Source organism: Rhodococcus sp. G6(2025) (assembly GCF_058628105.1).
This window is the reverse complement of sequence record NZ_CP179750.1, coordinates 1,242,383-1,355,218: the sequence shown is the minus strand read 5'-3', so window position 1 is coordinate 1,355,218 and position 112,836 is coordinate 1,242,383. Positions and strand designations below refer to the sequence as shown.

Genomic DNA, 112,836 nt, shown 5'->3' with positions numbered 1-112,836 from the left:
CCTCGACGTCGAAATGCCCGGTCTGGACGGAATCGCCGCGGCCGCGGCACTGCGGGCCGAGATGCCGCAGACCCGCGTCCTGATCGTGACGACGTTCGGTCGTCCCGGGTACCTGCGCAAGGCACTGCAGGCCGGTGCGTCGGGGTTCGTCGTGAAGGACACCCCGGCCCGGCAGCTCGCCGACGCCGTCCGGCGCGTCCATGCCGGACTGCGTGTCGTCGACCCCGCGCTCGCCGCCGACAGTCTCGTCAGCGGGGAATCGCCGCTCACCGACCGGGAGACGGACGTGCTGCGGGCGGCGCGGGACGGTGCGCCGGTCGCCTCCATCGCGGCCGCACTGTTCCTGTCCGCAGGTACCGTGCGCAATCACCTCTCCTCGGCGATCGGCAAGACCGGCGCCAGCACCCGAGCCGAGGCCGTCCGCGCTGCGGAGTCGAACGGCTGGCTGTAGGCCCTCCGGGCCCGTGCGCCTTTTTGGTAGTTGGGGCTACAAAAAAGGCGCACGGGCCGAAGGCCTATGCTGGCCGGTGCAGCTGGTTCGCCCGGCGCGGTCGTGAGGAGCCCCGAAGACCGCACCTGGCGTCGAAGCACGTCGGACTCCCCGGAGTTCGCGTGTGAGAGGGAACCCGGTGAGAATCCGGGACTGTCCCGCAGCGGTGAGCAGGAACGACCGCCGTCACCATGCACTGGGCAACCGCCTGGGAAGCGACGGCCACTAGGTCCGGTGCGATGTCGCACCGGCTGCCTGTGAGTCCGAAGACCTGCCGACTGTGTCGGGCACGCCGTGCCCGACGGTTACCGCCTCGTGGATTGGGCGTGTAGACCTTCTCGCGCTGCAGCACGTCCCTGGGCTCGAGAGGTGTACCCGTGTGCCGGCGGTGGCCGTACCGCGTACGCAACTGGAGATACCGTGACATTCACTTTCACCGCGACCGTGCTGGGCTCACCTCGCATCGGTCCGAATCGCGAACTGAAGAAGGCCGTCGAGTCGTACTGGGCCGGCCGCCTCGACGCCGAAGCGCTCGACGCGCTCGCCCGGGATCTGCGCCGTCAGACCTGGACGAGCCTGCGCGACGCCGGCCTCGACTCCGTGCCCGTCAACACGTTCTCGTACTACGACCATGTGCTGGACACCGCGGCGATGCTCGGCGCACTGCCCGACCGTGTCGCCGGCATCGAGAGCGACCTCGACCGCTACTTCGCCGCCGCCCGCGGCAACGACACGGTCGCCCCGCTCGAGATGACCAAGTGGTTCGACACCAACTACCACTACCTGGTGCCGGAGATCTCCCCGACGACGACGTTCGCCCTCGACCCGTCGAAGGTGCTCCGCGAACTCGAAGAGGCACGTGCCCTGGACATTCCGGCCCGCCCGGTGGTGGTGGGTCCGGTCACGTTCCTGCTGCTGTCGAAGGCTGTCGGCTCGGATGCACCCCTCCTCGACCGCCTCGACGAACTCGTCCCGCTGTATGCGGACCTGCTCGGTCGGCTCGCCGACGCGGGCGCCGACTGGGTGCAGATCGACGAACCCGCGCTGGTCGCCGACCGCACACCGGGGGAGATCGCGGCGGCCAAGCGGGCCTACGACCGGTTGTCCGCGCTGGAGTCGCGACCGGCGATCCTCGTCGCGTCGTACTTCGGCAGCCTCGGTGACGCACTTCCCGCGATCGCGTCGACCGGTGTCGAGGGGATCGCGATCGACCTGGTTGCCGGATCCGACCCCCTCGCCACGGTTCCCGATCTGACCCGCAAGCACGTCGTCGCCGGTGTCGTCGACGGACGCAACATCTGGCGCACCGACCTGGACGCGGCCCTGGCGTCGCTCGGCACCCTGCTGGGCAGCACCGGTTCGCTCGCCGTCTCGACGTCATGCTCGCTGCTGCACGTCCCGTACACGCTCGACGCGGAGACCGGCATCGACAAGGCGCTGCGGTCGTGGCTGGCGTTCGGCACCGAGAAGGTCCGCGAGGTCGTCACACTCGGGACCGCACTGACCAGCGGTCGCGAATCCGTCGACGACGAGTTCGCGCTCGCCCGCGCGGCGGCGTCCACCCGCAGCACCGACCCACGTCTGCACGACGCCACTGTCCGTGCCCGGCTGGACGCGCTCACCGCGTCCGATCCGGGGCGCAGTCCCGCGGCGGAACGTCGGGAAGCCCAGTCGGCGCTGTCGCTTCCGGTGCTGCCGACCACGACGATCGGCTCCTACCCGCAGACGACGCAGATCCGCGTCGCGCGCGCGGCCCGGCGCAAGGGTGAGATCGACGAGGCCGAGTACCTGAACCGGATGCGCGCCGAGGTCGCGGATGTGGTTGCGCTGCAGGAGAAGCTGGACCTCGACGTGCTGGTGCACGGCGAACCGGAACGCAACGACATGGTGCAGTACTTCGCCGAACAGCTGGACGGGTTCTTCGCGACGGACAACGGCTGGGTGCAGTCGTACGGCAGCCGCTGCGTTCGACCGCCGATCCTGTACGGCGATGTGCGCCGCAGCAACCCGATGACCGTCGAATGGATCACGTACGCGCAGTCGCTGACGCAGCGTCCGGTGAAGGGCATGCTCACCGGTCCGGTGACGATCCTGGCGTGGTCGTTCGTGCGCGACGACCAGCCGCTGGCCGACTCCGCCAACCAGGTGGCGCTGGCCATCCGCGACGAAACGGTGGACCTGCAGGGCGCGGGCATCCGGATCGTCCAGGTGGACGAGCCCGCGCTGCGCGAACTGCTGCCCCTGCGGGCCGCGGCTCAGCCGGCGTACCTCGACTGGTCGGTCGGGGCGTTCCGTCTCGCGACGTCGGGCGTCTCGGACTCGACGCAGATCCACACCCACCTCTGCTACTCGGAGTTCGGTGAGGTCATCGAGGCCATCGCGAGGCTCGACGCCGACGTCACCTCCATCGAGGCCGCGCGCTCGCACATGGAGGTCCTCGACGACCTCAACGCCGTCGGCTTCGACCTCGGCGTCGGCCCAGGCGTGTACGACATCCACTCGCCGCGGGTGCCCGGTGTCGAGGAGATCGCGGCGTCGCTGCGGGAGGCGCTGAAGGCGGTGCCGGTGGAACGGCTGTGGGTCAACCCCGACTGCGGCCTGAAGACCCGCGGTCCCGCCGAGGTCGAGGCGTCGCTGCGCAACCTCGTCGACGCGGCGAAGCTGGTCCGCGCGGAGCTGTAGGCGGCTCCGCCGCCCGTGAGTGGTTGAGGAGTCTCTGGACTCGTCAACCACTCACGGGGCCGAAGGCCCTGGTCTGCGACGGATTCTCGCCGAACCGGCGACGATAGGCGGCCGCGAAGAGGCCGAGGTTGACGTATCCCCACGCGCCGGCGATCGAGGCGACGGTCTCCCCCGGCGACGCTGTGAGCAGTTCCTCCCGAATGCCCTGGAGCCGCTGCTCACGCACGTATTCGGCCGGGGTGGTGTCCAGGTACTTCCGGAACGACCCGGACAGGGTCCGGACGCTGACCCCCACCGCGTCGGCGATGTCGGAGGCGGTCGGCAGTTCGCGGGCGTACTCCCGGATGTACTGGACGGCGTGCCGCACATAGCCGGGCGCCGCCGGGCCGGTGGACCTGTCCGGGTCCACTCCGGTGCGGGCCGCCCATTCGGTGAGCAGGTGACCGACGAGCAACTCCTGCAGGTTGAGCCCGATGCGCCCCTCGGTGGCGTGTCCGGGTAGCTCTCCCGTCGTCCGCATGGCGTACCCGAGCAGCGCCTGCCAGCCGGATCCACCGCCCCCGATGACGCATTTGCGTTGCCAGAGAAGATCTCCGGGGTCGAATCCCCACCACCGCACGGCCGTGTCAGCGAGCAGCGTGTGGGGAACGGTGAGATTGAGCTGGACGTGGTCAGGCGAGAACTCGACGAGGTAGTCGACGCGACTGCAGTCGGCGACGAACGTGTCACCAACCGGTGTGTCCGCGGTGGCGTCGTGGTCGAGGTGGTGCCGGGCGTTGCCCCGAATGGTCGTGAGAACGAGCGCGTTTCCGGCGTCGGACGAGAAGTCGCCGACCGAGACGGGAATTCCGTAGGAGAACCGGGTGACGGTGATGTCGCCGATCTTCGTGGAGTACATGCTCGACCGGGGTGACAGCCCGGCACCGAGCGGACGCACGACATAGGGCATGTACACGCGGTCGGACCAGAGTTGGATCTCGCTCCAGTCCTCCGACGCTCTGCGCTCGGCGGCCGTCGGCCGTCCCACCGCAAACGGATCCAGCACGACCATGCGTCGAGTATTCCAGGGCCTTCGGCCCCCGTGCGCCTTTCTGGTTGCCGGAACAACCGGAAAGGCGCACGGGGCCGGAGGCCCATTGCTTATATCGTGAGTGTGTGCTCATAATATGGGTGTACCTGTGACACCAGTCACTACCCGCCTCCTCGATAAGGACGCGCACATGTCAGACGTAGCAATCCTGATCAACACCACGGTCGCCGTAGCGGCGGTCGTTCTGATGATCGTGCGTTTCAAGTTCAACCCAGTGGTGTCACTGGTCGTCGGATCCGCCTACCTCGGACTCACGACGGGACTCGGCACGGCCGAAACGGTGGAAGTCATCAGCACCGGTTTCGGCGACATCATGGCCGAAGTGGGACTTCTGATCGCCTTCGGCGTCCTGATGGGCGCCATGCTGAAAGAAATGGGCGCGATCCAGCGCCTGGTCGGGACACTTCTACGCGTGTTCGGGCCGAAACGAATGCCCTATGCGCTATCGCTGACAATCGCGACGTTGCTGCAGTCCATCTTCCTCGACGTCCTGCTCGTCATCTCCGCCCCGCTCGCCCGCAACCTCGCACCGAAGGTCGGCCGCGTCGGGACCGCACGCATGGCCACCGCCCTCGCCATCGGCCTCGAGTGCGGCATCGTGCTCATGGTTCCCGGTGTCGGCGCCCTCGCCCTCGCCGGACTACTCGGTGTGCCGCTCGGCAAGATGCTGATCTTCGGACTCATCCTGGTGATCCCGACCGTGGCGATCTCGGTCGCGATCATGTCCTTCCTGTTCACCCGCGGTTGGTGGAACCCGGAGAAGGACGAAGAGCACTTCCATCAGACGGTCGTCGACGACGAAGAAGACCAATGGACCGACGGCGGCAGCGGCGGGACCACCCCGCGGCCCGATGCCGGCGGCGGCGTCGCCCAGGCGCAACGCGCCGCGACCGTCACCGAGGTCACGGCCGGGCGCGCGGCGCACGACCGCCCCCTCATCCTGCTCCTCGCTCCGCTGCTCGTTTCCCTCCTGCTCATCGCGACCGGCGCGATCCTGGACATCGCCGAGATCAGCAATCCGGTCGTGTCGTTCATGTCCGAACCGCTCATCGCGTTGTTGATCGGACTGATCGGCACCAGCTTCGTCGGACGCCTCACCGTCGGCCAGCACCGCGTCCAGAAGGCGATCGCCAGCGGTTTCAGCGAGAGCGGCCAGATTCTCATCCTCACCGGCGTCGGCGGGTCCCTCGCCGCGACCATCGCCGCGGCCGGTCTCGGCGACATCCTCGGCAAGTACTTCACCGCCAATCACGCCGCTCCGCTGCTGATGGTGTGGGTGATCGCCGCCGTCCTGCACGTCGCCGTCGGCTCGGTGACCATCTCCGCGATCACCGCCGCGGGCGTCCTCGCCCCCATCGCCCCGACCCTCGGCCTCGACCCCGTCCTCATCGCCCTCGCAGCCGGCGCCGGCTCCCTGTTCGCGGTGCACGTCACCAGCAACACGTTCTGGCTGCTGCAGTCCTTGATGGGTCAGACCACACGAGGCACGCTGAAGACGTGTTCGGTGGGAGTATCGGTGGCATCGGTCGTCGCAATACTGCTCGTCCTGCCCATGAGCCTCGTTCTCTGAGCGTCACTATCAGTTAAGGATCACCATGTTCTCCGACAACACCATTCGGCCCCTCGACGGGGTTCGGGTACTCGAGCTCGGTAACTACATCGCCGCTCCGACCGCGGGCCGCATGCTCGCCGACTTCGGGGCCGAGGTCATCAAGGTGGAGCGCCCGAAGACCGGCGACGAACTGCGCAACTGGCGGCTCTACTCCGGCGACACCTCGATGCTGTACCGCACGATCAACCGCAACAAGAAGTCGATCGTGCTGGACCTGCGCACCGAGGAAGGCAGGCAGCTCGTCCTGGACCTCGCCGCCAAGTGCGACATCCTGCTGGAGAACTTCCGGCCCGGCACCCTGGAGAAGTGGGGCATCGGACCGGACGCGTTGAACGCGGCCAATCCGGACCTGGTGATCACCCGCATCTCGGCGTTCGGGCAGACCGGGCCGATGTCGCAGAGGCCGGGGTTCGCCGCGGTCGCGGAGGCCGCGGGCGGATTCCGTGAACTCGTCGGCGACCCGGACCGGCCACCGGTGCGGGTGGGGGTGTCGATCGGCGACTCGATCGCCGGCCTCTACGCAGCGTTCGGTGCGGTGATGGCCCTGTTCCAGCGCGAAGCCGCGAAGGTCGCCGGAACCCCGGGTCCGTCCCTGCCGCATCGGATCATCGACGTCGCCCTCAACGAATCGATCCTGTCGATGATGGAGTCGCTGATCCCCGACTACCTCGCGTACGGCATCAAACGCGAACGCGTCGGCGGCCGGATGGAGGGCATCGCCCCGTCGAACGCGTACATCTGCAGCGACGGTGACAGCATCATCATCGCCGGCAACGGTGACGCCATCTTCCAGCGCTACATGGACACCATCGGCCGTCCCGACCTCGGCGCCGACCCGGACCTGTCCACCAACGCCGGACGGTGGGCGCGCCGCGACGAACTCGACACCGCGATCGGCCAGTGGACGATCCAGTACTCGCGCGACGAGGCGCTGAAGATCCTCGATGCGGCCGGGGTGCCGTCGGGTCCGATCAACACCGCCGCCGACATCTGCAGCGACGAGCAGTACGCGGCCCGCAACATGATTCAGCAGTTCACCGTCGACACCGGTGAGGCCGAGCCGAAGCAGGTCGGGTTCCCCGGCATCGTCCCGGTGATCGGCGGCAAGTCGCTGCCCATCCGCAACGTCGGACCGGACCTCGGCGAGCACACCCGGGAGGTCCTGGGAACGGTGCTCGGCAAGACCCCGGAACAGATCGACTCCATCGTCAACGACACGGTAGGTGGCCTCTCATGACGCAGTCCTTCGAATCACGCACCCTGCTCCGCGACGTCACCCTGCGTGACGGGTTGCAGTTGACGGGCAAGATGCTGCCCACCGCCCGGAAGCTCGAGATCGCCCGCCGGCTCCTCGAACTCGGCGTGCCCGCGCTCGAGATCGGGTCGATGGCCCGCCCCGACCTGGTCCCGCCGATGGCGAACACCGTCGAGGTGATCTCGGAGCTGACCCCGGAGGAACTCGATCATTGCTGGGTGTGGGTGGCGACGCCCCGGCACGTGGAGAAGGCCGCCGCGGCCGGCGCACGACATTTCCAGTACTGCTTCTCCGCCTCCGATTCCCACAACCAGGCGAACATCGGTCGCTCCACCGAGGACAGCCTCGCCGCGATGCCCGCCGCGATCGAACTCGCCCAGCAGGTCGGCGGCAGCATCCAGCTGTGCATCGCGACGTCGTTCACCTGCCCGTTCGAGGGCCGGGTGCCCGAGCAGCGGGTCATCGACATCGCCAACGACCCGCGCGCCCACGGCGCCGTCGACGTCGTCGTCTGCGACACCCTCGGCCAGGCCGTCCCCGCCGAGGTGTACTCGCTCGTCTCCCGGGTACGGCTCGAAACCCCGCAGCGCGGCATCGTCTTCCACGGCCACGACACCTGGGGTCTCGGGGTCGCGAACAGTCTCGCCGCGGTCGCGGCCGGCGCGATGACCGTCGACGGCGCCCTCGGCGGACTCGGCGGCTGCCCGTTCGCACCCGGCGCCAGCGGCAACACCGCCAGCGAGGACCTGCTGTTCGCCACCCGCCCGGACTGGCTGAACCCCACCACGTTCGGCTCCCTCGTGGAACTGTCCGAGAAGACCCTCGCCGAACTCGGCGAAGCCAATCGGTCCAAGGCCGCGCAGGGCGCACGCTCCAATGCCACCGCGTTCGAGTGGGTCATCGGAGGCGGCCGGTGAGCGCCGCGCGGTTCTACGTCACCACCCCGATCCCCGAACCCGCCCTCACGCTGCTGCGCGCCGCGGGCAGCGTCGACGTTCCCGACGAGCTTCCGGACGCCGCCCGGCTGCGGGAGGTCTGCGTGTCCGGCGACTACGACGTGGTGGTGTCCCAGCTTCGCGACACGTTCGACGCCGATCTCCTGGCCGCCGCGAAGATCCGCGGTATCTCCAACTACGCGGTCGGGTTCAACAACGTCGACATCGGGGCGGCGACCGCGAACTCGATACTCGTCGGCAACACACCCGGTGTGCTCACCGACGCCACCGCCGACGTCGCGATGCTGCTGATCATGGCCACCGCCCGCCGCGCCGTGGAGGCCGACACGTTCGTCCGCGCCGGACAGTTCACCGGATGGGAACCGAATCTGCTCCTCGGCCAGGATGTTTCGGGGCGCACGCTCGGTCTCGCCGGATTCGGCCGGATCGCGCGGGCGACCGCGAAACGGGCACTGGCCTTCGGGATGCAGGTGCTGTTCTGCCCGCGGCCGCCCGGCGACCGGCCGGTCTCGGACGAGGAACTCGGCGAATTCGCCGGACTCGTCACCCACACCGACTGGGACACCCTCGTCACCACCAGCGACTACCTGTCGCTGCACGTGCCCCTCAACGCGCAGACCCGCCACCTGGTCGATGCGGGCGTGCTGGCGGCGATGAAGCCCTCCGCGATCCTGATCAACACCGCCCGCGGTCCCGTCGTCGACGAAGCCGCCCTCGTCGCCGCCCTGAAATCCGGGGAGATCGCCGGGGCCGGGCTGGACGTCTACGAGGACGAACCCGCGCTCGCCCCGGGGCTCGCGGAACTGTCGAACACGGTCCTGCTCCCCCACCTCGGCAGTGCCACGGTGTCGGTGCGCGCCGAGATGGCGAGGCTGTGCGCCGAGAACGCTGTGGCCATGGCGCAGAAGCGGATTCCCCCGCATCCGGTCAACCCGGAAGCGTGGAACTCATGACGGTTCTGATCGCCCCCGACAGTTTCAAGGGCACCTACACCGCCCGCGAGGTCGCCGACGCGGTCGCGACGGGGGTCGAGTCGTCCGGCGGTACCGCGATCAGGTTGCCGGTCGCCGACGGCGGCGAGGGCACCCTCGACGTTCTCACCGTCCCCCTCGGATTGCGCCCGGTCACCACCCGGTCCCGCAACCCGTGGGGCAGCCCGTGCCGGCCGACGTACGGACTGTCCGACGACGGGACCGCGGTCATCGAGATCGCCGCAGCCTCCGGGATCACCACGCCGCACGACGGCCCCCGTGACCCGGTCACCGCCACCACGTACGGCACCGGGATGCTCGTCGCCGACGCCGCCCGGCGCGGTGCCCGGCACATCGTCGTCGCGGCCGGCGGGTCCGCGACCACGGACGGAGGCACCGGGGCCGTCGCCGCCATCGAGGCGGGCGGCGGACTCCGGGGCGCCGCCGTCACCGTGCTGACCGACGTCACCACCCGGTATGTCGACGCCGCCAGGGTGTTCGGACCACAGAAGGGCGCCGACTCGGGCGCCGTGCAGGTCCTCACGCGGCAACTCGAGGCGAAGGCGCGGGCCCTGCCCCGCGACCCGTCGAGTGTCGACGGGACCGGTGCGGCGGGCGGGTTCTCCGGCGGGATGTGGGCGCGGTACGGCGCCGAACTACGCTCGGGCGCCGATTACATCCTCGACGTGATCGGCTTCGACACCCTGACCGCGGACGCGTCGGCGATCGTCGTCGGCGAGGGCAGGCTCGACGGGCAGACGAAAGCGGGCAAGATCATCTCCGCGATCCTCGCCCGCGCGGGCACCGCCCCGGTGTACGCCGTCGTCGGCTCCGTCGGCGACGATCTCGGCGACTACCGGTCCCGGTTCGCCGGCGTCCTCGTCGCCACGGACGCCGCGGCCATGCGCGACGCCGGCCGCGCGATCGCGGCGCAGCTCATGACGGGTAGCGGCCACCCAGCGTCCGGGTGACCTGCTCGGCGCTGCCGACGAGCAGATCCACCCATTTCTCGCACTGTTCGCGTGGCATGCGCAGTGTCGGCCCGCTGATCGCCAGAGCGCCGATCACGTCGGCGGACGAATCGAACACGGGCGCAGCCAGTCCCGAGGCGCTGTCCTCCCGCTCGCCCGCGGTGATGGCGTATCCGTCGGCCTTGGCCTGGTGGATCAGTTCACGCAGCACCGCGGTGTCGGTGACGGTGCCCTCGGTCATCGGCTCGATGGGGCCGGCGAGGACCTGTTCGGTGAGGTCCGGGTTCCAGGCGAGCAACACCCGGCCCGCCGATCCCGCGGGCAGGGGGACGATCTTTCCGACGTACATGTTCCGGCGCAGCGCGTGCTCGGTCTCCGCGATGGCCACGCACACGCGGTAGCCCTGCTCGACCCGGAAGAAGCTGGCGGTCTCGCCGGTGGCGTCGCGGATCTCCTTCAACACCGGCGTGACGACAGCCAGGATGTCGAGTCCCTTGGTGGCCGTCGCGGCCCAGAACGCCATCTTCACGCCGATCCGGATCTGGTCGCCGGACCGGTCGAGGAATTCCTGCGCCACGAGGTTGCTGACCAGCCGTTGGACCGTCGACGTCGGCAGTCCCGTCGCCTGGTGGATCTCCCCCAGCGTCATCGACGGACGCGTCAGGCTGAAGGCATCGAGGATCTCCGTGATCTTGCTCAGCACCAGCAACGGTTGGTGCTTGGAGGTCAATTCGCCGTCTTCCGCTCGCATGCCCTCGAGGATAGTCGCCCCCACCAGCACGTGAGTGCCAACGAACGGCGGAACACACTTCGGCACTCACCTGGGGCGAATCGACTGTCGCCACACGGGCGCGAATGTGGTACCTATTGAAGATGCTCGAATTCGACTCGACGAAAGGCGCATGAGCGCCCACCGAGATATCTCTCCGACACGATGGTTCGGGGAATTCACCCGCGCGTTCGACGCGCTTCGATCGCCCCCTTCACGGTGCCGCGACCCGTCCGCTCCCTGCCGGACACTTTTCCATTCACCATTAACGCTGTGCTACAACGACTTCGAGAAAGGAGGTAACCGTGAAGTTGGCTGAGGCACTGGCCGAACGGGGCGATCTGACGCGTCGGGTGGAGCACCTGAAGTCGCGCATCCTCACGAACGCACGACACCAGGAGGGCGAGTCGCCGGCGGAGGACGCCGCGGCGCTCCTCGTCGAACTCGAGGAGGTCCTGGACCGCCTGGAGGTCCTCGTCCGAAGAATCAATCGGACGAATACCGCTGCACCACTGGGCGACGCGAGCATCACGGACGCACTGGCCCGCCGGGACATGCTGCGCATCCGGCACCGGGTGGTGTCGGCCGCCGCGGATGCCGCCTCCGGTCGTGAGCAGGACCGATACGGCAGGCAACTCCGCTCCGAACTCGTCTTCGTCGCGGCGTTGCCCGTCCGGGATCTGCGGCGGACGGCAGACGATCTCGCCCGGAAGATCCGGGAAATCGATCTGCAAGTGCAGAAGGAGAATTGGGAAGTCGAGTTGCTCGACTGAACAGGCTGGGTAGTAGGTAACCGTTTCGGAGGCGAGCACACACCGCGAGTCGACGGTAATTCGGCTCTTCTCCGGCGTGGAGGGCAACGCTCCGGGCACACACCCGGATCACATTGCAGCCCTGCACACCGCACAGGTGACGGTGCACGACGCACACCTCATCACCGGGTGCTGATCCGAGACGGCGAGGGCGGGCAAGGGGCTACCCACACACGTGAGTGGCAGAGCGTGCCGAAGCACACTCTGCCACTCACGTCGGGGATCAGCCGACTACGAGATCCAACTCGTCGTCGGACACTCCGACCGCGATGCTGCCACCCTCGACGAGGACGTCGTCGAGCAGCAGATCGGCGATCCGATCGTCGACGGCCCGCTGGATCGACCGGCGCAACGGACGCGCCCCGAACTCGGGCTGGTGTCCGTGCTCGGCAATCCAATCGACCGCGGCCTCACTGAACGAGATCTCGATGCCCTTGGACTGCAGACGCTTCCGGCTGTCGTCCAGCAGCAGGTCGGTGATCCGGTGCAGCTGCTCGGTGTCGAGCTTGCGGAAGATCACGATCTCGTCGATCCGGTTCAGGAACTCCGGACGCATCGACTCACGCAGCCGGCCCATCACCCGATCCCGCAGCGGCTTCTCCGAAGCCTCCGCGTCACCGGTGCTGAAGCCCAGCGCACCCGACTTGCTGGAGATGATGTCGGACCCCAGATTGCTGGTCATGATCAGAACGGTGTTCTTGAAATCCACCGTCCGGCCCTGACCGTCCGTGAGCCGGCCGTCATCGAGCACCTGCAGCAGCGTGTTGAACACGTCGGGGTGCGCCTTCTCGATTTCGTCGAGCAGGATCACCGAGTACGGGTTCCGGCGGACCTGCTCGGTGAGCTGTCCCGCCTCCCCGTATCCGACGTAGCCGGGAGGGGCACCGACGAGTCGGCTGACCGTGTGACGTTCACCGAACTCGCTCATGTCGAGTCGCAGCATCTTGTTCTCGTCACCGAACAGCGTGGCGGCCAGCGCCTTCGCCAGTTCGGTCTTGCCGACACCGGTCGGTCCGAGGAACAGGAAGCTGCCCACGGGACGATCCGGATCGTTCATGCCGGTGCGGCTGCGGCGCACCGCCCGGGCGATGGCCCGCACGGCGTCGTCCTGGCCGATGACACGACGATGCAGTTCGTCCTCGAGCCGGCGGAGGCGTTCCTTCTCCTCCTCGGTCATCTGGCTGGCCGGGATTCCAGTGGCCCGCGACACGACCTCCGCGATCTGCTCGGCAGTCACCTCGGGCGTCACGTCGTTCGTGCCGACCGCCTTCCCGTCGATCCGGGCCTGAACCTCCATGGCCTCGTCCCGCAGTCGCGACGCCTTCTCGTACTGCTCGTCGGCGACGGCCTGTTCCTTGGCCTGCTCGAGTTCCGCGAGCTTCGCCCGCAGAGCCTCGACGTCGACGCTCGGCATCCGCAGCCGCAACCGGGCCCCGGCCTGATCGATCAGGTCGATCGCCTTGTCCGGCAGGAAGCGGTCACCGATGTAACGGGCCGACAGCTCGACGGCCGCCGTGATCGCCTCGTCCGTGTAACGGACGCCGTGGTGCTCCTCGTACCGGTCACGCAGACCGGACAGGATCGCCACCGCATCCTCCACACTCGGCTCCGCCACCGTCACCGGCTGGAAACGACGTTCGAGCGCCGGATCCTTCTCGATGTGCTTGCGGTACTCGTCGAGCGTCGTCGCACCGACGATGTGCAGCTCACCGCGGGCGAGCTTCGGCTTGAGGATGTTGCCCGCATCCATCGCGCCGTCGGCGCCGCCACCGGCACCGGCGATGGAGTGGACCTCGTCGATGAAGACGATCAGCTCGTCCGAGTGGGCCGAGATCTCGTCGATCACCTTGTTGAGGCGTTCCTCGAAGTCACCGCGGTAGCGGGTGCCCGACACCATGCTCGACAGGTCGAGCTGGACGATGCGCTTGCCCGTCAGGCGGTCGGGGACGTCGCCGTCGACGATGCGCTGGGCGAGGCCCTCGACGACCGCCGTCTTGCCGACGCCGGCCTCACCGACCAGCACGGGGTTGTTCTTGGTGCGGCGCGAGAGAATTTCGATGGTCTGCTCGATCTCGTCGGCGCGCCCGATCACCGGGTCGACTCCGCCGCCGCGTGCGCGTTCGGTGAGGTCGAAGCCGTACTTGTCGAGCGTGGGGGTCCCCGAGTTCGAGGACTCCTCCTCCACCGATCCACCCTGCACGGCGGTCTGCAGGCGCTCCGGGGTGATTCCCTCGGACGCGAGCAGGCGTCCGGCGGCGTGGTCCTGATCCGCGGCGAGCGCCAGGAAGAGGTGCTCGGGATCGATGTAGGTGGACCCGAGGGCGCGCGCGAGTTGGTGCGCCTCGAGCAGCGCCGTCTTCAGCGCGCCGCTCAGTGCGGGTGTTGCAAAGCCTGACGTGTCACGGCTCTGGGGCAGACGCAGTTCGACGGCATCGGCGACGGCCGACGTGTCGGCGCCTGCGCGGCGCATCAGAGAGGTGACGGGTTCGTGTTCTGTCATGACGCGCAGAACGTGGAGCGCATCGAGTTCCGCGTCGCCACGACCTGCGGCGAAGCGGGCAGCAGCAGCCATGAGTTCCTGGGTGGAGCGACTCATGAGCCGACTGATGTCGATGCGACCTGGGCCCTCCGGCCCGAAGAATGCTGGCATTCCTCAGCCTCCTATAAGTTGAGCGTTACTCACTCAACTAACGTGCCAAGCCTGCGATCAATTCCCGGAGGGAGTGGATGTGAGCTCGGTCACAAAGCCCGCGGCAGGTGCCGACCCAGTCCAACGACGACAGGAACCCGGATCTTCCCGCTCACGGCAGGGTGCGTCCGAGAAAGTCGAGCACTCGGGTCGCCTGGTCGCCGGTGGGATCGAGATCCGGGGCGGAAGTCGGCGACGCTGACCCCCCACGAGTCGAGGTGACCGCGCCAGTGGTGCGACGACGTCGGCGAGTTGATCCCAGTCGAGGCCTCCCGGCTGGGGGTACGTCACCGCACCGCGAGCTCCATGTCCGCCGTCTCGCCCGTGTCCGAGGACCGTCCGTCGAGATAATTCGGATGCCCGTCGACGAACCACAGTCCCGCCGAACCCAGGTGCCTGCGCAGCGCGGGAAAGATCCCGAGCAGAATGCTGCAGTCGCCTCCGACCACCAGCGGTCGCCGGCCCGGCAGGTCCGCCATCGCGACCGCCAGATCGTCCGCCAGCGCATGAGCGGCCCGCACCGTCTCGGACAGTGCAATCACGCCCGTCGCTTCGTCCCGGTCGGTGCGGTCGATCACGGTCGCGGCGTCGCCGACATCTCGGCCGACCATCGCGGACAGGCCGGCCTCCCGAAACGCGTGCGGCGCCGCCTGTTCGCCACGCGCCGAGCCGGAGCAATCCCACGGTGCACCGGGCGCTCCGCACCCGTGCGCCTTTTCGGTAGCAGGAACAACCGGAAAGGCGCACGGGCGCGAAGCGCCTGGTTCTACGCTGAACTGGTGGTGGCTCTCGTTCGAGCGGTCCGGCGGCTGGCTCTGGGACGCCCGCTGCGCAGTGACGACCTCGGGGAGCAGTTGCTGACCAAGCGTCTGGCGCTGCCGATCTTCGCCTCCGACCCTCTGTCGTCCGTGGCATACGCGACGCAGGAGATCCTGCTGATCCTGTCCCTGGGCGGTCTCGCCTATTTCTACCTGACGCCGTATCTGGCGGCCGGGGTCGTGGTGCTTCTCGCCGTGGTCGCCCTGTCGTACCGCCAGGTGGTGTACGCCTACCCCAGCGGAGGCGGCTCGTACGAGGTGGCGACGAAGAACCTCGGTCCGTCCGCGGGTCTGACGGTGGCGTCGGCACTGCTCATCGACTACGTCATGACGGTGGCGGTGTCGGTGTCGGCGGGCGTCGACAATCTCATCTCCGCCGTGCCCGCGCTGAACACGCACCGGGTGGCGCTGGCCGTGGCGTTCGTCGTGTTGCTGACGGTGATGAACCTGCGCGGGATCCGCGAATCGGGGACCATGTTCGCCTTCCCGACGTACGGGTTCATCGCCGGGGTGATGATCCTGATCGTGACGGGGTTCGTCCGCGTCGCGGCCGGTTCGACACCTGTCGCCGAGAGCGCCGGGTACACCATCGAACCGGAACTGTCCGGGCTGACCGGTCTGGCCCTCGTGTTCTTCGCGCTGCGCGCGTTCTCCTCCGGATGTACCGCGCTGACGGGTGTCGAGGCGATCTCCAACGGGGTGCCTGCGTTCCGTAAACCCAAGAGCGCCAACGCCGCGAAGACACTCATGGCGATGGCCGCGACGGCCATCGTGATGTTCGCGGGAATCACCGCGCTGGCCATCGTCGCCAAGGTGCACGTCGCGGTGAACCCGTGCGATCTGATCGGGTTCGCCGGAAACTGCGAGACCGATCCGCAGCGCACCGTCATCGCCCAGATCTCGGCGGCCGTGTTCGGCGGCACCACCAACATCGGCTTCTTCTATGTCCAGGCCGCGACCGTGCTGATCCTCGTGCTCGCCGCGAACACCGCCTACAACGGTTTCCCGCTGCTCGCCTCGGTGCTCGGCCGTGACCGCTACCTCCCGGTCCAGCTGAACACCCGCGGCGACCGGTTGGCGTTCAGCAACGGCATCGTGCTCCTCGCCGTGACGGCGGGCGGATTGATCGTCCTGTTCGACGCGTCCGTCACCCACCTCATCCAGCTGTACATCCTCGGCGTGTTCACGTCGTTCACCCTCAGCCAGGCGGGCATGGTCCGGCACTGGAACCGTGTGCTGACAACCGAATCCGACGCCCGAGAACGTCGTCGAATCCACGGCCGGCGGGCCCTCAACGGCACCGGCGCCGTCCTCACCGGCACCGTCCTGATCATCGTCACGATCACGAAGTTCACCCAGGGCGCCTACCTCGTGGTGATCGCCATGCCGATCCTGTTCTTCCTGATGCGCGGGGTGCGGCGGCACTACGACCGGATCGCGGCCGTCCTCGTCGTCGACGAGGACAGCTTCACCCTCCCCTCCCAGGTGCACACCATCGTGCTGGTGTCCGTGCTCAACAAACCCACCGCCCGGGCCTTGGCCTACGCCCGCGCCACCCATCCGACGACCCTGGAAGCCGTCACCGTGCTGGGCGACAACACCGGAAAACTGCAGCGGGAGTGGGAGAAGTACGAAATTCCGGTGCCGCTGAAAGTCCTCGAATCGCCCTACCGTGAAGTCACCCGGCCCATCGTGGGGTACGTGAAATCCGTCCGGAAACGGATTCCGGACGGCGTCGTCACCATCTTCATCCCCGAGTACGTGGTCGGTCGCTGGTGGGAACACCTGCTGCACAACCAGAATGCGCTGCGCCTCAAGGGCAGGTTGCTGTTCACGTCCGGCGTGATGGTCACGAGCGTGCCGTGGCTGCTCGATTCGGCCACCCGCGTCGGGGCGCCGCTCGGCAAGCCCGCGCCGGGTGACATCCGGCGCGGCCTGCCCACCACTCCCGAGCTCAGCGGAAAGTCGACTTCAGGTACTCCGTGAGACCGTCGACCGCGACCGGACTCTGCCGGAACCCCAGATAGCCGTCCGGGCGGACGACGAACGCGGCGGAACCCTCCGCGCCGTACGCGTGCGCGAACTCGCCGTCACGGTCTCGGACGAGGGGAAGCACGGTTTCCCCGACCTCGGCGGAAGGCGACGCGACGAGGTACGTGTCGACGAGTCCCCGGGTCGCCGCGCCCACCGACGTCGCCGCGGCCTCGAGCAGTTCCAGCCCGCGCGCGTCGACCGATTCGTCGGCGTACAGCAGCAACGTGTGGTTCCGTCCCGCGAGGAGAGTGAACAGCCGGAGGGGAAACGCGACCGCGGCACGGGTCAGCCCGCGGGCGTCCGGCGCCCGGGTGCCGGGCGCGAGCGCCGCATTCGACTCCGGTTGGGCGACGATCGGACTGTCCGCGTAGCTGATGAGGAGTTGGGCCTCGCGTCGGATCACGTAGTCGGGATCCGACGACCCCGCCCCGATCCCCTCCCGGGCGCTGCGCACGGTGCGTCCCACCACCTCCTCCCCGATGGGTCGCCGTTCGGCGTCGTAACTGTCCAGCAGGTCGGGGGCCGCGGCGCCGGACACGGCCAGCGCGACCTTCCACGCCAGGTTGTGCGCGTCCTGGATGCCGGTGTTCATACCCTGCGCGCCGGTCGGCGGATGAATGTGGGCGGCGTCGCCCGCGACGAACACCCGCCCGCGCCCGTACGAGTCGACGATGCGGTGGCTGATCCGGAAGATGGACGACCAGCGGAGGTTCGACGCCCGCGTCGGCTCGGGTGACAGGCGGTCGAGCACGGCCTGGATGTGGCTCAGCTCCGGTTTCGGTCCCGCCTCGAAACCGTGCGCGATCTTGTCGGCCGCGGGGGTGCCGGTGCCGGCGAGGTCGCTGGGCACCAGCATCGACATCCGGTAGCGGCGGCGCCCGGGCAGCGGAATGCACACGAGCAGGTCGTCGGTCTCGCCGTCCGTCTGATGCATCGACCGGATCCCGTAGCCGCGGGGCATCGACCAGTCGACTTCGACGTCGCCGAGCATGTACTGCTCGAGGAACGCACCGCCCTCGAAGGTGAGGCCGAGTCCCTTGCGGACCACACTGTGGGCGCCGTCGCAGCCGAAAAGGTACTGGGTTCGGACGGTTTCGTCGCCGTCCGCGCCGGTGACCGTGGCGACGACGCCGTCGTCGTCCTGTTCGAACGCCGTCAGTCTCGTTCCTCGTTCGATCGTGGTGCCGAACGTGGCCAGGTATTCGGTGAGGATGCGTTCGGTCTCGTACTGCGGCAGCCCGATGAATTCGAACGGGACGTCGGCCGGTAGCGACAATTCCAGACGGGCCACCTCGTCGCCGTTGACGTACACGATCTGCCCGCGCATCTGGATCGCCGCGTCCAGGATGTGCCGCAGCACACCCATGCTCTCGAACACCTCGAGGCTGCGCGGTTGGATCCCCACCGCCTTCGCGTACTGCGGTGGCTCGAGCAGGGGATCGATGATGCGGCAGGCGACGCCTCGCCTGCGCAGTTCGATCGCCGCCGTCAGACCGACCGGACCAGCTCCGACCACCAATACCTCGGGATGCACCACAAGACACCGCCTCGTCAGCAGGGACCGACCACCGACCAGTATGCGGGACCGACGATGCACTTGACCGGCGTTCGGGCCAGACCCGGATCCTTCATGTCCGCGCGGTGTGGAGTCTCGGCCGGTGAACGGCTTCCCGGGCCACCAGTTCGATCGTGACGGCCACCGCACACGTCTGCGCGAGCAGCAGCCCGACCAGGACGAGGATCTGGACCGCCCCGGCCTGAACGGCGGAACCGCTTGCCAGCAGCACCCCGACGAACGCCCCCGGCAGGGTGACCAGCCCGACGGTCCGGGTCTGATCGAGTCCCGGGAGCAACGCATCCGAGGCGGCAGACCGGACCACTTCCATGCGGGCATCACGGACGTCGAGCCCGAGACTGAGCCCCGCCTCCACCTCACCCCACCGTTGTTCGACCGCATCGAGCGCGCGTCGCGCGGCGAGTGAGGTGGCCGTCATCGCCCCACCGAGCACGATTCCGCCGACGGGAACGAGAGCGACACCTTCGAGCGGCACCACCTGGCTGACCAGCATCAACGGCAACACGATGCCGACACCCGCGGCGAGGGACAGCGCCAGCCACCCGGCGGACCGCCCGGCTTTCGCACGGCGAGCGGACGTTCCCACCGCCGCCGCGAACATCACGACGAGCACGAGGATCGACGACCACAGATGCGCGAGAGCCGCAGCCAGGATCAGGGACACCGCGGCGAGCTGGGCGGCACCTCGAATCGCCGCACCGGGCACGACGAGTGGGCTACCGAGGTGGGTGAAGCGGTAGACCACCGCCGCGCACACGACCATCACGGTGCACAGCACAGCCAGTCCGACACCGGGATTCGCCAGGGACGTACTCACCCGGCTCAGTGTTCCTCACTTCCTGGCCGCGGGGGTACCGAGAGTGAGCGTTATGCCGACGAATCCCGGGGCGTGCATGCGACCATGGATGGAGTCGACGCTCTACGCCCGATGACGCTGACCGGAGGCCGTGGCGATGGACGACCGGGCGAACACAGCGCACCCGCGGGTCGTGGTCGAGACCGAACACGGCCGGGCGAGCTACCGCGCGGGCAAGGCCGTCCGTATCGGCCGGGATCCGCAATTGGAGATCACGATCGTCGATCCCGTGGTGTCGCGCGAGCATGCACGGCTGACGTGGGACGAGGGATGGCAGCTCGTCGACTCCGATAGCAAGAACGGGATCTTCGTCGACGGCGAGCGCAGAGAAAGGGTTCCCGTCACGAACCCCGTCCTCGTCCGGCTGGGCGACGCGGTCGAGGGGCCGGTCGTGCGGATCTCGGTCGAGGATCCCGACGCGACGCGACAGGACGTGGGCGGTCGATGGGACGAGTCGACGATCGAGGTGGGGGCCTGGAGCGCCCCGCCCCCGACACCGCACGAGGCGGTCCCGACGGGATCACTCACGGTGGGACGGTCACCCGACAACGACATCGTCGTCCGGGACGTGCTGGCCTCACGCCATCACGCCATCGTCCACAACGTGCCGTCCGGCCTCGAGATCGACGACCTGGGGAGCGTCAACGGCACGTTCGTCGGCGGCGCCCGGGTGTCGCGCGCGCAGCTGACCGACGGCGACGTCGTCACGATCGGGAACACCGACCTCAGTGTGAAGGACGGCCGGCTGGTTCCACGGCAGGTGGTGGCTCCGACCGCAGGCGGGCTGCGGGTGGACGGCGTCGGGCTCACCATCGAGGGCGGGCGGCGGCTGCTCGAGGACGTCACGTTCACGGCCCAGCCGGGGAGTCTCACCGCGGTGATCGGCCCCTCCGGCGCGGGAAAGACCACGGTGGCCACCATCATCTCCGGTTCGGAACGCCCCACGGAGGGTGTGGTCGAGTTCGAGGGACGCAGCGTGCACGCCGAATACCAGGTGCTCCGCTCCCGCATCGGGATGGTCCCCCAGGACGACGTCGTGCACCGGCAGCTGACCATCCGGCAGGCGCTCGGCTACGCCGCCGAGCTGAGGCTGCCGCCGGACACCACCCGGGTCGACCGCGAGGAGGTGATAGCGACGGTCCTCGACGAACTGCAGCTGTCCGAACACGCCGACACGAGGGTCGACCGGCTGTCCGGCGGACAACGCAAACGCGCGTCCGTCGCAATGGAGTTGCTCACCGGCCCGTCCCTGCTGATCCTCGACGAACCGACCTCGGGTCTCGACCCTGCACTCGACCGGCAGATCATGGCGACGTTGCGCCGCCTCGCCGATTCTGGCCGCGTCATCGTCATCGTCACGCATTCGCTGTCGTATCTCGAGATGTGCGATCAGGTCCTGCTCCTCGCACCGGGCGGCAAGACCGCCTACGTGGGCCCGCCGGACCGGGTCGGGGCCGCGCTGGGCAGCACCGATTGGGCCGACATCTTCTCCCGTGTCGCGGCCGACCCCGACGGGGTGTTCGCCGAGTACCGCGCCACCCGCCCCGCCGTCGAGGTGCCACCACCGAGCCCGCCCGGACCTCTCGGCAGTCCCGCGCACACGTCGCGGCGCAAGCAGCTGAGCACCGTCGTCCGCCGCCAGGCGCGGCTGATCCGCGCCGACCGTGGGTACCTGATCTTCCTGTCCCTTCTCCCGTTCGTGCTCGGCGGCCTGGCCGTGCTCGTGCCCGGCGACACCGGATTCGGCCCGTCGGGCCTCGACGAATCCGGCGAACTCACCCAGATTCTGGTCGTGCTGATCCTCGGCGCCGCGTTCATGGGTTGCTCACTGACCATCCGCGATCTGGTCGGAGAGCGCATGATCTATCACCGCGAACGTGCCGCCGGCCTGCTCCCGTCCGCCTACCTGACGGCGAAGATCGTCGTATTCTGCGCCGCCGCGATCGTGCAGTCGGTGATCATGGTGGTGATCGTTTTCGTGGGCAAGGGTTTTCCGGGCCGGGGCAGTGCGATCCCCTCCGGCTCCGTCGAATTGATCGTGGACATCGCCGTCACCACCTGCTCCTGCGTCCTGGTCGGATTGGCGTTGTCGTCGGTGGCCCGCTCGAACGAGCAGGTGATGCCGATGCTGGTGGTCACGATCATGGTGCAGTTGGTGATGTGCGGAGGACTGATCACGATCACCGGACGCGCCGTGCTCGAACAGGTGTCGTGGCTCTTCCCGTCCCGCTGGGGGTTCGCGGCCGCCGCCTCGACGGTGGACCTGCGCACGAACGCCACGGGCACCGAGCCCGATACGCTCTGGCAGCATGCCGCATCGTGGTGGCTGCTCAGCATCGCCATGCTGGTGCTCATCAGTTGCGTGCTTGCGGCCGTCACCTACAGCCGGCTCCGGCTGCGCCGTTCCCGCCGACGCTGAAACAGATGCTGCGGTGTTCTACTCGTCTTCGAGACCCGCAGGTGCCCCGACGTCGAAGACGTTCATCATCTGAGACAGGGTCCGGTAATAGCCCACGAGCACCACGAGTTCGAGCAGCGCCGAGTGACCGAGGTGGGCTTCGAATCGGCGGAATTCCTCGTCTCCGAGGGTGTTGGCGCCCCCGAGCAGATGACGGCACACGTCGTACGCGGCCTGTTCGGTGGCGTCTTCGGAACCGAAGTCGCCACCCCGAAGTGCCGTCATCTCTTCGTCGCTCAGTCCGATGGCGTGTCCGACCCGTTCGTGGGCGTAACGTTCGAATTGGCTTTCCGTTGCGGCCGCGACAGCGAGTATCGCGATTTCTCTGATCCGGGCGGTCATCGCCGTCCGATAGCGCACCGCACTTCCGAGTTCTTGCAACGCAGAGCCGAGCCCGGGCACATGCAGCATCAACCCGAACGGCCCGTTGAGCCTGCCGTGGTCATCCTGAAGCGCGAACAGCTGAGGTCCCTGAGCCCGCGGCCCCGTCACGATGCTGTCGTACAACGCCTTCTGCTCGACGTCCAGCTCGGCGGGTGTCAGGGACGCGATCCGTGAATCTGCCATGTAAGTACCATCTTTCAACGATTTCGGCGCGGGGAGGCGCGGTGACGAGTCAGAGTATGCCGCGCCCGGCGCTGTTGCCCTCCGCCGGCATCGAATCACACCCCGACCTGAAGCTATTCGCCCGGTGGATTCCCGCCATATCGAACTGCCGATTCCCGAATACTCCCTGATCCGCCACCCTTGAGCCACGGGCCACATCGCCGAGTGGACCCGCGACCAGGCGAAGAGGTGACGTCAACGTGAGAACCCCGGTCGGGCAGCCCGCCCGTTACGAGATCCAATCCTGTCCCGACATCGAATTCGGGCGTCCCGGGGGGCACATCCTCCGCCTGGATCTGACTCTGCCGATCGACGTTGCCGCCCCCGCCGTCGTCCTCTACCTGCACGGCGGTGGTTGGATGATCGACTCTCGCAAGAGTCATGCTGCGCGGGCGGAACGGCTCGCGCGGCACGGATTTGCCGTCGCGAGCATCGACTACCGCCCCTCCACCGCCGCTCCCCTCCCCGCCCAGATCATCGACATCGCGACCGCGCTCGAGTGGCTGAAAGGTCCCGGGCAAGGCTTCGGTGTCGACGCGACTCGGGTCGCGCTCTGGGGAGCATCGGCAGGTGCCCATCTCGCGCTTCTGGCCACCGCCACTCCGGCGGTTTCACGGACACCGCACGATCTGCCCGGTCCAGCCGTGCAGGCCGCTGTCGGCTACTTCGGCTGTTACGACCTCACCGCACGGGGCGACCTCGACCGTCCGGACGCCGGCTCGCCGATACCGCGTGAGATCCTCGAGCAGGACTGGCCGCCAGGGGTCCCCGCACCGCCGTCGTCTCGCTACCTGAGGGCCCGATTGCTGGGAGTCGAGGAGTCGACTGTGAGCGATCGCGACCTCGCCGCCATCAGCCCATTTGCGAACGCGCATGACATCCACGTGCCGGTCTTCCTGCTCCACGGAACACGCGACTCGGTCACGTCGGTGCAGCAGAGCCGGCGGATGGCACAGGAACTTCGACGCCGCGGGGAGACGGTGCGCCTGCGCCTTCTCGAAGGTGCCAATCACGAGGATCCCGCGTTCGACACGGACATCACGATCGCCGAAGTCGCCGCGTTCCTACACGAACACCTGGACCGGTCCTGCCCCACGCCCCCACCTCCCACGATGCCGTACAACAAGGAGATTGATTCGAAATGACCGCTCGAGTAATAGTTGTCGGCGGCGGACCGTCGGGTCTGACGGTCGCGACCGAACTGGCCCGGGCCGGAGTCGACGTCGTCGTCCTCGAACGTCGAACGCAGCCGGTGCAGTCACGAGCCGGGACCGTTCTGCCGAGAGTTCTCGAGCTCCTCGATTCTCGGGGCCTTGCGCAGAAGTTCATCGACAGGGCCGCGACGATTCGTTCCAATCCGCTGATTCCCGTGCATATCTGGGCCGGGATGCAACCCGTGGAATGGCGCCACCTCGAATCGAGGTTCGGGTTTCGGCTGGTTCTTCCCCAGAACCACACCGAGGAACTGCTGCTCGAGGAAGCCCTCCGTCTCGGAGTCGTCGTCAGGCACGGCGTGACCGTCGAATCCGTCGTCCAGCAGTCCACCGCCGTGACCGTGACCGCGACGGCCGAGGACGGGCCCGTGAGCCTGTCAGCCGACTACCTGGTCGGCGCCGACGGTGGGCGAAGTATCGTGCGATCGCAACTCGGTCTCGATTTCGAAGGCCACGGGCCGACATTCACCGGAATCGTGGCAGACCTGAGGATGGACCGGCCCTGGCCCGAAGCGCGGCGGATGATCGACAACGACAAGGGGTGGGTCACCTCGTTTCCGTTCGGCGAGAACGAATCCATCACCCGGTTCAACATCGTGCACGCCGAGCGCAGGCACGCCCCTGCGGCGGAGCCGGTCACGGCCGACGAGGTTCGCCGATGCCTCACCGATGTCCTCGAGAAGGACCTGCCGTTCGACGATCTGGTGTGGGCGTCCCGTTTCACCGATTCGCTCAGAATCGCAACGAAATTCCAGCAGGGTCGAGTGTTCCTCGTCGGCGAATCGGCTCGCATCCACTACCCGGCCAGCGGCGTCGGGATGAACTTCTGCATCCAGGATGCGTTCAACCTCGGGTGGAAGCTCGCTGCGGTGATCAACGAACACGCGGGACCGGCACTCCTGGAAACCTATGAGGCCGAACGGCGCCCGGTGGCCGAGGCGCTGCTGAGAAGTGTCGCGGCTCAGTGTTCGGTCCAGTTCGACTTCACACCGGAGGGGGTGGAATTCAAGCGGATGTTCGAACGCGACCTGTTGCCCATTCCGGAGGTCAATCGCCGAATCGGGCTCGAACTCAACGGGCTGTCCTTCCCCTACCCTGCTGAGTCACACCACCATCCGATGGTCGGATACCGCTGCCCCGACCTGGATCTCGTCACCGCGACCGGTCCGATCAGGATGGGTGAAATGCTGCGCGATTCTGCACTCGTCCTCATCGACGCCACCGGGGCGGGCACCTACGCGGACCTCGCACTGCAGGGCGCGCCGGTACGCGCACACACCGGCCACATCGTTCTCGCACCCCCCGGGCTGGGTGAGGTCACGAGCCTCCTGGTCAGGCCCGACGGATACATCGCGTGGGCCAGCGCCGACGCCCCCGCGCGCGAAGATGCTCAGCTGGCGATCAAGCGGTGCCTCGCCGTCGACTGAAATGCCGGGAGGGTCGTCTCGCGCGTACCCGAGACGACCCTCCCGCGCCGGGTTCGGCACTCACTCCAGAGACTTGACGAGTTGCGCTCGGAGCCAGCGGTGTTCGGGATCCGCGTTGTACATCGGATGCCACCACAGGGCATGGTTCAGTGGGGCGAGATTCAAGGGGAAGTCGACCGACCGAATTCCCATTCCGCCGCTCATCCGGGCCGCCAATCGCTCCGGCAGAAGCGCGATCCGATCGGTGTGGGCGACGAAATACGGCAGAGCCAGATAATTTTCGCCGACAACCTGCACATACGGTTCGACCCCCTGCGCCCGGACCTGATGCAACGGTGTCGTCGCGGCGTGGGGGTGCGTCTGAAACACAGCCCACGGGTATTCGGTGAGCTGGTCCAGCCGTACGGCGTCCCCGATGTGCTCGTTGTCCTCGGCCACCACACAGACCCACCGGTCGGAGAAGAGGTCGACCGAGGGCAGGTCGCTGACGAAGCCGCGGGGTACGACCAGGGCATCAGCGGTACGGAGGCTGTCCGATGCACGGTCGACGATCTCCGGTCGCAACTGGACGAAGTTGATGCGCAGGTGCGGAGCCTGCGCCAGCAGATCGCGGGTGATCGTGTCCCCGACGGCGGCGAGCATGTAGTCGGACATGATCAGGGTGAACTCGCGGCTGGACCGTTCGATCTCGATACCCGGCTCGGCGTCGAGCACTCGATCGACCGCCGAGATCGCCACCGTCGTGCGCTCGACCAGGCTGCGGGCGAGCGGCGTGAGCTGATACGAGTTGCCGACCCGGGCCAGTAGCGGGTCGCCGAAGTACCTCCGAAGCCGCGCGAGCGCCGCACTCATTGCCGGCTGACTCAGACCGACTTCGATCGCCGCGCGGCTCACGCTTCGCTCGCGCAGAAGCGCGTCCAGAGACACGATGAGGTTGAGGTCCAGCTTGGCGCGATGGCCGGAGATCCGCTGTATCGAGCTCATGGATACAAACTATAGGCAACCCGGCGTTCCCAAATAACCGCGGGAAAATGAGACTGAGGCAGACACTCTGCCTCTCTCCGAACAGGACACTCATGGACCCGAGTCATGCCACACCACGCCGCACCCTGCTCCGGGGCGCAACGGTCGTCAGCGTCGATCCGGCCATCGGAAACTTCGACCGAGCCGACATCTTGATCAGCGACGATCTGATCGCAGGAATCGACACACGGATCGACGTCGAGCCGGACGTCGAGGTCGTCGACGTCGACGGAATGATCGCGCTTCCCGGATTCGTCGACACTCACCGCCATACCTGGCAGAGCGTCATGCGGCACGGATACGCCGAACTCGATCCCCTCCAGTACTTCGACGAAATGCTCAGGGGAATCGGAGCGGCGTACGAGCCCGAGGACGTCAGGATCGGAAACCTCCTCGGCGCGGTGTCGGCGTCGAGCGCCGGGACGACCACCCTCTTCGATTGGTCCCACATCCAGAATTCACCCGAGCATTCCGACGCTGCGGTCACCGGTCTGCGCGAGGCGGGTATCCGTGCCGTCTTCGGCCACGGATGGCCACTGCAGGGCAACGGCCGGTGGACCGAGAACAGCATGCTCACCCACCCGGCCGACATCGAACGGCTGCAGAAGCAGCACTTCTCCGACCCGGGCGGACTCGTGACGTTGGCCATGGCGGCCAGGGGCCCCGAGATGGCGGCGCCCGGCGTGTGGCAGGCCGACCTCGCCCTCGCGCGCGACCTGGGCATCCGCACGTCGGTGCATGCCGGTGCGTACCCGCACAACGAACCGGTCCACGCCGTGGCCCAGTACGACGAGGCGGGCCTCCTCGCCGACGACCTGACGTTCGTGCACTGTTGCCGCTCCTCCGACGCCGAACTCGCGATGATCGCCGATGCCGGTGCCACCGTGTCGATCGGCGTGCACTGCGAACTCAACTCGCAAGGCATCGGCGACATCCCGCTCGACCGGATGCTCGCCGCGGGTGTACGACCGAGCCTCAGCGGGGATACCGAGACCAAATGCAGCGGAGACATGTTCACGCAGATGCGAATGCTCTTCGGCTATCACCGTTCGTGGATGGGCGGCGGGCACAGCTCCGTCGCGGCCGACCGTGCGCAGCTGTTCCTGCAAGATGTGCTGGCATTCGCCACCATCGAGGGGGCGAGAGCGATCGGACTCGACGACCGGATCGGCTCGCTCACTCCCGGCAAGCAGGCCGATATCGTCCTGGTGCGTGCAACGGACCTGAACCTGGTGCCCGTACTCGATCCGGTGGCATCGGTGGTTCTCGCCGCTCACGAGGGCAATGTCGATTCGGTGCTCATCGGCGGCCGATTCGTCAAGCGCGGCGGAGTCGTGCTCGGGTGTGATCCGTCCGCTCTCGTGAAAGCGGCGGCGGCATCGCAACGACGGATTCTGGGAAGACGCGCCGGCCGCTAGCACTCGTGGGCGCGTACCCCGCCCGAACAGGGTGTATTCGCCGCACGAATTCCCTCCATCACGAACTGCCGCTTCCCGGATAACCCGAGAACAGGAACAGTGATGGTCATCACCACCGCAACAAAGGAGCAAGGCATTGACCATGTCACGCGGGGACGAATTCCGGCGCGGGTGGCCGACTCTGTCAGCGGCCGCCGTGGGTGTCGGCACTGGGGTATCCGGGCTCGCCATCTACTCGGCGGGTCTGTTCACCAGCGATCTCGGTAGGGAGATCGGCCTCAGCGCTGCGATGTACGGGCTGTCCATCACCTTGCTGACCTTCGGGATGGCGCTCGCCGCCCCCGTCGTCGGCTACGCCGTCGACAAGTTCGGAGTGAAGGCCCCGACGATTGCCGGAGCACTGTGCCTGGCAACCGGATTCGCCGCACTGGGAACGGTCGTGCACTCGGTGCCGGCCTACATGACAGCGATGGCGTTGATCGGATTCTTCGGTGCAAGTTCCGGACCGATTGCCTTCACCCGGGCGGTGAGCAGCTGGTTCGACCGCGCCAGGGGCCTCGCGCTCGGCATCACGATGATGGGGATGGGACTCTCCGGCGCCATCATTCCGGTCGCCATCGGCCGCGTCATCGAACTCGAAGGATGGCGGCTCGGCTACCTCACGTTGGCCTGCATCGCGCTCGCCGGAACCCTCCCCACCCTCTTCCTCCTGAAGGTCGCACCCCGAAGCGTAAGCACGCTGGGCACGCCCGGACTGGCGGCCGACGACGGTGACGACTTCGCCACCATCCGCCGGAACCCCCTCTACTGGCGGTTGGTCCTCACATTCGGCCTGATGTCGGTCGCCTTCACCGGCCTCATCCCCTACCTGGTCCCGATGCTTCGGCAGTACGGGATGAGTGTCGGCGGTGCGGCATCGATCGCATCGATCATGGGACTCGCGGTCATCCTGAGCCGACTGGTGATCGGACTGCTCATCGACGTCCTCCGGCCGACCGCGGTCGCGGCCTCGCTCTGCGTGCTGTGTGCCACCGGCGTCGTGCTGTTCGCGGTCGGCGGAGTCGGGTTCGCCCCCGTCCTGGCCTTCACGCTGGGGTGCATGCTCGGCGCCGAGCTGGATATGGTGGGCTACTTCACGTCCCGCTACTTCGGGCTCGCCGCCTTCGGAAAAGCTTATGCAGGCCCCTACATGGCGTTCGTCCTCGGCGGCGGCATCGCGCCCCTGTGGGTCGGTGCCGTGGTGGACCGAACAGGAAGCTACACCGCAGTCCTCTACCTCGTCGCCGCGCTGACGGTGCTGTGCGCCGTCGCCTTCGTGGCCCTGCCGTCCCCGCGGGGACCGAGGCAGGTAACCCCCGGCCCTTCCGATACGAGGCCCACGCCCGCCACCGTCAACGCAGACCTCTGACCACACACCACAGACAACGCTCCAGGAGAACCACTTTCATGCGTATCGCCAACATCGACAACCGTGCCGCTCTCGTCTTCGGAGACGAGGGTTCCGAACGGGCCGTCGACATCGCCCACGCCTCCCGCGGCCGGTTCGGCCCCGAACTTCCCGCCGTCTACCAGGCTTGGGACGACGTCACCGGGTGGGTGGCGGAACAGGACACCCACGCGCTGACGGGGAACAGAGTCCCGATCGACCGGTCCCTTCTCCGGGCACCGTCGCCGGCCCCCCGACAGGTGTTCGCCGTCGGGCTGAACTACCACGCCCACGCCGCCGAATCCGGCTTCGACTCCCCCACGCAACTGCCGCCGGTGTTCACCAAGTACGCGTCCAGCTTCACCGGCCCCGACACCGACGTCGTGATTCCCGCCGGTGGCAACGTCGACTGGGAGATCGAACTCGTCGTTGTCATCGGCCGCGAAACAAGCAACATCGACGAGGCCGACGCCTGGTCCCACATCGCCGGTCTCACCGCCGGACAGGACATCTCCGAACGCATCTCCCAGCTACGCGGTCCCGCACCGCAATTCGGTCTCGGCAAGTCCTTCGCCGGGTTCTCCCCGCAAGGTCCGTGGCTGGTGACCCCGGACGAGTTCGCCGACCCCGACGACCTCGAACTCGGCTGCACCGTCGACGGCGAGGAAGTGCAGAAGGGCCGCACCCGCGACCTGATCTTCCCGGTCTCGAAGCTGGTCGCCGCCCTCTCCCACACCGTCACCCTCTACCCCGGGGATGTGATCTTCACCGGCACTCCGGCCGGCGTCGGCGTCGGCCGCGATCCGCAGCGGTTCCTGCAGGCCGGTGAGACGCTCGACAGCTGGATCGACGGCATCGGCACACTTCATCAGCGTTTCGTCGCCGATCCCGGCGCGAAGTAGAGGACGCGATCATGGCACTGCACGGACTGGGCAAGGTCACCCTCGGCGTTCCCAACGTCGACGAGACCATCGCCTACTACGTCGAATTCGGCCTCGAACACCGCGAGGGCGGGGTGTTCGCCACCCGCAACGGCGGCGAACAACTCGAGATCGTCCACGCGCCCGCGCGTCGACTGGTCGAGTTGACGGTCGCCGCCGACGACCCCGACGACATCGCCTCCATCAGTGCGCGGCTGGCCGGGCTCGGTGTGGCGACCCGTCAGAACGGCACGTCCGTCAGTGCCGTGGAACCGGTCACCGGCACGCGAGTGCGGGCGCAGGTCCGGTCCCGGATCGTCATCGAACCCGCCGTCGCGGCCACCCCCTACAACGGGCCCGGGCGCATCGACCGCTGGGGACGGGCCCCGTTCCTCACCCGCACCGAGCCGGTGCGCCCCCGCAAACTCGGGCACGCGGTGCTCGGGTCCACCGACCTCGAGACCACGATGAGGTTCTTCACCGACGGTCTCGGATTCAAGGTCAGCGACTACATGGGCGACAAGGCCGCGTTCCTGCGCTGCTCCGTCGAGCACCACAACGTCCTCGTCATGGCCGCACCGGTGAGCTTCATGCATCACACCAGCTGGCAGGTCGACGACATCGACGAGGTCGGCCGCGGCGCCCACACGATGCTGGAGAACAACCCCGAACGCCACATCTGGGGTCTCGGACGGCACTACGCCGGTGCGAACTTCTTCTGGTACCTCAAGGACCCGGCGGGGAACTTCTCCGAGTACTACTCCGACATGGACACCGTCCCCGAGGACGAACTCTGGAGCCCGGAAGTGCTGCACGGCCTGCAAGGTCTGTACGCCTGGGGGCCGCCGCCGCCCCCGTCGTTCCTCGAACCGGACGACCTCGCCGCCCTGATGACCGGAGCTCACTCCGGCACCGGGTGACGAGCGGGTCGCCGGCTAGATCAGTTCGACGACGGTTCCCAGGTCGTGCACATGCTCGCTGTCCGACGGCCCGGTGGCCGGCGTGATGTCGCCCCGTGCCGCGTGTGCCATCGATCGCGCCTCGCCCGCGGCGAAGGCAACGGGTACCGCCACGGCAACGGACAGGAGGGCAGCTCCCGCATCGAACGCCAAGCGTGCGACACCGAAAGCACAGTTCGCCGATTCTCGGATCGTCATCGTCCGCTCCTTCATCCCAGTCCACGGGACGTAGCGGACCACTCCCTTTGACCTGACAATTACTCCTCGACGTTACGAGCGGTGTGCACTACTCGCGAGTACCAAACCGACCAGATCGAATGGTTTACCCGGCAGCCGTCGAGTCCGGGCGGCAGAGGCAGAGAAGACAGGCACGTACCCGGGTAGTTCGGCCGATGTGTCCGGACCGCACCGGGACCACTCTGTAGACGGGCGTCCCCCACGACGCGACACCACCGAGTGCACTGGAGCAACGACGGCATGAACCCACACACCGGGAACCACGGATATCACCTGGTTCACACGTTCCGCCCGCCTCCGGTACGGCCGGGACGCCATGCACTGCACGCCGCCGCGTCCAGAATCGGAATCCCGTGCACCCGCGGCGCCGGTGACCACCGGGCCTTCGACAGCTCCGGCCTCGTTCAATGGGCATACAAACAGGCCGGCATATCGGTTCCGCGCACCACCTACGAGCAACTCCGACACGGGACCGCCGTGGACGAGTGCGACCTGCAGCCCGGCGACGTCGTCCTCTTCTACGGGGGCGGGCACGCGGCGATCTACGCGGGAAACCGCATGGTCGTCCACGCACCCGCTCCGGGACGCCCGGTCACGCGAGTAGCGATGAGCTCCATGTCATTTCACGCAGCGCGCCGGTACTGACGACGGACCAGGCGACCACCCGCGGCATCGTGGACTCAGTGAGCGGCGTTGTACGCTTCCTCGATCTCGGCAGGAATACGTCCACGCGTGGACAACTCGTAGCCCTGCGACGTCGCCCATTCTCGAATTTCCTTCGCCTGGCTACGCCCCTGCGACGGTGCCACTGCAGGAGTCGACCGACGCTTCCTTCCACCGACCCGCGTTGCATGCTCGATGTAGTAGTCGAGAGTCTTGTGGAATTCCCTGGCGTTCTTGACCTTCAGATCGATCTCGTAGTCGACGCCGTCGACAGAGAACGGAATGGTCTCCCCCTTACCGTTCTTGATCGGAGTTCCGTCGATGTCGTCGATGCGTTCGACAACAACTTTGCGCGCCACAGTTCCACTCCTTCATCGTCGATAACCCGGGGAACACTACGTCGAAGTATTGTTCACCTGCCAATCCCCGACGGAGTTTTCGAACTGCTGACCCGGGTCCGCCTGATTGGAGCACCCCGCTGTCGGGGTATCCGTCGGACATGACACCGAAGGATGCATCCGGACCGAAGACCACGACCACCGACAGCGGCGCCCCGGGCGCGGACAAGGACGTGGTGTCCGATCCGGCCGAGGACGACAAGAGCTCGGGCGCCGACTGGAGCGGCGAAGGCGGCGCGACCCCTGAGGGGCCCGCCACCGACACCGACACCGAGGACTAGGTCACCAGGGGATCTGTCCGAGGACCACACCGATCACCAGCATCGACAGCGACACCAGCGCCGCGCGCCACAGCACCTTCTTGTGATGATCCGCCAGCGGGACACCCGCCAGGGTCACGAGCAGGAGGATGGCCGGGACGAGGGGGCTCTGCATGTGGAACGTCTGGCCGGTGATGGATGCGCGGGCCATCTCGACCGGCTCGATGCCGTACGTGGCCGCCGTCTCGGCGAGCACGGGCATGATGCCGAAGTAGAAGGCGTCGTTGCTCATGAAGAACGTGAACGGCAGGCTCAGGATGCCCGTGATGACGGCCAGGTGCGGTCCGAGCGAGGCCGGGATGATTTCGAGCAGCCACTGCGCCATGGCCTCGACCATTCCGGTGCCCTGGAATACGCCGGTGAGGACAGCGGCGGCGAACACCATCGCGACCACGGAGACGATGCTCGACGAGTGGCGGGTGATCGCTTCCTGCTGTTCCTTGACCCGCGGGAAGTTCACCGTCAGCGCGATCGATGCGGCCACCATGAACAGGACCGGAATCGGCAGTACGTCCATCACGAGCACGACGAGGAGCGCCACGGTCACGAGCGCGTTGAACCACAGCAGCTTCGGGCGCAGCGTGGGCCGCTCGGGGTCGAGACCGTCGACGAAGCCCTGGCCGTCGTCCGATCCGGCGTCGCCGGAGCCGCCACCGGTTCGGGGTGCGTCACCGTTGCCACCGGAGCCGGAGCCGGTCGCGGACCGCCGGAGGCCGGAGCCCGCGGAGACGAGGAGGCGCTCGTCGGTGAGTTCGAGCGTGCCGATGCGGCGGCGTTCGCTGTAGCCCAGTTGCACGGCGAACAGCAGCACGACGAGCAGTCCGACCACCAGTGACGGGATCATCGGGACGAACACGTCCGACGGCGAGATACCCAGCGCAGCGGCGGCCCGGACCGTCGGTCCGCCCCAGGGGACGATGTTCATCGCGCCGTTCGCCAGGCCGGCGACCACCGTGAGGACCACGGGGCTGACCTTCAGCTTCATGTACAGCGGCAACAGTGCGGACGTCACGATGATGAATGTCGTGGATCCGTCACCGTCCAGCGACACCACCATCGCGAGCACCGCGGTGCCGACGACGAGCCGCATGGGGTCGTTGCGGACGAGCCGGAGGATGAGTTTCACCAGCGGGTCGAACAGGCCGACGTCGATCATGATTCCGAAGAAGATGATCGCGAAGAACAGCAACGCGGCCGTCGGTGCCAGCGCCTTGATTCCGTCGGTGATCATGTCGCCGATGCCGAGGCCCGCTCCGGCCGCGATCCCGAATGCGACCGGGACGGCGATCAACCCGACCACGGGAGTGGCCCGTTTGGACATGATCAAGAACATGAACACGGCCACCATCAGAAAGCCGAGTGCTACCAGCATTGCCACTCCTCGTCCGAACTCGCGTCGTGGTGTGATCGCGATAACAGCCAGTGTCGGGGGGAGGGACGCTCACAGTCACTGTTGCGTACTTAGAGAAGGTTGTGTTCTTTGTGGTGGCAACTACGGGCGCCCCCGGAGATGGTCGCGCAGAGTCTCTGTCTCATACTCCGCGCGGAACAGCCCACGCTTCTGCAGGACGGGGATCACCTCGTCGACGAAGTCTGCGAGGCCGTTCGGGTAGAGCGGCGGCATCAGGTTGAAGCCGTCGGCCCCGCCGCGGCGGAACCACGTTTCGATCTCGTCGGCGATCGATTCCGGGGTTCCGATCATGGTGCAGTGGCCACCGCCGGCCGCCAACGTGCCCAGCAGCGACCGCACGGTGGGACGGTCCTTCTCGATGATCCGCAGGATCGTGTCGTACCGGCCCTGCGGCCCGGTGAACTCCGACAGCGGCGGCAGCGCGGGAACGGGAGCGTCCAGTTCCCAGGCACTGCAGTCCTGCTGGACGAACATCGACAACTGCGCCAGAGACTGTTCGACGGGCAGGAGCGCGTCGAGTTCCGCCTTCTTCCGCCGGGCCTCCTCGGTGGTCGAACCGACATAGGTCACGAGACCGGGCATCACGGTCACCGCGTCGGCGTCGCGGCCCGCCGCGCGGATGCGCCGCTTCACGTCGTCGTAGTAGCTCTGCGCGGCCGTGAGGTCGTAGGCGACGGCGTAGATGCCCTCGGCGCACCGGGCGGCCAGGTCGCGGCCCTGATCGGACGCGCCCGCCTGGAACAGCACGGGACGACCCTGCGGCGAGTGCGGCACGTTCAGCGGACCGTCCACGAGGAAATGCTTTCCCCGATGCTCGACCGGCTTCACCTTGGCCGGGTCCGCGAAGATGCCGTCCCGGTCGAGCACGAGCGCGTCGGGCGCCCACGAATCCCACAGGGCGAGTGCCACGTCGACGAATTCCGCGGCACGCGAATAGCGTTCGTCGTGCGGCGGCATCTCCTCGAGCCCGTGGTTGCGCGCTTCGGCGTCGAACATCGACGTCACCACGTTCCAGCCGGCGCGGCCGCCGCTGATGTGGTCGAGCGACGCCAGCATCCGGGCGGCGTGGAACGGTGTGTAGAACGTGGTGGACACCGTCGTCACCAGTCCGACCCGCTCCGTCGCCCGCGCCATCGCGGACAGCGCGGTGAGCGGTTCCAGGAACCACATGCCTCCGGATGCGGGGTCGCGCACCGAATGCCCGTCCGCGAAGAACACCGCGTCGAGGCAGCCCCGCTCCGCGGTCTGCGCCAACTCCTCGTAGTAGGCGATGTCGCAGAGTCGCTCCACCTGGGACGAGGGGTGCCGCCACGCGGCGCCGTGGTGCCCGCAGCTGTAGAGGAATGCGTTGAAGTGCAGTTGCCGGACGTCGGTCATGTCAGTCCTTGACCAGTCCGCCGTCGACGACGAGGTTCTGGCCGGTCACCGACCGCGACCACGGGGACGCGAAGAACAGCACCGCGTCGGCGAATTCGTCCGGGGTGGTGACGCGCTGCAGCGGGGTGCTCGCCGCGATGAGGTCGAATACCTCGTCGGGAGTGGCGGCGCTCGCGTCGGTGGTGCGGAGCAGCCCGCCCGAGACCATGTTGACGGTGATGCCGTCGGGACCGAGGTCGGCGGCGAGGGTGCGGGTCAGCGACAGCGCGGCGGCCTTGGCGGCCGTGTAGTCGTGGTACGGGACGACGGGGTTCTGGAACAGGTTGGTGCCGATGTTCACGATCCGGCCGAACCCGAGCGTACGCATGCCCGGCAGCGCGGCCTGCGTCGTGTGCAGCGTCGCCTTCACGCTGCCACGCAGCTGCGAGTCGAAGGACTCCCACGTGATGACGTCCGCCTTGTCGCGTGCGTCGCCGTTGAAGGAGAAGTCGGCGAGCGCGTTGTTGATCACCGTGGTCACCGGGGAGCCGAAGTGCTCCTCCGCCGCGGAGAACAGGGCCGCCACCTGTCCGGCATCGGTGACGTCGGCCCGGAGCGCGACCGCACGGTCCGCGCCCAGGGACGCCGCGAGTTCTTCGGCCGCGTCCCGGCTGTTCCGGTAGTTCACGATCACCCGCGCGTTCTGCGCCGCGAACGACCGCACGATGGCGGCGCCGAGGCCCCGCCCACCGCCGGTCACCAGGACGATCTGCTTGTCGAGCTGCATGCTGTCACCTTCCGTTCGGTCGGCGACGAGACATCGGATGAGCGCATACGGGCGTCTCCGCGACATCCCTTCGCCGGCATTACCCAGTTCAGGTTCGACGGGTCTGTTCTCAGCCGTCCGGCTCGTCGCCGGGCAGCACCCCGTGTCACTGGCCAACAGTGTAAGCGCAATCACCGATTCCAGTTCTTGGTTGTGCACAACCTAGTTGTATGCAACTATTCAGTGGTGACCGACAACCTCACCCTCGACCGCCAGGTGTGCTTCGCCCTGTACTCGGCTTCCCGGGCCATGACGGCGAGATACCGGTCGATGCTCGACTCGTTGGGAGTGACCTACCCGCAGTACCTCGTGCTGTTGGTGCTCTGGGAACGGGACGGCCGCGGAGTACGTGAGATCTGCGACGCCCTCGACCTCGACACCGGCACGCTGTCTCCACTGCTCAAGCGGCTCGAAACCCTGGGACTGGTCGAACGCCGGCGCTCCTCGGCCGACGAGCGCCGGGTCGGGATCCACCTCACCGAGAAGGGTGCGGCCCTCCGCGCCGCCGCGGAGGGCATCCCCGCCGAACTCGCCGACTCGACGGGAATGGAGATCGACGAACTCGTCGCCCTCCGGGACACCCTGTCGCGGCTCACCGAGTCACTTCACAGCTTCACCACCCCTACAGGAGAGAAGTAACCATGAAGATCGTCTACACCGCCGAAGCCCTCGCGACCGGAGAAGGCCGCAACGGCCACGCCCGCACGTCCGACGGCAAGCTCGACCTGAACCTCGCGATCCCCACCGAGATGGGCGGGTCCGGCGACGGCACCAACCCCGAGCAGCTGTTCGCCGCCGGATACGCGGCGTGCTTCCACTCCGCGCTCCAGTTGGTCGGCCGTCAGGCGAAGGCGAACGTCGTCGACTCGGCCGTCGGCGCCCGCGTCGGCATCGGCCCGACGGACAGCGGCGGATTCGGTCTCGCCGTCACTCTCGAGGTTTCCCTGCCCCACCTGCCCCGCGCCGAGGCGCTCGAGTTGACCGAGAAGGCACACCAGGTGTGCCCCTACTCCAACGCCACCCGCGGCAACATCGACGTCACCCTCGAGGTCACCGAAGACTGAGCAACCCTGACGGGCGTCGCGTCACCCGAACGTGAACTCGACGCCCGTCAGGTCCTCCGACAGCGCCCACAGCGCCCGCGCGGTGTGCTCGTCCCGCGACTTCTTGTTGGAGCCCACCACCTTCGGATGGCCACGCTGCTCGAACAGGCCGTCCGGCCCGATGTAGCTGCCACCGATCACGTCGGATGCCGTTGCCGCGTACAGCATCGGCAGCGCCCCCATCTCCGCCGACTGCGCGAAGATCCGGTTGCCGACGGCCATCAGCTTGTCCTGCACCGACTCGGTGTGGGCCTGCAGATTGGTCGATGCGTAACCGGGGTGCGCGGCCACCGCTTTCACGGGTGACCCCGCCGCGGACAGCCTGCGCTGCAACTCGTACGTGAACAGCAGATTCGCGAGTTTCGACTGCCCGTAGGCGCTCCAGCGGTTGTACTTGCGGCGTTCCCAGTTGAGGTCGTCGAGGTGAATCGTTCCCGCCTGATGTGCCGCACTCGACATCGTGGCGACCCGATCGGTGATCTTGTCGAGCAGCAGGCCGGTCAACGCGAAGTGCCCGAGATGGTTTGTGCCGATCTGCATTTCGAATCCGTCGGCGGTCGTACGCTGCGGAACCGCCATCACGCCGGCGTTGTTCACGAGCACGTCGACGGACTCGACACCGGCGGCGAACTCGCGCACCGAGGCGAGGTCGGACAGATCGAGGCGGCGCACCTCGGCGTTGTCACCGATCGACCGTGCGACGACCTCCCCCTTGTGGGTGTTACGGCAGGCCAGCACGACGTGCGCCCCCGCCTTGCCCAGCGCTCGCGCGGCCACCTCCCCGAGACCACTGTTGGCGCCCGTGACGACGAACGTGCGGCCGCTCTGATCGACGATGTCCGAAGCTGTCCACTTGGTCATGGCGTCAACCCTACGGATCTCGGGAGTTGGCGTGAACGTTTCACCACGCCTGCGCTCCGACCAGCGGCAGATTGAGGAAACTCGGCCGATCCGGGGACAACGCGACGTGCTGCGGCTTCAGTTGGCTGTCGGCCAGAATCGGTCCGAGCGGCAGGTACCGGGGGACGCTGCCCGCGTACACGTCGACGCGCAGCCGGTGCCCCGGCGCGAGGACGGCGTCGGTGGGCACGAAGTTGATGTCCACTGGCGTCACTTCACCCGGCACCAGCGGCTGACGCGCGTCCACCGTCAGATAGTGGTGCGGTTCGGTGTAGTCTCCGTTCGCCGACTTGGTGCTCTTCGAATCGTCCACGGCCCGCATGGAAGCGGTGAGCGCACCATTGGTGAGCGGGGTCGACGTGCCGTCCGGTGCGACGTCGTTCAGTGTCACCGCCCAGAATCCGTCCGGGGCGTCGAGCACCGTTTCGAGGTGCAGATTGACCGGACCCGACAGCTCGGTCGGCTGCGCGACGGGGGCGCTGGTGAACGTCAGTCCCTCGGCCTCGGCGAACCGGGAGTCCTTGCTGCACACCGATCCGAAGACGACGGCCGCGCCTGCGGTGCCCTGTGCTCCGTCGCGGGAACAGAGCCCACGAAGGCCGGGTGCGACGGTGAGTCGTGCTGCGTCGCCGGGTTTCGCCGACACCAGGCTGCCGTCGTGGGCGGCGTGCCCGGCGGTGCCACTGGGGGCACCCGACAGGTACATCCGCTGGTAGTCGACACCGGCCCGCGGAAACTGATCGGTGGTGGTCCAGCCGTTGCCCTGCTGATACAGCGTGACCGGGCCGTACTCGTCGATGCCGTTGTCGATGCCCTTCAGCCACTTGTCGAACCAGGCGCGTTCGAGGACGTCGAGTCGTGGCGGCGCACCCTGTTCGCCGAAGCCGCCACCGAACGAGATGTGGTAGGCGTCGCTCATGATCAGCTGCTTCTCACCGGCAGGCAGTGGGATGTCGTTGTAGACCCGCGGCTCGCTGTTCGCGAAGATGTCGTGCCACGCGCCGTAGAGCATCGTCGGCACCTCGATGTTCGCGGCCTGCGCCTTCCGCTCCTCGTAGAACTGGCCGTCCTGCGCCACCCGCAGCGTGCCGGGGTCGAGACCGTTGATGTCCGGCGCGGTCATGGCCTCGATCAGTGCGGGGAAGAGCGTCAGCGGATCCCGCAACCGATCCTGCAGCCACTGCTGGTCGAAGCGTCCCTGCGCGATGGCCTGGACGTCGGGAACGAACTTGAGACCGTTGACCAGCGACAGCCACAGCGGCATGAATCCCACGCCGAGACCACCGCCCGTTCCGACGATGTCGCGGAGCAGATCGTTGCCCGGTTCGGTCGGGAAGATGGCCTTCAACGCCGGCGGCTGATGCCCCGCGGCCTGCAGCGAGTTGATTCCCGAATAGGACACCCCCGCCATGCCGACCGTGCCGTCGGACCATCCCTGCTTGCTCATCCAGTCGATGATCTCGACGGAGTCCTGCTGCTCGAGCGGACCGAGCGCCTGCCATTCCCCCTGGGAGAAGCCGGTGCCCCGCGCATCGACCACCACCTGGGTGTACCCGTTCCGGACGAGGTCGCGGTTGATGCCGAAGACGCGCATGCCGCCACCGGTGAGCACCTTCGCCGCTTCGCCGACACCGTCGAACGGGGTTCCGGCGAGATCGAACGAGTTCACCAGGTCGACGACGGTGTCCTCGAGTCCCGGCACCGCGAACACGGAATCGACGACGTTGCCGACCAGCTTCGTGTACGGCGTGACATTGAGAACCGACGGCATCCTGGTGTCGATCGGCGTGCCGGAGGCGTCCGCGGGGCGATAGACGTTGGCCTTCAGCACCGTTCCGTCGCTCATGGTGATGGGGACATCCCAGTCGATCGCGATCACCGGGTACTCGGGCGGCGCGTCGACCGCCGCGTTCCACGCGGCCCCGGCCGCCCCACCCGTCGGATCCGCCGACGCCGTCACCGTGGGCACCACCGCGAGCCCCACCCCCATCGCCAGAGCGACTGCCACCGCACCCGGTCGAAACGCCCATCGACGCACGATCACTTCGAACCCCCGTGAAATCCCGATGACGCGCCTCAGCGGCCAGTCAGGGTGGCCCGCGTCACAAACTTACCGGATAGTAACCTCGAGTCCCCCGGCGGTCAACGGCGGATTTCCGCAGCCTGTCGACTACCGTGACGAGGTGCCCGACGCCCCGCTTCCCGTCCGCGACGGCCTCAACCCGACGCGGCTGAGGATGCCGGACGACGGCGTGTGGCCCACCGTGCTCGAGTACCTGGTCGCACGTTTTCCGCACGACGAGACCCGCCTCCGCGAGAAGGTCGCCACAGCGGAAGTCGTCGACGAGCGCGGGCAGCCGATCACCGAGGACACCCCGTTCGCCCCCCGCAGATTCGTGTACCTGTACCGGGATCCGCCGGTCGAGAAGCGGGTCCCGTTCGAGATCGAGATCCTGCACCGCGACGAGGATCTCCTCGTCGTGGACAAGCCTCACTTCCTGGCCAGCACCCCGCGCGGCGCGTACATCGCCGAGTCGGCGCTGGTCCGGTTGCGCCGAGACCTCGACCTCCCGGAACTGACACCCGCGCACCGGCTCGACCGGTTGACCGCCGGGGTGCTGATCTTCACGGTGCGGCGGGAGGTCCGGCGCGACTACCAGTCGCTGTTCGACCAGCGCCGGGTGGTCAAGGAATACGAGGCGGTCGCGCGTTACGACCCCGATCTCCCGCTACCCGCCACCGTCCGCAGTCGAATCGTCAAGGAGCGGGGCGTCCTGAAGGCGTACGAGGTGGACGGTCCCGCCAACAGCGAGAGCCGCATCGAACTCCTCGAGGTCCACGGCGACGCGGCCCGGTACCGGCTGCTGCCGCACACCGGCAAGACGCACCAGTTACGGCTGCACATGAGTTCGCTGGGTATCCCGATCCACGGCGACAACTTCTATCCCGACTTCTACGACGTTGCCGCCGACGACTATTCGACGCCGCTGCGGCTGCTGGCCCGGTCCGTCGAGTTCGTCGACCCCTACTCCGGCGTCACGCGACGCTTCGCGAGCGTCCGGAGCCTCGACTGGCCGAGCTGACCTCGGATTCTTTCCCCCGGCCCGCTCAGCCGGAAGGATGGTGACATGAGTACCGCGACGTCCGTCTCCGAAGTGGAACGCAAGTACGAGGCCGGTTCGGAGCAGCAGATACCCAGCCTCTCGGGACTGCCCGGTGTGGACGGCGAACCTCTGCTCGACTCGATCCAGCTGTCCGCCCTGTACTACGACACGGGCGAACTCCTGCTGCTCCGCGCCGGAATCACCCTCCGCCGCCGGGAGGGCGGCGACGACGCCGGCTGGCACCTGAAGATCCCGGCAGGTGCGGACGAGCGGACCGAGCTGCAGCTGGCGCCCGACGCCGAGCTCCCCGAGACGGAAGTGCCCCGGGAATTCGCGGAACTGCTCACGGCCGTCACCCGCGGCGCCGCCCTGAACCCGGTTGCGCTCATCAGCACCGACCGCGAACGGCAGCGGCTCGTGGACGCGGCGGGGACGACGCTCGCCGAGGTCGTCTCGGACGTCGTGATCGCCGCCGTCCCCGAGACGAGGACCGGATCCGACGAGCGGGTGTGGCGCGAGATCGAAGTGGAGCTCGGGGCCGGAGACCGAAACCTGTTCGACGCCATCGACTCCCGGCTGACGGACGCCGGGATAGCCCGGTCGGACGCGCCGTCGAAGTTGCGGCGGGCGCTCGGCGACGCGGTGACCGGCACCCCGCGCCCCGCGCGCAGGAAGAAGGGGTCCACTCCCCGGACACTGCTACTGGAGTATCTGGCGGCGCAGAAGGATTCTCTCGTGACGGCCGACCTCGGCGTGCGGCGCAACCTCGAGGAGTCCGTCCACGACCTCCGGGTCTCGGCCCGGCGTATCCGGAGTGTCCTCCAGGTGTACGGGTCCAGCCTGCGTGACCAGGAAACGGTCGACGAGTTGATCGTCGAACTCCGCTGGGTCGGTCAGGCCCTCGGCTCGGCGCGGGACACCGAGGTGCAGTGGAGCCGGCTCGTGGATCGGCTGGGCGGCGCCGAGGAAATACCCGACCGCGAGGTCGTGCGGGCGCGCCTCGACGAATACTTCTCGGGACTCGCCGCGACGGCCCGGCCCGCGGCCCTGGCCGCCCTCAACTCCCAGCGCTACCTCGACCTGCTCGCCGGGCTCGACACATTCCTCGTCGCCGTCGAGGCGTCCGGGGACGGCGGCCCGTCGAAGAAGGCCGTGACGAAATCCCTGCGCACCTTGTCGAAGTCCGTCCGTAAGCGCGTGCGGAAGACTGCGGCCGCGACCACCCGGGCCGAGCGCGATGAACTGACACACCGAGCGCGCAAGCGCGCCAAACGAATGCGCTATGCGATCGAGGCGACGCGGTCGCTGGCACCGAAAGCCTCCGACCGCGCTCAGACGAAGTTCAAGGGCTTTCAGGACGTGCTCGGCGAGTACCAGGACGCGGTCGTCGCACGGGACCACATCCTCGCGATGGTCGCGGAGGATCAGCACTCCGCCGAGTCGAGCCTGGGCCTCGGAATGCTCTTGCAACGTGAGCTCGATCGCGGCGACACCCTGACGCCGCTGGTGAAACCCGAGTGGAAGACCGCGAGGAAGGCGGCCCGAAAAGTCTGGAAGTAGGGCACAGTCGGGGAGTACCCAACAGCGTGAGCGAAGGGAGCCAGACGTGAGCACACCCGCCAGTCATTCCGTCGTCGTCGGCCTGGACGGATCCGACGCCTCCACCGCCGCCGCCCTGTGGGGCGCCGCAGTCGCGTCGAAGTGGGGTGCCACGCTGTCCCTCGTGCACGCACTGCCACAGGACGGTCCGCTGTACAGCCCCGCTGCGATCATGCTGGAGTCGCAGTTCCTCAGTCAGCTGCGCGAGGACGGTGAGGCCATCATCGGGACGGCGAAGCGGCTGCTGGGACCGAAGTTCCCCGGTCTGGAAATCGAGACGACCATCAGTCCCGGTCCCGCGGGCACCGCACTGCTCGAGGCCGCCGACTGGGCGCGGTTGATCGTGCTCGGATCCACGGGAACGGGAGCGATCCGTTCGGTGCTGCTCGGCTCGACGGCGCTGCACGTCGTCAACCGCGCACCCTGCCCGGTGACCGTTCTCCGGGGTGAAGTCACCACACCCGACCAGCGTCCGGTGGTCGTCGGGGTCGACGGAAGCGACCTCAGCCGCGACGCGGTGGCCCACGCATTCGAGTACGCGTCGTTCTTCGAGGCGCCGCTGAGCGCCGTCCACACGTGGCAGGGCTCCCCCACGCTCGGCGCGGGCGGCACCGGCATGCTCGTCGACTGGGACGCCGTGAAGCAGGAAGAGGAGGCGCTGCTCTCCGAGGCCCTCGCGGGCGAATCGGAACGATACCCGGACGTGTCTGTGACCAGGGTGGCCGAGCAGGGCGCCGCAGCCGACGTCCTCCTGCGGCATGCGGGGGACGCTCAGCTGATCGTCGTCGGCAGCCACGGCCGGGGACCGTGGCTCGGCGCATTGATGGGCTCGACGAGCCAGAATCTGCTCCACCACGCGAAATGTCCGGTCATGATCTGCCGGAGCGAGTGACTGTCGCCCGAAGCTAGGCGATGCTCGTCCCCACCAGCTGGCCGATTCCGTACGTGACGATCATCGCGAGTGCCCCGCCCAGCACGACGCGGAGCACTGCCCGGGTGCGCTGTGCGCCGCCGAGAGCCGCGCTCACGGTGCCCGTGAGCGCCAGCGCGACCAGCACCGCGACGAACGCCACCGGAATGCGCAGGTGCACAGGCGGTAGGAGAATCGCCAGCAACGGGATGAGGGCGCCGAGCGTGAAGGACAGCGCCGAGGACCCGGCGGCCTGCCAGGGGTTGGTCAGATCGTCCGGGTCGATGCCCAGTTCGACGTCCACGTGGGCGGCGAACGCATCGTGATCGGTGAGTTCGCGCGCGACCGTCCGGGCGGTGTCGTCACTCAGCCCCTTGGCCTCGTACATCGCGACGAGTTCCTCGAATTCGGCGTCGGGGGTCTCGGTGAGTTCGCGCCGTTCTTTCGACAGCAGCGCGCGTTCGGTGTCGCGCTGGGTGCTCACCGAGACATATTCGCCCAGCGCCATCGACACCGCGCCGGCCGCGAGACCCGCGAATCCGGCGGTGAATATTGCCGCTCGCTCGGTGGTTGCCGCGGCCACGCCGACCACCAGCCCGGCGGTCGACACGATGCCGTCGTCGGCGCCGAGGACACCGGCCCGCAACCAGTTGAGGCGGCTCGCCAGACTGGGTGCGTGCGGCTCGTCGGGATGCCCCGAGGGCTCGGCCCGCTCGGCGTTCTCTGCTGACATGCGTTCAGGCTAAGGCGAAAAGGCCTGGTCGGATAGCCAGGCTAGGCTGCGCTCGGCCGGGGTGAACCGTTTCCCCGCACACCGAAACCAAGCAGTTGCTAGGTTAGGGACGCTCGTCCCTCACACGCTTGGAGTTCCTCATGGCGACACCCGCCACCAGCACCCCCCGACGTCGTTGCGCCGCACTCGTCACGGGCGGCACCGGCGGCATCGGCTCCGCCATCGCACGGCAACTCGCAGCCCTCGGCCACGACGTGGCCATCACCTACCGATCCAATGCCGACGTCGCCGCGGACCTCGTCGGCGAACTGGAAGGCCGCGGCGTCGGAGCGCAGGCGTTCTCCGCCGACCTCACCGACCAGCCCCGCGTCGCGAGTGTCGTCAAGCAGACCGTCGAGCACTTCGGCGGCATCGGCATCCTCGTTCACGCCGCGGGACCGCACATTCCGATGATCCACCTGTCCGAGGTCGCTCCCCGGGACTACGCCGAACACCTCGAACAGGAGGCCGTCGCCTTCTTCACCGTCGTCAAGGCCGCCCTGCCCGCGCTGCGGGAGGCGTCCGGATCCGTCGTCGCGGTCACGACCGCGGCCACCAGCCGATTCCCGGTGCGCGACGGACTGTCGCCGGGCACGAAGGGCGCGATCGAACAGCTGGTCAAAGGATTCGCCGCCGAGGAGGGCCGCTACGGCGTCCGCTTCAACTCGGTCGGCCCGGGAATGCTCACCGACGGCATGGCCGAGCGGCTGATCAGCTCCGAAGAACTCGATCAGCGCGCACTCGACGCCGCCACGAGCCGGATACCGTTACGCCGATTCGGCACCGCCGTCGATGTCGCCGAGGCGGTCTGTTTCCTCGCGAGCGACCGGGCCGGGTTCGTCACCGGACAGAAGCTCGACGTCGACGGCGGATACACGGTGTGATCACCGGCCATGTGTAATGGACGCGTATGACTGACGCCGAAGACACCCGCCCGACGCCCCGCAGGCGTCGTGTCGAATGGGTGATCGGCGGCCTCCTCGTCGTCGTGCTCACGGTGGAGATCGTCCTCATCTGGCCGGACCTCTCGGAGAGCGTCCAGAACCTCGGCGACCTCCACTGGGGATGGGTGGCCGCCGCCGTCGTGGCGTCGCTGGCGTCGATGTCCAGTTTCGCCCGCGTCCAGCGCTGCCTGCTGGGGGTCGCGGATGTGCACGTCAGACAGCGGCAGTCCCTCGCGGTGACGTTCGCCTCCAATTCGATGAGCGTGACACTGCCCGGCGGCCCCGTTCTGGCGACGACGTTCACGTACCGGCAGACGCGCCTCTGGGGTGCATCACCGGTGGTCGCGACGTGGCAACTGGTGATGGCCGGCGTCCTCCAGGCGATCGGCCTGGCGCTCGTCGGACTGGCGGGCGCACTGCTCGTAGGGGCGAAGACCAACCCGTTCTCGCTGATCTTCACGTTCGGCGGCCTGTGCGCGTTCCTGGTGGTGGCCCAGTACGCCGCATCGCGACCCGACGCCCTCGAGGGTGTCGGCATCACCGCGCTGCGCGGATTCAACAGACTTCGAAAGAAGCCTCCCCTGAACGGTGTTCGCCAGTGGAAGCACATCGTGAACCAGATGAGCGCCGTCCGGATGGATCGCCGCGACACGGCCCGCGCGTTCGGGTGGTCGCTGTTCAACTGGATCGCCGACGCCTCGTGCCTCGCCTTCGCGTGCTACGCGGTCGGCGCACATCCCGGGTTCGCCGGACTCGCCGTCGCGTACGCGGCCGGCAACGCCGCGGGGTCGGCCATCCCGCTCCTGCCCGCAGGACTCGGTGTCATGGACGCGGTGCTCGTCCCCGCACTGACCGCCAGCGGAATGACCGGCGCCGAAGCGGTATCCGCGATCGTCGTCTACCGGCTGGTCAGCTTCCTGCTCATGGCCGCCATCGGCTGGATCGTCTTCGCGGCACGTTTCCGGGGCGCGCAACAGCAGGGCGAGGAGGGCCCGGACCTCGAACCGCTGTGGCGTCGCGGCACGTGAATACCTCCCGCTGAGAGAGAAACCCGGGCCGACTCGGCCGGCTACGGCCCTACGGTCGAGCCGTGACGGAACCGGAAACACGTGAGAAGCAGGTTGTCGTCGTCACCGGCGCGGCCTCGGGAATCGGGGCGGGAATCGCCCGGCACGCGCACGCCCGCGGTATGACCGTGGTGCTCGCCGACATCGACACGGCCGCACTGGACCGTCTGGCCGCGGACCTGGGCGGAGCCGCCCTCACCTGCGCAACGGACGTAGCGGACTCCGGGTCCGTCCACGCCCTGGCCGATCTCGCGTTCGACTCGTTCGGCCGGGTGGACCTGCTGTTCAACAACGCCGGAATCATGCGCGCCGGGTTCCTGTGGCAACTCGGCGAATCCGACTGGGACGCCGCCCTCGGTGTCAACGTCACGGGTGTCGTCAATGGGATCCGGGCGTTCGTTCCGCGCATGATCGACCAGGGCGGCGGCCGCGTCGTCAACACGGCGTCGGTCGGTGGATTCGCGCCCGGTCCGATGATGTCGCCGTACAGCGCATCGAAATTCGCGGTCGTCGCGATCACCGAGTGCCTGCAGATGGAGTTGAGCATGGTGGGCGCCCCCGTGTCCGCGAGCGTGCTCGCGCCGGGGCCCGTCGTCACGTCCGTGTTCGACAACCCGTTCGGGGCAATCTCCCATCCGGCCGTCGACCGGATGGTCGCCCAGATGCGCGAACTGCTGGGCACCGACGGACTCGACACCGACACGTTCGCCGAGTTGGTCTTCGCAGGCATCGATCGGGGCGACTTCTGGCTCGCACCGCAGGGTGAGCACCTCGACGCCATGGTGCGCCAGCACACCGCCACCATCCTCGAGCGGCGAGAACCGGTGATCCGGCAGTCGTTCCGCTGAGCTCGCGAACTAGCCGCCGAGGCGCCGGAACACGAGACGGACCGCGAGCCCGAGGTGAGCCATCACCTCGTCCACCGAGATGCGGCCGGCGACCCAGGACACCAGGCTCGACATCCAGACGTCGCCGATCACGCGGATGGCGTTCAGCTGGTCGTCGGAGATCTGCTCGACGCCGATGGTCTTGGCGAACATCTCGGTCATCAGGGCGCCGAACGCATCCAGTTCGGCCGAAGCCGACGCGTCCGCGAACATGAACGCCCGCACCAGCGCCTCGTATCGGGGCCGGTCCTTCTCGAGGACTTCCGTGTTCTTCCGGAGGACGAACAGGATCCGCTCGGACGGCGTGTCCCCCGGGATCGCGACGTCCTCGAACCGGGACCGCATCCCCTCGAACACCATCAACAGGCCCATCACCAGCATGTGGTTCTTCGACGGGAAGTAGCGGTACACGGTGCCCAGCGCGACTCCGGCCCGATCGGCGATGGCCCGCATCTGCACGGCGTCGTACCCGCCCTCGGAGGCGAGTTCCATCGCCGCGGCGACGATCCGCTGGTAACGCTCCCGCTGCGGGGCCTTGGCGCCCCGCGAGGGCAGCTGCCCGTTGCGAAGCAACGACAGTAGTCCGTCGCGGCCCGCTGTCAGCGGCTCTTCAGCACTGCTCATGGACGTCAGCCTAGCGACAGTCACCTCGGTGTCGTCCGGCGACGGCACCGGTTCCGGTCGTCACGATGTCCGGATTGCGTGAGGCCTCCCCCGGATAGACTCGCCTCGACCGCCGGAGGTTTCCCGTGCCCAGAGTTCATGTCGGACCCGAGGATCGTGTGATCCGGCTGCGCGACGGACGCCTGATGGGTTTCGCGGAGTACGGCGACCCCGGTGGATTCACCGTCGTGAACGCGCACGGCGGACTCGCCGGCCGCCTCGACGTCGCGCCCGCCGACCGGAGTGCTCGCGACGCGGGCATCCGTCTCCTGTCCCCCGACCGTCCCGGGATCGGACTGTCGGATCCGCAGCCGGGCCGGACGGTCCTCGACTGGGCCCGGGACGTCGAAGACCTCGCGAATCACCTCGGTGTCGGCCGTTTCGGTGTCATGGGGTGGTCGATGGGCGGACAGTACGCGCTCGCGGTGGGCTCTAGGGTCGCGTCGCGCGTGACCAGTGTCGCGGTGATCGCCGGTGCCCTGCCCCTCACCGAATCCGGGGTGTTCGCCCAGCTTCCCGCCGGGGACCGCGCGTTCACCCGGCTGTCCCAGCACGCCCCGCTGGTGGCGCGGAGCTGCTTTCGCGTCATGGGCGCCGTTGCGCTGCGTGCTCCGCGGCTGTTCCGGCGGCTCGGTGCCCGCGACCTCGGTGCTGCGGACGCGGCCGTTCTCCGCTCCGAGCCGGTCCGGAATTTCTCGCTCATGTCCGGTGAGGCACTCCGGACGTCCCCCGGGATGGTGGAGGACTACCGCGCGTGGATGCGGCCGTGGGGGTTCGCGCCCGAGGATCTGACCGTGCCGGTCGACGTCTGGGGTGGAAGCGACGACGAACTCGTGCCCACGCACTGGCCGCCCGCGCTCGCCCGCCGAATTCCCGGTGCCACGCTGAACATCCGCACCGGTGGCCATTTCATGGCTCACCTGCACTACCGCGAGATCCTCGGCACACTTCGGCGGCGCTCGGAGGGCTAGGTGGCTGCCGCCAGCTTGTCGAGCCATTCCCGCAGCACGAGGAGTTCGCCGGCGCTCAACCCGGACCGCCCCGCGTCGGCGTCGAGGGCGCGTGCGAGCGCGTCCGCCTTCTCGACCACCTCTCGGGAGGCCTCCGACCTCACAGCGTCGGGTGCCGGCCGGATCAGCCCGGCGATCACGTTGTCCCGCAGTTCCCCTGACAGGGAGAGGTCGGCCCGGCCCTCCGGCTGAGCGATGAGGTGCAGGGTCATGCCGACGTTCGCCGCCACGAATTGTCCGGCGGCGACTGCCGGCGTCACCCGCAGGCGGCCCTGCTGCGCGATCTCGGTCAGCAACTCGAGGAGCTTCGCCGCGGCGACGGAGGTCACCGCACACGGCTCCCCCGGGGCGATCCGGCCGTACAACAGAACGTAGAACGAGGGATTGTCGAGCCCGTAGCGGACGTGATCGTCCCAGCCGTGCCGCAGATCGTCGACCGGGTCGTCCTCTCGCCGATTCGTGCCCCGGATGTACTGGCCGAACCCGTACTCCACGACCGCGTCGAACAGGCCCTGTTTGCTGCCGAAGTGGTGGTACAGCGTCGGGGCCTGGACGCCGGCGAGGTCGCAGACGGCCCGGGTGGACACGGGCTTGCCTTTGGCCTCGTCGAGCAGTTGGGCCGCCGCCTTCAGCAGACGGTCCCGGGCGTTACCGGCCACACTCCTTGTTGTCACACCGCTATGCTACTTCTATAGCGTTGCTATACAAGCCGTACTGCCTCACCCGGCAGGGACAGGGAGAACCCCATGAGTACCACCACGACACCCGAGATCGTCTCGCGCTACTTTCGGGCAGCCGACGCAGGAGATCTCGATGCGCTCACAGCCTGCTTCACCGAAAACGGGGCCGTGACCGACGAAGGCCGGACCGTCCGAGGGCGCGACGGCATCCGGCAATGGCGCAGGGACCTCGAATCGAAGTTCACCTACACGGTCGAGGTGACCGGAACGGAGACGGTCGCCGACGACAGCTACGTGGTCACCACCACAGTGGACGGTAATTTCCCCGGAAGCCCGGTGGAACTGAAGTACGAGTTCGTTCTCAGCGACGGCCTCGTCGACACACTGCGGATCGCGCCCTAGCCATAAGGGACAACGAAAAAACTCCGCTGTCGACGTTCTCGACAACGGAGCTTCGGTGAATCGTGGTGGCCAGGGCCGGGATCGAACCGGCGACCTTCCGCTTTTCAGGCGGACGCTCGTACCAACTGAGCTACCTGGCCGGACGGCACCCGAACCGAATGCCTATCGCATTGTGTTGCCGATACTCGGTATCGGCAACACACTTGCGACCCTGACGGGACTCGAACCCGCGACCTCCGCCGTGACAGGGCGGCGCGCTAACCAACTGCGCCACAGGGCCTTGCTTGTCCTGCTGTGCTTTACAAGTGTAAAGCGTTACTGCGTGTCACTTTTACTGCCGTCGAACCATACCGCATGCTCGACACCGGTCAAACGTACCCCCTACGGGATTCGAACCCGCGCTACCGCCTTGAAAGGGCGGCGTCCTAGGCCGCTAGACGAAGGGGGCCCGCCGGATTTCTCCGAACCAGTACCTCAACGGCGTTCCGTTGGGAGCTTGGATAGCTTAGGACACGGATCGAGAATTTCCCAAATCGCCAGGTCAGACTACGAATCGGGCAGTTCCGAACCGGAATCCGGCCATCCTTCCCTCGCGAACTTCTCCCACCATTCGGGTGAAGCCATCGCTTCGAGGATCACTTCGAGCGATTCCGCGAACCGCTCGCCGAGGTCACCCTCCAGTGCCGTCATGTCGGACATGTACCGCTGGCCGGCGAGAGACGCCGCCAGGACCCGGGTGAACTTCTCGGGGTCGGCGTCGGCGCGCAGCAGACCGTCGCGCTGAGCGCGGATCGCGAACTCGTGGGCGGCGCGCCCCCACACCTGCGAGCCGCCGGACTGCACGTCCGGATAGAACTCGGGTTCGACGATCAGCCGGAACTCGGCCCGCACGATGACGCTGGAATGGAAGAGCTTCGCCAGGTCGATCACGAAACCGTGGAGGGCTTCGAACGGCCCGATGTCCGTGCGACTCGTCCACCTGTCGGTCAGGGCGGTGAATTGCTCCACTCCGGATTGAAGGACGGCACGGGCGAGTTCCTCCTTCGATTGGAAGTGGAAGTACATCGCCCCCTTGGTGGCGTTCGAGCCCTCGAGGATCGTGTTGACCGACGCCGCCGCATAGCCGCGCTTCGCGAACTCGATCGCGGCCGACTCCACCAGCGCAGCGCGAGTGCGTCGCGCACGCTCCTGCTGACGTGCCATGACGGTGAATCCCTCTCCCAGATGTAGTAACCCCGCTTTTCGCCCTTCCGGGACGAGCGTGGAGCCATACATAACAGTATCCCCGTTTTGAAAGAACCGACAGAGCAGTCTGTAGATCATGGAAACTTCTCAGAAACCAACCCGAAGACCTTTATGGAGTTGAAACCGGACCGCTGCCGAAAACACACCAAGTGGTATAATTTGGGTCGGCTCGGGTGCGCTGCAGGGGGTGCGCACCCGAGCCGACGCATTTCACCCCCGCGCGGCGCGCCGTGCCGGGGGCCCTGTTTTCTCGGTCACCGTCTGCGCACTAGACTCTGGCCCCGCGCCCCTATAGCTCAGTTGGTAGAGCTACGGACTTTTAATCCGCAGGTCGTAGGTTCGAGCCCTACTGGGGGCACTCTCCCCTTACCCGGCACATGCCGGGTAAGGGGCACGAGCACTCACCCACGTCTCGGCGCTTCCGATGTCGGAGGCGCCCCGATCAGACGACGAACCGCCTCGACAGCGCTCTGCCGCCGCTGTGCCACCGTGCGCTCCCCCGACTTCCCCTCCGGCTTGCGTCCACCACGCGCGGTGGCCAGCGACAGGGCGATGTCGGTGATCACGAGCAGCAGCTCGCCCGCGTTCCACGACGGATCGACGAACCCCTCCTGCTGCCCTCGCCGGATCTCGGCGATCTTGGGCCGCAGCGCGAGGGTCCGCGCATCGCTGTCGGCGATCTGCTCGCGCATCTCCAGGTCGGCCCACTTCTGCAGCCTCGCGTTCTCGGGGTGCGCCACGTAGTCGTCGAACAACCGGCCCGCGTAGCCCGGCAGATCGTCTCCCCGCAGCGCCGTCTGCTCGGTCGTCTCGGCGATCCACTGCGCGATGACGGCGTCGAACAGCGCTTCCTTGCTGTCGAAGTACGCGTACAGACGGTCCTTGCTCGCTCGGGCCGTCTCTGCGATGCGGTTGATCCGAGCCCCGGCGACTCCGTGGTGAGCGAACTCCTCCTTGGCCGCGGCGAGGATCCGTTCTCGCGTGGCCTCTCCCGCTGTTCGCATTCCGACATCCTAAATTGCCCGTTGCCGAACCATCTGGTTCGGCGTAGCGTGCGCGGTTGACGAACAGTTTGGTTCGTAAACCTCGCACCCCTCACCCCAAGGAACTCTTCATGGACATCGATCAGGCCCGCAGCACGTTCCACGAGCTCCGGGGGCGCGAGAGCGGCGTCTCCCCCGACGAACTCGACACCGTGTGGGCGGCGCTCGACACAGTCAGGGCCGAAGACATCCTCGGCAGCTGGAAGGGCGACGACTTCGCCACCGGCCACCGCCTCCACGAGAAGCTGTTCGCGAGCCGCTGGCACGGAAAGACGTTCCACTCCCTCGAGGATGCGAAGCCGTTGATCTGCCGTGACGCGGACGGCAACCTCTATTCCGACGTCAAGGCCGGCAACGGCGAAGCCAGCCTGTGGAACATCGAGTTCCGAGGCGAGGTCACCGCGACCATGGTGTACGACGGCGCACCCATCTTCGATCACTTCAAGAAGGTGGACGACTCCACTCTGATGGGCATCATGAACGGCAAGTCCGCACTGGTCCTCGACGACGGCAGGCACTACTACTTCCTGCTCGAAAGAGACTGAGTTCCAATGCAGGTCACAGCAGCGCTCTCACGCGGACCCGATTCCCCGTTCACGCTGGAGACGGTCGAACTCGACGAACCCCGCGCGGACGAGGTACTGGTGCGCATCGTCGCCACCGGCCTGTGCCACACGGACCTCTTCACCAAGGCGGCCCTCCCCCACACCCTCGACCCCGCCGTCCTCGGGCACGAAGGTGCCGGAATCGTCGTGCACGTCGGGTCACGTGTGAATGGGGTGACGCCCGGTGATCACGTGATTCTCAGCTACCGCCACTGCGGTAACTGCGACCAATGCCGAAGCGCTGGTCCGGCATACTGCGTCGATGCGCACCGGCTGAACAGTTCGGGCAGGCGCGCGGACGGTTCGGCCACCGTCACCCAGAACGGCGAACCCGTGCGCGCCGCCTTCTTCGGCCAGTCCAGCTTCGCCGAACACGTTCTCGCGACTGCCGACAACGTCGTGGTCGTGGACAAGTCCGTCGACCTGGCCGCCGCGGCGCCGCTCGGCTGCGGTTTCCAGACGGGTGCGGGCGCGGTACTGAACGTGCTCCGGCCGGTCAGCGAATCGAGTGTGGTCGTCTTCGGCGCGGGCAGCGTCGGGTTCGCCGCCCTGCTCGCGGCCCGATCATCCGGCGTCGCAACGCTTCTCGCAGTCGATCCGGTCCCCGCACGCCGTGCGCTCGCGGAAGAGTTCGGCGCGGTTGCGATCGATCCCGGATCGCAGGACGTGGTCGCCGCGATCCGTGCGGCGACCGGTGGGGGCTCCACCCACACCCTGGACACCACGGGGATCCCCGCCGTCATCGGCCAGGCGTTGTCGTCCCTGCGGGCGCGCGGCAGCGCGGTGGTCGTCGGCCTCGGCGCACCCGAAGTGGCGGTGAACATTCAGGATCTGATGCTGAGCGGCAAGACCCTCCGCGGCTGCGTCGAGGGCGATTCTTCGGTGCAGCAGTTCATTCCGCAGTTGCTGGCGCTGCACGCGGACGGGAAGTTCCCGTATGACCGTCTCGTCACCGAGTATCGATTCGACGACATCAACCGCGCCGTCGCCGATCAGGCCGCGGGCACGGTGATCAAGCCCGTGCTCGTGTGGTGAATTCGCTAGGGCGTGGCAGGTGACGGTCCGGTCGGCGGCCCGTCGCCCACCTGTCCGTCCTTCGCTTTCGTTTCTCTCCGCATCTCGGCGAGATCCTCGCCGCGCTTGCGGTACGTGAAGCTGACTCCGGCGACGCCGAGGAACAGCACCACTCCGATGATGGCGCCGGCGAGCGACGCGCCGCGGAATCCGGGTGCGTCGACGTCCATGATCCGTTCGCCCGCGTGCGCTGCGCTGTTGCCGCCGAGCACCACACTGAGCGTCAGCAGGTTGGGCAGCACCACCAGGACACCGAGGATCAGCAACACGATCTGCACCGGCTTGAACCGGCGCCGGCGGAACAGCCGCCACGCTCCGCGGACCAGCAGCAGCGGCAGCAGGGTGCACAGGGTGCCGAACAACAGTCCCCACAGGATGCCGCCGCCGAAGCTGCCGCCCGCAAGTCCACCCACGTTCTGAGCCCACGCCCGCGGGAGGTAGGCCGCGAGGATGAAGTAGGCGATGACCAGTACCACCAGCAGGACTGCGATGCCGATGGCCTTCTTGGCCCACGCCGGCAGGCCCGATTTCGCCGGTGTGGAAGTGGATGCGCTGTCCTCGGTCGTCATGACTGGTCTCCCTGCGTCGGCAACGGTTCTTCGTCCAGCACCTGCTCGGCAAGTCGCTTCGGGGCGACGAGCGTGTACGACGTCCTGATCCACTCACGGAGCTGTTCCCAGCGGGGCTCGTCCGCATCCGCGACGTCCACTGCGATCCAGCCGTGTCTACCGAGACCGTATCCCGCGGGCTCGGCCCCTGGTTCCGTTGCGACGACCGCTTCGGCCTCGTCGACGCTGAGCTTCACCGTCAACCGGGTGGCCTCCACGTCACTGAACACGAAATTCTTCCCCCGCACCCGGAACGTCGGGTGTCCGTCCCATTGGGCGACGTCCACCCGCACGGCTTCGGGCAACTCGGCGACGATCTGTTCCAGGCGGCTCATGTTGTTGCCCATGTGACGATTGTCGGCAGCGCCCCGACCCACCGCAACCGGCATAACGGACACGCGGCGGTTCCGGGCAGGCTCGGCGGCGTCCTGGGTGGCCTGCTCGGCAAGGGTGCCGGCGGCGGACTGGGCCCGGGTGGCGATATTCACACCTGGGGTGAATCGAATTACCAGGAGACCGACAGCTCGGACGAACAGGCTCCCACGCAACCGCCGACACGGCTCGAGTTACGGCGGGGAATCTGTGGAGACCGACAAATCTGTGATCGTCCACAACTGCCCGCGCGTCGCTGTGATGATCTCTCCCTGCGATGATTACGCTGGTCACCGCACACGCACGCTCATCAGTACACTGTCATGTAACGGTTCGCCGCGTGGCGGCGACACATCCCGGAAGATCCATTACGGATCGGTAACTTGGACGGTTCCCGGGCCGCCGACGGCGTTTACCAACCTACTTACGGTGCCGTAGGCTGAACAAAGTCAAATTGAGCTACTGGAGGCATTACACATGGCGAGGGATCTGACCCAACTCGAACTGCTGCAGGAGTTGTCGCCGGTTGCAGAAGAGAACGTCAACCGCCACATCTCCATGGCCAAGGAATGGCATCCCCACGACTACGTTCCGTGGGACGAAGGACGCAACTTCGCCGCGATGGGCGGCATCGACTGGGATCCCGAGCAGTCGCAGCTCGACGAGGTCGCCAAGGCCGCGATGATCACGAACCTCCTCACCGAGGACAACCTGCCGTCGTATCACCGCGAGATCGCCGAGAACTTCTCGCAGGACGGCGCGTGGGGAACGTGGGTCGGTCGCTGGACCGCGGAGGAGAACCGTCACGGCATCGTGATGCGCGATTACCTCGTCGTGACCCGCGCCGTCGACCCCGTCCAGCTCGAGCGTTTCCGCATGGAGCACATGACGAACGGCTTCGCCTCCCCCGCCGACGTCGACGCCGGCTTCCTCCACTCCGTCGCGTACGTGACGTTCCAGGAACTCGCCACCCGCGTCAGCCACCGCAACACCGGTAAGGCGTGCAAGGACCCGATCGCCGACAAGATGCTGCAGCGCATCGCCGCCGACGAGAACCTGCACATGATCTTCTACCGCAACATGTGCGGCGCAGCCCTCGACCTCGCGCCCGATCAGGCGCTCGAGGCCATCAACATGATCGTCCAGAACTTCCAGATGCCGGGCGCCGGCATGCCGAACTTCCGGCGCAACGGTGTGCTCATGGCCAAGCACGGCATCTACGACCTGCGTCAGCACCTCGAAGAGGTCGTGATGCCCGTCCTGCGCAAGTGGAACATCTTCGAGCGGACCGATTTCACCGCCCGCGGCGAAGAGGTCCGCGAGAGCCTCGGCAAGTTCCTCGAGAACCTCGAGGGCCAGGCCACCAAGTTCGAGGAGCAGCGCGACCGCATGCTGGCCCGCGAGGCCAAGAAGCGCGAGCAGAAGGCTTCGTGACGTAAACAGTTATCCTGTGCCCGGTACCGGATTCGGTACCGGGCACAGTTTTTGTTCCAGCACTTTCGCAGAGGTCGTCAATGTCATCCCTTCGTATCGGATCGCTCGAGCTGCGCAGTCCGGTGGTTCTGGCCCCCATGGCCGGGATCACCAATGTCGCGTTCCGCACGCTGTGCCGTGAGCTCGAGACGGAACGCGCGGGCAGCACGTCCGGCCTGTACGTCTGTGAGATGGTGACCGCGCGCGCTCTGGTGGAGCGGCAGCCCGCGACCCTGCACATGACGACGTTCGGACCGACCGAGACACCACGGTCGCTGCAGCTGTACACCGTCGACCCCGACACCACGTACGCCGCGGCCAAGATGATCGTGGACGAGAACATGGCCGACCACATCGACATGAACTTCGGCTGCCCGGTTCCCAAGGTGACCCGCAAGGGTGGCGGCGCGGCGCTGCCGTACAAGCGCACCCTGTTCGGCCGGATCGTCGCCGCCGCCGTGAAGGCGACCGAGGGCACCGACGTCCCGGTGACCGTCAAGTTCCGCGTCGGTATCGACGCCGAACACCACACGCATCTCGACGCAGGCCGGATCGCCGCCGGCGAAGGTGCGGCCGCGGTCGCACTGCACGCGCGTACCGCGTCGCAGCGGTACTCCGGCACAGCCGACTGGAACGAGATCGCCCGGCTCAAGGAGCACGTCACCGACGTGCCCGTTCTCGGGAACGGCGACATCTTCGCCGCCGAGGACGCTGCCCGCATGATGGAGCAGACCGGTTGTGACGGCGTCGTCGTCGGCCGCGGATGCCTGGGCCGGCCGTGGCTGTTCGCGGAGCTGAGCGCGGCGCTGAACGGAAAACCGCAGCCCACTCCGCCGAATCTCGGCGAGGTGGCCACGATCATCCGCCGGCACGCGGAACTCCTCGCCGATCATCACGGCGAGGACAAGGGCCTGCGTGAACTGCGCAAGCACGTGTCCTGGTACCTGCGCGGCTTCCCCGCCGGGTCCGAGCTGCGGGTCGCGATGGCCCTCGTCAGCACCCTGACCGAACTCGACGACCTCCTCGTCCAGCTCGATCCGACCATCCCGTTCCCCAAGGACGCCGAGGGACCGCGCGGACGACAGGGGTCACCCGGCACGGTCGCTCTCCCCGAGGGGTGGCTCGACGACCCCGACGACTGCCTGGTGCCCGCCGGCGCCGACCTCATGCATTCTGGTGGTTAGCACCACGAACGCGCGTCACCTCGCTACATGTGTGGAGCCTCGACGTTCGATAAGTACTATGGCTGGAATCCGTCGAGGCCGACGGAGGTCCGAGTCGGCGGAGAGGTCAGGTTGCATCGGTGGGTGATGATCACAGCTCGGACTCACCGACTCCCGAATCCCGTGCTCCCTGGGAGCGTCCTCTCGCGGATCCCAGCTACCGAGAAGCCCAGTCCGGACGGCCGCGGCGACTCCCGCCGCGTCAGCCACCGCCCGAACGGCGGCCTCCCGAGCAGACCGCGCCACCCGAACGGACCGCGCCGCCCGAGCACCGGGCGCAGGTAGAACGCGCCGAACCGTCCCGCCACGACAGCGGCCGGATCGGCCGCCGGGCCGCGGGTGGGCCCACCGAAGCGCTCTCCGTCGCAGACCTGGTGAAGAAGGTCTCCGGGGAGGAACCGAGCGCGCCGGACGATCCGGACAAGACCGAGATCATTCCCCCGATCGACGAGCGGCAGCCGCCGCCTCCCGGGGTTCCGCCGCGGGAGACCCCTCCGGCGCCGTCGCCCCCGGAGCCGCCGCAGAGCACACCTGAGCCCGAATGGGTCGCGGATTCCGCCGAGACCACCGCGGTACCGCAGGTGGTCGGCAACCCGGGTACCACCCGCCTGGCTCTCAGCAAGACCCGCAAACGCAAGCGTCTCCGTGCAGCAGGACGCGCCGTCGTCGCACTCGTGGCGGTGGTCGCACTCGCCGGAACCGGCATCGTCTGGGGTTACCTCCGCTCCACCGAGGGCAAGTTCGACCAGATCGCGGCACTCGACACGGAGTCGACCGACATCGTCGACGCCGTCGGGCAGACCGGTGACGAGACCTATCTCATCGTCGGCAGCGACACCCGCGCCGGCGCGAGCGGCGAAGTGGGTGCCGGAACCATCGACGATGCCGAGGGATCCCGCGCCGACACGGTGATGCTCGTCAACATCCCCGCCGACCGGAGCCGGGTGGTCGCGGTGTCGTTCCCCCGCGACCTCGACGTCGAGCGGCCCGTCTGTGAGGGCTGGGACAACGCCAGCGGCACCTACACCGAGGAGACGTTTCCCGCCGCCGACGGCGACAAACTCAACGCCACCTACGCACTCGGTGGACCGAAGTGCCTGGTGAAGGTGATCCAGAAGATGTCAGGTCTCAAGATCGGCCACTTCGTCGGCATGGACTTCGCCGGCTTCGAGTCGATGGTCAACGAGATCGGCGGGGTCAAGGTCTGTACCACCCAGCCGCTCGAGGACGGCGTCCTCGGCACCGTGCTGCCGCAGGCCGGCACCCAGATGCTCGACGGCAAGACCGCACTGAACTTCGTCCGCGCCAGACATGTCGAGGCAGAAGGCAACGGCGACTACGGCCGCATCAACCGTCAGCAGAGATTCCTGTCCGCCCTGCTGCGGGGCGCCCTGTCCAGTCAGGTGCTGCTCAATCCCGGCAAGCTGAACGGCTTCATCAACGCGTTCACCCGCGACACGTTCGTCGAGAACATCGACACGAAGTCGCTGGTCACGCTCGGGCGTTCACTGCAGAACGTCGACGCGGGCGCGGTCACGTTCCTGACGGTGCCCACCGCGGGCACCACCGAGTGGGGCAACGAGATTCCGCGCACCGACGACATCAAGGCCATCTTCCGCGCCATCATCGACGACGAGGCGCTGCCCGGCGAGAAGCGTGCGGAACCCCTGCCCTCCGCCCCCGAACCCCAGGCAGCGCCGGCGCCGTTGTCGGTCCAGGCCGTCGACCCGTCCAGCGTGACCGTGCAGGTGTCGAACGCATCGGGTGAGTCGGGACTGGCCGCGACCGTGGCCGACTCGCTGGCCGCCGAGGGGTTCCAGATCTACAACGTCGGCAACTACACCGGAACCAGCGGCGAGACCGTCGTCCGGTTCTCGCCGGGCCACGAAGCCGAGGCGGCGACCCTGGCGTCGTCGTTCCCGGGTGCGGTGCTCGAATCGACCACCGGACTCGGGACGGTCGTCGAGGTCGCACTCGGTTCGAACTTCTCCGGGACCGTCCAGACGCCCAGCCCGATCGACACACCGCTCAGTATGTCGGGCGTGCGAGAGGGTCAGCCCGAGGACGTGGAAATCCCCGCGGACCTGGCGGTTGTGAACGCGGGCGACACGTCCTGCGAATGAGCGCCCGCCGGGTCGCTCGTTCACCCCGCGTTCACCGTGTGATCGTGACTTGGTTTCCCGTGCACCGTAGGCTGTGACCTCATGCGCGTGGCTTACAACGAACAGATGACCGAGCTTGCCGACTTGCTCGGTGAGATGGCGGGGCTTGCGGGGGTCGCCATGGAGCGAGCCACCCAGTCGCTGCTCCAGGCAGATCTCTCCCTCGCCGAGCAGGTGATCGGCGAGCACGACAAGATCACCGAGCTCAGCACCATCTGCGAGGAGCGGGCGTTCGCCCTCCTCGCCCTGCAGGCGCCGGTCGCCGGCGACCTCCGCTCGGTCGTCAGCGGAATCCAGATCGTCGCCGACATCGACCGCATGGGTGCGCTGGCTCTCCACGTCGCCAAGATCGCGCGCCGCCGACATCCCAACCACGTGCTTCCCGAAGAGGTCAACGGCTACTTCGCCGAGATGGGGCGCATCGCCGTGTCCATCGGCGCCGCTGCCCGCGAGGTTCTCGAGACGCGCGATCCCGAGCGGGCCGCGCGCCTGCGTGAAGAGGACGAGGCGATGGACGACCTCCACCGTCACCTGTTCACCGTCCTCATGGACCGGGAGTGGAAGCACGGCGTGGCCGCGGCGGTCGACGTCACCCTGCTCGGCCGCTTCTACGAGCGTTTCGCCGACCACGCGGTCGAGGTGGGCCGCCGGGTGATCTTCCTCGTCACCGGCAAGCTGCCCGACGAGACCCAGACGCCCGCCGTCGACGCCGACACCCTCACCTCGTACCCCGAACTGTAGAACTCCCCCAACACTTTTCGCGCGAACGGGACGCTCGTACGGTCTGACCGTACGAGCGTCCCGTTCGTTCGGCCGAGGTTCGCCCGAGGTCGCCGTCCGCAGACGCGAGAACGCCCCGACCGCGGTACCGGCCGGGGCGTTCTCGTGTGTGTCGCTCTATCCGAAGCGGCCCGAGATGTAGTCCTCGGTGGCCTTCTGCGTCGGGTTGGAGAAGATCTTCTCGGTGTCGTCGATCTCGACGAGGCGACCCGGCTTGCCGGTGGCCTCGAGGTTGAAGAACGCCGTCTGGTCACTCACACGCGCGGCCTGCTGCATGTTGTGGGTGACGATCACGATGGTGAAGTCCTTCTTCAGCTCCGTGATCAGGTCCTCGATCGCGAGGGTCGAGATCGGATCGAGCGCCGAGCAGGGTTCGTCCATCAGCAGGACGTCGGGCGAGACCGCGATGGCCCGGGCGATGCACAGACGCTGCTGCTGACCGCCGGAAAGTCCGCCGCCCGGCTTGTCGAGACGGTCCTTGACCTCGGTCCACAGGTTGGCGCCGCGCAGCGACCGCTCGGCCACCTCGTCGAGACGCTTCTTGCTGCGCTCGCCCTGCAGCTTCAGTCCGGCCACCACGTTGTCCTTGATGGACATCGTCGGGAACGGGTTGGGACGCTGGAACACCATGCCGATCGTCTTGCGGACGCCGACCGGGTCGATGCCGGAACCGTAGATGTCCTCACCGTCGAGCAGGATCGAACCCTCCACGCGCGCACCGGGAGTCACCTCGTGCATGCGGTTCAGCGAACGCAGCACCGTCGACTTGCCGCAGCCTGAGGGGCCGATGAAGGCGGTCACGTTCCGCGGGGGGACGGACAGCCCGACATCGGCGACGGCGTGGAATTTGCCGTAGTAGATGTTGACGTCCTTGAGATCCAGACGCTTGGCCATTACCGGCTCCCTACTGATTGGTGTTCGAAATCGAGTGTATGTGTCACTTGCTGCGGACCTGTGAGAAGTGGCCGATGACCTTGGCCAGGATGTTGAGGATGGCGATGAGGAGGATCAACGTCAGCGCCGCACCCCAGATGCGGTTGGTACCGGCATCGGTCGGGTTGTTCATCTCGGCGACCATGACGCCGGGCAGCGTGCCCATCTCGCCACCGAACAGGTTGAAGTTGATGAAGGGTGCGTACCCCACGAGGATCAGCAGCGGCGCAGTCTCACCCATCACCCGGGCCAGCGCCAGCATGACGCCCGTGATGATGCCGGGCAGTGCGGTGGGCAGCACGATCTTGGCGATCGTCTTCCACTTCGGAACGCCCAGCGCGTACGACGCCTCGCGCAAGTCCTGCGGAACGATGCGGAGCATCTCCTCCGTGCTGCGGACGACGACGGGAACCATCAGCAGCACCAGGGCGAGCGCAACGGCGAAGCCGGACTTGGGGAAACCGAACGTCGCGATCCACAAGGCGTAGATGAAGAGGGCGGCCACGATGGACGGGACACCGCTCAGGATGTCGACCATGAAGGTGGTCAGCTTCGCGAGCCGCGACTTCCGGTCGGCGTACTCGACGAGATAGATCGCAACGAACAGTCCGAGCGGAATGGACAGCACCGCGCAGACGATTCCCTGCAGAATCGTGCCGATCAGCGCGTGGTAGATGCCGCCGCCCGCCGCCGAGGAAGTCAGTCCGCTGAGCGAGTGGGTGAACCAGGTGGCCGACGTCAGGGCAGGGATTCCCTTGATGACAGCGGTGACCAGGACCCACACCAGTGGGACCAGCGCCACGAGCACTGCCAGCGTCACGAGGACGGTGGCGGTGAGGTCGGTGATGCGTCGGCGGACACCGACCCCCTGGAAGGTGGGGGCCTTGACCGGCTTGTCGAGGGTCGCGGTCATGGGTCAGTCCTTCTTTCCTGCGATCACGGCGCGGGCAGCGGCGTTCACGACGAAGGTGAGCACGAAGAGCACCAGACCTGCGGCGATGTAGGCGCCGGCCTGAATGTTGTTGTTGAACTCCGCGTAGCCGAGAGCGATCTTGGAGGCGATGGTGGCGCCGCCGTCGAACAGTGACCATCCGAAGGGCTGCGACGTGGTGCGCAGGATCAGGTATAGCGCCATGGTCTCACCGAGGGCGCGACCGAGGCCGAGCATCGATCCGCTGATGTAGCCCGACTTGCCGAACGGAATGATCGTGGTTCGCACCACTTCCCAGCGGGTGGCACCTAGCGCGAGCGCCGCCTCGATCTGGGGCGTCGGCGTCTGCACGAACACCTCGCGGGTCACCGCGGTGATGACAGGAAGGATCATCACGGCGAGGACGATACCTGCGGTGAAGATGGTGCCACCGCCGGTGATGGAACCGCTTCCTGTCGCGAACAGTGGGAACCAGCCGAGCTTTTCGTTGAGCCACATGGCAAGCGGTTTGATCGCGGGAGCGAACACCAGCAGGCCCCAGAGGCCGTAGACGATCGACGGCACGGCGGCCAGCAGGTCGATCACGTACGCCAGCGGACGTTTGAGCCAGTTCGGCGAGTACTCGGTGAGGAAGATCGCGATGCCGAGTGCGACGGGCATCGCGAGGATCAGAGCGAACAGCGAGACGAGCACCGTCACCTGGAACAGGTCGAGAACACCGAACGCCATGGCGTTGATGTTCTGAGTGACCCACTCGCGGCTGGTGAGGAAGTTGACCTGGTTCCTGCTCAGCGCGGGAACTGCGCGCCAGATCAGGAAGATGCCGATCGCGGCGATGAGAATGGAGATGAAGACGGCCGAGGTGGTTGCGAGGGACTTGAAGATCCGGTCCCCCGGCCTCGCGACGGACTTGCCGCGCGGTACACCTGTCGGAGTCGGGGCTTCGGCCTTGGTGGTACTCAACTCGGCCTCCGGGGTGCCGTTCGGACCGCCCACCCCGACTCCGCCAGAAGCGGAGCCGGAGGCGCGAGGTGCTGATTCGATGTGCGCTTCACTCATCTGCGCTCGCAATCTTTCCTGGTCAGAATATCGAGTCATGGGCGGGTCCGAACTACTAACGGTACGATCAGCCGATTGCGGCGACCGACGCGTTCAGCTTCTCCTTCATGGAGTCGGGCAGCGGCACGTAACCCTGCTCGGCCAGGTTGTCCTGACCCTCGTTGGCCGCGCTGGTCAGGAACGACTTGACCGCTGCGGAGGTGTCGGCGTCGTAGCCCTTCGAGCACACGATCTCGTACGTGGCGAGCACCAACGGGTACGCACCCGCTTCCTTGGTACCGAAGATCGAGCCGAGGTCGAGGGTCAGATCGCCCACACCCTCACCCTTGAACTGCGCACCCTCGATCGCCTTCGCCGCGGACTCGTCGGACAGCGCGACGGGGCCGGAGCCGGTGTCGATCTGTGCGGCAGACAGCTTGTTCTGGTCGGCGTAGGACTTCTCGACGTAGGTGATCGAGCCCGGCGCGGAGGCCACTGCCTGCGCGACACCGGCCGAACCCTTGGCGCCCTCACCGATTCCGCCGGTGAAGTCGGAGCCTGCACCGGTGGTCCAGGCGCCGTTGGAGGCGGCCGTGAGGTACTGCTGGAAGTTGTCGGTGGTTCCCGACGAATCCGAGCGGATGATCGCGGTGACGTCCTGGTCCGGCAGGGTGGCGCCCGGGTTGAGCGCGGCGATGGCCGGGTCGTTCCACTTCTTGATGGTGCCGTTGAAGATCTTGGCGGTCACCTCGCCGTTCAGCACCAGGTCCTCGACGCCGTCGAGGTTGTAGGCGACAGCGACGGGTCCGAAGACGAGCGGAAGGTTCCAGGCCTCGCCGCCGACGCAACGGGCCTTGGCCTGCTCGGCCTGCTCGGCCTTGATCGCCGAGTCGGAGCCGGCGAAGTCGATCTGGCCCGCGATGAACTGGGTACGTCCGTCGCCGGAACCGCTGGGGTTGTACGCCAGGTTGACGGTCTTGCCCTTTTCCTGGCAGACGGAGATGTAGGTGGAGACGAACTGGTCCATGGCGTTCTTCTGGGCCGAGGAACCGGCCGAGGAGAGGTTGGCCTTGCCCTCGCACGTCGCGTTGGACGCCGCTGCGTCGACGCCGCTCGACGCCGCGTTGTTGTCGCTGCCACACGCGGCCAAGGTCATGGCACCCAGGGCCACTGCACCGAGCAGGGCGCCATTGCGCTTGAGATTCACCTAGTCCTCCGGAAATACCGTCTCGCCCGCGATCGGGCGGCGACATGAGGTGCGTTTCTTTGAAATCTGCACCAGGCAACACGGCGCTGCCCACGGAGAAACCTAGGGGTAGCTAATGTCCAGTTGGACCACGATCGGTGAACGGAAGGTGAACAGACCGAGCATTTGTCCACATTTCCGAGACGAACAACAGGTGCGGCAGTAGAGGAACGCCTCAGGCGCGGGCGTACGCGACGTCGGTGTGGAACCGCTCGAACCCCAGCCGGTCGTAGGTGTGCAGCGCCGACGCGTTGTCGCCTTCGACGTAGAGCAGCACCGCACCGAGCCCGCGGTCACGCAGGTAGTGCAGTCCGGCGAGCGTCAGCAACCGGCCGAGACCACGCCCCTGGGCGTCGGGGCCGATCGCCACCACGTAGACCTCACCGATGGCCGGCTCGTCGCCCTGCTTCGGGTGCACCTTGGTCCAGTGGAATCCGAGCAGTCTCTGCTCGTCCGAAGCGGCGAACGCCATGAACAGTCCGGACGGATCGAACCAGGCCTCCGAACGACGCTCGGCCATTTCACGTTCGGTCCACGACCCCTGCTCGGGATGCCAGGCGAAGGCGGCAGCGTTGACCCGCAGCACCTCGGGATCGTCCTCGACGCCGCGGTACTCGCGGAGTGAAACATCTTCCGGCACAACGAGTTCTGGGAGTTCCGCACCGGCGAGCGGACGCCGGAGCTGCAGAAGTTCGCGCGCACCGGTCAGCCCGAGGCGCTGCGCCACCGCCTGTGCCGCAGGCAGGTTTCCGTGCGCCCACACCCGGGCGTCCGGACCACCCTCGGACAGGACCTCGGTGACCAACCGGCCACCGATCCCCCGGCCACGGGCCTCGGGGTCGACGGCGAGTTCGGCCATCGCGGGATGATCCCCGTGACCCGGCTGCAGCTGCGCATACCCGACGATCCGATCGGCGTCGGTCTCCACGAGATGACGGACACCGGCGCTACCGGCGCCGGACACGGCGTGCACGCCCTGCTCCGACACCGGCGCGGTTCCATCCGCTGCCGTCGCGCGTTCGAGCAGTGCGGACACGTCCGCAGCTTGCTTGCCGTCGAGTCGATCAGTCCAGGACTGAACCGAAGCACTCACTGGATCGCCGGCCCTTCCGCGGATTCGAAGTCCGCATCCTCGGCGTCGAGGTCGTCGATGGGCGGCACCGGCGCACCCGACTTGCTGCGGGTGGGACGGACGGCCTTGTAGCCGACGTTGCGGACTGTACCGATCAAGGATTCGTACTCGCTGCCCAGCTTGGCGCGCAGACGACGCACGTGGACGTCGACCGTGCGGGTACCGCCGAAGAAGTCGTATCCCCACACCTCCTGCAGCAACTGCGCGCGGGTGAAGACGCGACCCGCGTGCTGTGCCAGGTACTTGAGGAGTTCGAACTCCTTGTAGGTGAGGTCGAGGGGACGGCCGCGCAGACGGGCCGTGTACGTGCCCTCGTCGATGACCAGTTCACCCAGCGTGATCTTGCCGGAAGCCTCCGGGCTGGCGACGCCACCGGTGCGTCCGACCAGCAGTCGGAGGCGGGCGTCCACCTCGGCCGGTCCGGTGCCCGGTAGCAGGATGTCGTCGAGGCCCCAGTCGGAATTGACCGCCACCAGGCCACCCTCGGTGAGGACTGCCACCACGGGAACCGCGGAACCCGTGCTGCCCAGCAGCCGGCAGAGGCCGCGAGCCGCCGCGAGATCGGTGCGCGCATCCACCAGGGCGATGTCGGCGGAGCTCGCTTCCAGGAGAGAGGACACCTCCGTCGGGGCAGGCCGCACCGAATGCGCCAGCAGGGCTAGGGCAGGCAGCACTGCCTCGGGGTTGGGGTCGGAGGTAAGAAGCAGTAGCTCCACACAGCCTCCCATCTCGTCGCCGTCGTACCCGGCCGGCAGACGGAATCGTTCATCCGCCGGTCCAGGTAGATCGACACTGAAGGTATCGACACTTTTGTCGGTGACAGAGTAGCGCGCCGCCGTCGGCGTTCGTTGCACCGAACCCCCGGCCGACCGGCGCGGAGGTTGCACCGACACTCCCCCGACCGGTGTCCGTCACAATGGGGCCGTGCGGAAACTCATCATCGGAATCGTCTTCCTCGTGGCTCTCGGTCTCGTCGTCGACTTCGGTTCGGCGGCCTACGCGGAGTACCGGGTGTCGCGGGAACTGCGGGCAGGGGCGTCCCTCACAGCGGATCCCGAGGTGACGGTTCACGGCTTTCCGTTCCTCACCCAGGCGTGGGACGGAAAGTACGAGAACATCGAGATCCGCGCCCAGGGAGTACAGAGTGACGTGGTGGGTGAGGTGACTATCGAGTCCACCCTCCTGGGTGTCTCCGCGCCGCTGTCCGACCTCGTCGACGGCTCCGTGAAGGCCCTTCCGGTCGATCACCTCTCCGGCCGCATGCTCATCGACGCCACCGACCTGGGACGCTTCCTCGACATCCCTGACCTGCAGGTTTCGGCCCCGCCGGCCAGCAAGTCGGACGGCACCGGGGGCTCCGGCGGCTCGGGGATGCCGACCGCGGGCGGCGTCGTCCTCACCGGCACCGTCCCCGTCGGGCCCATCGAGACCACCGTCAGCGTCCAGGCCGACCTGGTTCTCGACGGCGGTCAGGTGAAGATCGTCGCCAGCGACTTCTACTTCGGGCCCGAAGGCCACGCCGACTTCACCATCCCCGAACCTCTCGCCCCCGCGATCCTCGGCCTCTTCACCCGGACGATCGACCCCCGGGAACTCCCGTTCGGCGTCCAGCCGACGGAGGTCTACGCGGAAGGCTCGCAGATCGTCATCGAGGGCGTCGGCAACAACGTCACGATCGACCTGAACGAACTGCAGAGCCGATGACCGGAATCACACTGTTACTGATCGCACTGTTCGCCGCCGTCGTGTTCGGGCTCGTCTGGCAACGCCGCCAGGGGACCGTCCGGAGCACCGGCGAGACTTCCGCGGTCGTGACCGACCGACGACGACTGCTCCTCGAGGCGGCGGGCGTCGGGCCGGCATCGCCCGAGCACCCTCGACGGGCCACCGTTCTCCACTTCTCCGCCGACTGGTGCGGACCCTGCGCGGCGGTGCGCAGGGTGGTGGGACAGGTCGTCGCGGACCTCGCCGGCGAGCCGGAACCTCCCGTCGAAGTGGAGGTCGACATCGACGAGTATCCCGCTCTCGCCAAGGAACTCGGCGTTCTGTCGTTGCCGACGACGTTCATTCTCGACGCCGACCTGCAGCAACGCTTCCGGGTGTCCGGAGTACCCGCCGCGACCGACCTGCGGGCCGCGCTGGGACCCCTCACCCGGCCCCCGGGTTCAAATTCCTGAAGAACCGGGTAAACTCGTCGTCGTGCAATCCAGCCACGAGCTCATGCTCACCCGTCGCCGCACAGTAGACCTGTGCCGCCTCGGGGCTTGTTGCTGTACCTGTTGCTGATCACCAGGGCTGTCGCTTTCTGCTGACACCGCGGATTCCGCGCACGTGATCTCACCCCCGATGACGACGTCTTCCGTCGTCGTTCGGCGCCAGGCAAGCATTCAGGACTCACCGCAGGAGCACTTCTCATGTCCACAACACTCGAGCTCGAGCAGGTCGACGTTCGTGGCCCCCGGTTCGCCGCCTGGGTCACCACCGCCGTCCTCGTCGCCGTGCTCGTCGTGTCGACGTTCTCGCTGGTCGCAGCAGGAATTCTGCTGGCGCTGCAAGCGGTCGTCTTCGCGGCAGGCGCAGCCACCGGGCCACGGCGCAGCCCGTACGGCCGGATCTTCGGCACCCTCGTCGCGCCGCGACTCGCCCCGGTCAGTGAACGCGAACCCGTCGCACCGCTTCGCTTCGCGCAGCTCGTCGGCTTCGTCTTCGCCGCCGTCGGCACCGTCGGCTTCTTCGCCGGCTCCGGCGTCGTCGGCGCCGTGGCCACCGCATTCGCCCTGTTCGCGGCGTTTCTCAACGCTGCGTTCGGCATCTGCCTCGGCTGCCAGATCTATCCACTCGTCGCACGCTTCCGCACGGCGGCCTGAAAGTTTCACACCGAGAACCACTGCACGATCCACCCGACACAAGTAAGTACACATCGAAAGGAACACCATGGCTCGCTCCGATGTCCTAGTCTCCGCCGACTGGGCTGAGCAGAACCTCAACGCCCCCAAGACCGTTTTCGTCGAGGTGGATGAGGACACCAGCGCATACGACGGCGGCCACATCGAAGGCGCCATCCGCCTCGACTGGCGGAAGGACCTGCAGGACGGCGTCCGTCGTGACTTCCTGAACCAGCAGCAGTTCTCCGACCTCCTGTCCGCCAAGGGCGTCGCCAACGACGACACCATCGTTCTCTACGGCGGCAACAACAACTGGTTCGCGGCGTACGCGTACTGGTACTTCAAGCTGTACGGCCACCAGGACGTGAAGCTGATCGACGGCGGCCGCAAGAAGTGGGAGCTCGACGGGCGTCCCCTCTCCAAGGAGACCGTCACCCGCGCGGCCACCCAGTACAAGGCCGAGGCCCCCGACCTGTCGATCCGCGCGTTCCGCGACGAGGTCATCGACGCCATCGGCAGCAAGAACCTCGTCGACGTGCGTTCGCCCGACGAGTTCTCCGGCAAGATCCTCGCTCCCGCGCACCTGCCGCAGGAGCAGGCGCAGCAGCGTGGACACGTCCCCACGGCCATCAACATTCCGTGGAGCACCACCGCAAACGAGGACGGCACGTTCAAGTCGGACGACGACCTGGAGAAGCTGTACTCGGAGAAGGGCTACGACGAGTCCAAGCCCACCATCGCGTACTGCCGTATCGGCGAGCGCTCCAGCCACACCTGGTTCGTGCTCAAGGAGATCCTCGGCAAGTCCGATGTCAAGAACTACGACGGCAGCTGGGTCGAATACGGCTCGCTCGTCGGCGCACCCATCGAGTTGGAGGTTCACTGAGCCATGTGTGGAGCACCTGTACAGACCCAGACCCTGCCCGCGGGCGTCGACGTCGAGAAGGAAACGGTCATCACCGGCCGCGTTCTCGCCGCTGACGGCCAGCCGATCGGTGGAGCGTTCGTGCGTCTCCTCGACGGCGGCGGAGAGTTCACCGCCGAGGTCGTCGCCTCGGGCACCGGAGACTTCCGCTTCTTCGCCGCTCCCGGCGAGTGGACCGTGCGTGCACTGTCCAGCTCCGGCAACGGCACCTCGACGGTGAGCCCGTCGAGCGCAGGCGTGCACAACGTCGACGTCACGGTCGGCGAGTAGTCACCAGCTGACGACATCAGAAGGGCCCCGCTCCGGATTCGGAGCGGGGCCCTTCTCGTCGTGCGGACTCTACTTGCCCGGTGCAGCTGGGATGGTCTCGCCGCCCTTCTCCGACTGCGCGAGTGCGGTGATCCAGTCGACGACCTTCTCGCTCTCCCAGTACCAGGGGTCGTTCGGGTTGTTGTTCCAGTAGAACAGGTGCTGGATGAAGCCCAGGAAGATGTACGGCTTGATCACCAGTTCGAAGACGTCCCTGTTGTCCTCGACGAACCCCGGGCCCTCGTCGGCGAGCTTCGCCTTCACGACCTCCGAACCGGGACCCATCGCCCAGTTGAGCGCCTCGACGATCTGCTCCTGGGACACCTGCATGTTGCGGTCCGGGCCGTCTGGGTCGTAAGTCCGGTCGGCGACCTTGCGGAGAACGTCGAGGAAGGACTCGTCGGAGGCGAACCAGTCTTCGTGTGTGACGATGTGCACAATCGACCGCGCCGCCATGTTCGTCACCGCATTCGCGAAGTCGGAGACCGTCTGGCCCGGGTTCAGCAGGGTGAAGTGCATCTGTCCCAGCACCCCGAGTGCCAGTTCGAGAACGGCGATCTCCTGCGGCGCGTCGCACGCGATGTCGTAGGGGCGGCACGCGTAGGTGATCTTGCCGTCGAGAGCGCCGTAGTCGGCCGGCTCGGACGACATGAAACCGCCTCCGGGCGGGCCGGGTTCGCCCATCGAGGGGGTGCCCGCGGGACGGTACGGGTCGCCGATCAGCGCGACGCCGGCGATGTCGTCGGCGGTAACCAGAGCGTTGCCGTCTCGGTGGCCGAGTTCACGCGACACCCTTTCGACCACCTCGGCGCCGACGCTGTATCCGAGTAGCACGTACTTGGTGTCGTCGCCGCACTTCACCTTGTTCTCGTCGAGAATCTTGTTCGTCGACGCAACACCCGCAGCCATCGAATCCTGGTATGTCGGAACAGGTTGCAGCAGACCCAGACCGTACGTGGACGGGTAGGGAACGTACATCCACCCCACCGTCCCCGGATCGTCCTTGTTGGCCTCGCCGGTCGGCACCGTCACGTTGCCCACCCAGTTCGACCAGAGCTGCCGATTCTCGTCAGCCAGAGGGTTGCGGTCCGCCGTCGAGTCGGTGGCGCCGGATACGGCGACGATCATCACGTCGGGGCAGTCGGCGGCGTAGTTGTTCGGATCGACACGGTCCGTGTCGGCACTCCCCGAATCTGCACTTCCCGAGTCTGCGCTCCCGGTGTCGGGCGCGGCGACGGCAAGGCCGGGAGCACCGAACGCGGTGGCGGTCAGCAGCAGCACCGTCGCCGCGATCGCGGCCCGCACCGGACCGGTGACGGCAGTACTCGATCGAAGCATGGGACCTCCGGGAGGGACGGGAGACGAGACGACCGCATGAGAATGTTCGGAACCGACCGGGTGGTCGCCTTCGAGAAACCGTAGCCGCAGTCACGGTAAGTCGCCTCCCGTTTCGACCGTTCGACGGGTTCGGTTTAGGATGTCCCCGTGGTTATCTTCTTCGAGGTACTTCTTGTCCTTGCCGCCGTGTTGATCACGTGGTTCTCGCTCTACACGATCTACCGCCTGGTCACCGACGAGTCGTGAGTCAGAACCCGGACGCAGGCGCAGATCCGCCTTCCGAGCACCCGACTACGAGCGCGCCCGCTGGGGACACCCCCGCCGTGCGTCGTGGTAGCGGTGATGCAGCCGTCGCGGACGCCATCGAGCGTTCCAAGACGACGGCGTCGCGGAACATCCCGCAGCTTCCGGACCTTCCGCTGCCCGAGGACACCGCAAATCTGCGCCTCGGCCCGGATCTGAACAACGAACTCCTCGCAGTACTGCCCCTCGTGGGTGTGTGGCGCGGTGAAGGGGAAGGCCACGACCCCGACACAGGCGACTACCCCTTCGGGCAGCAGATCATCGTCTCCCACAACGGTGGCAACTACCTCAAGTGGGAATCCCAGACCTGGGTCCTCGACGCCGACGGCGAATACGTGCGCCCCGACCTCCACGAAACCGGCTTCTGGCGGATCAGCGGAGACGGGATCCCCGGCAGCACCAACGAGGAAGTCGTCGAACTCCTCCTCGCCCACAGCTCCGGCATCGTCGAACTGTTCTACGGTCAGGCCCTCACCCAGTCGTCGTGGGAACTCGCGACCGACGTCGTGATCCGCAGCACCTCCGGTGTTCTCGTCGGCGGCGCCAAGCGTCTCTACGGCATCGTCGAGGGCGGCGACCTCGCCTACGTCGAGGAACGCATCATCGCCGACGGTGAGCTGCGTCCCCACCTCTCCGCGCGTCTGTCCCGCTACGTTGGCTAGCGCCCGTGAGTACTTATTAACCACGGGCGGTTAACAAGTACTCACGGCTCGGGTTATCCACAACCTGAGGTTCATCCACAGGTCAGTTGAGATCGGCCTGTTTCGGACGAATCCTGTCGGTCGGCGTGCGCACCGTCGCGTCCATGACGACTGCGACGATCGACTTCAGGCCCGAATTCCAAACAGTCCTCGACTATCAGCACGGCCTCGTCACGGCCCGCCAACTGCGCGGACTGGGTATCTCGACCCGGCAGATTCAGCACATGGTGGAGTCCGGCCAGTGGTCGGCGGTTCTGCACGGCGTCTACGCCGTCACGAACGGTCCGCTCGACCGGCCGATGAGGCTGTGGACGGCACTGCTGTTCGGCGGTCCCCGAGCGATTCTCAGCCATCGGACGGCGGCCGAGGAGTGGGGGCTGATGCCCGTCGACCCTGACGGGCCGATTCACGTCACGGTGCCCTACGGATTGTCTGCGGAGCCGCAGGGACCGACGTATCGGAAGGCCGGCCGGCGATCCGACCGTCCCGTTCCCCGCGAGGGGGATCTCCTGCATCCCGGGGTCGTGGTGCACCGATCCCGGGCGCACGCCCACATCCTCGTCCCGACGCTTCCGCCTCGAACGTCCCAGGCCGACACCGTCGTGGATCTCGCTGTCGCGGAGCCGTCGGCGGTGGCGGCCGCACGCGTCCTCGTGTCGGCGGTCACCGGCAGCGACATTCCGGTCCACGAGTTGCTTCGACGGATCGAGCAGCGTCCACCGCGCAGGTACCGCAAGGCTCTGACCGACGCTCTGACGTTCGTGTCCGGCGGAGTCCAGTCGATTCTCGAGCACCGGTACGCGATCGACGTGGAACTCGCGCACGGACTGCCGGCCGCTCGACGACAGTCGCCTGTTCTCGTCGACGGACGAACCCTCTACGAGGACGTCGACTATTCGGAAAGCGGCGTTCCGCTCCTCGTGCGGCTGGACGGACTGCGGTATCACTCGTCGCGGTCGGTGGCCCTGCGAGATCGGCGTCGCGGCAACGCGGCGGAACTCGCCGGCAAGGCGACGCTGGTCTGGGAGGAGGTGACGCGGCGCTCGTGCGACGTCGCGGCCGAGGTGCGGACGGTGCTCGAGCGGGGCGGCTGGAGTGGTCCGAACCCGTGCCCCCGCTGCCGTGAGTACTTATTAACGTCGGGGGGGCTGTTGCGGAATTGAGTGAGGGCGGTCCGGGTGCGGGTGTCTCATGCCGCGGTGGGTGCCGGTGCGGGGGTGGCCCCCGCCGGGTCAGGGGGTGGCCGGGAGCGGGGTGCCTCCGGTCAGGTGGGTGAGGATCTTGCCGAGGTTGTGCACGGCGGCGTGGAACGCCCATTCGCTGCGGGCGCGGTCGAGGCCGCGGCTGGTGAAGCGGCGGAATCCGAGGTTGTGTTTGGCGTGCCCGAACACGGTTTCGGCGATGGGTGAGCGTTTGCGGTAGGTGGCGATACCGGCCTCGGTGCGCAGCCGGTGGGTCATGGCCTGGATCGGATCCGCTTGCGGCGGTGGCGGTCCGGTGACCGGATCAGCGGTGGCGGCGGCCTCGAGGTGACGGGATTTGCCGGTGGCGATCAACCGGTCCGGGCCCGGCGCGGTGAGGTTCTCGCGGGAGCAGTAGCCGGCGTCGAAGAGCATCACCCCGATCAGCTCCTCCGGGCTCGTGCCGGTCGGTTCCTTCCCACGTCGGGTGGTGTCGATCAGGTGCGCGGCCGCCCCGGCCTTGTCGACCATCTCGGGGAAATAGTCGTAGTCCGCCGGGCCGGTCCCGACCCCGGTGGCCAGGATCAACCCGTCCTCGCTGGTGAAGGCCTGACAGTTGTAGCCCTGCACCCAGCCGCCGCCGCGCAGCGGCTGCAACCGCGAATCGGGATCGGTGGTGTTGCGGCGCCGCTGCCCGGCGGCGGCGGCGCGCTCACCCTGTTTGCGGAGGGCGGTGTCGAGTTCGGTGCGCCGGCGCCGGACCAGGTGGTGCTTCTCGACCGGTTTCGGTGCGAACCGGGTGCCCCCGCCCCCGGCCTCGGTGCCACCCTGGAACCGCTCGATCACCGCGTGCTGGGCGGCGACCGCCTCGGCCAGACGCCGCTCGGCGGCGGCGACCTCGGCCCCGACCGGCACCCGGCCCATCACCGTCTGGCCCGCGTCGAGCCGGGCCAGATAGTCCTGCGCCTTCTGGTCCCGCTCGCACCGTTCGGCGTCCTTCTCCGCGTCGAGCTGGGCCAATGCCTCGGCGATCCGGGCCGAGCGGGTGCTGGGATCGGCCAACTCCGCCGGCACCTGTCCCGGGCCCGGATCGTCCTCGCCGTAGAGGTCGTCCTCGGCGTCATCGGTGGCGGCGTGCGCGGCCACCGCGGCGGCGGCGATCCGCGCGGCCTCGGCCTCGGCTGCCCGGCGCAGCCCGTCCTCGGTGCGGTTGGCGTCCTTCGATGCGTTCGAGGCGATCTTCACCCCGTCCAACGCGATCGTCTCGAGTCGGCCCAGACCCAACCGTGCGGCCAGGATCAGGACCTGCGTGAACAGGGCCTCGCAGGCGGTGTGGTTGTCCTTGCGGAACCGTGAGATCGTCACGTGATCGGGGGTGTCGCCGGCGCAGATCACCCGGTAGGACACCACCTCCGAGCAGGCCCGCTCGATCTGCCGCGACGACCGCACCCCCCGCGACCACGCCCAGATCAGCAGGGTCACCAGCATGTCCGGGTCGTACCCGGCGCGCCCGGCACCCCCGGTGCGGCGAGAGCCGTGAAAAGCGCTGGTGTCGAGATGGGTGTCGACGATCTCGATCACCGTCCACACCGGATGCGTGGGCGGCACCCACTCCCGCATGTCCGGTGGCAACAAAAACTGCTGATCACGATTCACCGGTCGATACCCCTTGGCCACCAACACATTATCCAAGAAACATCAGGTCGGGGCGCCGCGGCACGCGGACACCCCGACCCGGAAATTTGAAACAGCCCCCGGGCGGTTAAGAAGTACTCACGGGCGCGGAGCGCACAACGGCCCCCGAGCCTTCCGGTGCGTGTGCACCGGGTCCGATCTGGACCAGACCGGGGGCTCGGGGGCCGGGTAGCTGCCTGGGATTCGCTCGCCGCTCGCGCGGTCAGTGAATTCCGTCAGCGGTAGCGGCTAGCTGGCAGCCACCTCACGTGTCCGTCTGTCATACAATTTCAGACCACCTCCTTCCTCGTGTACTGAAGAAAGTACGCCGCACTCACGGAGTCGGCAACGCATTTTCGCTCTCAGCTTTCTCCACCCGTATCACCAGGTCAGCGCTGGTATCCTCCGGCAGCTGGTGGGTGACCACCACGACGGTGCGCTGCGACGACACCAGTCCGCCGTCGCGTGCGAGCAGTCGCCGGAGCAGGTCGGCGCCCGCGTCGGCGTCGAGGTGCTCGGTCGGTTCGTCGAGCAAGAGCACCCGGTCGGGCGACAGCAGAGCCCTGGCGAGGAGCAGTCGGCGACGCTGTCCACCGGACACTGCCCTGGCACCGCCCGCGAGGGTCGTGTGCACGCCCTCCGGCAGCCCCGACACCCATCCCCCGAGCCCGACCGACTCCAGGACGGTCAGCGCCTCCGCGACCTGGAGGTCGCCGCGCGCCACCCGCAGATTCTCGAGCACGGACGTGTCGAAGAGGTGCGCGTCCTCCGCGAAGAATCCGACGTTCCGGCGGAGAGCCTCGGATCTGACCCGGTGGAGGTCGAGTCCGTCGACCTGGACCGTCCCCGACACCGGGGGGAGCAACCCGGCCAGGGTCATCAGGGTGGTCGTCTTCCCGGACCCGCTGCCGCCGACGATCGCGACCCGGGCGCCCGACTGTAGGTCGAGGTCGAGCGGGGCGGTGACCTGCCCTCCGGGCCAGCCGCACCGCAGGTGCTTCGCGACGACCTCCGCGGGCCCGTCCAGTTCCCGGTCCCCGGGGTGCGGATCCGCGACGGCGGCGTCGAGCACGGCGAGTATCCGGCGGGACGCGATCCGGGCCCGGGTCAGCGCGACCGCCGCGGCGGGCAGCGCGGCCGTGGCCTCGAACGCGGACAGCGGCAGGAGCACGACGATGCCCATCGCCATCGGGCTCATCGTCCCCGACGAATACAGGTCCATGCCGATGAGCAGTGACGCGATCACGCTCACGCCCACCGCGAGTGGTGTGGCGGCGTCCGCGAACGCGCTGGGTGCGGCGGCGCGGTCGGTGGCCGCGACCGCGGCGTGTTCGGAGCGGACCGCCCGCGACACGGTTCGCTCGAGGCGACCCGCGACGCGGAGTTCCGCGGCGTGATCGAGCGCGGTGACGGCGTCCTCACTGAACCGGGCGCGCGCGTCGGCCCCGGACGTCTCGGCGAGGCGGGCGGCCCGCGCGGACAACCAGGGCGCCGCGACCCCCGACACCGAGAGCGCCACGGCGAGCACGAGTGCGGAGGCGGGCGAGATCACCGCGAGGATGCCGACGGCGGCCACGGCCAGGACGACGGACACGGCGATGGGGACGATCGCGCGGACGACGACGTCACCGAGGGTGTCGACGTCGGCCCCGGTGCGGGCGAGCAGTTCGCCGCGGCGCAGGCCGGCAGCGGCCGCGGGGTCGCCGTCGGCCAGCCGCTGGTACAGCTGGGTGCGGGCGGACGTGGTCCCGCGCAGCGCGGTGTCGTGGGTGGCGAGCCGCTCGAGGTACCGGAAGACGCCGCGGGAGATGCCCAGCGCGCGCACCGCCACGACGGCCACGCTGAGGTCCAGGACGGGCGGCATCTGCCACGCCCTCGTGATCAACCATGCCGACAACGCTGCCAGCGCGAGCGCACTGCCCAGCGTGGCCACGCCGGCGGCGACGGCGCGCACTACCCGCCCCGGTTGCAGGTCGAGGAGCGGCAATGCCCGGATCAGCGGGTCACGCGACATCGGCGCTCACCTCGATCACCCGGTCGGCGGCCGCGAGCACGGTCGGCCGGTGCCCCACCACCACGACCGTCCGGCCGGCGGCGGCCAGGCTTCGCAGCGAATCGAGCACGGTCCGCTCCGACGCGTCGTCGAGGTGCGCGGTGGGTTCGTCGAGCACCAGGACGGGACGCCGGGTGGCCAGCACGCGGGTCAGCGCGAGCCGCTGCCGCTGACCGAGCGACAGTCCCGTTCCGCCGGACCCGACGCGCGTGTTCCAGCCGTCGGGAAGTTCGGCGAGGACCTCGCCGAAACCCGTCGCGGCACAGGACTGTTCGAGGTCGACGACCTCGCCGATGAGCCGGAGGTTCTCGTCCAGGGTGCCGGGTACGAGGACGGGGTGCTGCGGGAGCCACGCCACCTGCGCCCACCACGCGGACCGGTCGAGCGAACTCACGGCGGTACCCGCCACCCGCACCTCCCCGCGCTCGGGTTCGACGAGGCCGAGGAGTGCTTGCACCGCAGTCGATTTCCCGGAACCGTTGGGTCCGGTCAGGACGGTCACCGCACCGGGTTCGAGGGCGCCGGTCAGGCCGCGCGGTGCCGGGCCGTGCCGGGACGGGACGTCGATGCCGTCGAATTCGATTCGCGCCCCGGCCGCGTCGACCAGAACCGCACCGTCGGCGGCGTCGTCGGGACGATCGGTATCGATGACGGCGAAGGCCCGGCTCGCGGCGGCCATCCCGTCCTCGGCGGCGTGGAACTGAGTTCCGACCATCCGCAGCGGGAGGTACACCTCGGGCGCGAGAATCAGTGCGACGATTCCGGCTTCGAGTTCCATCCCCCCGTACACCAGCCGCAGTCCGATGCTCACGGCGACGAGTGCGACGCACAGCGTGGCCAGCAGTTCCAGCACCATCGACGACAGGAACGCCACCCGCAGTGCCGACATCGTGGTGCGGCGGTGGGCGTCGCCGAGTTCACGCACCCGCCTCGCCGGTCCCTGTTCGCGGCCCAGCGCGCGGAGCGTGGGCAGGCCGGCCAGGAGGTCGAGCAGCTGGGAGGACAGTGTGGTCATCGCGGTCAGCGTCTTGGCGGCCTTGCCCCTGGTGAGCAGACCGATGAGGATCATGAAGATCGGGATGAGCGGAAGTGTGACGAAGATGATCGCCGCCGACGTCAGATCCTGAAACGTGATGACCGCGAGCGTCGCCGGAGTGAGCGTCGCCGCGAGGACCAGCGCCGGTAGATACCCGGTGAGGTACGGCACGAGACCGTCGATTCCGCGGGTGAGCACGGTCGCGATCTCGTCCCGCCGCGGGTCGAGTTCGCGCGGTCGCAGACGGGTGGCGACGCCGAGGACCTCCCCCTTCAGCTCCGCCACGACCCGCGTGGCGGACCGGTGCGCGAACCGGGACTGCAGCCAGGTGCCGAGCACCCGCACGCCCACCGCGGTCGCGAGGACCACCAGTTCGGTGGACCATCGCCCGAGGTCGGTGGCGTCGTCGACGATGACCCCGCCGAGCACGCGGCCGATCATCAGTGCCGACACGATGACCATCGCGACGTTGACGATCGACAGCGCGACCGTGAGGACGAGGTACCCGCGGGCCGCCGCGGAGTATCGCCAGAGGCGGGGATCGACGGGACGCCGGGAACCTCGCTCCGCGCCCGGGCGCTCGTCGGCCGGGCGGGGTGCGTCGCCTACCGCTGCGCTCATCTGCGCCCGAGTGGGAGACCGATCGACGGCGGGATGTGCTTGGTCGAGATCCGTTGGCGGAACACCCAGTACGTCCAGCCCTGGTAGATCAGCACCACCGGGGTGAGGAAGGCGGCGGCCCACGTCATCACCTTCAGCGTGTACGGACTCGACGAGGCGTTGTCGATGGTCAGGTTGTACGCGGCGTCCAGTGTGGACGGCATGACGTTGGGGAACAGCGAGCCGAACAGCAGGGCCACCGTGGCGATGACCGCGATCGACGTGAGCAGGAACGCCCAGCCCTCCCGTTCGGCGCGGGTGAACGCGACCACCCCGAGGAGTGCGGCGGCGGCGATCGCGACGAGAATCCACGTCCAGCCCTTGCCGTGCGCCAGCTGTGTCCACAGCACGAACGCGCCTGCCACCGGAACGGCCGGGATCGCCAGCCGGGACGCCAGTTCGACGGCGTCCGTGCGTACTTCGTCGGCCGTCTTCAGGGCGAGGAACACCGCGCCGTGCAGGGCGAACACGAGTGCGGTCGTCAGACCACCCAGCAACGCATAGGGATTGAGCAGATCGAAGAGGCTCGAGGTGACCTGCTTGTCGGCGTCGATGTCGACGCCCCGCACGATGTTCGCGAACGCAACACCCCACAGCACGGCAGGCACCCAGGACCCGAAGACGATGCCCCAGTCGCACCGCCTGCGCCAGGTGTCGTCGTCGATCTTGCCGCGGTACTCGATGGCGCAGATCCGGACGATGAGCGCGACGAGAATGATCAGCAGCGGCAGATAGAAGCCGGAGAACAACGTGGCGTACCACTCCGGGAACGCGGCGAACAACGCGCCGCCACCGGTGATGAGCCACACCTCGTTGCCGTCCCACACGGGGCCGATGGTGTTGAGCACCACCCGCCGCCGTGTGTCCCCGTTCGGGTCCTTGCGCCTGCCCAGCACCGGCATCAGCATGCCGACACCGAAATCGAATCCCTCGAGGACGAAGTACCCGATGAAGAGCACCGCGATCAGGATGAACCACACTTCTTGAAGTCCCATGACCGTCTCCCCTAGTACGCGAACGAGAGTTGCTCGGGCTTGCCCGGTTCTTCGGGCTCGTCGTGGTCGTCACCCGGTGGATGCGCGTCGTGTTCGAGTGGTCCCTCGACCGTGTAGCGGCGGATCAGCGTGAACCACACGACGGCCAGCGCCCCGTAGACCACCGTGAACGTGATGAGCGAGACCCAGACGGTCCACGGGGAGTGATTCGAGACGCCCTGGTCGACAGTCAGTCTGATCATGTCGACACCGGTCGGGTTGGGTGCCACGACCCACGGTTGGCGACCCATCTCGGTGAATACCCAGCCCGCGCTGTTCCCGAGGAACGGTGTCGGGATGACGGCGATCGACAACCAGCCGAACCACTTCTTGTCCGGGACGCGGCCGCCGCGGGTCATCCACAGACCGACCACGGCGAGCAGCGCCGACCCGGCGGCCCAGCCGATCATCGCGCGGAACGTCCAGTAGGTGACGAACAGGTTGGGCTTGTAGTTGCCGGGCCCGTACGTCTCCTCGTAGCGGGCCTGGATCTCGGTGACGCCCTCGACGGTGGAGTCGAACGTGCCGTCCGCCAGGAACGAGGTGAGGCCGGGGATCTTGATGAGCTGGGTGATGCTCTCGCAGTTGTTCTGGGTGCCGACGGTGAGGATGGAGAAGTCGGCGCCGGTTTCGGTGTGGCACAGCGATTCGGCCGATGCCATCTTCATGGGTTGCTGTTCGAACATCAGCTTGCCCTGGATGTCGCCGGTGATCGCGAGTCCGATGCCCGCGGCGACCATCACCCACAGCGCGAGGATGGTGACCGGGCGGAACATCGTCCTCGCGGTTTCCTCGTGCTTCTTCGCCACTTCGGGTTCGGTGGCTTCCTTCGACTTGCGCATGCTGCGCACCATCCACCAGCCGCCGACGCCGGCCACGAACGTCCCTGCCGTGAGGAACGCTCCGGCCACGACGTGTGGGAAGGCCGCGAGCGCCGTGTTGTTGGTGAGCAGTTCCCAGATGCTGGTGAGTTCCGCGCGTCCGGTCTCGGGGTTGTAGATGGCCCCGACCGGGTGCTGCATGAACGAGTTGGCGGTGATGATGAAGTACGCGGACGCGTTCACACCGATTGCGACGAGCCAGATGGTGGCGAGGTGGACGAGCTTGGGCAGCCGTCCCCAGCCGAAGATCCAGAGGCCCAGGAACGTCGACTCGAGGAAGAAGGCGACCAGCCCCTCGAGGGCGAGGGGTGCGCCGAACACGTCACCGACGAAGCGTGAGTACTCGCTCCAGTTCATCCCGAACTGGAATTCCTGCACGATGCCGGTGGCGACGCCGAGCGCGAAGTTGATCAGGAACAGCTTCCCGAAGAACTTGGTGAGCCGATACCAGTGGTCCTTTCCGGTGACCACCCACATCGTCTGCATGACGGCGATCAGCGGGGCGAGCCCGATCGTCAGCGGAACGAGGATGAAGTGATAGACGGTGGTTATGCCGAACTGCCACCGGGAGACATCCAAGGCATCCATCGCTACTCCGAAACTGGGCCCGTAGGACAGGCTTCAGGGCCGGAGCGTGGGCTTCCGCCCGACCCTTGAAAACAACGTACTGCGGGGTCGTTTCCCCCGCAGGACTTTGCTACTACGAAATGTAGTAGACCTGTCAAGCCTCCGCAGACTCGGTGCCCGCCGCCTCGACCGCGAGGCCGACCAGCTCCACGATCTCGTCGGCGAGCGGTGCGTCGGGCAGGGCAAGTCCGTCGATCTTGCGCACCCGCGCGACCATGGTGACACTGGAGATGAGCCAAACACCTTCCGCCGTAATGAGATCCGCCGGCCGCAGCGCCGCGTACTCGCAGCGGAACCCCTTGCCGGACGCCACCTCGTACAGCGCCTGCTGCGTCGTTCCGGGCAGGATTCCGTGCTCCGGCGGCGGCGTGAGGAGGTGTTTGTCGCGGGCGATGACCACCGTGGAACGTGGCCCTTCCAACACATTGCCCTCGCTGCTGACGAAGATCACATCGTCGGCACCGAGTGTCGCCGCATACCGCAGCGCCGCCATGTTCGTGGCATACGACAAGGTCTTCGCCCCGAGCAGCTGCCACGGCGCACTCGCCGACAGATCCACCGAATAGCCCCGGGCCAATGTGAGTACCGACACCCCGTCGCGCCGCGCCTCCAGAATCCGCTCGGACACCGGCCCGACGGTGACGAAAGCAGTCGGGTCGCCACCGGACTCGCGGCCGCGGCTGAGCACGAGTCGCATCGCACCCTCCCGCTCGGACCCCCACTCCTCGACGGCCAGCTCGAGTGCCAGGCGCCACTCGTCCAGGTCCTGAATGGGCAATCCGAGGGCGCGCGCCGACGCGACGAGACGGGTGAGGTGGGCCTCGACCTTCAGTGCGCGACCGCCACGCACCAACAGCGTCTCGAAGACACCGTCGCCGCGCACCACCGCCAGATCGTCCGCGTGCAGCAGCGGGGCATCCGCGTCCCGCACCTCGTGGTCCAGTGTCACCAGCACTCGATCAGACATGACGCCCAGCCTATCGACCCTGCTGACCGCCACCCGTGGTCCATGGTCCCTAGACTGGGTTCGTGGTCGACAAACTGCCCGTCTCACCCAGTCCACTCCTCACGGCCCCGGGCGCGGTTCCTGCGCCCGAAGGCTCTCCCGACGCCGGCGTCGCCTGGCATCACGGCGATCCACTCGGCGAACAACGCAGCGCCGAACGTTCCGCGGCGGTCGTCGACCGTTCCCACCGGTTCGTCATCGCGATCAGCGGACCCGAACGACTCACCTGGCTGCACACCATCTCGAGCCAGCACGTCGCCGCGCTCCCCGACGGCGCGAGCGCCGAGAACCTCAGCCTCGACGTCAACGGCCGCGTCGAGCACCACTTCGTCCAGACCGATCTGGACGGCGTCACCTGGATCGACACCGAGGCCGACCGCGGACCCGACCTCCTGTCGTTCCTCACCAAGATGGTGTTCTGGTCCAAGGCCGAGCCCCGCGAGGGCAACGAGCTCGCGGTCCTCAGCGTGCTCGGCCCCGACGCCGTGACGGTCCTCGACGCGGCCGGCGTCGTGGCACCCGCCGAGCCGTACGCCGCCGTCGCGGTGCCCGGGGGCGGATTCGTCCGCCGCATGCCGTGGCCGGCCGCCGAGTCCTTCGACCTGCTGATCCCGCGGGAAGGACTCGCGACGTGGTGGGGCCGGCTCACCGCCGCCGGCGCCGCACCCGCGGGAACGTGGGCGTTCGAGGCACTGCGGGTGGCCGCCGCACGGCCCCGGATCGGACTCGACACCGACGATCGCACCATCCCGCACGAGGTCCGCTGGATCGGCGGTCCCGCCGACCACGGCGCCGTCCACCTCGAGAAGGGCTGCTACCGCGGCCAGGAGACGGTGGCCCGCGTCCACAATCTCGGCAAACCGCCCCGTCACCTCGTCCTGCTGCACCTCGACGGCAGCGCCGAGGGCAGGCCCGAACCGGGCGACCCCGTGACGGCGGGAGGCCGTGCGGTCGGACGGATCGGCACGGTGATCGACCACCACGAGCTCGGACCCATCGCGCTGGCCCTCGTCAAACGGTCCATCCCCACCGACACCGAGTTGGTGGCCGGCTCGTGCGCCGCGTCCATCGACCCCGACTCCGTGCCTGCAGACGACACGGTCCAGGCGGGCCGCGCCGCCGTCGACCGGCTCCGGGGCCGGTGAGCGAGGCGACCGCGACGGCCGGCGAGGTGCTGGCCGTCTGCGTGCTGCACACCGAACGGGACAGCGGCACCCGCCGGGTGACCCGGACGGCGATCGACAAGCGGCCCGTCGACGGCCCTGTGCGCGTCACGACCACCGGACTGGTCGGCGACCGGGTCTGCGACACCGAGTACCACGGTGGCCCGTTCAAGGCCGTCTACGCCTACCAGGAGGACGAGGCGCAGCGCTGGGCGTCGGAGCTCGGCCGCGAACTGCCCCCGGGATGGTTCGGCGAGAACCTCCGCCTCGACGGGATCGCCGCGACCGACGCCGTGATCGGCGAGCGCTGGCGGATCGGCACCACCGAACTGGAGGTGACCAGCCCGCGGACACCGTGCGGGACGTTCGGCGTCTGGGCCGCCGAGCCCCGGTGGGTCAAGCGGTTCTCCGAACGCGGTGACACGGGCGCGTACCTGCGGGTGGTGACGGAGGGGTCGGTCAGCGCCGGCGACACCGTCCAGCGCATCCACGTGCCCGACCACGGCGTCACCGTGCGCGATCTGTTCACCGGCCGCGACCCGGAACGGTTCGTGGCGCTGCTCGAACAGCAGGAGAACCTCTCTCCGACCGTCGCCGACAAGGCCAGCCGACGGATCGCCGGACTGGAAGTGCAGGTCACGTATTGAGCATCGAACTGGTCGAGGTCGTCCGTTCCGGATTCCGTGAGTGCGTCCACCGCGGTTCCGCGGTGATCCTCCGCGCGGACGGCGAGATCGCGCTCACCCTCGGCGAGGTACACACGCCGATCTACCCGCGGTCGTCGAACAAGCCGTGGCAGGCCGTGACGATGCTGCGGAACGGCTTCGAACCGTCCAGTTCCGAAGAGCTCGCGATCGCGACCGCATCCCACGAGGGCGAGTCGGACCACATCGAACTCGTCGAGCGGCTGCTCGCCCGGTACGGCCTCGACGAGGACCAGCTCCGCTGCCCCGCCGATCTGCCCTCCAACGAACTCGCCCGGGCCGAACTGCTGGCCGCCGGTGAGCTCCCCCGCCCGGTGTACATGAACTGCTCCGGCAAGCACGCGGCGATGCTCGCCACGTGCCTGGCCAACGACTGGCCGTTGCACAGCTACCTCGAGCCGACGCATCCGCTGCAACTCGCGGTCGTCGAGACGCTCGGGTCGATCAGCGGCGACGTCGACGCCGAACTCGGCATCGACGGATGCGGGCTGCCGATCGTCCCGCTGTCGCTGACGCATCTGGCGCGGGCGTTCGCCCGGCTCGTCACCGCCGAGCCCGACTCCCCCGAGCTCGCCGTCGCCGACGCCGTCCGCGAGCACCCCTACCTCGTCTCGGGCACCGGCAAGGACGACGCGCGGCTGATGCCGGTCGTGCCCGGGCTGATGACGAAGGCCGGAGCAGACGGTGTCTACGCCGGCGCGCTCCCCGACGGCTCGGCGTTCGCGCTGAAGATCGACGACGGCCACGAACGGGCCCGGTTACCCCTCGCCGCAGCACTTCTCCACCGGATGGGCGCCGAGTGGACCGAGGATCTGGCGGCCCTCGCATCGCAGCCCGTGCTCGGCGGCGGCGTCCGGGTGGGGACGGTCCGGGCAATTCCGGGAGTCTTCTGAAGGCGAAACACCGGCATCGGGGCAGCTCGCGAGCCCGGTGAGACTAAACCGACACCGCTTCGGGGTGTGGATGGAAGCGCGAGGGACTTTTCCACGCTAGAGTGTGGGGCAGGAACTTACACACTCAAACGGGGCCGCCAAATTCCCCAGGCCGCCCCGCGAAAGCGCGAGGGGGTCAGCCATGGGCCGCGGCCGGGCTAAGGCAAAGCAGACCAAGGTTGCACGCGAGCTGAAGTACAGCGTACCGACCACGGATTTTGACAGCCTGCAACGAGAGCTCTCAGGTGGGTCGTCCAACTCGCATCGGGACGAGGTCTTCGCTGACCAGCGTGCCGACAGGGAGGGTCACTCCCGGGAGGACGACGACGACTGGCGGCGCTGAGATCTAAAGACAACGAAATGAGGGGGAGCCGATACCGGCTCCCCCTCATTTCCACATCTTCAGCCGGTCGGGGCCACTAGCTCGCCCCGTTCCGACAGACGGCGTCCGACCCTAGAACCTCGGGTGATCGCCGGCGAGTATTGCGCGCTCGGCCGACACGTCGTGCGACTTCTTGATGCTGCCCAGCGTCCAGCAGTCGATGTGGCGCGCCGTCAGGACGGCCAGCGCACGATCGACGTCCTCGGGCGCCACGATCGCGACCATGCCGACGCCCATGTTGAACGTCTGCTCCATCTCGGCCCGCTCCACCCGTCCGCGCTGCGCGATCATCGCGAAGATCGGAGCCGGGCTCCACGTGCCGCGGTCGAGTTCGGCGACCAGACCCTTCGGCATGACCCGAGCGAGGTTGTTGGCCAGTCCACCGCCGGTGACGTGGCAGAAGGTGCGCACGTCCGTCTCGGCGGCGAGGGCCAGGCAGTCCTTGGCGTAGATCTTCGTGGGCTCGAGCATCTCCTCGCCCAGGGTGCGGCCGAACTCGTCGACGTGCGCCGTCAGGCTCATGTGGTCGATCTCGAGCAGAACCTTGCGGGCCAGCGAGTAACCGTTGGAATGCAGTCCGGACGACCCCATGGCGATCACGACGTCGCCGGGACGGACCCGGTCGGGCCCCAGCACCTGGTCGGCTTCGACCACACCGACGCCGGTCGCGGACAGGTCGTAGTCGCCGTCCGCCATCACACCGGGGTGTTCCGCCGTCTCGCCACCGAGCAGCGCGCAACCGGCCTGGATGCAGCCTTCGGCGATGCCGCTGACGAGTTCGGCGACACGCTCCGGGACGACCCGCCCGACGGCGATGTAGTCCTGCAGGAACAGCGGCTCGGCACCACAGACGACGAGGTCGTCGACGACCATCGCGACCAGGTCCAGGCCGACGGTGTCGTGCTTGTCGAGTGCCTGAGCGACGGCGAGCTTGGTGCCCACCCCGTCCGTGGACGCCGCGAGCAGCGGCTCCTTGTAGTCACCCTTGAGCGAGAACAGACCCGCGAATCCACCGAGACCACCGAGAACCTCGGGACGGCTGGCGCGCTTGGCCAAGGGAGCGAAGAGTTCCACCGCCCGATCGCCTGCGGCGATGTCCACTCCTGCGGCGGCGTAGGACGCGCCAGGGCGACTTGTCGGATCCTCGGTCATGTGGTTGTTACTCCAGCCTTCTGTTGCTCGTCAAAATCGTGTCGGTCGGGCAATCGAGTGCTGTGATTGCGTCCTTACGGTACCGGAGTACGTTCTCCGGCCGGATCCCGATATCCCGGCCTACGGCCGACTGAGGGCGTTCGCGTTGTCGTTCTCCCGCGTCGCGGGACCGCCTGCCGCGCTCTCGAGCATTCCCTCGAGAACGTTCTTTCCGATCGACGTCTCCGTGGGGAGCGCGATGGGGTACGTGCCGTCGAAGCAGGCCGCGCACAGTCGCGACGCAGGCTGCTCGGTGGCGGCGATCATGCCTTCGGTGGAGATGTAGCCGAGGGTGTCGGCGCCGATGGAGCGGCGCACCCCTTCGAGCATCTCGTCGAAGCTGCCGGGCTCGCCGCCGCCGCCCGCACCGTTGGCGATCAACTCGGCCGGGGAGGCGAAGTCGATGCCGTAGAAGCAGGGCCACTTGACCGGCGGCGATGCGATCCGGACATGGATCTCCAGTGCGCCGGCCTCGCGAAGCATCCGGATGAGCGCGCGCTGGGTGTTGCCGCGGACGATCGAATCGTCCACCACCACGAGGCGCTTGCCGCGGATGACTTCCTTGAGCGGGTTGAGCTTGAGGCGGATACCGAGCTGGCGGATCGTCTGCGACGGCTGGATGAAGGTGCGGCCCACGTAGGCGTTCTTCATCAGACCCTGGCCGTACGGAATGCCCGACCCCTGCGCGTAACCGACCGCGGCCGGAGTGCCCGATTCGGGGACCGGGATGACGAGGTCACCCTCGGCGGGGTGCTCGGTGGCGAGGCGACGACCGATCTCGACGCGGGTGGAATGCACCGAACGTCCGGCGATGACACTGTCCGGACGGGCCAGGTACACGTACTCGAACACGCAGCCCTTGGGCTCGGGGTTCGCGAAGCGGGAGGAGCGGACGCCGTCGGCGTCGATGGCGAGCAGTTCGCCGGGCTCGATGTCGCGGACGAAGGACGCGCCGACGATGTCGAGTGCGGCCGTCTCGCTGGCGACGACCCAGCCGCGGTCCAGGCGTCCGAGGCACAGCGGGCGGATGCCGTGCGGGTCTCGGGCCGCGTAGAGCGTGTGCTCGTCCATGAAAGTGAGGCAGAACGCGCCGCGCAGTGTCGGCAGGAGCTTCATGGCCGCCTGCTCGATGGTGCTGTCGGCGGCGGCGTGCGCGAGGAGGGCGCCGACGACGTCCGAGTCGGACGTGGCGCCGCCGGGGCGCTTGTCGTTGACCAGTCCGGCTTCACGGGCGCGCTGCGCCAGCTCCGCCGTGTTGACCAGGTTGCCGTTGTGCCCGAGGGCGATGCCGCTGCCCGCGGCGGTGGTGCGGAAGATCGGCTGCGCGTTCTCCCACGTGGTCGAGCCCGTGGTGGAGTAGCGACAGTGACCGACGGCGACGTGGCCCGGCATCGCTGCCAGGGTCTGCTCGTCGAACACCTGGCTTACCAACCCGAGATCCTTGAAGACCAGCACCTGCGAACCGTCGGCGACGGCGATGCCCGCCGCTTCCTGCCCACGGTGCTGCAGCGCATAAAGTCCGTAGTAGGTGAGTTTCGCCACATCCTCTCCCGGCGCCCAGACGCCGAAGACTCCGCATTCCTCGCGGGGCTCGTTCTCGTCCTCGTCGGACGGGTTCGAAGAGAGAAGATTAGGACTATGGACCGACAGATCGGCTCTGGTCACCGGGGTGCTCCCTGGGGATGGGCGTGTGAGGGGCAAGGTCAGTCTACGTGCCCTGCGCCGCCGCTTCGCCCACGGTGCCGATCGGACCGGCCCAACTCCCGGACGGACAGCCGAAAATAGATTGGTTTCGGTACCGATCAGCATCCTCGAACCACAGAGCGGGGGCTTGTCCGATGAACGTCCGCAGCACGGCACCGACCGCCGCAGAACGCCTGCTCAGCGCGTTCGAAGGTGCGATGGGCATCCCCATTCCCGTGCACGTCCGATGCTGGGACGGCTCGGAGGCAGGCCCCGACTCCGACGTCACCGTCGTCTTCCGCAACCGCCGGGCCGTCCGGAGGGTGCTGTGGTCGCCGAACGAACTCGGTCTCGTCCGGGCCTACGTGTCCGGTGACCTCGAGATCGAGGGCGACGCCTTCCGGCTGCTGACGCTTCCGGACCTCGTCGACCGGCTGGGCACCCTCAGCGTCCGCGGATCCGACCGCGGCACCGTCCTGAAGTCGCTGGCGACGTTCGTCCGGCTCGGCGGCCTCGGACTCCGGCCGACACCGCCGTCGGTGGAGGTGGCCCGGCGCCGCGGTGCCAAGCACAGCAAGGCGCGCGACGCGTCCTCGGTCTCACATCACTACGACGTCGGCAACGATTTCTACCGCCTGTTCCTCGGTCCGACGATGGTCTACTCATGCGGCTACTGGGACCAGCGATCCGACGACCGCGATGCGATCGGGACGCTGGAAGAAGCGCAGAACGAGAAGCTGGACCTGGTCTGCCGCAAGCTCGGTCTCCAGTCGGGCATGCGACTGCTGGACGTGGGCTGCGGTTGGGGGTCGCTGGCGATCCACGCCGCCGAGAAGTACGACGTGTCCGTCGTCGGGGTCACCCTCAGCCACGAACAGGCCGAATGGGCACAGGCGAGGGTCTCCGAGGCCGGGCTGTCGGATCTGATCGAGATCCGCGTGCAGGACTACCGCGACGTCGTCGACGGTCCGTTCGACGCGATCTCCAGCATCGGCATGTCCGAACACGTCGGCGACTCCGCGCTGCCGGAGTATGCGCAGCACCTGCTCGACCTTCTCCGTCCCGAAGGCCGGCTGCTCAATCATGCGATCGCCTCGGTCCGGTCGCTTACGGGCACCGACAACTCGTCGGGGTTGATCGAGAACTACATCTTCCCGGACGGCGAGGTGCTGCCGCTGAGCAGAACGCTCGACGCCTTCGAGCGCGCCGGACTCGAGGTGCGCGACGTCGAGGCCCTCCGGGAGTACTACGCACTCACCCTGCGGGCGTGGGTGGGCAGACTCCGCGATTCCTGGGACGCCGCGATCCGGCTCGCCGGCGCGGAGCGGGCCCGCACCTGGTTGCTGTACCTCGCGGCCAGCGCCCTGGGGTTCGAGGAGAATGGCCGGCTGACGATCCATCAGGTGCTGGCCGTACGCCCGTCCGACGACGGGTCGAGCGGCCTGCCCCGCACCCGCGCGTTGTGGCTGGGCTGACTACACGCGCAGCAGCGGCAGCCAGTGGGCGATCTCCCCGGCGCGACTCCCCGACACCGACACTCCGCCGTCGGCGGTCGCACTGTCGAACTCCAGCAGTCCCGTCACCATCAGCAGCCACGTCCGGGGGTCGGTCTCCACGACGTTGGGCGGGGTGCCGCGGGTGTGCCGCGGCCCCTCGATGCACTGGACCGCGACGAACGGCGGAACCCGCACCTCCACGCTCGAACCGGGCGCGACCTGCTCGAGCGTCCGCGCGCTGAGCCGGACCGCCGCGGCCAGCTGGCTGCGGGACGGTTTCTCCTCGGAATCGCCGCGCAGCCACGGGCCGACCTCGAGTACGGCGGCTCTCAGTTCGGCGGGATCTACGGCTCGGCGCGGCGGCATACGCTCAATCTACTGTGCGGGCCCGCGCGAGTTCGGCGGCCACCGCCCCACCGACGTTGACCGAAAGGTGCAGCAGTGCAGGGGCTACGACGCTGCCGCTGCGTCGACGCAACCACTCGAACAGCCACGCGGAGGAGCCGGTGAGCAGCACGCTCGCGGCGACGCCGTCGCCGGCGATCCGGGCCGCGCGCACGTGCCACAGCCCGAACGTGGCGGCGTGCAGGACGTTGGCCGTCGCAGGCGTCCAGGCCCGTCGCAGCATCGCGGACAAGACGCTGCGGAACAGCAGTTCCTCGTGCGCCACGGTCCCCACCGGAATCCGGAACCCCACCCGGCCGGCGAAATCGGTGACGCCGTCGCCGGTCGGCACACGCCTGCGCAGTGCGGGCACACTCAGCGTGATCGCGTATCCGGCGAGCGGGATCACCGACGCCAGGGCGCCGTACCGCAACCCGGACCGGGCCTTCGACGCGGACAGGCCGAGTTCGTCGACGCCATAGCCCGCGGCGCGTGCTGCTCCCACGACCGACAGCCCGAGCGCGCCTCCCGCGACCGCCCGCCCGTACGGGCCGAGCCCCGAACCGGGCAGCACCACGTTGCTCCACAGCACGGCCGCCGCCGCGCCGGCAACGGAGGCGATCCTGCTCACTTCTCCGGGCCCTCTGTCCCGGAGAGGGATTCGAGAGTGGACCGGACGCGTTCGGTGTCGACGGGCGTCCATCCCTCGGGCTGGGCGACCGTGATCCAGCCGTCGAGTACGAGAGTCCCGTAATTGTGGCCGTGCCCGTCCGGCACGCCGGCGGCGTTGGTGAGGTCGGCGGAGACCTGCCAGAACGTCACGAACGGAAACCATTTCATCGACGGCGAACGATCCTCGCCCGGTGGTTCCTTCAACCAGTCGGGGCGGGTGAACGCCAGGTCGGGCGACCACCACACGACGGGATCGGACGGGTGCTGCACGTACAGGATGCGCGGTGACAGCCATTCGCCGGTTTCCTCCACCATGTCGGCGGAGTCGTCGGCGAACCGCACCACCAGACCCGCCGAGTACTCGGGGGCGACCTCGGGAGTGCCGGGGTCGCGGCGCTGGATCAGCTGTCCCCACAGCCGGTTCGAGTTGGGCGGCCCAACCCACAACACGCCGTCGACGGTCTGCCGGATATCGCTCAGCGTGTCGAAGGCGCCCTCCCCCGCCTGGGTGCCGAGACTTTCGCCGTAGACCAGCAGTTTGGGGCGCGTCGCCTCGGGTTCCTGCAACCACCGCTCGTGCACACGATCGATCAGTTTCTTCCCCGCCTCCGCGGCCTTCTCACGGTCGGCGAGGAACGAGATCCAACTCGGCAGGAACGAATACTGGCTGGCGACCAGCGCCGTGTCACCGTTGTGGACCAACTCGATCGCCTGCGCCGCAGTCGGATTGACCCAACCGGTGCCGGTGGTGGGGACGACGACGAGGACCTTGCGCGAGAACGCGCCGGTCCGCTCGAGTTCGTCGATGACGACGTCCATGCGCGCGTCCGGGTCCTCGGCGGTCTCCAGTCCGGCGTAGACCCGGATGGGGTCCTTGGCCGGGGTGCCGTTGGCCGCCGTGAGCTCGTCGGCGTCGAGCCCTCGGGACACGAAGTTCCGGCCCTCGTACCCGAGGGTGTCCCAGGGCGCCAGCGACTCGGGGCTCCCCGACTTCTCCGGGTCGAGTGGTTGCTCGACGCCGTCGCGGGTGGTCGAATTCTGCAGGCTGAACGCCGCATTCGTGGCGGCGTAGATGCCGCGCATCAGAACACCGTCGACGAGCAGGAAGAACAACACCGTCACGATGAGGATGCCGACGGTGGTGGCCGTCGGGATCGCGAGGTGCCACCGCCGGATGAGTCGTGCCGCGATCCACCGCACCAGTTCGCGCAGCAGCCGCCACACCGAGATGATCGCGGCGCCCACGAGCAGACTCAGACCGCCCGTGCGGATGTAGCCGGTGGTGGTGGTGCCCTCCGCCCCCATCAGCGCGGCGATCTCACGCTGCCATGCCGCGGAGTACGCGAGCATCACGAGACTCACGACCACGCACGTCACCGTCACGACGACGCGCAGGCCGGTGGACCACGGTTCCGGCAACGGCCACCACGACCGGTGCCGCAGGAAGTAGCGACGTACCAGCCAGCCGATCGCCGTTCCCACCGTGTAACCGATCGCGGCGTTGATGCCGCCGATCAGCCCCTGGAACAGCCAGTCGCGGGGCAGCAGCGACGGCGTCAGCGACCAGCAGAAGAACAGCGTCGCGAACGCGATGCCGGTAAAGTCGAGCCGAAGGAAACGCCAGGTCCGGTCGAGTCGGGGACCGTGGAGGAGTGCAGGATCAACCAGCCGCGAGAATTCCCGCGGCCCCCGGTCAACCCTCTCCAATGCCCCCGATTCGACCATCCATCACCCGAACAATGCCGGCAGAGTTCCCTCGAACGTCGTGCGCAGCTCGGCCAGCGAGACCGAGAACTGGCCCTGGACCTCGACGGAATCGGACCCCTCGTCCACCACACCGATGCGCACCCACGGGAGATTACGGGCCGTGCACATACCGGTAAAGCGAGTTTCCTCGGTGCGCGGGACCGCGACGAGCACGCGGCCCGACGACTCGGAGAACAGGGTGACGAACGGATCGGCGTCGTCGGGAAGCAGGATGCGGCAGCCCGTCTCCCCGGCCAGCGCGGCCTCGACGACGGTCTGCGCGAGACCGCCTTCGGACAGGTCGTGCGCCGCGGACACCAGCCCGTCGCGGGACGCCGCGAGGAGGATGTCGGCCAGCAACTGCTCCCGCTCGAGGTCGACCTTCGGTGGCACGCCGCCGAGGTGGCCGTGCTCGACCTGCGACCAGATGGACCCGTCGAACTCGTCGCGGGTGTCGCCGAGCAGGATCAGCGTTTCGCCCGGTTCCAGTCCGAGACCGGTAGGGATGCGACGGTGCACGTCGTCGATGACGCCGAGCACGGCCACCACCGGGGTGGGCAGGATCGGGGTCGACCCGGTCTGGTTGTAGAAGCTGACGTTGCCGCCGGTGACGGGGATGCCGAGCTTCGCGCAGCCGTCCGCCAGACCGCGGACGGCCTGCTGGAACTGCCACATGACGCCGGGATCCTCGGGGGACCCGAAGTTCAGGCAGTTGCTGACGGCCTTCGGGGTCGCGCCGGTGACGGCGACGTTGCGGAAGGCCTCGGCGAGCGCCAGCTGGGCGCCGGCGTACGGGTCGAGCGCGGTGTAGCGGCCGGACGCGTCGGTGGCGAGCGCGATGCCGCGGCCCGTCTTCTCGTCGACGCGGATCACGCCCGAGTCGGCGTTCTCGGCCAGGACGGTGTTGCCGCGCACGTAGCGGTCGTACTGCTCGGTGATCCACTTGCGGCTGCACAGCGCCGGGGACGCGAGCATCTTCAGCAGGGTGGCCTTCAGTTCGTCGGCCGATTCGGGACGCTTCAGTCCGGCGGTGGTGTTGGCGACGAGGGCATCCTGGCTCGGGGGGCGCTGCACGGGGCGCTCGTACACCGGGCCCTCGTGGGCGACCGTGCGCGGCGGCACGTCGACGACGGTCTCGCCGTGCCAGGAGATGGTGAGCCGCTCGCCGTCGGTGACCTCACCGATGACGGTGGCGAGGACGTCCCACTTCTTGCAGACCTCCATGAACGCGTCGACGTTGTCGGGGGTGACGACCGCGCACATGCGTTCCTGGGACTCGCTGGACAGCACCTCGGCCGCGGTCATGCCGGTGGCGCGCATCGGGACCTGCTCGAGGTTGATGTGCATGCCGCCGTCGCCGGCCGCGGCGAGCTCGGACGTGGCGCAGGACAGGCCGGCGCCGCCGAGGTCCTGGATACCGACCACCAGCTTCGCGGCGTACAGCTCGAGACAGCACTCGATGAGCACCTTCTCGGTGAACGGATCACCCACCTGCACGGCGGGCAGCTTCTTACGGCTTTTCGATGCTCCAGCTCCGCCTTCGGCTTCGTGTTCGTCCCCACTCTCGTCACCGTCGAACGTCTCCGACGCGAGGACGGACACGCCGCCGATGCCGTCGAGGCCGGTGCGCGCACCGAACAGGATGATCTTGTTGCCGGCGCCGGATGCGAACGCGAGGTGCAAGTCCTCGACGCGCATCGCGCCGGCGCACAGGGCGTTGACCAGGGGGTTACCGGCGTACGACGCGTCGAACACGGTCTCGCCGCCGACGTTGGGGAGGCCGAGCGAGTTGCCGTAGCCGCCGACACCGCGCACCACACCGTCGACGACGCGTCGGGTGTCGGGGGCGTCCGCCGCACCGAAGCGCAGCTGGTCCATGACGGCGATGGGCCGTGCACCCATGGCCATGATGTCGCGGACGATGCCGCCGACGCCGGTGGCCGCACCCTGGTAGGGCTCCACGTAGGAGGGGTGGTTGTGGCTCTCGACCTTGAACGTGACGGCCCAGCCGTCGCCGATGTCGACGACACCGGCGTTCTCGCCGATGCCCGCGAGCATCGAGGAACGCATCTCGTCGGTCGTGGTCTCACCGAAGTACTTCAGGTGCACCTTCGACGACTTGTAGGAGCAGTGCTCGCTCCACATCACCGAGTACATCGCGAGCTCGGCCTCGGTGGGGCGGCGGCCCAGGATCTCCTTGATGCGGGCGTACTCGTCGTCCTTCAGCCCCAGTTCCTTGAAGGGCTGTGCGACGTCGGGGGTCGCGGTGGCGGCGGTGACGGTGTCGACCGGGTGTGCTGACACTGGAGGTGGGGTCCCTTCCCTACGGGAGTCAAGAGAGGCAAGCCGGGAGTCACGGTCGGCGCAAGCCGGGTGGCGACGAGCCGTACGTCAGTCTATCCGGCGGCTCGTTCCGGTACCGACCTGGCGCTCCTCGCCCCGCTTCCCTCACGCCGTCGGTGTGAGGAAGGCCGCAAGGGCGTCGGAGTAGGCACGCACGTCGCGGGCGCCCATCAGCTCCCGCGACGAATGCATTCCGAGCTGCGCGGCGCCCACGTCGACGGTGCTCAGCCCGGTCCTGGACGCGGTGATCGGGCCGATGGTCGAACCGCACGGTAGATCGGCCCGGTGCACGTACCGTTGCAGCGGCACGCCGGCCTGGTCGCAGGCGAGGGCGAACGCGCCGGCTCCGGCCGCGTCGGTGGCGTAGCGCAGGTTCTGATTGACCTTGAGCACCGGTCCCCCGTTGACGGCGATGTGGTGTGCGGGCTCGTGCCGCTCCGGGTAGTTGGGGTGCGTGGCGTGCGCCATGTCCCCGGACGCGCAGATCGATCCGGCCATCGTCTGCAGGAATTCTTCGCGACCACCGCCGCGGCCGAGGACGATGCGCTCGAGCACGGTGCTCAGCAGATCGGAGAACGCGCCCCGATCGGACATGCTCCCCACCTCCTCGTGGTCGAACAGCGCGAGCACCGGCACCCGGTCACCGGGGTTCTCGGCCGCCGCCAGCAACGCCTGGGTGCCCGCGTAGCAGGTGCCCTGGTTGTCGAGTCGCGGCGCGCTGACGAGGTCCTGTTCGGTTCCGACGAGGGCGCTGGGCGCGAGATCGTGGGTCATCAGTTCCCACCCGAGCACCGCGTCGGCGGGCACCTCCGCCCGGTCGGCCACGAAGTCGATGAACGAGCGGCGTTCGGACCCCACGCCCCACACCCCGTTGAGGTGGCGCTGCGGATCGAGGTGGACGCCCTTGCGGTCCTCGGACAAGTGGATCGCCAGCTGCGGCACGCGCAGGATCGGTTCGTCGACGCGGACGAGTTTCTCCTCGACCGCGTTGCCGGCCCGCACGCTCAGCCGCCCGGAGATACCCAGGTCGCGGTCGAGCCACGAGTTGAGCCACGCGCCGCCGTACGGTTCGAGACCCACCAGCTGCCACCCTGCCGACGACAGGTCGGGGTGCTGCTTGACACGCAGGTTCGGGCTGTCGGTGTGCCCGCCGACGATGCGGAACGGCGCCGTCCGGCCCAGCCCTTCGGTACTCCACGCGATCAGGGATCCGCCGCGCACCAGGAAGTACCGGCCGGGCTCGCCGGGCCACGAGTCGGTCTCGTGCAACTCGGTGAAACCGTTGCCGGTCAGCAACATCGACACCGTCGCGCACACATGGAACGGCGACGGTGATGCATCGACGAAGGTGCAGAGTCCCTGGGCGTCGGCCCACGTAGTGGAAGGCATGGGGTCAATCATGCAGGACCCGCTGTCACGTGTGGGGACCCGAGACGCAGAACTGGTTGCCGTCGGGATCGGCGAGCGTGACCCACCGGAAATCGCCCATCTCGTGCTGCGCGACCTCCGTCGCACCCTCGGCACTGAGCCTGCCCACCTCGCCGTCGAGGTCGTCGGACGCCAGGTCGAGGTGGATGCGGTTCTTCCCCGGGGTGGGGTCGCCGACCTTCTGGAACGCCAGCTTCTGCGCAGAATCCGGAAGGGCGACGACGTAGAACCAGCCGTCGTTCTCCTGCTCGATCGTGCCCGCCGTCTGCTTCGCCCACCATTTCGCGAGGGGCCCCGGATCCGTGGTGTCGAACGTGATCATGCCGAGTGTGAGTGCCATGCCCGCAGAGTAGACGTGACCACCGACAGGTTTCGCGGCTTCAGAGGAACTCCTCGATCACCTTCACGGCGGCGTCCACTCCACCCGCAGAACGCAACTCGGCGGCAAGCTCCGCGCTGCGGCGCCGGACCGGCTCGGCGTCGACGTGCGCGAGGGCGTCCCGCAACTCGGCTGCCGACACGTCCGAACTGTCCACTCGCACCGCGACTCCCGCGGCGACGAGCGCGTCGGCGTTCTCGAACTGGTCGGTGGCCTGCGGCGCGGCGATCATCGGCGTTCCCGTGAACATTCCCTCACTGGACCCGCCCATGCCGGCGTGGGTGAGGAACGCGTCGGCCTGCCCGAGGATGTCGAATTGGGGCACCCACCGGTGGACCTCGACGTTGCCGGGCACGGTCCCGAGTTCGGCGACGTCGACGTGCTGCCCGATCTGCAGGACGACGTGCCAGCCGTCGAGGTCGCCGAACGCCTCGATGCAGCGCCGGTAGAAGTCGGCGTGATCGGTGAACGCGGTGCCGAGCGAGACGAGCAGCACCTTCCCCGCGCCTGCCGGGCGCTGCCACCGGCCGTCGGCGGGCCGCCGGGTGGGCAGAGCCGGTCCGACGAACGTGTAGACGTCCTCGTTCACCCGATCGGCGTTGGGCTGCATCGATTTCGCGATCAGCACGACCGCCCGAGCCGGGCGCCCGTAGAACTCGTCCGGGTCCGTCTCGACACCGTTGCCCCGCAGCAACTTCCCCTGCCGCTCGTACAGTGCCGCCCCGCGTGGGTCCGCCCGCATCGTGTCCACGAACGACTTCATGTCGTCCTCGTAGCCCTCCCACGCCACGTACGTCGGCGACAATTGCACGATCGGCACGCCCCATTCCTCGGCGAGGACGCGGGCGGGTCCTCCCGCGATGTCGTACAGGAACAGGTCGGGGCGGTCGTCCTCGTACAGCCCCCGCAATTGGGGCAGCATCGACTCGTACTCGGCCTGGAACAGAGTGAGCTGATCGATGGTGTCGCCGTCCCAGGACTTCTCGGACTCCTCCGTCGCACCTGCAGTGTTCACGCGCGGCAACGTCGAGGTGTACTCCTTGAATTCCGCTCCGGTGCTCTCGACGACGTCCTTCACGGCGGCGTCGTTGGCGTACGTCACGCGGTGACCGCGCGAGACGAGTTCGCGGAGAATCTCCAGGCTCGGGTTGACGTGCCCGGGCGCCGGAATGCTGACCATGGCGATGTGTGATCGGGTCATCTTCATCCTCTCAAATACGGAACGGTCCGTCTCGTTCAAGAGTGACACGGGGCGCGAGTCGAGTCAAGACGATACGTCTCGTCTGGTCTACGATCCGTTCATGCCGTCCGCCGATACTCCCCGCCGTTCCGAACGGTCCCGCGCCGCGATCCTGCAGGCCACGCAGGAACTGATCCGCGAACAGCCCTACGGGAAGATCAGCATCGAAGGCATCGCCGCGCGCGCCAAGGTCGGGAAACAGACCATCTACCGGTGGTGGCGATCCAAGGGCGCACTCGTCGTGGACACCCTCCACGAACAGAACGCGGCCGGGGCACAGGAGGCCATGGCCCTGCCAGACACCGGCGACCTCGCCGCCGACATGCGGCTGGTCCTGCGGGCCACGGTCGACGAGTTCACCTCACCCGACTTCGAACCGCTGTTCCGGGCGCTGTCCATCGAATCGCTGCAGGACCCCGAACTGCAGGAACAGATCGTCGAGCGGATCTACCGGCCGCAGTTCGAGTTCGTCGCGGCGCGGTTCCGCTCCGCGCAGGACGCCGGGCAGGTGCGGCCCGACATCGACCTCACCCTCGCGTTCGAGTTGTTCATGGCGCCGATGTTCTACCGCTGGCAGAGCGGAGCACATCCCCTCACCCACGACCACGCGGACGCCGTCGTCGACCTGGCGATGCGCGCCCTCGCACCCTGACGGCCGGGATCAGCGGGCGCCGCTCACGAACCCGAAATCGCCGTCCGCCAGGTCCTCGACGTGGACGGCACGCCCCGACGCGTCGGCGAGGGGAATTTTCCAGTTCGAATACTGGGTCTCGTCGGTGCCCGGCTGATTCTGGATGCGGTACTCCCCCACCAGATCGGCGAGCGCGACACCCGTCAGCAACGACGGGCTGCGGTCGATCAGCCGGTAAAGCGCCTTCACGGTGTCGGGTATCGACGCGTCGTCGGCCAGCAGTCCGCGGTCGCGCGCCAATTGCAGTACGGCGTCACGCTGCCTTGTGTCGTGTTCCTTCTCGAGTTCGAGGTCGCGTTCGAGGAGCCCGAGCCGCGAGCGCAATTCGATGTGTTCGCCGGCCAGGTATCCGGCGGTCGGCGGAAGATCGTGCGTGGTAACGGATGTCAGGCACAGGGTCCGGTACTGCTCCGGCGGTGTCGGCCGCTCACCGTCGTGCTCGAACCACAGGATCGACGTCCCCAGGATTCCGCGCTCGGCGAGGTAGTCCTGGACCTCGGGTTCGAAAACCCCGAGGTCCTCACCGATCACCACGGCGCCCGCCCGCTCGGCCTCGAGCGCGAGGATCCCGACGAGAGCCTCGTGGTCGTAGGAGACGTACGTTCCGGCCGCAGGCGACTCCGCGTCGGCGGGGATCCACCACAGCCGGAACAGCCCCAGGATGTGATCGACCCGCAACCCACCCGCGTGCTTCAGCACGGTGCGCAGCATGTCGCGGTACGGGGCGTACCCCAGTTCGGCCAGCCGATCCGGTCGCCAGGGCGGCTGATTCCATTGCTGACCCTGCTGATTGAAGTCGTCGGGAGGCGCACCGACGGTAATGCCCTCTGCCAGGGCCGTTCCCAGCGACCACGCGTCCGCACCCCCGCGCTGGACCCCGACCGCCAGATCGTGCACGATCCCGATGTCCATGCCTGCCGCCCTCGCCGCGTCCTGGGCGTCGGAAAGCTGCTCGTCGCATACCCATTGCAGCCACGAGTAGAATTCGATTCGCGGCGCGAGCTTGCGCCGCTGCGCCTGCACCCAGTCGCTGTCGGGCGCACCGGCCTTCGTCGTCCATCGCGGGTCGTCGGGCGGCAGTTTCTCGGTGAGCGCGCACCAGGTCGCGAAGTCCCGCAGTCCGTCGCCCTCGACGCGGCAGAACTCCTCGAACGCGTGCTGCCTGCTCGGGCTGCGCTCGATCCGGAAGACTTGTTCGAGCACCCGGAGTTTGGCCCGGTACGACGGGTTGCGGTCGATCCGGTCGGACCGGTCGTTCGCCCGCTCGAATCGCGCTGCGGCGTCGCGCATCCGCGCATGGCGTCGCGTCGAGAGGTACGCAGTCTCCGGGATGTTCTCGACACGGATGTACATCGGGTTGACGTAGCGGCGGGTGGTCGGCAGGTACGGCGACGCCTCGATCGGTGGCCGGGGCTGCGCGGCGTGCAGCGGATTGACCAGCACGTAGTCGGCGCCGTGAACGGACCCGAAGATCGAGGCGAGATCCGCGAGGTCGCCGAAGTCCCCGACACCCCACGACCGACGCGACCGGATCGAGTACAACTGCGTCAGCACACCCCAGCGTCGGCGGTCGCTCAGCGCGTCGGACGTCGACAATCGTGCCGGCGTCACCACGAGCGTGCACGACGACGACGTGTGCGAGGTGGACACCCGCACCGCGTGCCACCCGCACGGAACGTCGGAGGGAACGACGAACGTCGCGCGGCCGACCAGGGCGCCGTCGACCTCCCGCGGATCGACCCACACCTGGAGTTGGCGTGCCGGGACCGTCCCGCCGGACTCCGTGTCGATCGTGACGTCCACCGCCTCGCCGTGCGGAACGTGGACCACGAAACGGGTCTCGGACCCTTCCCTGCCGACGACGACGGGCGGCAGCATCCGTCGCCACGGTGCCGCGTCGCATTCGGACAGGGCGCGCCGCACCTCGTCCTCCGATGCGGCGGGAACGTCCAGGGCTGCGAGGACGCTGCGGAGTGTGTCGTCACGGACGTCGTGGCGCTGCTGATCCCAACCCCGGTACGACGTCGCCACCCCGTGCCGGGCCGCGAGGTCACGCAACTGCTCGGTGTACGTCACCCCGTCGATCGTGCCAGCTCACCCCGGAATCTGCGCGACTTCCGACCCGTGCCACCGCGGTCGGAGCGCATCGGCGTGATTGACCCTGCGTCGACCGGGGTAACTGTGAGGTAATCAGACGCACGGCGTCCACGGTGAGCCCGCAGGGGAATGCCGTGGACGCACCACGATGCGACCGGCGACCGAGGAGTCTTCGATGCTGCTACGTCTTCCCGGAGTCTATCGCCCGCAACACGATACGCAGTTGCTGGCCGACGTCCTGGCGGCGGAGCCACTCGGCCCCCATTCCCGGGTGCTCGACCTCTGTGCGGGGACCGGCGCGCTGAGCGTGCGCGCCGCCGCCGCGGGTGCGGGCCGGGTAACCGCGGTGGACGTGTCGAGGCGAGCGGCGATCAGCATCAGACTCAATGCCCTTGTCGGAGGGCACCGGATCCGGGTGATCCACGGCGATCTCATCGAGCAGGTTCGCGGGGAACGGTTCGACGTCGTCGTGTCCAACCCGCCATACGTGCCGGCACTGGTCGACTCGGTCCCCGACCGCGGTCCGGCGCGGGCCTGGGACGCGGGCAAGAACGGTCGCGCACTGCTCGATCGGATCTGCTGCCAGGCCCCCGACGTTCTCGTCGCCGGTGGCGTCCTCCTGCTGGCGCAGTCCAGCCTGAGCGGAGTCGAGAAAACTCTGACGATGCTCGAGGAACAGAACATGCGGGTCGACATCGCCGCGACCGCCGAGATCCCCTTCGGACCGGTCCTCGTCGAACGCAGAGGCATGCTCGAGCGGAGAGGGCTCATCGAGGTCGGCCAGACCCGTGAAGAGATCGTGGTGATCCGCGCCGTCAAGTAGATATCGATATTGTGCCACAACGCTTTTCAGTGCCGACGACACTCCGAGGGAGCCGACATGCCGTCATCCACTCGCCTTCCCAGCCCCAACACCGAGGCCTGGGACTGGCAGATCCACGCCCTGTGCCGCGGCGTCGAATCGTCCGTGTTCTTTCATCCCGACGGCGAGCGGGGTAACGCCCGCAGCAACCGTGAACGTCGCGCGAAAGCGATCTGCCGTCGCTGCCCCGTTCTCGTCGAATGCCGCGACCACGCCCTGAGCGTGACCGAACCGTTCGGAATCTGGGGCGGGCTCACCGCGTCCGAACGCCGCGGGATCACCCAGCACGGCGAGGGAACCGTCGCCGTCTGATCCGGCACCGTGCAGGCCTGCGGCCACACACGGTGCCGGTCGGCTCAGGCGGAGATGACGCTGTCGAGGACGGAGTAGAACATGCCGAGCCCGTCGTCGCTGGGGCCGGTGAGGGCCTCGGTGGCGTGCTCGGGGTGCGGCATGAGGCCCACGACGCGGCCGTTGGCCGAGGAGATGCCTGCGATACCGCGCTGCGAACCGTTCGGGTTGTCGCCGACGTAGCGGAACACGACGCGGCCCTCGCCCTCGAGTTCGTCGAGGACGTTCTCCGACGCCTGGTAGCGGCCCTCGCCGGACTTGAGCGGGACCAGGATCTCGGCACCCGACTCGTAGCGGGACGTCCACGCCGTCGACGTGGCCTCGACCTTCAGCCACTCGTCGCGGCAGATGAAGTGCAGGCCCTCGTTGCGGGTGAGCGCGCCGGGCAGGAGGCCCGCTTCGCACAGAACCTGGAAGCCGTTGCAGATACCGAGGACGGGCATGCCGCCCTGCGCGGCCTGCACGACCTTGCCCATGACGGGCGCGAACCGTGCGATGGCGCCGCACCGCAGATAGTCGCCGTAGGAGAAGCCACCGGGGACGATGACGGCGTCGACACCCTTGAGGTCGGCGTCGCCGTGCCACAGGCTCACGGCCTCGCCGCCGGCGAGGGTCACCGCGCGGGCGGCGTCGACGTCGTCGAGGGTGCCGGGGAAAGTGATGACTCCGACGCGGGCGCTCATGCTTCGACGCGCCTCACGGTCCAGTCCTCGATCACCGTGTTGGCCAGCAGGGCCTCGGCGATCTTCTCGAGCTGAGCGTCGTCGACACTGCCGTCGACCTCGAGCTCGAACCGCTTGCCCTGACGGACATCGGAAACCCCAGCGAAGCCGAGCCGCGGCAGCGCTCCGACAATGGCCTGCCCCTGGGGGTCGAGAATCTCGGCCTTGGGCATGACTTCGACGACGACACGGGCCACGTGCTGCTCCTTGTAGTAGTGCGCGAGCCCAGAGTGGAACACCGGGCACCCGGAAGTTTACCGGGCTACCTGCCTGCGGTTCGCATCGGACGAGCGGGACGAGCCATGCATGCAGGCGCATACTCGAATTCATGCGACTGACTCACTTCGGCCACAGCTGCGTCCTCGTCGAGTTGAACGGTTCCACCATCCTCTTCGATCCGGGCAACTTCTCCCACGGATTCGAGGGCATCACCGGACTGAACGCGATCCTGGTCACCCACCAGCACCCCGACCACGTCGACCAGCAACGACTGCCCGCCCTCGTCGAGGCGAACCCCGGCGCGGCGCTGTACTCGGACCCGCAGACCGCGGCCCAGCTCGGCGGCGCGTGGACGGGGGTGCACGCCGGCGACGAGTTCGACATCGGCGACGTGCACGTCACCGGCACCGGTGGGAGGCACGCGGTGATCCACCCCGACATCCCGGTGATCGACAACACGGCGTTCCTGCTCGGCGACGCCGGCAACCCCGCCCGGCTGATGCACCCGGGCGACTCACTGTTCGTTCCGGAGCAGAAGGTCGACGTGCTGGCGCTGCCCGCCGCGGCGCCGTGGCTGAAGATCTCCGAGGCCATCGACTACCTGCGCGCCGTCGCACCGCGGGTCGCGGTGCCCATCCACCAGGCGATCATCGCGAACGAGGCCACCGGCATCTTCTACGGCCGCTACTCGGACATGGCGCCCGAGGGCACCGAGTTCCGCACGATGCCGAGCGAGTCGAGCATCGAGGTGGCCTGACGCCCCGTGAGTACTTGTCAACCGCCCGCGGTTAACAAGTACTCACGGGTCAGGCGGCACCGATCTGCGGGATCCGCGGCTCCCAGCGGTACACCTGCGGCCGGGCGTCGTGGTAGAGCGCGAGGTCGACGGCGTCGAGCATCGCCTGCCGAGGTCCCGACGTGCCCAACTGCTTCGCGGTGACGGCGAGGCGCACCACGCCCCCACGCCTGGCGGTCCGTCCGGAGCCGAGGACGAGCGCCCGGCACCACCACGGTTCGGCGCGGAATCCCTCACCTATCCCCAGCACCCGCGACCGCACCGACGTCTCGCGTTCGAGGTCGTGGATGGCGGTCATCGTGGCCAGCAGCCGGAACCCGGCGGACGGCAGTGCCGCGACGGCGCCCTGCGACGCCAGCCAGCGGGGCGGAGCGAACAGTCTGGTGCGCAGTCCGGTCTGTTCCATCACCCGGTCCGCCGCGAGCAGCCGCAGCCGCGCCTCGTGTTCGGGAAGCGAGGCGAACTCGGCCCGGCGGCGTTTGGTCGCGGCCTGGTCGTATCCGTGGAGGACGACGGCGTCGCCGCGGGATCGGCGCGCGCGGACCCAGTCCTGCGTCACAGGGTCGTTGACCAGTCGATACTTGTCTTTCAGGCGCGGGGCGACGAGCAGCGACAGCGGCACGCCGCGCGCATCCATCTCCTCGGCGAACGCGGCCGCGAAGTCGCGCGTCTCGTCCTTGATTCCTGACACCGACACGATCAGCTGTCCGGTCATGGTCCTCAGCGTGACAGGTGAACGTGAACAGCGAGCAAAGCTCGTGCGCCTTTCCGGTAGTGGGAGCTACCGAAAAGGCGCACGAGCGGCGAAGCCGCCTATTTGGGCAGGACCGCCTCGATGGCCTCGACGACCTCGGGGGCGTCGGGCTCGGTGCGGGGACGGAACCGCTTCACCACGGTGCCGTCGGGTGCGACGAGGAACTTCTCGAAGTTCCACTGGATGTCGCCCGCGGCGCCCTCGGCGTCGGCGGCCTTGGTCAGTTCCTCGTAGAGCGGGTGCCGGTTCTCGCCGTTCACCTCGATCTTCTCCAACAGGGGGAACGTGACGCCGTAGGTGGTGGAGCAGAAGGTCTCGATCTCTTCGGCGGTGCCGGGCTCTTGGCCCATGAACTGGTTGCACGGGACGCCGATCACGGTCAGTCCGCGGTCGGCGTAGTCGGTGGCGAGCTTCTCGAGGCCCTTGTACTGCGGGGTCAGTCCACACTTCGAGGCGACGTTCACCACGAGGACGGCGCGACCGTCGTATTCGCCGAGCGAGGTCGGGGTGCCGCCGAGTGTGTTGATGCCGATGTTCTGAACAGGTGTCGTCATGCGCACCAACGTAGCCAACAAACCTCTGTGCGCCCAGGCTTCGAATCGCCCGGGCGCACAGAGGTTTACTTCGGAGTGGGTGTCAGCTCTTCACGAGGACCCGCGGCTCGTCGGCAGCAGGGGTCTCGGTGGCCTGCTCTTCGACGACCTCGCCGTGGCCGTCGTCGACCATCGTCGACTCGTCGAACGGGAGCTTGCCGTCGAGGACGGTGCGGACGCGCTCGTTGTCGATTGTGTTGGTCCAGGAACCGACGAGCAGGGTGGCGACGGCGTTGCCGGAGAAGTTCGTGACCGCGCGGGCCTCGGACATGAACCGGTCGATACCGACGATGAGGCCGACGCCGTCGAGCAGTTCGGGACGGTGGCTCTGCAGGCCGCCTGCGAGGGTGGCGAGCCCGGCGCCGCTGACTCCGGCAGCACCCTTGGACGCGATGATCATGAACACCAGCAGCGACAGCTGCTCGGGGAAGGACAGCGGCTGGCCCATTGCGTCGGCGATGAAGATCGAAGCCATGGTCAGGTAGATCGCCGTGCCGTCGAGGTTGAACGAGTAGCCGGTGGGGACGACGACACCGACGGTAGTGCGCTCGACGCCGACGTGTTCCATCTTCGCGATCAGACGGGGCAGGGCCGACTCGGACGAGGAGGTGGCGAAGATCAGCAGGTACTCGCGGGCCAGGTACCGGACCAGCTTGAAGATGGAGACGCCTGCGACGACGCGGAGCACGGATCCGAGGACACCGAACACGAAGATCAGGCAGGTCAGGTAGAAGCCGAGCATGAGGGTGGCGAGCTGGACGACGGCGCCGAGACCGGTCTGGCCGACGACGTTCGCGATGGCACCGAAGGCACCGATCGGTGCGAGCCACAGGATCATCGACAGAATCTTGAAGACGAGCTTCTGCACGGAGCCGACAGCGCGCAGGATCGGCTCACCCTGCTTGCCGAGGGCCTGCAGTCCGAAGCCGACGAGCAGCGCGACGAACAGGGTCTGCAGCACGCTTCCCTCGGTCAGCGCCGACATCAGCGACGTGGGGATGATCGACTGGAGGAAGTCCATGGTGCCGCCGGCGCCGTGGGCCTTCTCGGCGAGCGCCGCTCCGGTGCCCGCGGTGTCGGCGCTGATGTTCAGGCCGGAGCCCGGGTTGAGCAGGTTGCCCACCAGCAGGCCGATGCCGAGCGCGACCGTCGACATGCCGATGAAGTAGGTGAGCGCGAGTCCGCCGACCTTGCCGACCTTGGCGGCGGCCTTCACCGATCCGATGCCGAGGACGATCGTGCAGAAGATGACCGGGCTGATCATCATCTTGATGAGGTCGACGAACATCGTGCCGAGCACGCCGAGCGATTTGCCGACTCCCGGAGCCAGCCATCCGACGAGGACGCCCGCGACGACGGCGACGATGACCCCCATGTACAACCAGTGTGTCCGGTCGCGCTTCTTGGTCTTCCCTGTCGCAGTACTCATGGGATTGTCCTCCAATTCGAGTGGCAAGCTGATCGGTGAGGCCGGTTAGTGACCGCGATCACGTCTTGGAAGAATCTTCTAAGCGATCGCTTGGCTGGAGAAGTTTGTGTTCATTACGTTCAGGAGAAATGCATTGCCGCACCATCCGCCGAGACGGCCCATGAGCGTCGCGAGGCAGCTCTTCCTCCTGCAGCTCGTCGTGTTGGTGCTGGTCATCGGCGCCGGGACCGCGCTGGCCATCGTCGACCAGCGTCGCGACAGCGACGAGACCACCCGACGTGCCGTCACGGCCGTCGCGACCACGCTCGCGCTGTCGGACGGCACCGTCGAGGCTTTGCGGTCCCCCGACCCGACGGCGGTTCTCCAGCCCCAGACCGAGCGGATCCGTGCCGCGACCGGCACCGATTTCATCGTCGTGATGACGCCCGCCGGCATCCGCTTCACCCACACCAATCCGGAGCTGATCGGCGGGGTGTTCTCCGGCAACATCGAGCGCGCGCTCCGCGGGGAGACGTTCACGGAGACGTATGCCGGCTCGCTGGGACCGTCGATCCGGGCCGTGGCCCCGGTGTACGACGGCGACCGGATCGCGGGTCTCGTGTCCGTCGGCGTCACGCGTGAGAAGATCGGCGACCAGTTCGCCGCAAGTCTGCCGACCATCTTCGCGGTCGCCGCGATCGGTCTGGCGGTGTCGGCGGCCGGCTCGTTCCTGCTCAGCAGGCGCCTGCGCCGTCAGACACTGGGGATGGCGCCGGACGAGCTGCGGCAGATGTACGAGCATCACGACGCCGTCCTGCACTCGATCGGCGAGGGCCTGGTGGTGCTCGGCCGCGACAGCAGTGACACCGCGAAGGCCGAGGTGGTGAACGACGAAGCGCGCCGGCTCCTCGATCTCCCGGAAGGCCCGGTCCCGGTGGCCGCGCTGCCGGAGTCGTTTCGGCAGACGCAGGGCGACGATTCCCGGGACGAGGTGCACGTGACCCCCGACCGCGTGCTGCTCGTCAGCCGGGAGCCCGTGACGTGGGAGGGGCAGCGCCTGGGGACGGTGCTGACACTGCGCGATCGCACCGAATTGCAAAGCATCATGGGTGAACTCGACTCCGTGCGCGGGTTCGCGGAATCGCTGCGGTCGCAGGCCCACGAATCGGCGAACCGTCTGCACACGATCATCACGATGGTCGAACTGGGCCGCTACGACGACGCGATCGCGTTCGCCACCGAGGATCTGCGGTTGTCGCAGGAACTGATCGACCGCCTGATGACGGCGGTGCACGAACCCGCCCTGGCCGCACTGCTGCTCGGCAAGGTGGGTGTGGCCGCCGAACGGGGAGTCGACCTGACCGTCACCGAAGACACCGCACTCGGACCCGTCGCGTCGCTCAGTGCGCGTGAACTCGTCACGCTGGTGGGTAATCTCGTGGACAATGCGATCGACGCCGCCCGCGGTGCGACGGAGTCCCCCGGAGAGGATGCGTGGGTGGAAGTGACCGTCCGTCAGGAGGATTCGATGATGGTGGTACGGGTGGCCGACAGCGGCCCGGGTATTCCCGCCGACGAACTCGACAAGGCGGTCACGCGCGGCTACTCCACCAAGTCAGGTCAGCGCGGGCTCGGGCTGGCGTTGGTGGCCCAGGTCGTGGCGCGGCACGGCGGGGCGATCCACACGGAGCCGTCGCTCGGATCGATGATCGTCGTCGAGATCCCGATCGAGGGTGACGCCTCGTGATCCGTGTGATGATCGTCGAGGACGAACCACTCATCGCCGAGGCGCATCGGGCGTATGTGGAACGCATTCCGGGTTTTTCGGTCCACACGGTCGTTCACGACGGTAACAGCGCGATGCGCGCGGTCGCCGCCGCGAACGGCAGCGACGACCCCATCGACCTCGTCCTCCTCGACATCGGCCTGCCGGATGCCAGCGGACTCGACGTGGCGGCGGCACTGAGTGGCGTGCGACCGAGCCCCGACGTGATCGCGGTGACCTCGGCCCGCGACCTCGAGATGGTCCGCACCGCCGTTGCACGCGGAATCGCGTTGTATCTCCTGAAGCCGTTCACGTTCGCGGCGTTCCGCGACAAACTCGAGCGGTACCGGGAATTCCGCGACGCCCTGCCCGCCGGAAGCAACGCGTTGAGTCAGCACGACATCGATCGGGCGATGTCGGCGCTGCGCACCTCCGACGAGCGCGCGGCGTCCCCGAAAGGCGTTGCACCACAGACACTCGACCACGTCTCCGCCTGCGTCCGTGACGCTGCGGGACCGCTGACGGCGGCCGAGGTGGCGGCCAGCATCGGGGTCTCGCGGGTCACGGCCTGGCGGTATCTCGAACGCCTCGCCGACGACGGGGTGCTCGCCCGGCACACCGAGTACGGCCGGGCGGGGCGCCCGCAGATTCGGTACGCGCTGCGCTGACCCCGTAACGAACCGGCCACGCCACGCGAGACAGTGAGTGAGGCGAAGTAATTCCTGTCGGGGACGATGCAGGGAGAGCACATGAAGACTCACGTGGCAGCATTTCTGACCGTCGCGGCCGCGACCGCGCTCACCGGGTGCACCGGAAGCGACGACGCGGCAGAATCCGCCGCCTCCCCGGTCCCACAGGCCGCTTCTGCCGCAGAAGTACGCAGCGGACCGTGCCTCGACCTCGATTCCACACTGGTCACCGACGCGTTCGCGACGCTCGGCAACGCACCAGGTGGCGATCCGTGGGTACCCGGAGCCGCGTCCGAGGCCGCCGGCGAGGACTGCCCCGCGCTGCTGTGGGCCACGGCGGAGACGCCCATGGGGACGGTGAGTTCGCCGAACCAGGTGCTGTTCTTCCACGACGGCGCATATCTGGGCACCGCAACAGCCGAATCGTATGCCTACACCGACGTGGTCGGATCCACCGACGACTCCGTCTCGGTGCAGTACAGGTGGCTCGGCGAGCAGGACGCCAACTGCTGCCCGTCGGGCGGACCTGCGGTCGTCACCTTCTCCTGGGACGGGTCCAGGGTCGAAATGGAGCAGCCGTTACCGCAGGAGATGCTCGACTCCTACAACTGACATCCGACTACCACTGCGGCGCAACGGAATTGACCTGACGGCGCAAGTCCCACCCATGCCGAGTCGAGAAAACCTCATCTAGAGGTTGTGGCCTGCATCACATCGGTGGACGATTGTAGAGGAGTCACCTCCGGCTCGCAGTAACTCAGTCAAGGACCTTCACATGTCTAGCAGAATTGCCACCACACTCGCCGCAATCGCAATGACCCTGTCACTCGGCGCTCTCGCCGCCCCCGCAGCTGTCGCCGCACCGCTCGCTCCCGCACCGACCCCGGCAGCCGGTTCGATCTCGGTCTGCCTCAACCTGCCACTGGGGTCGGCCAGCATCAGCTTCTGCATCTGACCCACGCACGGGTATCGCGGTTCCTACCCGCAGCGTCGGGACACCCGCATTCAACGCCTCCAGCCTCAGCTCACGGAGCGACCGCGGAGGTGACGATATCGGCTACGAATTCGGCGGCCCGGTCGTCGAGTCCCTTGTGTTCGATGATGCTGCGGTAATAGAAGGATCCGTTGATCATCGCGGTGAGCAGTTCGATGTCGACGTCCGGACGGACGTCGCCACGAGCGATTCCCCGCTGGATGATGATGCGCATCCCGGCGGGAAATCTGTCCAGGAACGGCTGCACGTCTCGCTGGAAGTCGTCGTCCTCGGCGCTTGCCGCGACCGAGCCGGCCATGATGCGCCGGACGCCCTTCGTCCGGTACATCGCCGCTCGATCCCGCAGGAACGCGATGACCTCGTCGCGGAACGAACCCAGGTCGGGGACCTCTCCCGGCGGGACGAGGCGTTCGATGGCTGCCACGAGAACCGCTTGCCTACCGGACCAGCGGCGATAGATGGTGGGTTTGCTGACGCCTGCTCGGGCCGCGATCGCGTCGATGCTGACCGCGCTGTAGCCGCGTTCCATCCACAGTTCCAACGTCGCATCGAGAATCGCCGACGTGGTGTCGCTGTTGCGCGGCCTGCCGGCCCGGGTGGCGCTGCCCGAATCAGCCATCTCACCACCTTTTCGGCATGGACCCATTACTCGTCCGTACTCTAACAGGCGCCTTACCTCGTGCCGTGAGACGAATTGTTCCGCAGGCACAGTCGGCCAGGGAAGATTCGACGACGCCCGTTCGAGATACGCCTCGGTAACGAAACACTTCACCGATGCTGCCGAGGGATCCCAGGCCTGCAACCCCTCCGCCGCAATCGGACATTCCGCCCGGTCAGCCCGCGGACAGTACCGCTGCGCGCTCACGCATGAGTGGCATGACGTCCCGGCCGAACCTGGTCGCCTCGTCGTCGTGCGGGTAGCCGGAGAGGCAGAAGTGTGTGCAGCCGACGTCGACGAACTCCGACAAGGTGTCGGCGACCTGCTGCGGGTTTCCGACCACTGCGACGCCCGCCCCGGGCCGAACCTTGGTGATGCCGCTCCACAGGTGGTCACCGAGCCGGTAGTCGTCAGCTTGCATGAGTTCCTGCATGCGTGCCTGGGCATTCGAATCCGACCAGGCACCGCCCCATCCCTGGTCCTCGGTGCCGGAGATCAGCGCGTCGGCCGCGCTCCACGCCTCGGCCTCGGTGTCGCGGACGATGACCTGCAGGCGCATTCCGAAACGGAGTTCGCCTTCGCGTCCGTACAGTGCGGCTCGTTCCCTCGCCTCGGCGATCTTCTGCGCGATCATCTCGGGCCGATCGCCCCAGAAGAGATACACATCAGCATGTTTCGCACACACGTCGACGGCCGCTTCGGACAGCCCACCGAGAAAGAATTCCGGATGGGGTCTCTGGAGCGGGCGCGGCTTGACGACGGCACCCTCTACCGCGAAGTGTTCACCGCGGTATGTGACCGGCTCGTCCTCGGTCCACACCCGCTTCATGATCTCGACGGTCTCGTCCATCAGCCGGTACCGCTCGTCGTGCCCGTGAAAGAGTCCGTCGGCGGCCGCCTCCGTCGGCGATCCGCCGGCGATGAGATTGATCGCGACGCGTCCGCCGGAGAGCTGGTCGAAGGTACTGATCATCTTGGCGGCGACGGTCGGCGCGATCACTCCCGGCCGAGCCGCCACGAGCAGGGTGAGGCGTTCGGTGCGGGCGGCGACCATGGCGCAGGCGATCCACGCCTCGTAGCACTCGGTCTGGACCGGCACCAGTGCATATTCGAACCCCGCCGCTTCCGCGGACTTGGCGACTCGCTCGAAGAGTTCCAGGCTCGGTGCAGTGCGTGCATTCGGATCGCCGAATGCGGTGGTGTCCCCCATGGTCGGGATGAACCAGCCGAAATGGAGTTCCGGTTCGTGGGTCGGTGTCGACATTCTGTCCCCTTCGTTAGCGGTCGTGGGCCGTTGGTCTGCGGCCGTGCACCGCAGAGTTCACGACTCCTTTCGATACGAAACCGTATCGCAATACGATCTCGCACTCAATGGCAATTATTGCGATCATCGCGAAGTCAGTCATCAAAAACGAGTCGTTGACCAAATCAATACGAAACCGTATCGTATCGACATGTTGATGAGAGACAGGTCACACAGAGGAGTGCTTCCATGGTTCAGATTCCCGCCGTCCACCACATCGCGCTGACGGTCAGCGACCTCGACGCGAGCGTCGAGTGGTACGAGCAGGTGTTCGGCATCCAGCAGGTTCTCGACGTGCCGCACGACGGCGGAACCGCCACAGTACTGGCAGACAGCGATTTCCGGCTCGTCATCGGGTTGCATCGCCACGACCACAACCCGGGCGCACAGTTCGCGGAGACGCGCAGCGGACTCGACCATGTGAGCTTC

General features: G+C 67.8%; 107 protein-coding genes, 4 tRNA genes and 2 riboswitches (2 of these 113 only partly in view). Of the genes, 56 read left to right on the top strand and 55 right to left on the bottom strand.

Annotation, left to right across the window (positions count from 1 at the left end):
- Positions 1-451, top strand: the 3' portion of a protein-coding gene (locus tag ACLIVD_RS06475) for a response regulator transcription factor (protein ID WP_061043544.1). 158 nt of this gene lie to the left of the window's left edge; the window shows 451 of its 609 coding nt (coding positions 159-609); the start codon falls outside the window, past its left edge; it ends in the stop codon at positions 449-451.
- 121 nt (positions 452-572) lie between these two features.
- Positions 573-783: riboswitch (cobalamin riboswitch) on the top strand.
- 127 nt (positions 784-910) lie between these two features.
- Complete coding sequence (gene metE / locus ACLIVD_RS06470; protein WP_491932141.1) at positions 911-3,172, top strand: 5-methyltetrahydropteroyltriglutamate--homocysteine S-methyltransferase; 2,262 nt, start codon at positions 911-913, stop codon at positions 3,170-3,172.
- 43 nt (positions 3,173-3,215) lie between these two features.
- Here the strand turns inward: metE and ACLIVD_RS06465 are convergent, their stop codons facing one another.
- The gene (locus ACLIVD_RS06465; protein ID WP_283330704.1) at positions 3,216-4,223 is read right to left on the bottom strand and encodes an AraC family transcriptional regulator; all 1,008 of its coding nucleotides are present in this window, start codon (positions 4,221-4,223) and stop codon (positions 3,216-3,218) included.
- Positions 4,224-4,392: 169 nt separating this feature from the next.
- Here ACLIVD_RS06465 and ACLIVD_RS06460 point away from each other — a divergent pair, with 169 nt between their 5' ends.
- Genes ACLIVD_RS06460 through ACLIVD_RS06440 form a run of 5 tightly spaced genes read left to right on the top strand, consistent with a single transcriptional unit; the run spans position 4,393 to position 10,027 of the window.
- The gene (locus ACLIVD_RS06460) at positions 4,393-5,832 is read left to right on the top strand and encodes a GntP family permease (RefSeq protein ID WP_491932140.1); all 1,440 of its coding nucleotides are present in this window, start codon (positions 4,393-4,395) and stop codon (positions 5,830-5,832) included.
- Positions 5,833-5,857: 25 nt separating this feature from the next.
- Positions 5,858-7,111 (top strand): CaiB/BaiF CoA transferase family protein, encoded by a 1,254-nt coding sequence (locus ACLIVD_RS06455; protein WP_491932139.1) that lies wholly within the window; start codon positions 5,858-5,860, stop codon positions 7,109-7,111.
- Entirely contained in the window at positions 7,108-8,046 is a 939-nt protein-coding gene (locus ACLIVD_RS06450; protein WP_105413003.1) for a hydroxymethylglutaryl-CoA lyase, read from the top strand. Before ACLIVD_RS06455 ends, ACLIVD_RS06450 begins: the two co-directional genes overlap by 4 nt.
- Positions 8,043-9,038 (top strand): 2-hydroxyacid dehydrogenase, encoded by a 996-nt coding sequence (locus tag ACLIVD_RS06445; RefSeq protein ID WP_491932138.1) that lies wholly within the window; start codon positions 8,043-8,045, stop codon positions 9,036-9,038. Before ACLIVD_RS06450 ends, ACLIVD_RS06445 begins: the two co-directional genes overlap by 4 nt.
- A complete protein-coding gene (locus tag ACLIVD_RS06440) occupies positions 9,035-10,027 on the top strand; it encodes a glycerate kinase (protein WP_491932137.1) in 993 nt (330 codons plus the stop codon). The genes ACLIVD_RS06445 and ACLIVD_RS06440 overlap by 4 nt, the downstream gene beginning before the upstream one ends.
- Here ACLIVD_RS06440 and ACLIVD_RS06435 read toward each other — a convergent pair.
- Complete coding sequence (locus ACLIVD_RS06435) at positions 9,993-10,778, bottom strand: IclR family transcriptional regulator (protein WP_025431892.1); 786 nt, start codon at positions 10,776-10,778, stop codon at positions 9,993-9,995. The genes ACLIVD_RS06440 and ACLIVD_RS06435 overlap by 35 nt on opposite strands.
- A gap of 323 nt (positions 10,779-11,101) precedes the next feature.
- Between ACLIVD_RS06435 and ACLIVD_RS06430 the strand changes: the two genes are divergently transcribed.
- Positions 11,102-11,569 (top strand): DIP1984 family protein, encoded by a 468-nt coding sequence (locus ACLIVD_RS06430; RefSeq protein WP_280778660.1) that lies wholly within the window; start codon positions 11,102-11,104, stop codon positions 11,567-11,569.
- Positions 11,570-11,831: 262 nt separating this feature from the next.
- Here ACLIVD_RS06430 and ACLIVD_RS06425 read toward each other — a convergent pair whose 3' ends face one another.
- On the bottom strand, positions 11,832-14,258 hold the full coding sequence (locus tag ACLIVD_RS06425) for an ATP-dependent Clp protease ATP-binding subunit (RefSeq protein ID WP_491932136.1): 2,427 nt from the start codon (positions 14,256-14,258) through the stop codon (positions 11,832-11,834).
- 326 nt (positions 14,259-14,584) lie between these two features.
- Positions 14,585-14,908, bottom strand: a complete 324-nt coding sequence (locus ACLIVD_RS06420; RefSeq protein ID WP_348539579.1) for an arginase family protein — start codon at positions 14,906-14,908, stop codon at positions 14,585-14,587.
- Positions 14,909-15,076: 168 nt separating this feature from the next.
- On the opposite strand from ACLIVD_RS06420, the gene ACLIVD_RS06415 reads away from it, so the two are divergent.
- Complete coding sequence (locus tag ACLIVD_RS06415) at positions 15,077-17,101, top strand: APC family permease (RefSeq protein WP_280779167.1); 2,025 nt, start codon at positions 15,077-15,079, stop codon at positions 17,099-17,101.
- On the opposite strand, the gene ACLIVD_RS06410 is transcribed toward ACLIVD_RS06415, so the two are convergent.
- Together ACLIVD_RS06410 and ACLIVD_RS06405 are read right to left on the bottom strand one after the other, a co-directional pair.
- Positions 17,070-18,686, bottom strand: a complete 1,617-nt coding sequence (locus tag ACLIVD_RS06410; protein WP_280778663.1) for an FAD-dependent monooxygenase — start codon at positions 18,684-18,686, stop codon at positions 17,070-17,072. The two genes, ACLIVD_RS06415 and ACLIVD_RS06410, sit on opposite strands and share 32 nt — an antisense overlap.
- A gap of 91 nt (positions 18,687-18,777) precedes the next feature.
- Positions 18,778-19,542, bottom strand: a complete 765-nt coding sequence (locus ACLIVD_RS06405) for an ABC transporter permease (RefSeq protein ID WP_280778664.1) — start codon at positions 19,540-19,542, stop codon at positions 18,778-18,780.
- 136 nt (positions 19,543-19,678) lie between these two features.
- Between ACLIVD_RS06405 and ACLIVD_RS06400 the strand changes: the two genes are divergently transcribed.
- Positions 19,679-22,000 (top strand): FHA domain-containing protein, encoded by a 2,322-nt coding sequence (locus ACLIVD_RS06400; RefSeq protein WP_491932135.1) that lies wholly within the window; start codon positions 19,679-19,681, stop codon positions 21,998-22,000.
- A gap of 18 nt (positions 22,001-22,018) precedes the next feature.
- On the opposite strand, the gene ACLIVD_RS06395 is transcribed toward ACLIVD_RS06400, so the two are convergent.
- The gene (locus tag ACLIVD_RS06395; protein ID WP_317570995.1) at positions 22,019-22,606 is read right to left on the bottom strand and encodes a carboxymuconolactone decarboxylase family protein; all 588 of its coding nucleotides are present in this window, start codon (positions 22,604-22,606) and stop codon (positions 22,019-22,021) included.
- A 239-nt stretch (positions 22,607-22,845) separates the two neighbouring features.
- On the opposite strand from ACLIVD_RS06395, the gene ACLIVD_RS06390 reads away from it, so the two are divergent.
- Positions 22,846-23,790 (top strand): alpha/beta hydrolase, encoded by a 945-nt coding sequence (locus ACLIVD_RS06390; RefSeq protein ID WP_491932134.1) that lies wholly within the window; start codon positions 22,846-22,848, stop codon positions 23,788-23,790.
- A complete protein-coding gene (locus ACLIVD_RS06385) occupies positions 23,787-25,286 on the top strand; it encodes an FAD-dependent oxidoreductase (protein WP_317570994.1) in 1,500 nt (499 codons plus the stop codon). Before ACLIVD_RS06390 ends, ACLIVD_RS06385 begins: the two co-directional genes overlap by 4 nt.
- Before the next feature lie 60 nt (positions 25,287-25,346).
- Here the strand turns inward: ACLIVD_RS06385 and ACLIVD_RS06380 are convergent, their stop codons facing one another.
- Positions 25,347-26,270 (bottom strand): LysR family transcriptional regulator, encoded by a 924-nt coding sequence (locus ACLIVD_RS06380; RefSeq protein ID WP_280778669.1) that lies wholly within the window; start codon positions 26,268-26,270, stop codon positions 25,347-25,349.
- Between the two features lie 92 nt (positions 26,271-26,362).
- Here ACLIVD_RS06380 and ACLIVD_RS06375 point away from each other — a divergent pair, with 92 nt between their 5' ends.
- The 4 genes from ACLIVD_RS06375 to ACLIVD_RS06360 all read left to right on the top strand — a co-directional run bounded on the left by ACLIVD_RS06375 (position 26,363) and on the right by ACLIVD_RS06360 (position 30,993).
- Positions 26,363-27,727 (top strand): amidohydrolase family protein, encoded by a 1,365-nt coding sequence (locus ACLIVD_RS06375; protein WP_283330691.1) that lies wholly within the window; start codon positions 26,363-26,365, stop codon positions 27,725-27,727.
- A gap of 142 nt (positions 27,728-27,869) precedes the next feature.
- Complete coding sequence (locus tag ACLIVD_RS06370) at positions 27,870-29,135, top strand: MFS transporter (protein WP_283330960.1); 1,266 nt, start codon at positions 27,870-27,872, stop codon at positions 29,133-29,135.
- 38 nt (positions 29,136-29,173) lie between these two features.
- Positions 29,174-30,055, top strand: coding sequence for a fumarylacetoacetate hydrolase family protein (locus tag ACLIVD_RS06365; RefSeq protein WP_283354428.1), 882 nt, complete (start codon positions 29,174-29,176; stop codon positions 30,053-30,055).
- 11 nt (positions 30,056-30,066) lie between these two features.
- Positions 30,067-30,993 (top strand): VOC family protein, encoded by a 927-nt coding sequence (locus ACLIVD_RS06360; protein ID WP_283354427.1) that lies wholly within the window; start codon positions 30,067-30,069, stop codon positions 30,991-30,993.
- Positions 30,994-31,008: 15 nt separating this feature from the next.
- Here the strand turns inward: ACLIVD_RS06360 and ACLIVD_RS06355 are convergent, their stop codons facing one another.
- Positions 31,009-31,230, bottom strand: a complete 222-nt coding sequence (locus ACLIVD_RS06355) for a hypothetical protein (RefSeq protein ID WP_105413018.1) — start codon at positions 31,228-31,230, stop codon at positions 31,009-31,011.
- Positions 31,231-31,509: 279 nt separating this feature from the next.
- Between ACLIVD_RS06355 and ACLIVD_RS06350 the strand changes: the two genes are divergently transcribed.
- On the top strand, positions 31,510-31,914 hold the full coding sequence (locus ACLIVD_RS06350) for a C40 family peptidase (RefSeq protein WP_283354426.1): 405 nt from the start codon (positions 31,510-31,512) through the stop codon (positions 31,912-31,914).
- A gap of 35 nt (positions 31,915-31,949) precedes the next feature.
- Here the strand turns inward: ACLIVD_RS06350 and ACLIVD_RS06345 are convergent, their stop codons facing one another.
- Positions 31,950-32,291: a histone-like nucleoid-structuring protein Lsr2 gene (locus tag ACLIVD_RS06345; RefSeq protein ID WP_005255167.1), complete on the bottom strand. Its 342-nt coding sequence runs from the start codon at positions 32,289-32,291 to the stop codon at positions 31,950-31,952.
- A gap of 140 nt (positions 32,292-32,431) precedes the next feature.
- On the opposite strand from ACLIVD_RS06345, the gene ACLIVD_RS06340 reads away from it, so the two are divergent.
- Positions 32,432-32,611: a hypothetical protein gene (locus ACLIVD_RS06340; RefSeq protein WP_283330687.1), complete on the top strand. Its 180-nt coding sequence runs from the start codon at positions 32,432-32,434 to the stop codon at positions 32,609-32,611.
- A 1-nt stretch (position 32,612) separates the two neighbouring features.
- On the opposite strand, the gene ACLIVD_RS06335 is transcribed toward ACLIVD_RS06340, so the two are convergent.
- The 3 genes from ACLIVD_RS06335 to ACLIVD_RS06325 all read right to left on the bottom strand — a co-directional run bounded on the left by ACLIVD_RS06335 (position 32,613) and on the right by ACLIVD_RS06325 (position 36,204).
- Entirely contained in the window at positions 32,613-34,022 is a 1,410-nt protein-coding gene (locus ACLIVD_RS06335; RefSeq protein WP_283354425.1) for a CitMHS family transporter, read from the bottom strand.
- 120 nt (positions 34,023-34,142) lie between these two features.
- Complete coding sequence (locus tag ACLIVD_RS06330; protein ID WP_491932133.1) at positions 34,143-35,438, bottom strand: LLM class flavin-dependent oxidoreductase; 1,296 nt, start codon at positions 35,436-35,438, stop codon at positions 34,143-34,145.
- A gap of 1 nt (position 35,439) precedes the next feature.
- Positions 35,440-36,204: a 3-oxoacyl-ACP reductase gene (locus ACLIVD_RS06325; protein WP_491932132.1), complete on the bottom strand. Its 765-nt coding sequence runs from the start codon at positions 36,202-36,204 to the stop codon at positions 35,440-35,442.
- Between the two features lie 48 nt (positions 36,205-36,252).
- Positions 36,253-36,357: riboswitch (TPP riboswitch) on the bottom strand.
- 72 nt (positions 36,358-36,429) lie between these two features.
- On the opposite strand from ACLIVD_RS06325, the gene ACLIVD_RS06320 reads away from it, so the two are divergent.
- Entirely contained in the window at positions 36,430-36,882 is a 453-nt protein-coding gene (locus tag ACLIVD_RS06320; protein WP_007301081.1) for a MarR family winged helix-turn-helix transcriptional regulator, read from the top strand.
- A 2-nt stretch (positions 36,883-36,884) separates the two neighbouring features.
- Positions 36,885-37,307, top strand: coding sequence for an organic hydroperoxide resistance protein (locus ACLIVD_RS06315; RefSeq protein WP_491932131.1), 423 nt, complete (start codon positions 36,885-36,887; stop codon positions 37,305-37,307).
- A 21-nt stretch (positions 37,308-37,328) separates the two neighbouring features.
- Here the strand turns inward: ACLIVD_RS06315 and ACLIVD_RS06310 are convergent, their stop codons facing one another.
- Together ACLIVD_RS06310 and ACLIVD_RS06305 are read right to left on the bottom strand one after the other, a co-directional pair.
- Complete coding sequence (locus ACLIVD_RS06310) at positions 37,329-38,207, bottom strand: oxidoreductase (protein WP_280778679.1); 879 nt, start codon at positions 38,205-38,207, stop codon at positions 37,329-37,331.
- Between the two features lie 40 nt (positions 38,208-38,247).
- Entirely contained in the window at positions 38,248-40,236 is a 1,989-nt protein-coding gene (locus ACLIVD_RS06305; RefSeq protein ID WP_317571033.1) for a CocE/NonD family hydrolase, read from the bottom strand.
- A 193-nt stretch (positions 40,237-40,429) separates the two neighbouring features.
- Between ACLIVD_RS06305 and ACLIVD_RS06300 the strand changes: the two genes are divergently transcribed.
- The 3 genes from ACLIVD_RS06300 to ACLIVD_RS06290 are packed head-to-tail and all read left to right on the top strand — an operon-like array spanning position 40,430 to position 43,841.
- Positions 40,430-41,329 (top strand): pseudouridine synthase, encoded by a 900-nt coding sequence (locus ACLIVD_RS06300; protein WP_317570986.1) that lies wholly within the window; start codon positions 40,430-40,432, stop codon positions 41,327-41,329.
- 45 nt (positions 41,330-41,374) lie between these two features.
- Complete coding sequence (locus tag ACLIVD_RS06295) at positions 41,375-42,910, top strand: CYTH and CHAD domain-containing protein (RefSeq protein WP_491932130.1); 1,536 nt, start codon at positions 41,375-41,377, stop codon at positions 42,908-42,910.
- 46 nt (positions 42,911-42,956) lie between these two features.
- Positions 42,957-43,841, top strand: coding sequence for a universal stress protein (locus tag ACLIVD_RS06290; protein WP_280778682.1), 885 nt, complete (start codon positions 42,957-42,959; stop codon positions 43,839-43,841).
- A 13-nt stretch (positions 43,842-43,854) separates the two neighbouring features.
- On the opposite strand, the gene ACLIVD_RS06285 is transcribed toward ACLIVD_RS06290, so the two are convergent.
- The gene (locus ACLIVD_RS06285) at positions 43,855-44,592 is read right to left on the bottom strand and encodes a VIT1/CCC1 transporter family protein (protein ID WP_280778683.1); all 738 of its coding nucleotides are present in this window, start codon (positions 44,590-44,592) and stop codon (positions 43,855-43,857) included.
- Positions 44,593-44,732: 140 nt separating this feature from the next.
- Here ACLIVD_RS06285 and ACLIVD_RS06280 point away from each other — a divergent pair, with 140 nt between their 5' ends.
- The 3 genes from ACLIVD_RS06280 (at position 44,733) to ACLIVD_RS06270 (ending at position 47,490) form a co-directional block, all read left to right on the top strand.
- Entirely contained in the window at positions 44,733-45,515 is a 783-nt protein-coding gene (locus ACLIVD_RS06280) for an SDR family NAD(P)-dependent oxidoreductase (protein ID WP_280778684.1), read from the top strand.
- Positions 45,516-45,541: 26 nt separating this feature from the next.
- Positions 45,542-46,603 (top strand): lysylphosphatidylglycerol synthase transmembrane domain-containing protein, encoded by a 1,062-nt coding sequence (locus ACLIVD_RS06275; protein ID WP_491932129.1) that lies wholly within the window; start codon positions 45,542-45,544, stop codon positions 46,601-46,603.
- A 62-nt stretch (positions 46,604-46,665) separates the two neighbouring features.
- A complete protein-coding gene (locus tag ACLIVD_RS06270; RefSeq protein ID WP_280778687.1) occupies positions 46,666-47,490 on the top strand; it encodes an SDR family oxidoreductase in 825 nt (274 codons plus the stop codon).
- Between the two features lie 9 nt (positions 47,491-47,499).
- On the opposite strand, the gene ACLIVD_RS06265 is transcribed toward ACLIVD_RS06270, so the two are convergent.
- Complete coding sequence (locus tag ACLIVD_RS06265; RefSeq protein WP_128970053.1) at positions 47,500-48,153, bottom strand: TetR family transcriptional regulator; 654 nt, start codon at positions 48,151-48,153, stop codon at positions 47,500-47,502.
- A gap of 158 nt (positions 48,154-48,311) precedes the next feature.
- Between ACLIVD_RS06265 and ACLIVD_RS06260 the strand changes: the two genes are divergently transcribed.
- The gene (locus ACLIVD_RS06260; protein ID WP_491932856.1) at positions 48,312-49,163 is read left to right on the top strand and encodes an alpha/beta fold hydrolase; all 852 of its coding nucleotides are present in this window, start codon (positions 48,312-48,314) and stop codon (positions 49,161-49,163) included.
- On the opposite strand, the gene ACLIVD_RS06255 is transcribed toward ACLIVD_RS06260, so the two are convergent.
- Positions 49,160-49,876 carry a TetR/AcrR family transcriptional regulator gene (locus ACLIVD_RS06255; RefSeq protein WP_491932127.1) on the bottom strand — a complete coding sequence of 239 codons (717 nt, stop codon included), beginning with the start codon at positions 49,874-49,876 and terminating at the stop codon, positions 49,160-49,162. The two genes, ACLIVD_RS06260 and ACLIVD_RS06255, sit on opposite strands and share 4 nt — an antisense overlap.
- A 72-nt stretch (positions 49,877-49,948) precedes the next feature.
- On the opposite strand from ACLIVD_RS06255, the gene ACLIVD_RS06250 reads away from it, so the two are divergent.
- Positions 49,949-50,284, top strand: coding sequence for a nuclear transport factor 2 family protein (locus ACLIVD_RS06250; RefSeq protein ID WP_280778690.1), 336 nt, complete (start codon positions 49,949-49,951; stop codon positions 50,282-50,284).
- Between the two features lie 63 nt (positions 50,285-50,347).
- Here ACLIVD_RS06250 and ACLIVD_RS06245 read toward each other — a convergent pair.
- From ACLIVD_RS06245 to ACLIVD_RS06230, 4 genes are all read right to left on the bottom strand, one after another.
- Positions 50,348-50,424, bottom strand: a tRNA-Phe gene (locus ACLIVD_RS06245).
- 66 nt (positions 50,425-50,490) lie between these two features.
- Positions 50,491-50,564: transfer RNA gene (locus tag ACLIVD_RS06240), tRNA-Asp, on the bottom strand.
- 95 nt (positions 50,565-50,659) lie between these two features.
- Positions 50,660-50,732 (bottom strand) — tRNA-Glu (locus ACLIVD_RS06235).
- A gap of 98 nt (positions 50,733-50,830) precedes the next feature.
- The gene (locus ACLIVD_RS06230; protein WP_280778691.1) at positions 50,831-51,487 is read right to left on the bottom strand and encodes a TetR family transcriptional regulator; all 657 of its coding nucleotides are present in this window, start codon (positions 51,485-51,487) and stop codon (positions 50,831-50,833) included.
- Between the two features lie 327 nt (positions 51,488-51,814).
- Between ACLIVD_RS06230 and ACLIVD_RS06225 the strand changes: the two genes are divergently transcribed.
- Positions 51,815-51,887, top strand: a tRNA-Lys gene (locus tag ACLIVD_RS06225).
- Positions 51,888-51,930: 43 nt separating this feature from the next.
- Here the strand turns inward: ACLIVD_RS06225 and ACLIVD_RS06220 are convergent.
- Positions 51,931-52,533 carry a TetR/AcrR family transcriptional regulator gene (locus tag ACLIVD_RS06220; protein WP_283330678.1) on the bottom strand — a complete coding sequence of 201 codons (603 nt, stop codon included), beginning with the start codon at positions 52,531-52,533 and terminating at the stop codon, positions 51,931-51,933.
- A gap of 110 nt (positions 52,534-52,643) precedes the next feature.
- Here ACLIVD_RS06220 and ACLIVD_RS06215 point away from each other — a divergent pair, with 110 nt between their 5' ends.
- On the top strand, positions 52,644-53,117 hold the full coding sequence (locus ACLIVD_RS06215) for a DUF4334 domain-containing protein (protein ID WP_105412962.1): 474 nt from the start codon (positions 52,644-52,646) through the stop codon (positions 53,115-53,117).
- 6 nt (positions 53,118-53,123) lie between these two features.
- Positions 53,124-54,212 carry an NAD(P)-dependent alcohol dehydrogenase gene (locus ACLIVD_RS06210; RefSeq protein WP_491932126.1) on the top strand — a complete coding sequence of 363 codons (1,089 nt, stop codon included), beginning with the start codon at positions 53,124-53,126 and terminating at the stop codon, positions 54,210-54,212.
- A 5-nt stretch (positions 54,213-54,217) separates the two neighbouring features.
- On the opposite strand, the gene ACLIVD_RS06205 is transcribed toward ACLIVD_RS06210, so the two are convergent.
- Together ACLIVD_RS06205 and ACLIVD_RS06200 are read right to left on the bottom strand one after the other, a co-directional pair.
- Positions 54,218-54,820, bottom strand: coding sequence for a hypothetical protein (locus ACLIVD_RS06205; protein WP_477952477.1), 603 nt, complete (start codon positions 54,818-54,820; stop codon positions 54,218-54,220).
- Complete coding sequence (locus tag ACLIVD_RS06200) at positions 54,817-55,206, bottom strand: MmcQ/YjbR family DNA-binding protein (RefSeq protein WP_491932854.1); 390 nt, start codon at positions 55,204-55,206, stop codon at positions 54,817-54,819. The genes ACLIVD_RS06205 and ACLIVD_RS06200 overlap by 4 nt, the downstream gene beginning before the upstream one ends.
- Positions 55,207-55,708: 502 nt before the next feature.
- On the opposite strand from ACLIVD_RS06200, the gene ACLIVD_RS06195 reads away from it, so the two are divergent.
- The 4 genes from ACLIVD_RS06195 to phoU all read left to right on the top strand — a co-directional run bounded on the left by ACLIVD_RS06195 (position 55,709) and on the right by phoU (position 60,830).
- The gene (locus ACLIVD_RS06195; RefSeq protein WP_007301063.1) at positions 55,709-56,665 is read left to right on the top strand and encodes an acyl-ACP desaturase; all 957 of its coding nucleotides are present in this window, start codon (positions 55,709-55,711) and stop codon (positions 56,663-56,665) included.
- An 80-nt stretch (positions 56,666-56,745) separates the two neighbouring features.
- On the top strand, positions 56,746-57,888 hold the full coding sequence (gene dusB / locus ACLIVD_RS06190; RefSeq protein WP_009477929.1) for a tRNA dihydrouridine synthase DusB: 1,143 nt from the start codon (positions 56,746-56,748) through the stop codon (positions 57,886-57,888).
- Between the two features lie 119 nt (positions 57,889-58,007).
- Positions 58,008-60,050, top strand: coding sequence for an LCP family protein (locus tag ACLIVD_RS06185; protein WP_283330674.1), 2,043 nt, complete (start codon positions 58,008-58,010; stop codon positions 60,048-60,050).
- 81 nt (positions 60,051-60,131) lie between these two features.
- Positions 60,132-60,830: a phosphate signaling complex protein PhoU gene (phoU, locus tag ACLIVD_RS06180; RefSeq protein WP_105412955.1), complete on the top strand. Its 699-nt coding sequence runs from the start codon at positions 60,132-60,134 to the stop codon at positions 60,828-60,830.
- A 156-nt stretch (positions 60,831-60,986) separates the two neighbouring features.
- On the opposite strand, the gene pstB is transcribed toward phoU, so the two are convergent.
- From pstB to ACLIVD_RS06150, 6 genes are all read right to left on the bottom strand, one after another.
- A complete protein-coding gene (pstB, locus tag ACLIVD_RS06175) occupies positions 60,987-61,763 on the bottom strand; it encodes a phosphate ABC transporter ATP-binding protein PstB (protein WP_007301060.1) in 777 nt (258 codons plus the stop codon).
- A 43-nt stretch (positions 61,764-61,806) separates the two neighbouring features.
- The gene (pstA, locus tag ACLIVD_RS06170) at positions 61,807-62,715 is read right to left on the bottom strand and encodes a phosphate ABC transporter permease PstA (protein ID WP_105412954.1); all 909 of its coding nucleotides are present in this window, start codon (positions 62,713-62,715) and stop codon (positions 61,807-61,809) included.
- A gap of 3 nt (positions 62,716-62,718) precedes the next feature.
- Complete coding sequence (gene pstC, locus ACLIVD_RS06165; RefSeq protein WP_477952471.1) at positions 62,719-63,792, bottom strand: phosphate ABC transporter permease subunit PstC; 1,074 nt, start codon at positions 63,790-63,792, stop codon at positions 62,719-62,721.
- A 67-nt stretch (positions 63,793-63,859) separates the two neighbouring features.
- Complete coding sequence (pstS, locus tag ACLIVD_RS06160) at positions 63,860-64,978, bottom strand: phosphate ABC transporter substrate-binding protein PstS (RefSeq protein WP_477952469.1); 1,119 nt, start codon at positions 64,976-64,978, stop codon at positions 63,860-63,862.
- A gap of 214 nt (positions 64,979-65,192) precedes the next feature.
- The gene (gene mshD, locus ACLIVD_RS06155; protein WP_283330672.1) at positions 65,193-66,110 is read right to left on the bottom strand and encodes a mycothiol synthase; all 918 of its coding nucleotides are present in this window, start codon (positions 66,108-66,110) and stop codon (positions 65,193-65,195) included.
- Positions 66,107-66,865 carry a winged helix-turn-helix transcriptional regulator gene (locus tag ACLIVD_RS06150; RefSeq protein WP_280778705.1) on the bottom strand — a complete coding sequence of 253 codons (759 nt, stop codon included), beginning with the start codon at positions 66,863-66,865 and terminating at the stop codon, positions 66,107-66,109. The genes mshD and ACLIVD_RS06150 overlap by 4 nt, the downstream gene beginning before the upstream one ends.
- 208 nt (positions 66,866-67,073) lie before the next feature.
- Between ACLIVD_RS06150 and ACLIVD_RS06145 the strand changes: the two genes are divergently transcribed.
- From ACLIVD_RS06145 to ACLIVD_RS06125, 5 genes are all read left to right on the top strand, one after another.
- Positions 67,074-67,853: an LmeA family phospholipid-binding protein gene (locus ACLIVD_RS06145; RefSeq protein ID WP_105412950.1), complete on the top strand. Its 780-nt coding sequence runs from the start codon at positions 67,074-67,076 to the stop codon at positions 67,851-67,853.
- Positions 67,850-68,326 (top strand): thioredoxin family protein, encoded by a 477-nt coding sequence (locus tag ACLIVD_RS06140; protein ID WP_283330671.1) that lies wholly within the window; start codon positions 67,850-67,852, stop codon positions 68,324-68,326. The genes ACLIVD_RS06145 and ACLIVD_RS06140 overlap by 4 nt, the downstream gene beginning before the upstream one ends.
- 237 nt (positions 68,327-68,563) lie before the next feature.
- Entirely contained in the window at positions 68,564-69,016 is a 453-nt protein-coding gene (locus tag ACLIVD_RS06135) for a DUF4395 domain-containing protein (RefSeq protein WP_105412948.1), read from the top strand.
- A gap of 67 nt (positions 69,017-69,083) precedes the next feature.
- Positions 69,084-69,920: a sulfurtransferase gene (locus ACLIVD_RS06130; RefSeq protein ID WP_280778707.1), complete on the top strand. Its 837-nt coding sequence runs from the start codon at positions 69,084-69,086 to the stop codon at positions 69,918-69,920.
- Between the two features lie 3 nt (positions 69,921-69,923).
- Positions 69,924-70,229 (top strand): DUF1416 domain-containing protein, encoded by a 306-nt coding sequence (locus ACLIVD_RS06125; protein WP_005244353.1) that lies wholly within the window; start codon positions 69,924-69,926, stop codon positions 70,227-70,229.
- Between the two features lie 69 nt (positions 70,230-70,298).
- Here ACLIVD_RS06125 and ACLIVD_RS06120 read toward each other — a convergent pair whose 3' ends face one another.
- Complete coding sequence (locus ACLIVD_RS06120; RefSeq protein WP_280778710.1) at positions 70,299-71,606, bottom strand: cutinase family protein; 1,308 nt, start codon at positions 71,604-71,606, stop codon at positions 70,299-70,301.
- A gap of 323 nt (positions 71,607-71,929) precedes the next feature.
- On the opposite strand from ACLIVD_RS06120, the gene ACLIVD_RS06115 reads away from it, so the two are divergent.
- Complete coding sequence (locus ACLIVD_RS06115; RefSeq protein ID WP_025431873.1) at positions 71,930-72,571, top strand: heme-binding beta-barrel domain-containing protein; 642 nt, start codon at positions 71,930-71,932, stop codon at positions 72,569-72,571.
- A gap of 86 nt (positions 72,572-72,657) precedes the next feature.
- Positions 72,658-73,773, top strand: a complete 1,116-nt coding sequence (locus tag ACLIVD_RS06110) for a type IV toxin-antitoxin system AbiEi family antitoxin domain-containing protein (protein ID WP_491932125.1) — start codon at positions 72,658-72,660, stop codon at positions 73,771-73,773.
- A gap of 69 nt (positions 73,774-73,842) precedes the next feature.
- On the opposite strand, the gene ACLIVD_RS06105 is transcribed toward ACLIVD_RS06110, so the two are convergent.
- The 6 genes from ACLIVD_RS06105 to ACLIVD_RS06080 form a co-directional block, all read right to left on the bottom strand.
- On the bottom strand, positions 73,843-75,474 hold the full coding sequence (locus ACLIVD_RS06105) for a transposase (RefSeq protein WP_491932853.1): 1,632 nt from the start codon (positions 75,472-75,474) through the stop codon (positions 73,843-73,845).
- A 325-nt stretch (positions 75,475-75,799) separates the two neighbouring features.
- The gene (gene cydC, locus ACLIVD_RS06100) at positions 75,800-77,479 is read right to left on the bottom strand and encodes a thiol reductant ABC exporter subunit CydC (RefSeq protein WP_491932124.1); all 1,680 of its coding nucleotides are present in this window, start codon (positions 77,477-77,479) and stop codon (positions 75,800-75,802) included.
- On the bottom strand, positions 77,469-79,175 hold the full coding sequence (gene cydD / locus ACLIVD_RS06095) for a thiol reductant ABC exporter subunit CydD (protein ID WP_491932123.1): 1,707 nt from the start codon (positions 79,173-79,175) through the stop codon (positions 77,469-77,471). Before cydD ends, cydC begins: the two co-directional genes overlap by 11 nt.
- Entirely contained in the window at positions 79,172-80,209 is a 1,038-nt protein-coding gene (cydB, locus tag ACLIVD_RS06090; RefSeq protein WP_009477911.1) for a cytochrome d ubiquinol oxidase subunit II, read from the bottom strand. Before cydB ends, cydD begins: the two co-directional genes overlap by 4 nt.
- 11 nt (positions 80,210-80,220) lie before the next feature.
- Positions 80,221-81,717, bottom strand: coding sequence for a cytochrome ubiquinol oxidase subunit I (locus tag ACLIVD_RS06085; protein ID WP_283330665.1), 1,497 nt, complete (start codon positions 81,715-81,717; stop codon positions 80,221-80,223).
- A gap of 133 nt (positions 81,718-81,850) precedes the next feature.
- Positions 81,851-82,723, bottom strand: a complete 873-nt coding sequence (locus ACLIVD_RS06080; protein ID WP_009477909.1) for an aminodeoxychorismate lyase — start codon at positions 82,721-82,723, stop codon at positions 81,851-81,853.
- A gap of 62 nt (positions 82,724-82,785) precedes the next feature.
- On the opposite strand from ACLIVD_RS06080, the gene ygfZ reads away from it, so the two are divergent.
- From ygfZ to ACLIVD_RS06060, 4 genes are all read left to right on the top strand, one after another.
- Positions 82,786-83,907, top strand: coding sequence for a CAF17-like 4Fe-4S cluster assembly/insertion protein YgfZ (ygfZ, locus tag ACLIVD_RS06075; protein ID WP_009477908.1), 1,122 nt, complete (start codon positions 82,786-82,788; stop codon positions 83,905-83,907).
- A complete protein-coding gene (locus tag ACLIVD_RS06070) occupies positions 83,904-84,572 on the top strand; it encodes an MOSC domain-containing protein (protein ID WP_477952453.1) in 669 nt (222 codons plus the stop codon). The genes ygfZ and ACLIVD_RS06070 overlap by 4 nt, the downstream gene beginning before the upstream one ends.
- Positions 84,569-85,522, top strand: coding sequence for an asparaginase (locus tag ACLIVD_RS06065; RefSeq protein ID WP_283330662.1), 954 nt, complete (start codon positions 84,569-84,571; stop codon positions 85,520-85,522). Before ACLIVD_RS06070 ends, ACLIVD_RS06065 begins: the two co-directional genes overlap by 4 nt.
- Before the next feature lie 181 nt (positions 85,523-85,703).
- A complete protein-coding gene (locus ACLIVD_RS06060) occupies positions 85,704-85,904 on the top strand; it encodes a DUF3073 domain-containing protein (protein ID WP_005244376.1) in 201 nt (66 codons plus the stop codon).
- Positions 85,905-86,015: 111 nt separating this feature from the next.
- On the opposite strand, the gene purM is transcribed toward ACLIVD_RS06060, so the two are convergent.
- Both purM and purF read right to left on the bottom strand, forming a co-directional pair.
- A complete protein-coding gene (purM, locus tag ACLIVD_RS06055) occupies positions 86,016-87,095 on the bottom strand; it encodes a phosphoribosylformylglycinamidine cyclo-ligase (RefSeq protein WP_005244377.1) in 1,080 nt (359 codons plus the stop codon).
- A gap of 120 nt (positions 87,096-87,215) precedes the next feature.
- Complete coding sequence (gene purF / locus ACLIVD_RS06050) at positions 87,216-88,799, bottom strand: amidophosphoribosyltransferase (protein ID WP_009477905.1); 1,584 nt, start codon at positions 88,797-88,799, stop codon at positions 87,216-87,218.
- A gap of 173 nt (positions 88,800-88,972) precedes the next feature.
- On the opposite strand from purF, the gene ACLIVD_RS06045 reads away from it, so the two are divergent.
- A complete protein-coding gene (locus ACLIVD_RS06045) occupies positions 88,973-90,292 on the top strand; it encodes a class I SAM-dependent methyltransferase (RefSeq protein WP_491932122.1) in 1,320 nt (439 codons plus the stop codon).
- Here the strand turns inward: ACLIVD_RS06045 and ACLIVD_RS06040 are convergent, their stop codons facing one another.
- The 7 genes from ACLIVD_RS06040 to ACLIVD_RS06010 form a co-directional block, all read right to left on the bottom strand.
- Complete coding sequence (locus ACLIVD_RS06040) at positions 90,293-90,679, bottom strand: sterol carrier family protein (RefSeq protein WP_283330660.1); 387 nt, start codon at positions 90,677-90,679, stop codon at positions 90,293-90,295. It abuts the gene before it with no gap.
- A gap of 4 nt (positions 90,680-90,683) precedes the next feature.
- The gene (locus ACLIVD_RS06035; RefSeq protein WP_491932121.1) at positions 90,684-91,328 is read right to left on the bottom strand and encodes a CPBP family intramembrane glutamic endopeptidase; all 645 of its coding nucleotides are present in this window, start codon (positions 91,326-91,328) and stop codon (positions 90,684-90,686) included.
- The gene (locus ACLIVD_RS06030) at positions 91,325-93,094 is read right to left on the bottom strand and encodes an alpha/beta hydrolase (RefSeq protein ID WP_280778723.1); all 1,770 of its coding nucleotides are present in this window, start codon (positions 93,092-93,094) and stop codon (positions 91,325-91,327) included. Before ACLIVD_RS06030 ends, ACLIVD_RS06035 begins: the two co-directional genes overlap by 4 nt.
- Before the next feature lie 3 nt (positions 93,095-93,097).
- Complete coding sequence (purL, locus tag ACLIVD_RS06025; RefSeq protein ID WP_491932120.1) at positions 93,098-95,419, bottom strand: phosphoribosylformylglycinamidine synthase subunit PurL; 2,322 nt, start codon at positions 95,417-95,419, stop codon at positions 93,098-93,100.
- 144 nt (positions 95,420-95,563) lie between these two features.
- A complete protein-coding gene (locus ACLIVD_RS06020) occupies positions 95,564-96,847 on the bottom strand; it encodes a M18 family aminopeptidase (RefSeq protein WP_418339364.1) in 1,284 nt (427 codons plus the stop codon).
- 25 nt (positions 96,848-96,872) lie between these two features.
- Complete coding sequence (locus ACLIVD_RS06015) at positions 96,873-97,226, bottom strand: VOC family protein (RefSeq protein WP_005244396.1); 354 nt, start codon at positions 97,224-97,226, stop codon at positions 96,873-96,875.
- 40 nt (positions 97,227-97,266) lie between these two features.
- Complete coding sequence (locus ACLIVD_RS06010; RefSeq protein ID WP_491932119.1) at positions 97,267-98,472, bottom strand: macrolide family glycosyltransferase; 1,206 nt, start codon at positions 98,470-98,472, stop codon at positions 97,267-97,269.
- Positions 98,473-98,566: 94 nt separating this feature from the next.
- Here ACLIVD_RS06010 and ACLIVD_RS06005 point away from each other — a divergent pair, with 94 nt between their 5' ends.
- Complete coding sequence (locus ACLIVD_RS06005) at positions 98,567-99,157, top strand: TetR/AcrR family transcriptional regulator (RefSeq protein ID WP_317569909.1); 591 nt, start codon at positions 98,567-98,569, stop codon at positions 99,155-99,157.
- A gap of 9 nt (positions 99,158-99,166) precedes the next feature.
- Here the strand turns inward: ACLIVD_RS06005 and malQ are convergent, their stop codons facing one another.
- Positions 99,167-101,272, bottom strand: a complete 2,106-nt coding sequence (malQ, locus tag ACLIVD_RS06000; protein WP_491932118.1) for a 4-alpha-glucanotransferase — start codon at positions 101,270-101,272, stop codon at positions 99,167-99,169.
- Between the two features lie 196 nt (positions 101,273-101,468).
- Between malQ and ACLIVD_RS05995 the strand changes: the two genes are divergently transcribed.
- Complete coding sequence (locus ACLIVD_RS05995) at positions 101,469-102,116, top strand: HemK2/MTQ2 family protein methyltransferase (protein WP_280778734.1); 648 nt, start codon at positions 101,469-101,471, stop codon at positions 102,114-102,116.
- Between the two features lie 57 nt (positions 102,117-102,173).
- Positions 102,174-102,467, top strand: a complete 294-nt coding sequence (locus tag ACLIVD_RS05990) for a WhiB family transcriptional regulator (RefSeq protein WP_105412928.1) — start codon at positions 102,174-102,176, stop codon at positions 102,465-102,467.
- A gap of 44 nt (positions 102,468-102,511) precedes the next feature.
- Here the strand turns inward: ACLIVD_RS05990 and purQ are convergent, their stop codons facing one another.
- Both purQ and purS read right to left on the bottom strand, forming a co-directional pair.
- On the bottom strand, positions 102,512-103,189 hold the full coding sequence (purQ, locus tag ACLIVD_RS05985; protein ID WP_009477892.1) for a phosphoribosylformylglycinamidine synthase subunit PurQ: 678 nt from the start codon (positions 103,187-103,189) through the stop codon (positions 102,512-102,514).
- Positions 103,186-103,425: a phosphoribosylformylglycinamidine synthase subunit PurS gene (gene purS, locus ACLIVD_RS05980; protein WP_005244409.1), complete on the bottom strand. Its 240-nt coding sequence runs from the start codon at positions 103,423-103,425 to the stop codon at positions 103,186-103,188. The genes purQ and purS overlap by 4 nt, the downstream gene beginning before the upstream one ends.
- 131 nt (positions 103,426-103,556) lie before the next feature.
- Between purS and ACLIVD_RS05975 the strand changes: the two genes are divergently transcribed.
- Entirely contained in the window at positions 103,557-104,204 is a 648-nt protein-coding gene (locus tag ACLIVD_RS05975; protein ID WP_280778737.1) for an MBL fold metallo-hydrolase, read from the top strand.
- A 49-nt stretch (positions 104,205-104,253) separates the two neighbouring features.
- Here the strand turns inward: ACLIVD_RS05975 and ACLIVD_RS05970 are convergent, their stop codons facing one another.
- From ACLIVD_RS05970 to ACLIVD_RS05960, 3 genes are all read right to left on the bottom strand, one after another.
- Positions 104,254-104,958 (bottom strand): DUF2334 domain-containing protein, encoded by a 705-nt coding sequence (locus ACLIVD_RS05970; RefSeq protein WP_280778738.1) that lies wholly within the window; start codon positions 104,956-104,958, stop codon positions 104,254-104,256.
- Between the two features lie 98 nt (positions 104,959-105,056).
- Positions 105,057-105,551, bottom strand: a complete 495-nt coding sequence (locus ACLIVD_RS05965; protein ID WP_219456744.1) for a glutathione peroxidase — start codon at positions 105,549-105,551, stop codon at positions 105,057-105,059.
- An 82-nt stretch (positions 105,552-105,633) separates the two neighbouring features.
- Positions 105,634-107,019: a C4-dicarboxylate transporter DctA gene (locus tag ACLIVD_RS05960; protein ID WP_005244413.1), complete on the bottom strand. Its 1,386-nt coding sequence runs from the start codon at positions 107,017-107,019 to the stop codon at positions 105,634-105,636.
- 160 nt (positions 107,020-107,179) lie between these two features.
- Between ACLIVD_RS05960 and ACLIVD_RS05955 the strand changes: the two genes are divergently transcribed.
- From ACLIVD_RS05955 to ACLIVD_RS05940, 4 genes are all read left to right on the top strand, one after another.
- A complete protein-coding gene (locus ACLIVD_RS05955; RefSeq protein ID WP_418339368.1) occupies positions 107,180-108,745 on the top strand; it encodes a sensor histidine kinase in 1,566 nt (521 codons plus the stop codon).
- On the top strand, positions 108,742-109,431 hold the full coding sequence (locus ACLIVD_RS05950; protein ID WP_283330650.1) for a response regulator: 690 nt from the start codon (positions 108,742-108,744) through the stop codon (positions 109,429-109,431). Before ACLIVD_RS05955 ends, ACLIVD_RS05950 begins: the two co-directional genes overlap by 4 nt.
- An 81-nt stretch (positions 109,432-109,512) precedes the next feature.
- Entirely contained in the window at positions 109,513-110,064 is a 552-nt protein-coding gene (locus tag ACLIVD_RS05945) for an LppP/LprE family lipoprotein (protein WP_491932117.1), read from the top strand.
- A 163-nt stretch (positions 110,065-110,227) separates the two neighbouring features.
- Positions 110,228-110,407, top strand: coding sequence for a hypothetical protein (locus tag ACLIVD_RS05940; protein ID WP_164058811.1), 180 nt, complete (start codon positions 110,228-110,230; stop codon positions 110,405-110,407).
- Between the two features lie 70 nt (positions 110,408-110,477).
- Here the strand turns inward: ACLIVD_RS05940 and ACLIVD_RS05935 are convergent, their stop codons facing one another.
- Entirely contained in the window at positions 110,478-111,065 is a 588-nt protein-coding gene (locus ACLIVD_RS05935; RefSeq protein WP_283330648.1) for a TetR/AcrR family transcriptional regulator, read from the bottom strand.
- A 214-nt stretch (positions 111,066-111,279) separates the two neighbouring features.
- Positions 111,280-112,368: an LLM class flavin-dependent oxidoreductase gene (locus ACLIVD_RS05930; protein ID WP_283330647.1), complete on the bottom strand. Its 1,089-nt coding sequence runs from the start codon at positions 112,366-112,368 to the stop codon at positions 111,280-111,282.
- Positions 112,369-112,596: 228 nt separating this feature from the next.
- Here ACLIVD_RS05930 and ACLIVD_RS05925 point away from each other — a divergent pair, with 228 nt between their 5' ends.
- Positions 112,597-112,836 carry the 5' portion of a VOC family protein gene (locus ACLIVD_RS05925; RefSeq protein WP_283330646.1) on the top strand. 189 nt of this gene lie beyond the right edge of the window, so only the first 240 of its 429 coding nucleotides appear in the window; its start codon is at positions 112,597-112,599; the stop codon falls past the right edge of the window.

Bases quoted from the DNA above. Each gene is read 5' to 3' on its own strand.
- ACLIVD_RS06370 (WP_283330960.1), top strand. From the start codon at position 27,870: ATGTCACGCGGGGACGAATTCCGGCGCGGGTGGCCGACTCTGTCAGCG.
- ACLIVD_RS06010 (WP_491932119.1), bottom strand. From the start codon at position 98,472: ATGAAGATGACCCGATCACACATCGCCATGGTCAGCATTCCGGCGCCC.
- ACLIVD_RS05965 (WP_219456744.1), bottom strand. From the start codon at position 105,551: ATGACGACACCTGTTCAGAACATCGGCATCAACACACTCGGCGGCACC.
- cydB (WP_009477911.1), bottom strand. From the start codon at position 80,209: ATGGGACTTCAAGAAGTGTGGTTCATCCTGATCGCGGTGCTCTTCATC.
- ACLIVD_RS06060 (WP_005244376.1), top strand. From the start codon at position 85,704: ATGGGCCGCGGCCGGGCTAAGGCAAAGCAGACCAAGGTTGCACGCGAG.
- ACLIVD_RS06380 (WP_280778669.1), bottom strand. From the start codon at position 26,270: ATGAGCTCGATACAGCGGATCTCCGGCCATCGCGCCAAGCTGGACCTC.
- phoU (WP_105412955.1), top strand. From the start codon at position 60,132: ATGCGCGTGGCTTACAACGAACAGATGACCGAGCTTGCCGACTTGCTC.
- ACLIVD_RS06205 (WP_477952477.1), bottom strand. From the start codon at position 54,820: ATGACGACCGAGGACAGCGCATCCACTTCCACACCGGCGAAATCGGGC.
- ACLIVD_RS06005 (WP_317569909.1), top strand. From the start codon at position 98,567: ATGCCGTCCGCCGATACTCCCCGCCGTTCCGAACGGTCCCGCGCCGCG.
- ACLIVD_RS06285 (WP_280778683.1), bottom strand. From the start codon at position 44,592: ATGTCAGCAGAGAACGCCGAGCGGGCCGAGCCCTCGGGGCATCCCGAC.
- ACLIVD_RS06085 (WP_283330665.1), bottom strand. From the start codon at position 81,717: ATGGATGCCTTGGATGTCTCCCGGTGGCAGTTCGGCATAACCACCGTC.
- ACLIVD_RS06360 (WP_283354427.1), top strand. From the start codon at position 30,067: ATGGCACTGCACGGACTGGGCAAGGTCACCCTCGGCGTTCCCAACGTC.
- ACLIVD_RS06460 (WP_491932140.1), top strand. From the start codon at position 4,393: ATGTCAGACGTAGCAATCCTGATCAACACCACGGTCGCCGTAGCGGCG.
- ACLIVD_RS06315 (WP_491932131.1), top strand. From the start codon at position 36,885: ATGAAGATCGTCTACACCGCCGAAGCCCTCGCGACCGGAGAAGGCCGC.
- ACLIVD_RS06040 (WP_283330660.1), bottom strand. From the start codon at position 90,679: ATGCCGCCGCGCCGAGCCGTAGATCCCGCCGAACTGAGAGCCGCCGTA.
- ACLIVD_RS06200 (WP_491932854.1), bottom strand. From the start codon at position 55,206: ATGGGCAACAACATGAGCCGCCTGGAACAGATCGTCGCCGAGTTGCCC.
- ACLIVD_RS06130 (WP_280778707.1), top strand. From the start codon at position 69,084: ATGGCTCGCTCCGATGTCCTAGTCTCCGCCGACTGGGCTGAGCAGAAC.
- ACLIVD_RS06365 (WP_283354428.1), top strand. From the start codon at position 29,174: ATGCGTATCGCCAACATCGACAACCGTGCCGCTCTCGTCTTCGGAGAC.
- cydC (WP_491932124.1), bottom strand. From the start codon at position 77,479: ATGTCGCGTGACCCGCTGATCCGGGCATTGCCGCTCCTCGACCTGCAA.
- ACLIVD_RS06330 (WP_491932133.1), bottom strand. From the start codon at position 35,438: ATGACCGACGTCCGGCAACTGCACTTCAACGCATTCCTCTACAGCTGC.
- ACLIVD_RS06250 (WP_280778690.1), top strand. From the start codon at position 49,949: ATGAGTACCACCACGACACCCGAGATCGTCTCGCGCTACTTTCGGGCA.
- ACLIVD_RS06340 (WP_283330687.1), top strand. From the start codon at position 32,432: ATGACACCGAAGGATGCATCCGGACCGAAGACCACGACCACCGACAGC.
- ACLIVD_RS06450 (WP_105413003.1), top strand. From the start codon at position 7,108: ATGACGCAGTCCTTCGAATCACGCACCCTGCTCCGCGACGTCACCCTG.
- ACLIVD_RS06135 (WP_105412948.1), top strand. From the start codon at position 68,564: ATGTCCACAACACTCGAGCTCGAGCAGGTCGACGTTCGTGGCCCCCGG.
- ACLIVD_RS06125 (WP_005244353.1), top strand. From the start codon at position 69,924: ATGTGTGGAGCACCTGTACAGACCCAGACCCTGCCCGCGGGCGTCGAC.
- ACLIVD_RS06280 (WP_280778684.1), top strand. From the start codon at position 44,733: ATGGCGACACCCGCCACCAGCACCCCCCGACGTCGTTGCGCCGCACTC.
- ACLIVD_RS05940 (WP_164058811.1), top strand. From the start codon at position 110,228: ATGTCTAGCAGAATTGCCACCACACTCGCCGCAATCGCAATGACCCTG.
- ACLIVD_RS06395 (WP_317570995.1), bottom strand. From the start codon at position 22,606: ATGGCAGATTCACGGATCGCGTCCCTGACACCCGCCGAGCTGGACGTC.
- ACLIVD_RS06080 (WP_009477909.1), bottom strand. From the start codon at position 82,723: ATGTCTGATCGAGTGCTGGTGACACTGGACCACGAGGTGCGGGACGCG.
- ACLIVD_RS06120 (WP_280778710.1), bottom strand. From the start codon at position 71,606: ATGCTTCGATCGAGTACTGCCGTCACCGGTCCGGTGCGGGCCGCGATC.
- ACLIVD_RS06020 (WP_418339364.1), bottom strand. From the start codon at position 96,847: ATGCCTTCCACTACGTGGGCCGACGCCCAGGGACTCTGCACCTTCGTC.
- ACLIVD_RS06425 (WP_491932136.1), bottom strand. From the start codon at position 14,258: ATGCCAGCATTCTTCGGGCCGGAGGGCCCAGGTCGCATCGACATCAGT.
- ACLIVD_RS06385 (WP_317570994.1), top strand. From the start codon at position 23,787: ATGACCGCTCGAGTAATAGTTGTCGGCGGCGGACCGTCGGGTCTGACG.
- ACLIVD_RS06140 (WP_283330671.1), top strand. From the start codon at position 67,850: ATGACCGGAATCACACTGTTACTGATCGCACTGTTCGCCGCCGTCGTG.
- ACLIVD_RS06275 (WP_491932129.1), top strand. From the start codon at position 45,542: ATGACTGACGCCGAAGACACCCGCCCGACGCCCCGCAGGCGTCGTGTC.
- ACLIVD_RS05990 (WP_105412928.1), top strand. From the start codon at position 102,174: ATGCCGTCATCCACTCGCCTTCCCAGCCCCAACACCGAGGCCTGGGAC.
- purQ (WP_009477892.1), bottom strand. From the start codon at position 103,189: ATGAGCGCCCGCGTCGGAGTCATCACTTTCCCCGGCACCCTCGACGAC.
- ACLIVD_RS06400 (WP_491932135.1), top strand. From the start codon at position 19,679: ATGGACGACCGGGCGAACACAGCGCACCCGCGGGTCGTGGTCGAGACC.
- purM (WP_005244377.1), bottom strand. From the start codon at position 87,095: ATGACCGAGGATCCGACAAGTCGCCCTGGCGCGTCCTACGCCGCCGCA.
- ACLIVD_RS05930 (WP_283330647.1), bottom strand. From the start codon at position 112,368: ATGTCGACACCGACCCACGAACCGGAACTCCATTTCGGCTGGTTCATC.
- ACLIVD_RS06295 (WP_491932130.1), top strand. From the start codon at position 41,375: ATGAGTACCGCGACGTCCGTCTCCGAAGTGGAACGCAAGTACGAGGCC.
- ACLIVD_RS05955 (WP_418339368.1), top strand. From the start codon at position 107,180: ATGAGCGTCGCGAGGCAGCTCTTCCTCCTGCAGCTCGTCGTGTTGGTG.
- ACLIVD_RS06030 (WP_280778723.1), bottom strand. From the start codon at position 93,094: ATGGTCGAATCGGGGGCATTGGAGAGGGTTGACCGGGGGCCGCGGGAA.
- ACLIVD_RS06215 (WP_105412962.1), top strand. From the start codon at position 52,644: ATGGACATCGATCAGGCCCGCAGCACGTTCCACGAGCTCCGGGGGCGC.
- ACLIVD_RS06375 (WP_283330691.1), top strand. From the start codon at position 26,363: ATGGACCCGAGTCATGCCACACCACGCCGCACCCTGCTCCGGGGCGCA.
- ACLIVD_RS06220 (WP_283330678.1), bottom strand. From the start codon at position 52,533: ATGCGAACAGCGGGAGAGGCCACGCGAGAACGGATCCTCGCCGCGGCC.
- ACLIVD_RS06350 (WP_283354426.1), top strand. From the start codon at position 31,510: ATGAACCCACACACCGGGAACCACGGATATCACCTGGTTCACACGTTC.
- ACLIVD_RS06455 (WP_491932139.1), top strand. From the start codon at position 5,858: ATGTTCTCCGACAACACCATTCGGCCCCTCGACGGGGTTCGGGTACTC.
- dusB (WP_009477929.1), top strand. From the start codon at position 56,746: ATGTCATCCCTTCGTATCGGATCGCTCGAGCTGCGCAGTCCGGTGGTT.
- pstB (WP_007301060.1), bottom strand. From the start codon at position 61,763: ATGGCCAAGCGTCTGGATCTCAAGGACGTCAACATCTACTACGGCAAA.
- ACLIVD_RS06045 (WP_491932122.1), top strand. From the start codon at position 88,973: ATGAACGTCCGCAGCACGGCACCGACCGCCGCAGAACGCCTGCTCAGC.
- ACLIVD_RS06435 (WP_025431892.1), bottom strand. From the start codon at position 10,778: ATGCGAGCGGAAGACGGCGAATTGACCTCCAAGCACCAACCGTTGCTG.
- ACLIVD_RS05935 (WP_283330648.1), bottom strand. From the start codon at position 111,065: ATGGCTGATTCGGGCAGCGCCACCCGGGCCGGCAGGCCGCGCAACAGC.
- ACLIVD_RS06465 (WP_283330704.1), bottom strand. From the start codon at position 4,223: ATGGTCGTGCTGGATCCGTTTGCGGTGGGACGGCCGACGGCCGCCGAG.
- ACLIVD_RS05960 (WP_005244413.1), bottom strand. From the start codon at position 107,019: ATGAGTACTGCGACAGGGAAGACCAAGAAGCGCGACCGGACACACTGG.
- ACLIVD_RS06420 (WP_348539579.1), bottom strand. From the start codon at position 14,908: ATGGTCGGCCGAGATGTCGGCGACGCCGCGACCGTGATCGACCGCACC.
- pstA (WP_105412954.1), bottom strand. From the start codon at position 62,715: ATGACCGCGACCCTCGACAAGCCGGTCAAGGCCCCCACCTTCCAGGGG.
- ACLIVD_RS06195 (WP_007301063.1), top strand. From the start codon at position 55,709: ATGGCGAGGGATCTGACCCAACTCGAACTGCTGCAGGAGTTGTCGCCG.
- ACLIVD_RS05970 (WP_280778738.1), bottom strand. From the start codon at position 104,958: ATGACCGGACAGCTGATCGTGTCGGTGTCAGGAATCAAGGACGAGACG.
- ACLIVD_RS06230 (WP_280778691.1), bottom strand. From the start codon at position 51,487: ATGGCACGTCAGCAGGAGCGTGCGCGACGCACTCGCGCTGCGCTGGTG.
- cydD (WP_491932123.1), bottom strand. From the start codon at position 79,175: ATGAGCGCAGCGGTAGGCGACGCACCCCGCCCGGCCGACGAGCGCCCG.
- ACLIVD_RS05995 (WP_280778734.1), top strand. From the start codon at position 101,469: ATGCTGCTACGTCTTCCCGGAGTCTATCGCCCGCAACACGATACGCAG.
- ACLIVD_RS06440 (WP_491932137.1), top strand. From the start codon at position 9,035: ATGACGGTTCTGATCGCCCCCGACAGTTTCAAGGGCACCTACACCGCC.
- ACLIVD_RS06355 (WP_105413018.1), bottom strand. From the start codon at position 31,230: ATGACGATCCGAGAATCGGCGAACTGTGCTTTCGGTGTCGCACGCTTG.
- ACLIVD_RS06305 (WP_317571033.1), bottom strand. From the start codon at position 40,236: ATGGGGGTGGGGCTCGCGGTGGTGCCCACGGTGACGGCGTCGGCGGAT.
- ACLIVD_RS06210 (WP_491932126.1), top strand. From the start codon at position 53,124: ATGCAGGTCACAGCAGCGCTCTCACGCGGACCCGATTCCCCGTTCACG.
- pstC (WP_477952471.1), bottom strand. From the start codon at position 63,792: ATGAGTGAAGCGCACATCGAATCAGCACCTCGCGCCTCCGGCTCCGCT.
- ACLIVD_RS05975 (WP_280778737.1), top strand. From the start codon at position 103,557: ATGCGACTGACTCACTTCGGCCACAGCTGCGTCCTCGTCGAGTTGAAC.
- ACLIVD_RS06310 (WP_280778679.1), bottom strand. From the start codon at position 38,207: ATGACCAAGTGGACAGCTTCGGACATCGTCGATCAGAGCGGCCGCACG.
- ACLIVD_RS05945 (WP_491932117.1), top strand. From the start codon at position 109,513: ATGAAGACTCACGTGGCAGCATTTCTGACCGTCGCGGCCGCGACCGCG.
- ACLIVD_RS06335 (WP_283354425.1), bottom strand. From the start codon at position 34,022: ATGCTGGTAGCACTCGGCTTTCTGATGGTGGCCGTGTTCATGTTCTTG.
- ACLIVD_RS06015 (WP_005244396.1), bottom strand. From the start codon at position 97,226: ATGGCACTCACACTCGGCATGATCACGTTCGACACCACGGATCCGGGG.
- ACLIVD_RS06265 (WP_128970053.1), bottom strand. From the start codon at position 48,153: ATGAGCAGTGCTGAAGAGCCGCTGACAGCGGGCCGCGACGGACTACTG.
- ACLIVD_RS06325 (WP_491932132.1), bottom strand. From the start codon at position 36,204: ATGCAGCTCGACAAGCAGATCGTCCTGGTGACCGGCGGTGGGCGGGGC.